This window comes from Cohnella silvisoli (assembly GCF_021190915.1).
GTDB lineage: Bacteria > Bacillota > Bacilli > Paenibacillales > Paenibacillaceae > Cohnella > Cohnella silvisoli.
The window spans coordinates 1-115,343 of the sequence record NZ_JAIOAP010000016.1 but is presented as its reverse complement, the minus strand read 5'-3'; the positions used below and the strand labels follow the sequence as shown (position 1 = coordinate 115,343).

General features: G+C 47.6%; 110 protein-coding genes, 4 pseudogenes and 1 riboswitch (1 of these 115 running past the window's edge). Of the genes and pseudogenes, 88 read left to right on the top strand and 26 right to left on the bottom strand.

Annotated elements, in window-relative coordinates; all coding sequences use genetic code 11:
• The 6 genes from K7P76_RS25425 to K7P76_RS25400 all read left to right on the top strand — a co-directional run.
• Positions 1-660, top strand: partial view of an extracellular solute-binding protein gene (locus tag K7P76_RS25425; RefSeq protein ID WP_232188695.1) — the end only. The gene continues 729 nt to the left of window position 1, outside the view; 660 of the gene's 1,389 nt are visible here — the last part of the coding sequence; its start codon lies off the left edge, out of view; the stop codon is at positions 658-660.
• Positions 661-736: 76 nt separating this feature from the next.
• A complete protein-coding gene (locus K7P76_RS25420; protein ID WP_232188694.1) occupies positions 737-1,651 on the top strand; it encodes a carbohydrate ABC transporter permease in 915 nt (304 codons plus the stop codon).
• Entirely contained in the window at positions 1,651-2,466 is an 816-nt protein-coding gene (locus tag K7P76_RS25415) for a carbohydrate ABC transporter permease (RefSeq protein WP_232188692.1), read from the top strand. Before K7P76_RS25420 ends, K7P76_RS25415 begins: the two co-directional genes overlap by 1 nt.
• A gap of 25 nt (positions 2,467-2,491) precedes the next feature.
• Complete coding sequence (locus tag K7P76_RS25410; protein WP_232188690.1) at positions 2,492-3,634, top strand: amidohydrolase/deacetylase family metallohydrolase; 1,143 nt, start codon at positions 2,492-2,494, stop codon at positions 3,632-3,634.
• A 16-nt stretch (positions 3,635-3,650) separates the two neighbouring features.
• A complete protein-coding gene (locus K7P76_RS25405) occupies positions 3,651-4,439 on the top strand; it encodes a PIG-L deacetylase family protein (protein WP_232188688.1) in 789 nt (262 codons plus the stop codon).
• A 21-nt stretch (positions 4,440-4,460) separates the two neighbouring features.
• A complete protein-coding gene (locus K7P76_RS25400) occupies positions 4,461-5,573 on the top strand; it encodes an aminotransferase class V-fold PLP-dependent enzyme (RefSeq protein ID WP_232188680.1) in 1,113 nt (370 codons plus the stop codon).
• On the opposite strand, the gene K7P76_RS25395 is transcribed toward K7P76_RS25400, so the two are convergent.
• The 7 genes from K7P76_RS25395 to K7P76_RS25365 form a co-directional block, all read right to left on the bottom strand.
• The gene (locus K7P76_RS25395) at positions 5,553-6,413 is read right to left on the bottom strand and encodes a helix-turn-helix transcriptional regulator (RefSeq protein WP_309244792.1); all 861 of its coding nucleotides are present in this window, start codon (positions 6,411-6,413) and stop codon (positions 5,553-5,555) included. The two genes, K7P76_RS25400 and K7P76_RS25395, sit on opposite strands and share 21 nt — an antisense overlap.
• Positions 6,414-6,692: 279 nt before the next feature.
• Positions 6,693-8,066: a nucleotidyltransferase family protein gene (locus tag K7P76_RS25390; RefSeq protein WP_232188677.1), complete on the bottom strand. Its 1,374-nt coding sequence runs from the start codon at positions 8,064-8,066 to the stop codon at positions 6,693-6,695.
• A gap of 27 nt (positions 8,067-8,093) precedes the next feature.
• A complete protein-coding gene (locus K7P76_RS25385; protein WP_232188675.1) occupies positions 8,094-8,924 on the bottom strand; it encodes a carbohydrate ABC transporter permease in 831 nt (276 codons plus the stop codon).
• A gap of 29 nt (positions 8,925-8,953) precedes the next feature.
• Positions 8,954-9,838 (bottom strand): carbohydrate ABC transporter permease, encoded by an 885-nt coding sequence (locus tag K7P76_RS25380; protein ID WP_232188673.1) that lies wholly within the window; start codon positions 9,836-9,838, stop codon positions 8,954-8,956.
• 46 nt (positions 9,839-9,884) lie between these two features.
• Complete coding sequence (locus K7P76_RS25375; RefSeq protein WP_232188671.1) at positions 9,885-11,144, bottom strand: ABC transporter substrate-binding protein; 1,260 nt, start codon at positions 11,142-11,144, stop codon at positions 9,885-9,887.
• Positions 11,145-11,171: 27 nt separating this feature from the next.
• Positions 11,172-12,377, bottom strand: a complete 1,206-nt coding sequence (locus K7P76_RS25370) for a hypothetical protein (RefSeq protein ID WP_232188669.1) — start codon at positions 12,375-12,377, stop codon at positions 11,172-11,174.
• 38 nt (positions 12,378-12,415) lie between these two features.
• Positions 12,416-13,555, bottom strand: coding sequence for an ROK family protein (locus tag K7P76_RS25365; protein WP_232188667.1), 1,140 nt, complete (start codon positions 13,553-13,555; stop codon positions 12,416-12,418).
• 485 nt (positions 13,556-14,040) lie between these two features.
• Here K7P76_RS25365 and K7P76_RS25360 point away from each other — a divergent pair, with 485 nt between their 5' ends.
• The 12 genes from K7P76_RS25360 to nagA all read left to right on the top strand — a co-directional run bounded on the left by K7P76_RS25360 (position 14,041) and on the right by nagA (position 28,834).
• Positions 14,041-15,717 (top strand): extracellular solute-binding protein, encoded by a 1,677-nt coding sequence (locus K7P76_RS25360; protein ID WP_232188665.1) that lies wholly within the window; start codon positions 14,041-14,043, stop codon positions 15,715-15,717.
• Positions 15,718-15,737: 20 nt separating this feature from the next.
• Positions 15,738-16,679 (top strand): ABC transporter permease, encoded by a 942-nt coding sequence (locus K7P76_RS25355; protein ID WP_232188900.1) that lies wholly within the window; start codon positions 15,738-15,740, stop codon positions 16,677-16,679.
• Between the two features lie 15 nt (positions 16,680-16,694).
• Positions 16,695-17,570, top strand: a complete 876-nt coding sequence (locus tag K7P76_RS25350; RefSeq protein WP_232188663.1) for a carbohydrate ABC transporter permease — start codon at positions 16,695-16,697, stop codon at positions 17,568-17,570.
• Positions 17,571-17,604: 34 nt separating this feature from the next.
• Positions 17,605-19,377 carry an NHL repeat-containing protein gene (locus tag K7P76_RS25345; protein ID WP_232188662.1) on the top strand — a complete coding sequence of 591 codons (1,773 nt, stop codon included), beginning with the start codon at positions 17,605-17,607 and terminating at the stop codon, positions 19,375-19,377.
• Between the two features lie 6 nt (positions 19,378-19,383).
• Positions 19,384-21,093, top strand: coding sequence for a polysaccharide deacetylase family protein (locus tag K7P76_RS25340; protein WP_232188660.1), 1,710 nt, complete (start codon positions 19,384-19,386; stop codon positions 21,091-21,093).
• A 4-nt stretch (positions 21,094-21,097) separates the two neighbouring features.
• Positions 21,098-22,336 (top strand): DegT/DnrJ/EryC1/StrS family aminotransferase, encoded by a 1,239-nt coding sequence (locus tag K7P76_RS25335; RefSeq protein ID WP_232188658.1) that lies wholly within the window; start codon positions 21,098-21,100, stop codon positions 22,334-22,336.
• A gap of 216 nt (positions 22,337-22,552) precedes the next feature.
• Positions 22,553-23,764, top strand: coding sequence for a DegT/DnrJ/EryC1/StrS family aminotransferase (locus tag K7P76_RS25330; RefSeq protein ID WP_232188656.1), 1,212 nt, complete (start codon positions 22,553-22,555; stop codon positions 23,762-23,764).
• On the top strand, positions 23,754-24,746 hold the full coding sequence (locus tag K7P76_RS25325; RefSeq protein ID WP_232188648.1) for a Gfo/Idh/MocA family protein: 993 nt from the start codon (positions 23,754-23,756) through the stop codon (positions 24,744-24,746). Before K7P76_RS25330 ends, K7P76_RS25325 begins: the two co-directional genes overlap by 11 nt.
• A gap of 34 nt (positions 24,747-24,780) precedes the next feature.
• On the top strand, positions 24,781-25,776 hold the full coding sequence (locus K7P76_RS25320; protein WP_232188646.1) for a Gfo/Idh/MocA family protein: 996 nt from the start codon (positions 24,781-24,783) through the stop codon (positions 25,774-25,776).
• Complete coding sequence (locus K7P76_RS25315) at positions 25,773-27,065, top strand: neutral/alkaline non-lysosomal ceramidase N-terminal domain-containing protein (protein WP_232188644.1); 1,293 nt, start codon at positions 25,773-25,775, stop codon at positions 27,063-27,065. Before K7P76_RS25320 ends, K7P76_RS25315 begins: the two co-directional genes overlap by 4 nt.
• A gap of 16 nt (positions 27,066-27,081) precedes the next feature.
• Entirely contained in the window at positions 27,082-27,630 is a 549-nt protein-coding gene (locus tag K7P76_RS25310) for an SGNH/GDSL hydrolase family protein (protein ID WP_232188641.1), read from the top strand.
• Position 27,631: 1 nt separating this feature from the next.
• A complete protein-coding gene (gene nagA, locus K7P76_RS25305; protein WP_232188639.1) occupies positions 27,632-28,834 on the top strand; it encodes an N-acetylglucosamine-6-phosphate deacetylase in 1,203 nt (400 codons plus the stop codon).
• 459 nt (positions 28,835-29,293) lie between these two features.
• On the opposite strand, the gene K7P76_RS25300 is transcribed toward nagA, so the two are convergent.
• Complete coding sequence (locus K7P76_RS25300) at positions 29,294-29,539, bottom strand: hypothetical protein (RefSeq protein ID WP_232188637.1); 246 nt, start codon at positions 29,537-29,539, stop codon at positions 29,294-29,296.
• Positions 29,540-29,901: 362 nt separating this feature from the next.
• On the opposite strand from K7P76_RS25300, the gene K7P76_RS25295 reads away from it, so the two are divergent.
• Complete coding sequence (locus K7P76_RS25295) at positions 29,902-30,870, top strand: sigma-70 family RNA polymerase sigma factor (protein WP_232188635.1); 969 nt, start codon at positions 29,902-29,904, stop codon at positions 30,868-30,870.
• A 63-nt stretch (positions 30,871-30,933) separates the two neighbouring features.
• On the top strand, positions 30,934-31,329 hold the full coding sequence (locus K7P76_RS25290) for a VOC family protein (RefSeq protein WP_232188634.1): 396 nt from the start codon (positions 30,934-30,936) through the stop codon (positions 31,327-31,329).
• 209 nt (positions 31,330-31,538) lie between these two features.
• Here the strand turns inward: K7P76_RS25290 and K7P76_RS25285 are convergent, their stop codons facing one another.
• From K7P76_RS25285 to K7P76_RS25270, 4 genes are all read right to left on the bottom strand, one after another.
• On the bottom strand, positions 31,539-32,249 hold the full coding sequence (locus tag K7P76_RS25285; RefSeq protein ID WP_232188633.1) for an ABC transporter ATP-binding protein: 711 nt from the start codon (positions 32,247-32,249) through the stop codon (positions 31,539-31,541).
• The gene (locus K7P76_RS25280; RefSeq protein WP_232188631.1) at positions 32,246-33,373 is read right to left on the bottom strand and encodes an ABC transporter permease; all 1,128 of its coding nucleotides are present in this window, start codon (positions 33,371-33,373) and stop codon (positions 32,246-32,248) included. The genes K7P76_RS25285 and K7P76_RS25280 overlap by 4 nt, the downstream gene beginning before the upstream one ends.
• A 382-nt stretch (positions 33,374-33,755) precedes the next feature.
• Positions 33,756-34,061, bottom strand: a complete 306-nt coding sequence (locus K7P76_RS25275; RefSeq protein ID WP_232188624.1) for a dihydrofolate reductase family protein — start codon at positions 34,059-34,061, stop codon at positions 33,756-33,758.
• Positions 34,062-34,142: 81 nt separating this feature from the next.
• Entirely contained in the window at positions 34,143-34,538 is a 396-nt protein-coding gene (locus K7P76_RS25270) for a VOC family protein (protein ID WP_232188623.1), read from the bottom strand.
• Between the two features lie 302 nt (positions 34,539-34,840).
• Between K7P76_RS25270 and K7P76_RS25265 the strand changes: the two genes are divergently transcribed.
• From K7P76_RS25265 to serS, 8 genes are all read left to right on the top strand, one after another.
• On the top strand, positions 34,841-35,764 hold the full coding sequence (locus tag K7P76_RS25265) for a creatininase family protein (protein ID WP_232188621.1): 924 nt from the start codon (positions 34,841-34,843) through the stop codon (positions 35,762-35,764).
• Between the two features lie 160 nt (positions 35,765-35,924).
• Positions 35,925-36,728, top strand: a complete 804-nt coding sequence (locus tag K7P76_RS25260; RefSeq protein WP_232188619.1) for an ABC transporter permease subunit — start codon at positions 35,925-35,927, stop codon at positions 36,726-36,728.
• A gap of 12 nt (positions 36,729-36,740) precedes the next feature.
• Positions 36,741-37,613: a carbohydrate ABC transporter permease gene (locus K7P76_RS25255; protein ID WP_232188617.1), complete on the top strand. Its 873-nt coding sequence runs from the start codon at positions 36,741-36,743 to the stop codon at positions 37,611-37,613.
• A gap of 41 nt (positions 37,614-37,654) precedes the next feature.
• A complete protein-coding gene (locus K7P76_RS25250) occupies positions 37,655-39,178 on the top strand; it encodes an extracellular solute-binding protein (protein ID WP_232188615.1) in 1,524 nt (507 codons plus the stop codon).
• A gap of 115 nt (positions 39,179-39,293) precedes the next feature.
• Positions 39,294-41,561: an AraC family transcriptional regulator gene (locus K7P76_RS25245; protein ID WP_232188605.1), complete on the top strand. Its 2,268-nt coding sequence runs from the start codon at positions 39,294-39,296 to the stop codon at positions 41,559-41,561.
• A gap of 26 nt (positions 41,562-41,587) precedes the next feature.
• The gene (locus tag K7P76_RS25240; protein ID WP_232188603.1) at positions 41,588-42,031 is read left to right on the top strand and encodes a DMT family transporter; all 444 of its coding nucleotides are present in this window, start codon (positions 41,588-41,590) and stop codon (positions 42,029-42,031) included.
• 279 nt (positions 42,032-42,310) lie between these two features.
• A complete protein-coding gene (gene serC, locus K7P76_RS25235) occupies positions 42,311-43,396 on the top strand; it encodes a 3-phosphoserine/phosphohydroxythreonine transaminase (RefSeq protein WP_232188601.1) in 1,086 nt (361 codons plus the stop codon).
• A 14-nt stretch (positions 43,397-43,410) separates the two neighbouring features.
• Entirely contained in the window at positions 43,411-44,691 is a 1,281-nt protein-coding gene (gene serS / locus K7P76_RS25230; protein WP_232188599.1) for a serine--tRNA ligase, read from the top strand.
• A gap of 127 nt (positions 44,692-44,818) precedes the next feature.
• Here the strand turns inward: serS and K7P76_RS25225 are convergent, their stop codons facing one another.
• Positions 44,819-45,469 carry an SGNH/GDSL hydrolase family protein gene (locus K7P76_RS25225; RefSeq protein ID WP_232188597.1) on the bottom strand — a complete coding sequence of 217 codons (651 nt, stop codon included), beginning with the start codon at positions 45,467-45,469 and terminating at the stop codon, positions 44,819-44,821.
• A gap of 505 nt (positions 45,470-45,974) precedes the next feature.
• Here K7P76_RS25225 and K7P76_RS25220 point away from each other — a divergent pair.
• Positions 45,975-46,118, top strand: coding sequence for a hypothetical protein (locus K7P76_RS25220; RefSeq protein WP_232188595.1), 144 nt, complete (start codon positions 45,975-45,977; stop codon positions 46,116-46,118).
• A complete protein-coding gene (locus K7P76_RS25215) occupies positions 46,115-46,504 on the top strand; it encodes an FIMAH domain-containing protein (RefSeq protein WP_232188594.1) in 390 nt (129 codons plus the stop codon). The genes K7P76_RS25220 and K7P76_RS25215 overlap by 4 nt, the downstream gene beginning before the upstream one ends.
• A gap of 91 nt (positions 46,505-46,595) precedes the next feature.
• Here the strand turns inward: K7P76_RS25215 and K7P76_RS25210 are convergent, their stop codons facing one another.
• Complete coding sequence (locus K7P76_RS25210) at positions 46,596-47,783, bottom strand: GntR family transcriptional regulator (RefSeq protein WP_232188591.1); 1,188 nt, start codon at positions 47,781-47,783, stop codon at positions 46,596-46,598.
• Positions 47,784-47,949: 166 nt separating this feature from the next.
• Between K7P76_RS25210 and K7P76_RS25205 the strand changes: the two genes are divergently transcribed.
• The 6 genes from K7P76_RS25205 to K7P76_RS25180 all read left to right on the top strand — a co-directional run bounded on the left by K7P76_RS25205 (position 47,950) and on the right by K7P76_RS25180 (position 55,270).
• On the top strand, positions 47,950-50,595 hold the full coding sequence (locus tag K7P76_RS25205; protein ID WP_232188589.1) for an alpha-mannosidase: 2,646 nt from the start codon (positions 47,950-47,952) through the stop codon (positions 50,593-50,595).
• Between the two features lie 305 nt (positions 50,596-50,900).
• Entirely contained in the window at positions 50,901-51,638 is a 738-nt protein-coding gene (locus tag K7P76_RS25200) for a hypothetical protein (RefSeq protein ID WP_232188587.1), read from the top strand.
• A gap of 12 nt (positions 51,639-51,650) precedes the next feature.
• Positions 51,651-53,339 carry a vWA domain-containing protein gene (locus tag K7P76_RS25195; RefSeq protein WP_232188585.1) on the top strand — a complete coding sequence of 563 codons (1,689 nt, stop codon included), beginning with the start codon at positions 51,651-51,653 and terminating at the stop codon, positions 53,337-53,339.
• 21 nt (positions 53,340-53,360) lie between these two features.
• The gene (locus tag K7P76_RS25190) at positions 53,361-54,500 is read left to right on the top strand and encodes a toxic anion resistance protein (RefSeq protein ID WP_232188575.1); all 1,140 of its coding nucleotides are present in this window, start codon (positions 53,361-53,363) and stop codon (positions 54,498-54,500) included.
• A gap of 139 nt (positions 54,501-54,639) precedes the next feature.
• Positions 54,640-55,056, top strand: a complete 417-nt coding sequence (locus K7P76_RS25185) for a RelB antitoxin-like protein (RefSeq protein WP_232188564.1) — start codon at positions 54,640-54,642, stop codon at positions 55,054-55,056.
• Entirely contained in the window at positions 55,049-55,270 is a 222-nt protein-coding gene (locus K7P76_RS25180) for a type II toxin-antitoxin system HicA family toxin (protein WP_232188562.1), read from the top strand. Before K7P76_RS25185 ends, K7P76_RS25180 begins: the two co-directional genes overlap by 8 nt.
• A gap of 185 nt (positions 55,271-55,455) precedes the next feature.
• Here K7P76_RS25180 and K7P76_RS25175 read toward each other — a convergent pair whose 3' ends face one another.
• Positions 55,456-55,944, bottom strand: coding sequence for a MarR family winged helix-turn-helix transcriptional regulator (locus tag K7P76_RS25175; protein WP_232188560.1), 489 nt, complete (start codon positions 55,942-55,944; stop codon positions 55,456-55,458).
• 141 nt (positions 55,945-56,085) lie between these two features.
• Between K7P76_RS25175 and K7P76_RS25170 the strand changes: the two genes are divergently transcribed.
• From K7P76_RS25170 to K7P76_RS25145, 7 genes are all read left to right on the top strand, one after another.
• Complete coding sequence (locus tag K7P76_RS25170) at positions 56,086-56,988, top strand: alpha/beta hydrolase (RefSeq protein WP_232188558.1); 903 nt, start codon at positions 56,086-56,088, stop codon at positions 56,986-56,988.
• Positions 56,989-57,096: 108 nt separating this feature from the next.
• Positions 57,097-57,822, top strand: coding sequence for a Fic family protein (locus K7P76_RS25165; protein WP_232188555.1), 726 nt, complete (start codon positions 57,097-57,099; stop codon positions 57,820-57,822).
• A gap of 149 nt (positions 57,823-57,971) precedes the next feature.
• Complete coding sequence (locus tag K7P76_RS25160; protein WP_232188543.1) at positions 57,972-59,795, top strand: sensor histidine kinase; 1,824 nt, start codon at positions 57,972-57,974, stop codon at positions 59,793-59,795.
• Positions 59,776-60,927 carry a response regulator gene (locus K7P76_RS25155; RefSeq protein WP_232188541.1) on the top strand — a complete coding sequence of 384 codons (1,152 nt, stop codon included), beginning with the start codon at positions 59,776-59,778 and terminating at the stop codon, positions 60,925-60,927. Before K7P76_RS25160 ends, K7P76_RS25155 begins: the two co-directional genes overlap by 20 nt.
• Positions 60,928-60,939: 12 nt before the next feature.
• Complete coding sequence (locus tag K7P76_RS25150; protein ID WP_232188531.1) at positions 60,940-61,161, top strand: hypothetical protein; 222 nt, start codon at positions 60,940-60,942, stop codon at positions 61,159-61,161.
• Positions 61,134-61,439 carry a DUF2461 family protein gene (locus tag K7P76_RS33780; protein ID WP_373692498.1) on the top strand — a complete coding sequence of 102 codons (306 nt, stop codon included), beginning with the start codon at positions 61,134-61,136 and terminating at the stop codon, positions 61,437-61,439. The genes K7P76_RS25150 and K7P76_RS33780 overlap by 28 nt, the downstream gene beginning before the upstream one ends.
• Positions 61,440-61,466: 27 nt before the next feature.
• On the top strand, positions 61,467-61,904 hold the full coding sequence (locus K7P76_RS25145) for an SRPBCC family protein (RefSeq protein WP_232188528.1): 438 nt from the start codon (positions 61,467-61,469) through the stop codon (positions 61,902-61,904).
• 127 nt (positions 61,905-62,031) lie between these two features.
• Here the strand turns inward: K7P76_RS25145 and K7P76_RS25140 are convergent, their stop codons facing one another.
• Positions 62,032-64,401 (bottom strand): bifunctional metallophosphatase/5'-nucleotidase, encoded by a 2,370-nt coding sequence (locus K7P76_RS25140; RefSeq protein WP_232188526.1) that lies wholly within the window; start codon positions 64,399-64,401, stop codon positions 62,032-62,034.
• Positions 64,402-64,667: 266 nt separating this feature from the next.
• Between K7P76_RS25140 and K7P76_RS25135 the strand changes: the two genes are divergently transcribed.
• The 7 genes from K7P76_RS25135 (at position 64,668) to K7P76_RS25105 (ending at position 71,762) form a co-directional block, all read left to right on the top strand.
• Complete coding sequence (locus tag K7P76_RS25135; protein WP_232188525.1) at positions 64,668-65,381, top strand: GntR family transcriptional regulator; 714 nt, start codon at positions 64,668-64,670, stop codon at positions 65,379-65,381.
• Positions 65,382-65,589: 208 nt separating this feature from the next.
• Positions 65,590-66,711 (top strand): ABC transporter substrate-binding protein, encoded by a 1,122-nt coding sequence (locus tag K7P76_RS25130; protein ID WP_232188523.1) that lies wholly within the window; start codon positions 65,590-65,592, stop codon positions 66,709-66,711.
• An 82-nt stretch (positions 66,712-66,793) separates the two neighbouring features.
• Entirely contained in the window at positions 66,794-68,401 is a 1,608-nt protein-coding gene (locus K7P76_RS25125; protein WP_232188514.1) for an ABC transporter permease, read from the top strand.
• Positions 68,402-68,413: 12 nt separating this feature from the next.
• Positions 68,414-69,517, top strand: a complete 1,104-nt coding sequence (locus K7P76_RS25120; RefSeq protein ID WP_232188504.1) for an ABC transporter ATP-binding protein — start codon at positions 68,414-68,416, stop codon at positions 69,515-69,517.
• Complete coding sequence (locus tag K7P76_RS25115) at positions 69,514-70,467, top strand: ComEC/Rec2 family competence protein (RefSeq protein WP_232188502.1); 954 nt, start codon at positions 69,514-69,516, stop codon at positions 70,465-70,467. Before K7P76_RS25120 ends, K7P76_RS25115 begins: the two co-directional genes overlap by 4 nt.
• A gap of 29 nt (positions 70,468-70,496) precedes the next feature.
• Positions 70,497-70,937: a DMT family transporter gene (locus K7P76_RS25110; RefSeq protein ID WP_232188500.1), complete on the top strand. Its 441-nt coding sequence runs from the start codon at positions 70,497-70,499 to the stop codon at positions 70,935-70,937.
• A 9-nt stretch (positions 70,938-70,946) separates the two neighbouring features.
• A complete protein-coding gene (locus K7P76_RS25105) occupies positions 70,947-71,762 on the top strand; it encodes an inositol monophosphatase family protein (protein WP_232188498.1) in 816 nt (271 codons plus the stop codon).
• A 266-nt stretch (positions 71,763-72,028) separates the two neighbouring features.
• On the opposite strand, the gene K7P76_RS25100 is transcribed toward K7P76_RS25105, so the two are convergent.
• Together K7P76_RS25100 and K7P76_RS25095 are read right to left on the bottom strand one after the other, a co-directional pair.
• Positions 72,029-72,355 carry a YnfA family protein gene (locus K7P76_RS25100; RefSeq protein ID WP_232188496.1) on the bottom strand — a complete coding sequence of 109 codons (327 nt, stop codon included), beginning with the start codon at positions 72,353-72,355 and terminating at the stop codon, positions 72,029-72,031.
• A 16-nt stretch (positions 72,356-72,371) separates the two neighbouring features.
• Positions 72,372-72,767, bottom strand: a complete 396-nt coding sequence (locus K7P76_RS25095; protein WP_232188494.1) for a helix-turn-helix domain-containing protein — start codon at positions 72,765-72,767, stop codon at positions 72,372-72,374.
• A gap of 79 nt (positions 72,768-72,846) precedes the next feature.
• Between K7P76_RS25095 and K7P76_RS25090 the strand changes: the two genes are divergently transcribed.
• The 5 genes from K7P76_RS25090 to K7P76_RS25070 all read left to right on the top strand — a co-directional run bounded on the left by K7P76_RS25090 (position 72,847) and on the right by K7P76_RS25070 (position 75,886).
• Positions 72,847-73,098 (top strand): cytochrome c oxidase subunit II, encoded by a 252-nt coding sequence (locus tag K7P76_RS25090; RefSeq protein ID WP_232188492.1) that lies wholly within the window; start codon positions 72,847-72,849, stop codon positions 73,096-73,098.
• A 4-nt stretch (positions 73,099-73,102) separates the two neighbouring features.
• A complete protein-coding gene (locus tag K7P76_RS25085; protein WP_232188490.1) occupies positions 73,103-73,528 on the top strand; it encodes a hypothetical protein in 426 nt (141 codons plus the stop codon).
• A gap of 227 nt (positions 73,529-73,755) precedes the next feature.
• On the top strand, positions 73,756-74,154 hold the full coding sequence (locus tag K7P76_RS25080; RefSeq protein ID WP_232188488.1) for an RrF2 family transcriptional regulator: 399 nt from the start codon (positions 73,756-73,758) through the stop codon (positions 74,152-74,154).
• A gap of 88 nt (positions 74,155-74,242) precedes the next feature.
• Positions 74,243-75,151: an NAD(P)/FAD-dependent oxidoreductase gene (locus K7P76_RS25075; protein WP_232188485.1), complete on the top strand. Its 909-nt coding sequence runs from the start codon at positions 74,243-74,245 to the stop codon at positions 75,149-75,151.
• Positions 75,152-75,187: 36 nt separating this feature from the next.
• Positions 75,188-75,886 carry a class I SAM-dependent methyltransferase gene (locus K7P76_RS25070; protein ID WP_232188476.1) on the top strand — a complete coding sequence of 233 codons (699 nt, stop codon included), beginning with the start codon at positions 75,188-75,190 and terminating at the stop codon, positions 75,884-75,886.
• 14 nt (positions 75,887-75,900) lie between these two features.
• Here K7P76_RS25070 and K7P76_RS25065 read toward each other — a convergent pair whose 3' ends face one another.
• Both K7P76_RS25065 and K7P76_RS25060 read right to left on the bottom strand, forming a co-directional pair.
• On the bottom strand, positions 75,901-76,407 hold the full coding sequence (locus K7P76_RS25065; RefSeq protein WP_232188466.1) for a dihydrofolate reductase family protein: 507 nt from the start codon (positions 76,405-76,407) through the stop codon (positions 75,901-75,903).
• Between the two features lie 4 nt (positions 76,408-76,411).
• Complete coding sequence (locus K7P76_RS25060) at positions 76,412-77,287, bottom strand: alpha/beta fold hydrolase (RefSeq protein WP_232188464.1); 876 nt, start codon at positions 77,285-77,287, stop codon at positions 76,412-76,414.
• A gap of 134 nt (positions 77,288-77,421) precedes the next feature.
• Here K7P76_RS25060 and K7P76_RS25055 point away from each other — a divergent pair, with 134 nt between their 5' ends.
• From K7P76_RS25055 to K7P76_RS33775, 5 genes and pseudogenes are all read left to right on the top strand, one after another.
• Positions 77,422-77,784 (top strand): winged helix-turn-helix transcriptional regulator, encoded by a 363-nt coding sequence (locus K7P76_RS25055; protein ID WP_232188462.1) that lies wholly within the window; start codon positions 77,422-77,424, stop codon positions 77,782-77,784.
• Between the two features lie 184 nt (positions 77,785-77,968).
• A riboswitch (ZMP/ZTP riboswitch) is annotated at positions 77,969-78,047 on the top strand.
• Positions 78,048-78,105: 58 nt separating this feature from the next.
• Entirely contained in the window at positions 78,106-78,948 is an 843-nt protein-coding gene (locus K7P76_RS25050; RefSeq protein ID WP_232188460.1) for a bifunctional 5,10-methylenetetrahydrofolate dehydrogenase/5,10-methenyltetrahydrofolate cyclohydrolase, read from the top strand.
• A 184-nt stretch (positions 78,949-79,132) separates the two neighbouring features.
• On the top strand, positions 79,133-79,531 hold the full coding sequence (locus K7P76_RS25045; protein WP_232188459.1) for a DUF4830 domain-containing protein: 399 nt from the start codon (positions 79,133-79,135) through the stop codon (positions 79,529-79,531).
• Positions 79,532-79,622: 91 nt separating this feature from the next.
• On the top strand, positions 79,623-79,847 hold the full coding sequence (locus tag K7P76_RS25040; protein ID WP_232188458.1) for a hypothetical protein: 225 nt from the start codon (positions 79,623-79,625) through the stop codon (positions 79,845-79,847).
• A gap of 37 nt (positions 79,848-79,884) precedes the next feature.
• Positions 79,885-80,396, top strand: a pseudogene (locus tag K7P76_RS33775) (GrpB family protein).
• A gap of 82 nt (positions 80,397-80,478) precedes the next feature.
• On the opposite strand, the gene K7P76_RS25030 reads toward K7P76_RS33775, so the two are convergent.
• A complete protein-coding gene (locus K7P76_RS25030; protein WP_232188456.1) occupies positions 80,479-81,351 on the bottom strand; it encodes an immunoglobulin-like domain-containing protein in 873 nt (290 codons plus the stop codon).
• A gap of 149 nt (positions 81,352-81,500) precedes the next feature.
• On the opposite strand from K7P76_RS25030, the pseudogene K7P76_RS25025 reads away from it, so the two are divergent.
• The 4 genes and pseudogenes from K7P76_RS25025 to K7P76_RS25010 form a co-directional block, all read left to right on the top strand.
• Positions 81,501-82,448: pseudogene (locus tag K7P76_RS25025) on the top strand (macrolide family glycosyltransferase); the annotation flags it as partial.
• Between the two features lie 163 nt (positions 82,449-82,611).
• Entirely contained in the window at positions 82,612-83,256 is a 645-nt protein-coding gene (locus K7P76_RS25020) for an SRPBCC family protein (protein ID WP_232188448.1), read from the top strand.
• Positions 83,253-83,582, top strand: coding sequence for an ArsR/SmtB family transcription factor (locus K7P76_RS25015; protein WP_232188446.1), 330 nt, complete (start codon positions 83,253-83,255; stop codon positions 83,580-83,582). The genes K7P76_RS25020 and K7P76_RS25015 overlap by 4 nt, the downstream gene beginning before the upstream one ends.
• A gap of 50 nt (positions 83,583-83,632) precedes the next feature.
• On the top strand, positions 83,633-84,031 hold the full coding sequence (locus K7P76_RS25010; protein WP_232188892.1) for a VOC family protein: 399 nt from the start codon (positions 83,633-83,635) through the stop codon (positions 84,029-84,031).
• Between the two features lie 72 nt (positions 84,032-84,103).
• Here the strand turns inward: K7P76_RS25010 and K7P76_RS25005 are convergent, their stop codons facing one another.
• Both K7P76_RS25005 and K7P76_RS25000 read right to left on the bottom strand, forming a co-directional pair.
• On the bottom strand, positions 84,104-84,295 hold the full coding sequence (locus tag K7P76_RS25005) for a hypothetical protein (RefSeq protein WP_232188444.1): 192 nt from the start codon (positions 84,293-84,295) through the stop codon (positions 84,104-84,106).
• Between the two features lie 326 nt (positions 84,296-84,621).
• Positions 84,622-85,539 (bottom strand): AraC family transcriptional regulator, encoded by a 918-nt coding sequence (locus K7P76_RS25000; RefSeq protein ID WP_232188442.1) that lies wholly within the window; start codon positions 85,537-85,539, stop codon positions 84,622-84,624.
• Between the two features lie 130 nt (positions 85,540-85,669).
• Between K7P76_RS25000 and K7P76_RS24995 the strand changes: the two genes are divergently transcribed.
• From K7P76_RS24995 to K7P76_RS24965, 8 genes and pseudogenes are all read left to right on the top strand, one after another.
• Complete coding sequence (locus K7P76_RS24995; RefSeq protein ID WP_373692487.1) at positions 85,670-86,677, top strand: glycoside hydrolase family 130 protein; 1,008 nt, start codon at positions 85,670-85,672, stop codon at positions 86,675-86,677.
• A 48-nt stretch (positions 86,678-86,725) separates the two neighbouring features.
• Entirely contained in the window at positions 86,726-87,643 is a 918-nt protein-coding gene (locus tag K7P76_RS24990; RefSeq protein ID WP_232188440.1) for an ABC transporter permease, read from the top strand.
• Positions 87,644-87,688: 45 nt separating this feature from the next.
• Positions 87,689-88,561, top strand: a complete 873-nt coding sequence (locus K7P76_RS24985; protein ID WP_232188438.1) for a carbohydrate ABC transporter permease — start codon at positions 87,689-87,691, stop codon at positions 88,559-88,561.
• Positions 88,562-88,641: 80 nt separating this feature from the next.
• Entirely contained in the window at positions 88,642-90,261 is a 1,620-nt protein-coding gene (locus K7P76_RS24980; protein ID WP_232188436.1) for an extracellular solute-binding protein, read from the top strand.
• A 158-nt stretch (positions 90,262-90,419) separates the two neighbouring features.
• Complete coding sequence (locus K7P76_RS24975) at positions 90,420-90,614, top strand: hypothetical protein (protein WP_232188434.1); 195 nt, start codon at positions 90,420-90,422, stop codon at positions 90,612-90,614.
• 386 nt (positions 90,615-91,000) lie between these two features.
• Positions 91,001-91,477, top strand: a complete 477-nt coding sequence (locus tag K7P76_RS33770; RefSeq protein WP_373692486.1) for a DNA cytosine methyltransferase — start codon at positions 91,001-91,003, stop codon at positions 91,475-91,477.
• A complete protein-coding gene (locus K7P76_RS24970) occupies positions 91,468-91,914 on the top strand; it encodes a hypothetical protein (protein ID WP_232188433.1) in 447 nt (148 codons plus the stop codon). The genes K7P76_RS33770 and K7P76_RS24970 overlap by 10 nt, the downstream gene beginning before the upstream one ends.
• A 590-nt stretch (positions 91,915-92,504) precedes the next feature.
• A pseudogene (locus tag K7P76_RS24965) lies at positions 92,505-92,985 on the top strand (DUF2798 domain-containing protein).
• 258 nt (positions 92,986-93,243) lie between these two features.
• On the opposite strand, the gene K7P76_RS24960 reads toward K7P76_RS24965, so the two are convergent.
• On the bottom strand, positions 93,244-94,362 hold the full coding sequence (locus K7P76_RS24960) for an MFS transporter (protein ID WP_255678786.1): 1,119 nt from the start codon (positions 94,360-94,362) through the stop codon (positions 93,244-93,246).
• Positions 94,363-94,661: 299 nt separating this feature from the next.
• On the opposite strand from K7P76_RS24960, the gene K7P76_RS24955 reads away from it, so the two are divergent.
• From K7P76_RS24955 to K7P76_RS24920, 8 genes are all read left to right on the top strand, one after another.
• Positions 94,662-95,240 carry an LOG family protein gene (locus tag K7P76_RS24955; RefSeq protein ID WP_232188426.1) on the top strand — a complete coding sequence of 193 codons (579 nt, stop codon included), beginning with the start codon at positions 94,662-94,664 and terminating at the stop codon, positions 95,238-95,240.
• A gap of 162 nt (positions 95,241-95,402) precedes the next feature.
• A complete protein-coding gene (locus tag K7P76_RS24950) occupies positions 95,403-95,804 on the top strand; it encodes a DUF4275 family protein (protein ID WP_232188424.1) in 402 nt (133 codons plus the stop codon).
• A gap of 359 nt (positions 95,805-96,163) precedes the next feature.
• Entirely contained in the window at positions 96,164-96,511 is a 348-nt protein-coding gene (locus K7P76_RS24945) for a hypothetical protein (protein WP_232188422.1), read from the top strand.
• Between the two features lie 268 nt (positions 96,512-96,779).
• Positions 96,780-97,100, top strand: coding sequence for a hypothetical protein (locus tag K7P76_RS24940; RefSeq protein ID WP_232188421.1), 321 nt, complete (start codon positions 96,780-96,782; stop codon positions 97,098-97,100).
• A gap of 90 nt (positions 97,101-97,190) precedes the next feature.
• Positions 97,191-97,532: a hypothetical protein gene (locus K7P76_RS24935; protein WP_232188419.1), complete on the top strand. Its 342-nt coding sequence runs from the start codon at positions 97,191-97,193 to the stop codon at positions 97,530-97,532.
• Positions 97,533-98,827: 1,295 nt separating this feature from the next.
• On the top strand, positions 98,828-99,715 hold the full coding sequence (locus K7P76_RS24930; protein WP_232188417.1) for a hypothetical protein: 888 nt from the start codon (positions 98,828-98,830) through the stop codon (positions 99,713-99,715).
• Positions 99,716-99,862: 147 nt separating this feature from the next.
• Positions 99,863-100,390 (top strand): hypothetical protein, encoded by a 528-nt coding sequence (locus tag K7P76_RS24925; RefSeq protein WP_232188414.1) that lies wholly within the window; start codon positions 99,863-99,865, stop codon positions 100,388-100,390.
• A 188-nt stretch (positions 100,391-100,578) separates the two neighbouring features.
• Entirely contained in the window at positions 100,579-101,184 is a 606-nt protein-coding gene (locus K7P76_RS24920; RefSeq protein ID WP_232188413.1) for a hypothetical protein, read from the top strand.
• A 104-nt stretch (positions 101,185-101,288) separates the two neighbouring features.
• On the opposite strand, the gene K7P76_RS24915 is transcribed toward K7P76_RS24920, so the two are convergent.
• Complete coding sequence (locus K7P76_RS24915; RefSeq protein WP_232188411.1) at positions 101,289-102,056, bottom strand: YusW family protein; 768 nt, start codon at positions 102,054-102,056, stop codon at positions 101,289-101,291.
• 150 nt (positions 102,057-102,206) lie between these two features.
• Between K7P76_RS24915 and K7P76_RS24910 the strand changes: the two are divergent.
• The 8 genes and pseudogenes from K7P76_RS24910 to K7P76_RS24875 all read left to right on the top strand — a co-directional run.
• Positions 102,207-102,385, top strand: a pseudogene (locus K7P76_RS24910) (VOC family protein); the annotation flags it as partial.
• Between the two features lie 221 nt (positions 102,386-102,606).
• Positions 102,607-103,404, top strand: a complete 798-nt coding sequence (locus K7P76_RS24905) for a class I SAM-dependent methyltransferase (RefSeq protein WP_232188410.1) — start codon at positions 102,607-102,609, stop codon at positions 103,402-103,404.
• A 288-nt stretch (positions 103,405-103,692) separates the two neighbouring features.
• Positions 103,693-105,480 carry an extracellular solute-binding protein gene (locus tag K7P76_RS24900; protein WP_232188408.1) on the top strand — a complete coding sequence of 596 codons (1,788 nt, stop codon included), beginning with the start codon at positions 103,693-103,695 and terminating at the stop codon, positions 105,478-105,480.
• A 166-nt stretch (positions 105,481-105,646) separates the two neighbouring features.
• Positions 105,647-107,959 (top strand): AraC family transcriptional regulator, encoded by a 2,313-nt coding sequence (locus tag K7P76_RS24895; RefSeq protein WP_232188376.1) that lies wholly within the window; start codon positions 105,647-105,649, stop codon positions 107,957-107,959.
• Positions 107,960-108,095: 136 nt separating this feature from the next.
• Positions 108,096-109,055: an ABC transporter permease gene (locus K7P76_RS24890; RefSeq protein ID WP_232188374.1), complete on the top strand. Its 960-nt coding sequence runs from the start codon at positions 108,096-108,098 to the stop codon at positions 109,053-109,055.
• A gap of 27 nt (positions 109,056-109,082) precedes the next feature.
• Positions 109,083-109,955, top strand: coding sequence for a carbohydrate ABC transporter permease (locus K7P76_RS24885; protein ID WP_232188372.1), 873 nt, complete (start codon positions 109,083-109,085; stop codon positions 109,953-109,955).
• Between the two features lie 9 nt (positions 109,956-109,964).
• A complete protein-coding gene (locus K7P76_RS24880; RefSeq protein WP_232188363.1) occupies positions 109,965-112,394 on the top strand; it encodes a glucosidase family protein in 2,430 nt (809 codons plus the stop codon).
• Between the two features lie 74 nt (positions 112,395-112,468).
• Positions 112,469-113,989 (top strand): hypothetical protein, encoded by a 1,521-nt coding sequence (locus K7P76_RS24875; RefSeq protein WP_232188361.1) that lies wholly within the window; start codon positions 112,469-112,471, stop codon positions 113,987-113,989.
• A 241-nt stretch (positions 113,990-114,230) separates the two neighbouring features.
• Here K7P76_RS24875 and K7P76_RS24870 read toward each other — a convergent pair whose 3' ends face one another.
• Positions 114,231-114,635 (bottom strand): DoxX family protein, encoded by a 405-nt coding sequence (locus tag K7P76_RS24870; protein ID WP_232188360.1) that lies wholly within the window; start codon positions 114,633-114,635, stop codon positions 114,231-114,233.
• Between the last annotated feature and the right edge of the window lie 708 nt (positions 114,636-115,343).

The following is a 115,343-nucleotide window of genomic DNA, read 5'->3' as shown; positions in this document are numbered from 1 at the left end:
AATTTCGGGGCCGACCTGTACAATAAAGGCGATACGCAATTTATTCTTAATTCCCCCGAAGGGGTGAAAGCGTTAGATTTTATGTTGGAAATGGTGGATGCCGGATCCTTCCGATTAGTTTCGGGCGGCGCTAAACCTTCCGACTTCTGGGCCGGAGATTTGGCATTCAGTTTGGGTCTGGCATTAACGGAAGATAAAGTGAAGGAAACATTAAAGGAGAAAACACCGGAAGGCCAGCCCATACCTGAAGTTGTCGCGATTCAATTCCCCAGGGGCCCCGGTGTTGACATCGCGAAATCCTATTCGGGCATCGGCGGACTCACCGTATTCAAGCAAAAAAAAGCGGATGAAAATCATACAAAAATGGCGATGGAATTCGCGAAATTCCTGACCAACGGGGAAAATAATAAAATTGTAAAAGAGCTTGGCGTGTTCCCGACCAAAAAATCTTCCGGCGATGTGTTTGGCGGCGATGTGAATGCCAAAATAGCGCGAATCATGATGGAGGACGGCAAAGATTTAGGCAAAGGGGAGCAAACATATAAAATATTCGAAAAACTGATAAACGCTGAGCTGGATTCTGCCTTCAGCAAGAAGAAAACTTCCCAACAAACGCTGGACGATCTGGCCAAGAAAGCGAACGATATGTTAAAACAGTAAGATTATCATCAAGTCGGATGAGGAGTCTTAATATTTACATTATGGCTCCTCATCCTGAGAAGAAGAGGTCGCGATCATGAATCATACATCGAATCTCCAAACAAGAATCAAGAGACATTATCGAAATCGCAAAATGCAAAGTCATTTATGGGGTTATTTTTTTCTGTTGCCCCAGATGATTGTCATCTTATTATTTGCGCTGTATCCTATTCTCCAAGGATTGTCATTAAGCTTTTTCGAATATAGTGTGGCGGGTTCTACATGGGTAGGGGCGCAGAACTTTATTGCGATGTTGAAGGATGATGTATTCTGGATCGCTTTGCGGAATACAACCATATACACGATTTTAATCGTACCCGGCGGCCTTGTTGTTGCCTTGATTTTATCCTGGATCATATTTCCCCTGTCTCCCAAAACCCAAAGTTTTTTTAAAGCGGCTTATTATCTGCCGAGCGTTCTTGCCGGGGTCGTTCTGGCGTTGGTATGGAAATGGATATTGGATCCTGATATTGGCCTGCTCAATTATTTGCTTTCATTTATTCATCTAGGACCCTATCCTTGGCTTTCCCACCCGGACACAGCCCTTGTATCGTTGGCTATGATGTCCATACTGGGCGGACAAGGGGCATCGATCATTATTATCCTTGCCAACATGGGAGCCATACCCGAAAGCTTGTACGAGTCAGCTCGAATCGATGGAGGAAATCCGTGGCACCTGTTCCGATTCATTACCATTCCGATGCTAAAGCCGACGATCCTGTACTTGCTTGTCATTGGCGTGATCAGCTCTTACCAGGTTTTCGATACCATCTACATCATGACGGGCGGCGGACCATACTACTCGACGACGACGATTGCTTACTTGATTTATTCAAGCGCCTTTGATGAATTTGAGTTCGGCAGAGCATCTGCTACGGCTACCGTATTGTTCATCATTATTTTTATTCTTTCGATGATCCAATTTTATTTCTTTCGGGAGGATAAAAAATAATGAAATTTTCGTATAAAATGATCCTGTATGCGATTCTGACCGCCTGGGCGATTGCTGCTATGATGCCCATCTATTGGATGGTCGTCACGGCGTTTACGCCACAGTCGCTGCTGATGGAAATTCAGTTGTTCCCCAAGTCAATCGTATTCAATAACTTTGAGACGTTATTCGCGAAAGCGCCGATCGATCGATGGTTATTCAACAGCTTATTGGTCAGCGCGCTGATTACGCTTGGAGCCGTTGTCAGTGATTCCATGGCAGGCTATTCCTATGCGATGATTAAACCAAAAGGCCATATGGTAATATTCTTCCTAGTGTTGGCATGTTTGATGATACCGGATCAAATTCGAATCGTTCCGCTGTTTATTATGATTAAAAATTTAGGCTGGTATAATACTTACGCTGCATTGATTGTTCCGTTTATGAGTTCGGTTTTTGGCATGTTTTTGATGCGGCAGTACATGAGCTCCTTGCCACGTGAATTAATGGATGCGGCAAGAGTCGAAGGGTGCAATGAATTTGTGTTCTATACGCGAATCGTTGTCCCCCTTTGTAAACCGGTATTTGCTGTTGTTGCCATATTTTTCTTTGTAGGGACTTGGAACAGCTTCTTATATCCGTTAATCCTGACGAGTTCCAAAGAAATGAGAACATTGCCGGTAGGTCTCTCTACCTTAATGGAGAATTACTCTCTCGTTGATTACGGCTTAATGATGGCGGGATCCAGTATATCCGCTATTCCTGTCATCCTCTTTTTTTTCATGTTTCAAAAATATTTTACCAAAGGCGTTACATTGGGAGCAGTCAAGGAATAAAATCGGTCATCCGGAGGCGCTTTGAATGGAAAGCCTGTTATTGAAGAATGTTCAGCCTGTCGGATTCTCATCCGGATTGCAAAAGGGTATGGATATGCGCATCAATAAGGACGGAATCGTGGAAGAGGTCGGATTTGGCTTGCGTGCTGCAGAAGCCGATCGTCAATTGGATCTTGCCAAGTTTCATCTATCGCCTGGTTGGATTGATATGCACGCCCATGTCTATCATCAAGCTTCCAGTATCTCCGTCGATCCCGACAGGATCGGACCGTGTTCAGGAGTGACGGCAATCGTAGATACGGGAAGCGCCGGATTTGCCAATTTCGACGGATTCCGCGATTATGTCATATCGCCAAGAAACTATCCCATCCTGTCTTTCCTCAATATCGGCGCCACGGGACTGATATATGCCAATGAAGTCAGCGAATTGGATTCGCTGGAGAAGATCAATCTGGATCGCCTCGTCTCCTGTGTAGACGAGAATCGGCAGTTCATTAAAGGGTTGAAGATCCGGGCCAGCGGCGTCATACTGCGAGGGCTGGGTATAGAGATGGTCAAGCTTGCCAAACGAACGGCGGCAGAATTGGATTTGCCCCTTATGGTACATGTCGGGGAACCATTACCGATGCTGGAGGATATTCTGGCGTTAATGGAGCCGGGAGATATCATTACCCACTGTTACCATGGAAAGAGATGGGGGATTTTTAAAAGGGGAGAGCTCATTTCCGAATTTATCCGTGCCTTTGATCGAGGGGTGCGATTTGATGTGGGCCATGGATCGGCGAGCTTTAACTACGAAGTTGCCGAGAGAGCCATCGCATTGGGATATAAGCCTTTTTCAATCGGATCGGATTTGCATGTGGGAAACATCGACGGCCCGGTTTGGGATCTGCCGACAACCATGTCTAAATTGCTATCCCTTGGTTTAAGCGTTGAAGAAGTCATCTGCTGCGTTACGACCAATCCTGCGAGCGTTGTAGATTTAGAGCGATTTCAGAACGAGCTCGTTGGCACTCGGGCCAGATTTACCATTTTTTCTCTCGACCCTGCTGTTGCTCGGGTGATGGACTCGGGCGGCAATGAAAGAATGATAGATTGCATCTTCCGTCCCGCGTATACGATTATCGGGAATGAAGTTATTCATGCCAAGCTTCGAATTCCTTTATGAGAAAGGTTGTGACGTCATGATTGAGGATGTCGTTGTGGAACGATGGGACAGTGGCCGCCCTCATGAGGGTAAAGTGTTTGCAGCCGTATTTCCGCATTCGGATGACTTCACTTTTTTTGCAGGCGGAACACTGTTGAAGATGATCAAGGAAGGATATAAGGGTTACTTCATCAGGCTAACGAACGATGAGAAAGACTCTTACGATTTGTCAATCGGTGAAACTATATATCGTATTGAGCAAGAAACTCATCAAGTAGCCAACCTGTTTGGTATTGAAAAAGTCTATGACTTTAACTATAAGAATCATTACATGGATTATACGCAGCTTACAGAAATACGTCATCGCCTCATGACGTTGTTCCGTTTTTTAAAGGTGGATACGGTTATTTCTTTCGATCCATGGGGGCATTATGAGGAAAACCCTGAACACTACTTGACGGGTAAAGCAGTTGAAGCCGCTTGCTGGATGGCCGGGCGTCAGCTTGATCTGCCGGAGCTTAAGGATATGAATATTATGCCGCACTTTGTCACTGAGAAATATTATGTGGCACGCGGCCCGCAGCTGACGAACAGAATCATCGATATTTCATCTGTGCTCCATATGAAGCGTAAAGCGATTGCGTTGCATGCAACGCCGATTGATAGCATGTGGAAAATTTATTTGGAGAAGCATCCTGATGGTACAGGCCGCTTTAAGAGCATCGAACAATTTGCGGAGACCAGTTTTATTAGGGAAGCTTGCGAACCTTACCGGGGTATGCAATTTTATGAGAAATTCCATTACATCGGCCCATCGGAATACTAGATGTTGAAGGAGCCTGCGACGATGAAACTGTATGAAGCGCTCGGAATGAAAACGATCATTAATGGCTTGGGGACAGTAACTGCGATCGGCGGATCAAAGATGCATCCGGAGGTGCTGTCAGCGATGAATGAAGCTGCCGGTGCCTTTGTAGACATGGGTATTTTTCATGCAAGAGCCGGTGATCGGATTGCCGAGCTCCTCGGCGGTGAAGCCGCGTGTATTACATCCGGCGCCGCCGCAGGTTTGGCGATAGCTGCCGCCGCTTGCATGACCAGAGGTGATATTGGCAAAACCTTGCAATTGCCAGACACGACAGGTATGCCCAATGAGATTCTTCTGCTCAAATGTCATCGAATCCTTTATGATCAAGCGCTCTTATTATCCGGTGCCAAGCTGCGTGAAATCGGAGTTACTTCTTCTGCCAAGCTTGAACAAATTGAAGCTGCAATTTCAGAGAAAACGGCCATGTTCTTCTACGCAGCCGAAGCCGAAAGAATGCGCGGTTCAATAGCTCTTCCTGAAATTGTTCAGGTACTGACAAAATATAGTATCCCCATCGTGGTTGATGCAGCAGCTGAACTACCGCCCAAATCCAATGTGACCAAGTACTTGGAACAAGGCGCAGATCTGGTTATCTTCAGCGGAGGAAAAGAATTGCGCGGTCCTCAGTCTTCCGGGATTATTCTTGGCAGCAAGCAATTGATAGAATATTGCAAGGCCAACAATTACCCCAATTACAGCATTGGCCGCAGCATGAAGCTGGATAAGGAAACCATTGCAGGAATTACTAAAGCCGTAGAGCTATTTGTTGCAAAAGATTACATCAAGATCATGGAGCGTTGGGAACGAATGGTCTCGCAAATGATCACAGCCTTCTCCCACATATCCGGCACAACTGTTCGCAGGGGATTTCCTGTTGAGCCGGGTGTTCAGCCCGTTGAAATTCCAAGAGTTTACATGAAGAGTGTGAATGTTAGCGCCAAATATCTTCAAGACCAACTTAAAAGCTTAACCCCTTCCATATATGTGGACGTGCAAGGGGAAGAGATCGTCATTAATCCACAGTGCCTTGAGGATGATGAAGTGAGCATCGTGATCGAAGCCATCCGGAATTTATTTGTGGGGCGATTGTAAACAAGCATTTCTGAAATCGCTTGGGGTCAAATGAGTGGTTTGTTTAAATAAACGAGAAAAGGTTCTAAAGGAATCGAAGCCCGATTCGACCGAGATTTCATAGATATGCATATCCGTACTTAACAATAAGGATTTGGCTCTCTTTATTCTTAACGCATGCACATAATCGACAAAATAAGTGTTCAAATGGCGTTTGAATAACCTGCTGATATAGGACGAGCTTACCCCGAATCGCTCAGACAAGTCTTTAATCGTAAGTCGCTGAAAGAAATACTTGTTAACAAAGTGGATAATATTCCATTCGATTTGGTTTGATGGTTCTGTATGCAAGGATTCTTCCGTCAGATCACGATTCGCAAAAGAACGGACATACACCAACAAGATTTCGAGCAAAGCGGCACGAATAGCACTGTTTTTTCCCAAATGGGAGGCCGTATATTCTCTTCTTATTTTTTGGCATAATCGATGCATTTCTTCATAGGCGTCTCCATCAAGCTTAGTGTAATAAGGCATTGTATCACCAGCTTGCAAAATGAATTTGGCCAGTTGATCGTCGAAGGGAGATTCCAGCAGCAAATAAAAATCAAACAAGCAGCAGTACAAATGAAGCGGATCATGAGGATCGATCTCAATGGCATGGATTTGATTGGAAGGTAAAATACGCGCCGTCCCGGGCGTCATTTCGTATGTCTTCCCATCGATATTTTCGATTGCTTTGCCTTGAAGCACAAATGAAAATTCGACAAAATCATGATGATGCAAGTCTATAGTCTCGGTTATGATTTGTTCAAGGATATAGAAAGGGACTTGATTTTTTTTAAAATCGATGTATGAGAACACATCGTCATGAACGGGGTAGGTAGGTATAATAATCACTCCATGGCTTTAATATGAGTTTCTAATGTGATATAATGTCTTTGAATGATCGAATGGAAGCGTTTAATTATAATGAACCGCGGAACCGCGTATATAGTTCAAACTCTGTATCAATAACGCAGATGCGACAGGTCCAAGACCCAGGGGGAGCCCCTGGGTCTTGCTTTGACGGAAGAAACCTTACATATGGAAATATCATACTTCTCTCGTTATGAGAGATACTCTCTTCGCATGCGCCCCGGGCTACCAGCCGTATTTGTCTGGCCCCCAAGGTTTGCGGGATACCTCTTGTTTGACATAAACATAGGTTCGATTCGGAATGTCTTCCTCGACGATCAATCCTGCGCCCGCAACGCTATAAACCCCCATTTTGCAGCCGGGCATAATTATGGCGTTAACTCCGGTTCTGCAATAGTCGCCCAAATACACGGAGTTGGCGTAATGGGAGGGAGTTTCTCTTCTCCCCTTTACTCTGTGCGCTGTCAGGCCGTCGTCGAATCGCAACGTGCCGCATACGGTAGCCGCGCCCAGGTCGGTATGGCTTCCGATAATTCCGCTGAATTCCATATAATGATACAAATAGACTCCGTTCATGATCAGGCCGTCCAATTCCGCGCAATGGTTCACTACACAATGGTCGCCTACGGTCGAGCCCCGCTCGATATAGCAATAATTTGCGATATGGCAATGATTTCCGATCACGTTGTCGCCCTTGAGAATGGCGCCGTTCTCGATGACGGTTCCGCTTCCGACAATCAAATTTCCTTCGACAATGACATTCCTTCCGATCTTGCTCCCTTTCCCCAGATGAACATATCCTTTCAACAGGGCCGTCTCGTCGATCTCGGCATTGTCCTCCATGACATTCCCGTTCAGGCGGCCGCAAAGCTTATGTGTCCATGCTTCATTCGCCATCAGGATGTGCCACGGTTTGTCGATATCGATGAAGGTTCCTTCCGTCTTGACCGCAGGCACCTCGATGCCGTCCGTCATCATGTCGTGAAGCGACATCTCCAGATGTGCTTCCAATGGAGGCATCATGCCCACTTGCACAGGGCCGAAAATGCCGGCATTGGTTTGCAAATAAGGCCAGATGGCATCACTGAAAGCGAAAGCTGCGAACCGGTCGGCAAACCCGCCTCTCGGATGACCGATGATCGCCTCCAAACGATCTGCCGCTCTGTTGCAGCAAATCCAATCCCGGGGCTCTTCCGTCCCCAACGGGGAGACAAGGACGGCCGCGGAAGCGACCGTCGCGGCAAATGCGTCCATCAGCGCTCGCAAGTCGCTATCTTCCAGCAACGTGTCGCCATACAGCACGAGAAAACGAGAATCGTTGACGGCGTCTTTGACAGCAAGCAGCGAGGCCGCCGTACCCGAAGTGCTTCCCACAGACAGGACGTTCACCTTCGGATTGCCGCGAAAATGATTTCGGATCTGCTCGCTCATAGCCCCGCCGGCGATGACGATCCGTTCGAAGCCGAGCCGCTCCAGCAGCTCGGTCTGATGGGCTATAATCGGCTTATTGGCCACCGGGATCATGGCTTTCGGGCGAATTTCGGCATACGGCCATATTTTTGTGCCATTGCCGGCAGCCAGAATGACAGCAGTTTGCATCTTCGTGTCCCACCCTTATAGAGAATGTTATTCCTTCACCGCGCCTACCGTAACCCCTTCGATAAACTTCTCCCTGGCAAACAGAAACAAGATGAACAATGGAATGAATGACAGGAAGGTTGCGGCCATCATTTCGCCGGAAGTTTGGGCATGACGCGTTTTCATCCCGGCAATGCCGAGCGTCAACGTTTTCATTTTTTCTTCCGATACGGTAATCAAGGGCCACAGCAGCTCGCCCCAATTGCCGAGGAAGTTGAAGATCGCTAATACCGCCAAGGCGGACGTCGTCATTGGAAAAATAATTTTCCAGAACGTTTTATATTCCCCGCATCCATCCAAACGGGCCGACTCCTCGATTTCCTTGGGGATGGTTCGGATGAACTGCGTGAGCAGGAACACGCCGAAGGCGCTCGGGATCGCCGGAACGATCAGGCCCGTATACGTATTGGTCCAACCCAGCCAGTCAACGATCAGGTAAGCAGGAAGCAAGGTGACGATCCCCGGTACCATCAAAGTAGAAAGGACGAGCACAAACAATACTTTTTGCCCGATGAAGGATCTTTTGGCAAAAGCATATCCCGCCAAAGCCGATGTCACGAGCACGAGAGCCGTGCTTGTTCCGGATACGATAACGCTGTTAAGCAACCAATTCAGAAAATGATATTGCTTGCTTTCAAACAACGTCATATAGTTGGACAAACTGCCATCGTTCGGCCATAATTTGGGAGGATAGCTTAACAAACTGGTGGTATTCCTGAAGGAAGAAACAGTGAGCAGCCAAAATGGAACGAGCACCAAGCCGGCTGCTGTACCGAGCACTCCGTACTTAAGACAGGAAACGATGCGCCTGGTCGTCATTTCGATATCCTCCGATCTTGTCACAATCGTCAGCTTTCATGCCTGGATCTCAGTACAGTCATCTGGAATATCGATATGGCCAGAACCGCAAGCATCAACAGGATAGCGATGGCAGCGCTGATTCCAATCTGATCGTCCAGGAATGCGGCCCGGTAAATCGCGAAATAGATGCTTTCGCTGGATCGCAGCGGCCCGCCTTTGGTAAGCACAAAAATGGAATCGAACATTTGCGATTGGGCGATGGTGGACAGAACGACGCACAGTAAAATGATGTGTTTGATCAACGGCAGCTTGATCAGGACGATCTCCTGCCATTTGGCAGCGCCATCGATCCGCGCGGCATCGATGTAGTCCGACGGCACGCCCCTGAGCGCGGCCATATAGATAAACACGTAGAACATCGATCCCTTCCACAACTCCAGAATCACAACGGCCAGCTTGGCCAAGACAGGGTCACTGAACCATAGAATGCCCGGCAGCCCAACCTCAGCCAACAAGTAATTGACCGGCCCGTTCGTGGACAGCACGTAAGAGATCATGATGCTCGCCGAAACCATGGATACGACAAGCGGCAGAAACAGGATCGATTCGAATACGGCATTTACTTTATTTTTGCGAAATAGCAAGAAAGCAAGCGTTAAGGCAATAAATTGACCGAACGGCAAAATCACGACAATATAAAACAAACTGTTGAGAATGGACTTCATATAGAGGCTCTTCGTGAAGACGGCGGCAAAATTGGCGAATCCGGCCCCATGAAGAGAAGATAAGTCCAGCAACGATCCTCGCTGAAAGCTGAGCCAGACGACGACGGCAATCGGCAGGAAAGAAAAGACGACCGCAACGATCAAATAAGGCAACAGAAAGGAAAACGAAATCAATTGGCTTTTGAAGCGCTCTTTTCGCGACTTCACTGGACTCACCTCCTGCATTTCAGACATAAACCCGGCGGCACTGACTTTATTTTTGAGTACTGTCGAACTCCTTCGCTGCGTCTTTGATCGCTTGCTCCGGAGTTTTCACATTCCTTAACACGGCTTCTCTCATCTGGGTAACGATATCGATCGCTTTTGCAAAACTTTCACTGGCCGGATATACGAACATCGTTTGAATCGATTTTTTCGCCATTTCCATCACAGGGTCGCCTTGAAACAGCGTTTCGTTCGCTTCCGGAAGAGCGGAGAAAAATCCGGTCGGCTCGAAGAACAGGTCCGCATTGTCCGGGTCAATAACAAATTTGATGAACTCGTAGGCTTCGGCGGGATGCTTCGACGCCTTGGCGATCGACAGCAAGCCGATACCCGAGTATAAAGCGCGCGCCGCGCCCGCATCCTCCGCCGGTCCCGCCGGCGCCGGAAACGCTCCGTATTGCAAGTTCGGCGCATTCGTTTTGATGCTGTTGACGAAAGCGATCGAGCCGGGCATCATCGCAATTTTGCCTTTAAAGAAGGCGTCCAGCTCTTGTTCGGGCGAACTGTAGAAGTCGATGGGCGGCGCAACCTTGTCCCTCTTGACCAGATCCTCCATAAATTGCAAGCCTCGAATTCCTTCGGGGTTGTTGAATCCCAAGCTCGTCCCTTCTTTGTTGAACAAGTTGGCCCCGGATTGGACCATGAAGCTGATCGTGTTCAAGATATCGAGGCCGCCGATTCCCCATTGATCGGGCCCTTTGGTCGCTTTTTTTGCCGCTGCCCTCAGTTCATCCCATGTTTGCGGAATAGCGATCCCTTCTTTTTCGAAAATATCCTTGTTGTAGAACATCAATGAAGTTTCGGCGATAAAAGGGACGCCGTATAATTTGCCGTTCACCGTGCCGTTGTCGATTGCGGTTTTGGAGAAGCGGTTTTTTTCGGAGTCCGACATGAAGGAATCCAATTCATGCAGTTTGCCCGCATGGGCGAATTTGATCAAATATTCGGACATATAGGACACGTCGGGAGGGTTGCTGCCCGCAAAGGCGGAGGTATACTTCTCTTGCCACCCATCCCAGGGAGTCGCCAAAAATTGCACATGTATGTTTGGATGCGCTTGCTCGAACTTCCGGATCAGTTCCGCCCAAATCTCTTCCTCGTTGTCCGCGTCCAGCGCTTTCCAGAAGGTCAACGTGACATCTCCATCCTTGCCGCTTCCGCTGCCCTTCTTTGCCGAATCGCTGCTGCAAGCCGATAAAACACCCATCGTCAGGATGACAACCAACAGGATAAATGCTGCTTTTTTCATCCATTTTTTCCTCCTTGTATTTGAACTTTACAGTGTGTCAGCTTTCAAAGAATGGAGGAACACTTCGGCCTCCCGAACGAAGACTTCGGCCGCCTCTTCGCTGTAGGGGGTTGCCGTCATCTCGTATCCGCCCACGCCGTCCCGGAATGCCTCTGTTGTTGGCAAATATCCGGAATATCCATTCGCGACACCTGCAAGCAAGTGATGGCGAAACGGCGATAATGACTTGATCCGATTTGCCATTCCGCTGAAAATTTCGCCGGATGCCGCCAGAAGCACGAGATCGCCGATGACGGTCGCCGCCAGCGTCATTTCCGCTTCCGGCAGCACGAATCCGCTGCGCGTCGGCAGACGAATCGTCTTCTTGACCGAAAAGTGGGGGCTCGTCTCCACTCGTTCCATCCGCTCCATGGCGCGGGCCGCATCTTCATACAACTGTTGTCCAAGCTCCGGAACGTGTTCGAATTGCTCCTCCAATGTGTCCTCGTCGAATCCTCGTCTGAGCGGACAGATCTCTCCGGAGAAGCCCTGGATAAACAGGCTGACGGCCTTGCCTCCGAATTGCCTCTCCATGGCCTCCATCGCATACCCCGTCAAATCTGCGCTGACTCTTCTGGCAACCATTGAAACCATCGTAGGGTGAACGGCTGCATTCACCACGATCGCAATGGGCTCCCCCTTCAAGGAGTGAATCGCCAGCACCTGCAAGTCGCTGTCTATAGGCAGATCGAAATTCGGTTTCAAATGAGGTCTGCGATTGGCCGATACGGTGCACGTCCCGGCGCTGTAATGAAGGGTGACCGGCTGCAGCTGCTTCCCGGTTTGTTCGATCAGCCGGCTTATTCTTTCACAGTATTTGTCCTTGATCTGCGCGGGAGCGCTGTGCGTGTGCGTCGCATGTACCGAGACGGCCTCTTCGCGAACACCCGCCGCATGCGCCCACCGTGCACGGGTGCCGGCAGGGAACGTAGGCACAAACTCCCGGCAAGGTCCCATGCCTTCTTCATGATGCGGCACGAGTGCCGCTTCCTCATTGGCCAGACAGCAATCTACGCTGACGATGAGCGAACGGGTCGTGCCGCTGTCCATGATCAGCACCCTGGCAAAGAGTTCGCCGATAGAATGGCGAGCCGGGTCGGCGACGTAAAGTTCGGGATCGTATCCTTGCAGCGGCGCGGATTCCTCCGGCGTAATCCCGACCTTTCCCGCTGCGGCTCTGAACAGATTATTCATGGAAGATCTCCTTTCTTGCGTCCCTTCGGACATTGCCGTTACTGTGCGTTTCCGAAAGAGAAATTGTTCAGCCATTGCTCGCGCACTATGCTTCCGGCCCCCACCAACGCGCTGTTCTCGTCGTAGTGCGAGAGAATAATTTGCAATTCGTCGAAAAACTCCGGGAACCTATCCGTCATTTTTTCCTTGATTTTGTCGATAAAGAGGGCGCCGAAAATGTTGTACGCACCGCCGATGATGATGACATGCGGATTCAATAGCCAGACGGCATTCGTAATGGCGATGCTGAGATGCGAGGTGACGGCATCGATTTCCTTAAGCAGCCATTCATCCTTCTCTGACCACCGGGCCAGTAAAAATTCAGGCGTCGCTTCCGCAGGAGCATAATGGCTTCGCGCGGCAGCTATCAATCGTTTCCAGGAAACCAACTGCTCCAGGTTGCGGCCGTCGATTACGATCATTTGCCCGATTTCTCCGGCGAACGCCTGCGCGCCGCTATAAATGTTGTGGTTGATCGAGATCGCGCCGCCGACGCCTTCTCCCAGGTACATGAAGAACACCGATTTCGACTCATACTGCTCGATATGCTGCACTTCTGCCCTGGCCGCGTAATTGACGTCTTGATCGATTTGAATCGGAAGCGGGAACTGCTCCGAGAAGAAGCGGTGGATGCTGAACTCGCCAATCTCCAGTATAAGCTTGTTCATGACGCGATCCTTCCGTTGATTATACGGACCCGGAACCGAAATGCCGATGCCGATCAATTGCTGCCCCTTGTATTCCGTCTCGATGACTTGCTGTATACGCTTGCAAAATTGATGTAAATTGCGCTCGTAGGACAGCTCATTGTCGTACTCGTAGACGACAACCTTCTCCGAGATCAAGGCCAAATTTTTGACAGCGAAGGAGAATTGCTTCGATGTCAGGTCGATGCAGATCATTTTTAGCGCATCGGGTTGAAATATCAACATATTCGGCTTGCGGCCTATGGTGCTTTTGTTGTCCTTCACCTCCATGATCATGCCGATTTTCATGAATTCCTCGACAATCGAAGAGATTGTGGCGACGCTCAGCTTCACTTTGCGCGAAATATCCATCCGGGTTGTGGAATCATGGGTTGAGATCTCTTTAAACACCCGTATTCGATTCTGAATTTTAACCTGATTGATATTCAACATGCTTCCAAACCCTTTCCCTGCTTCATAATGAGCGAATCAACCGTTTGTATTTTTACAAATAGCGCTCGTTTGCTTGCTCCCCTCCTTCCATGTTGCTGCTGACGTAAACTCCCCGCTGTTTATTTGGAACGATAGTACAAAACCAATTATATTTCAATGCTTTTTTTAACATATAAAATAATAGATAAAAATATTTGCATACGTAAGGATTTTGACTTGTTAGTGAAAAATATGGCCGAATTGCCGTCATTCATCATTGTATAATCGAGCCGTCTGGCAGAAGATAGCACAATAGATTGAAAGGGCTTACGCATCGTTTGCCGCTATTAAAATGAACAGGGAGGTCTAGTATTAAAAACAGAGTATTCATATGGATCGGCCAGAACGTGCTGCTGTCCGAAGAAGAAGCGATGCAGGACGTTGCCGCGGCGCTGGACAAAGTAATTCGCTCGTACGCACTATAAAAAAGGGAGGATTCAAATTCAATGAGCAAAAGATTCAAGCAATGGATCACCACCGCAACCGCAATATCCATGTTAGTTGCAGTACTTGTCGCTTGTTCTTCCGGCGGGGGCGCCAAACAGGGCGCCTCATCATCATCACCACCAACAACAAGTCCGGCCCCGTCGGAGAGTCAGGCAACAGCGACCCCGCCGGAAGAGAAGATCGAGCTGAGCATGTTCTACTCGGATTCGGGCTTGGCGGTTGATCCTCCGGACACGGATTTGAGCGACAACCCGTATATCAATATCGTCGAAGAGAAGGCGAATGTCGACCTTAAGGTTGAAGTGCCGCCCTATTCCGACTTTCCGACCAAGTTCAACCTTATGCTGGCATCGGGAAAACTGCCGGATATCGTGCATACTTATATGCCGGCCGAGGCTTACAAGGCTGCTCGTGAAGGCGCTTTTATCGACTTGAAACCTTACTATGACAAATCTCCAATTATCCAGAAATACATTACACCGCAAATGATGGAGTTAGCCAAAGACCCGATAAGCGGCAAATACTGGCGCATCCCGATGGCCCTCGACAAAGGCCCTCAAGGCGCAGGCATCTATACGCGCTACGATCTGGTCGAGAAGTATAATGACGGCAAATGGCCGGAATCCGTAGAAGAGTGGGTCGAACTTATGCGGAAGATTAAGAAGGCCGAGCCGAACTCGATTCCGATGTCCACGCGAGCTATTGGAGACTATGTATTCATTTATGGCGGGGCGGTTATCTTCCAGATGTACGGGGCGGCGCCTTATGGATATCGGATACAAGGCGGTAAAGTCATTCCGAATGTCGTGCTTCCCGAATATCGCGCCGCGGTTGAAACGATGCGTCAGATGTATAAGGAAGGCCTCCTGGATAAGGAATTCGCCACTACGGATTCCGAAAAGTGGTTTACTAAATGGAACAACAACAACGTGCTATTCCAATGGAACTACGCAGATCAACTGCTCGCAGGCGCTGCGTATTATCGAACGCAAGGAACGGATCAGCAAAAAACGCAAAAATTCGAATTCGCGCCTCCGCTCAAGGAGTCCCCTACTGACCCGAAGTATACAGTAGGTGCGCAAGCTATTCCGATCTCCGATCACGGGTTGTATATTTCGTCGTCCAGCAAGGATAAAGACCGCGCCTGGAAGGTCATTGAAGCTTTCGCTTCCGATGAACTGCGCGAAGCTATTTTCTGGGGTAAAGAAAATGAAACATACACCGTTAAAGATGATAAAAGGCTGCCGATTGCCGACAAAATGGGAGCCAAGGAGCGCACCTGGCTGAAATCGCTTGCGTTCATCTTCGGATTCACCGACGGCCAGGATGCGCAGGTCGCTGTCAATGAGCAACTGATCGGGGATTCGACTTATTTCAATGAAGTCCAGAACAGCATCAAGATGCTCGGAGAACAAGCGGCGAACGTGGGTCTTGGTGCCCCGATCGGATATGTGGAGCCGGAAGTAGTCGCGAAGAAAGGCCCGGAGATTATGCAGGCCATCAATAAATTCACCGTCAAAGCAATCATGGGACGAATTTCGATGGATCAGTTCGACAAGGAGGTCAAAGCCTGGGAACAGAAGTACCGCGCGTTTAAATATGATCCGCTGCAAAAATTCATCGATGAGAACAAAGATCAGCAGATAGCGCTGGGGTATAAAATGGCTGGATGGTAGGAGTGATTTTCTTGCTGAACGTGAATAAAATATCGAGGCCTGCCCTTAGCAGGCCCGTGCGGAGGAGTAAAGTCCGGTACCGGACTTTACTCTCGCTCTACGCCTTGTTTGCTCCGACGGCAATTCTGTTGATTGTGTTTAGCTACATGCCGATGTACGGCATTATTATTGCCTTTAAAGATTACTCCATTTTCAAGGGGATCATGGCTAGCGATTGGGTCGGGCTGGAGCACTTCAAGTATTTCCTGAAGGATGACAAGTTCTGGAGCATCTTCAGAAATACGCTGGTGATTAATTTCTACGATCTCCTGTTCGGTTTCACCGCACCGATCATATTCGCGCTACTTGCGAACGAGCTGTACCAGAAGATGTTTAAACGGGTCATGCAGACGATCTCGTACTTGCCTCATTTTCTGTCGTGGATCGTCGTTTCCGGCATCTTCTACTCGATCTTGTCCCCGCAAACCGGACTGTTCAACCATTTTCTGGGCTGGTTCGGCATCGAGCCGATTTATTTTATGACCGAACCGACCCTCTTCCGGGGACTGCTTGTTTTTGCGGAAATTTGGAAAAATGTCGGCTGGGGGGCGATCCTCTACTTTGCCGTCATTGCCGGCATTGATACGAGCCTGTACGAGGCGGCCTGGATCGACGGAGCCAGCAGGTGGCGGCAGATCATTCACATTACGATTCCGCATATGGTGCCGATGATTATGCTGTTGTTCTTGCTTCGGTTAGCTGGTATTTTTGATGTCGGTTTCGAACGTGTATTCCTGATGCAAAACCCGCTTGTGTACGACGTGTCCGACGTCATTAGCACCTATGTATACCGGATTGGGCTTGAGCAGTCCCAATTCAGCTTGACGACCGCGATCGGTTTAACGCAGAGCTTGCTTGGTTTCCTGCTGCTTGTCATTTCCAATCGTTTGTCCAAGAAGATCACCGGACTCGGCTTGTATTAAGGGGTGGACATAACTATGCATCGTTACGTAACGCCGTCCAGATTTTTGTTTCAACTGTTCAACTATACGTTTTTTGTTATATTCTGCATTTCGATACTCGTGCCGTTCATCAATGCCATCGCCATCTCGTTAAGCAGCTACAATGGCGTGCTGTCCGGCAAAGTCGGGCTATGGCCGATTGAATTCCAGCTGGATTCTTACGCCAAGATTACCGGAAATGTTACTTTCCTGCGATCGTTTGCCAATACGGTTTTTTTAACGGTCATTGATACGGTGCTTTCCGTCGCTATATCCCTGTGCGGAGCTTATGCGCTGTCCCACAAAAAGTTCGTCGGACGAAGCGCGGCCTTTACGTTCATCCTGATTCCGATGTTTTTCAGTGGAGGTCTGATTCCCACTTACCTGTTGGTCATGGGGTTAGGGCTTGGTAATACGTACAGTGCGCTTATTATTCCAAGTCTGGTCAGCGGATTCTATATCATCGTGTTCAAGAACGTTATCGATCAGCTGCCCAAGGAGCTGCTGGAATCCGCCGAGATGGACGGAGCCGGGGAGTGGCGCTTGCTGTTCCGCATCGTACTGCCTCTTGTTCTGCCGATGACGATGGCTTTTATTATTTTCAGCGCGGTCGGGTATTGGAATCAATGGTTTAACGTGCTGCTTTATATCAAGGATAAGTCGATGTGGACCTTGCAATTTCAGCTTCGCGAAATTTTGACAACGGCCCAGCTGCAGAATGATCAGCTTAACCCGATTGGTCAGCAAATCATCCATCCTGAAAATTTGAAAATGGCTGCGCTCATGGTCACGATCCTGCCGATTATTGTGGTTTACCCGTTCGTGCAAAAGTATTTCATTCATGGACAATTTGTCGGCGCTGTGAAAGGCTGAGGAAATCCAAAGCATAGGGGAAGGTGTGAACAGCATGACGGCAGAAGCACTGTATTCTATTGTGGCGGAGCCTTGCCGCAATTTCTGCATTTTGGGGACGACTGCGTTCATAGATCCCTTCGACAATCGGGAGAAGTTTGTTTTGTCCAACTTCTCGGCCGGTTCCGTCGGCAATCTTGTGTTTATCGATAAAACGACCGGCGAGGGCGAATCGATCCCGCTTCCTGGAGATTCCGGCGCGTGGGCGCTGCAGCGGGTTGGCGAGCACCTTCTCGTCGGAACCTGTCCGGATTACGGCTACTTGCACAGCCTGAATTTGAGGACCCGGCGCTGGGCCAAGCCGCTTCGAATCGAGTCGGAAACGTATATATGGAACTTTGCCCTTGGTATGGACGGTATGGTATACGCCGGGACTTATCCGGGTTGCCTTCTGCTGCGATACGATCCAGCCGCGCATACGTTGACCAGTCTCGGCCGGGTTTCCGACAATCCTGAAAATATGTACAGTCGCAACGTGTTCGCGATCCCGAATCGCATGCTGATCAATGTCTGCTGCAACGAGCGGTTCGTCTCGGTATGGTCGATGGCAGACGGCACGTTCACTCGATTGGGCGAGTACGGCGAAGCGGTAATCGAAGCGGATGCAACCCGGATTTGCACGGAATTAGAAGGAACGCGGCGCTTCTATAGCAGCAGCACGCTCGAGATGATCGATATCGAAGAGGGAACGGCTTTAGTGACGCAGGTCGAAATGACTGTATTGGATGGAAAACGGATCGCGGCATTGCGCTTGCCGGGCGGGGGAATGGCCGGAGTCAAGGGGCAAGATTATTTCATTCAATATGCCGAAGGCGAGGAGCCGATATGCCGTCCGATCCCGACGCCGGCACCGCCTACGCGAATTCATACGCTTACTTCCGATCCCAACGGAGTTGTGTGGGGGTCGAGCGGCTTCGGGCAGACGATTTTCCGGTACGATCCGCGGGACGGCTCTTATTGGAATTCGGCGGCGGTTTGCGAGAGCGGCGGCGAGGTGTACGGGATGGCGTTCGTGGGCCAGGAGTTGTTTATGGCTTCTTATGCCGGCGGCGACCATGTGGTTTACCGCCCTGACGAACCGTGGAATCAATTCGACAACCTTAATCCGAAGACGCTGCAGCCAGTCGGCCCGAGCCTGATCCGCCCGCTGGGCAAATCCGTCATCGGCCCGGACGGCGCCGTCTGGACGGGGTGGTCTGCCGCATACGCCGTCTACGGCGGCGGGATTTCCCGAGTCGATCCGGCCACGAAGGAAGTGTCCTCCTGGCTGAACCCCGTGCCCGGACAGCAGGTTTGCGGTTTGGCAGCCGATGGGCGTTATCTGTACTTGACGACCAACGGGGCCGGCAACGGTCTGGCCTACAAGGAGGACGAAGGCTGCTGCTTCGCGGTGTGGGACCCGGATTCCGCTGCGGTCGTACACCTTCATCGCTTCGAGCCCGGTCCCATAACCGGCTTTGTCCTGTACGCCCACGGTCTGGTATGGATGCGTATAGGCAAGGACATTGCGGTATTCGATCCGGTCCGGATGGCCTTCGCCGCATCTGTTCCGCTGAATGATGCTTGCGGGTGCCTTGTCAAGTACAACGATGCCAGCGTGCTCGCTTTTGGCGAATCCTCTTTATTTCGGATTTATGCCGACTCCATGCAATTCGCAAGACTCGGCGATATCCCGTCACAAGTAACGACGACCACGGTTACCCCGGAGGGCTCGATTTATTTTAATCAAAACGGTACGCAGCTTTTCAGGCTTCACGCAGGGGGATGATCTTGAATGAGAATGGCTCGCGTAGGCGTGCTCGTAGATGAACGTATGACGGCTAAGCGCCGCCGTTACGGATTGAATACATTCGAAGGTTATATTACGGAAATTTTGGCGCATGTCGGCATTCCTCATCAATTATTGCATTCACTCCGCGAGTGGAACGGCAACGATTGGGATGTGCTGATCGTCGCTCTGGAAGACGACGATCCTGCCGATCTGGAACGCTTCTATCATTGGGCAGAGTCGGGCGGCATCGTCATCTCTTATGGCGGTCTGGATAAGCTTGCCGACAAGCTCGCTTGCGTTCGACTCAGATCGCTGAATGAAGCTTATGCGCATTTGCCCCCGGCTTCATCCGGCAGCTATCCGCCGTTGCGGGCTTTCCGGGTGACTCCCTGGACAACGCCGGACGCATCGAACATACGAATCGAAGCTTACGGCCAAGTTTCAGAGAGAAGCCCGGACGCCGCTCGCGACTTTGATCTGTTGCAGCGATTCGCCATCGGTCAAGGCACGATCGAAAGATTCAGCGTTAACATTCCTGCCGCGATCGTCGCGCTCCAACAAGGCCTGGAGCCTGTCCTGAAGGACGGCCTGCCCGCTGCGGACGGCAGCGCGTCACTGAATGAAGGCATTCTGAAAGCCGATGACGGTATGGCGCTCGATTGGGAGTGGGATCGGCTGCATACGGAAACCGGTCAGGCTTACTTTGCTTATCCGTACGCCGATTATTGGCGGGAGGTGTGCATTGGCCATTTGCTGGAGGCGGTCGTGAACAGAGGCATGACGCTGCCGTTCATCGGCTATTGGCCGGACGGGGTGAATAGCGTCGCCACGATCTCGCACGATAGCGACGGCAACCTGGACGAGCATGCATGGAGCACGCTGGATCTGCTTCAACAAAATCAAGTACAGACGACATGGTGCATGCTCGAGCCGGGTTACAGCGCATCTGTCTATCGCCGTATCGAACAGGACGGTCATGAGTTGGCTTTCCACTATAACTCGCTTCATCTGGACAATCAAATTTGGGATCAAACGGAGTTCAATCGCCAGTTGCGCTGGCTGCAAGACGCGGCGACAGTGAATCAAATTCGTACGAACAAGAACCACTATACCCGGTTCGAAGGCTGGGGCGAATTGTTTCGATGGTACGAGGAGGCCGGCATCGTCGTCGATCAGACAAGAGGTCCGAGCAAGGGAGGCAACGTCGGTTTTCTGTTCGGCACGTGCCACCCGTTCTTCCCGATCGCTTGGTCGGACGAAGACAATCGACTGTATGAAGTGCTGGAAATCGGGTTCCTCACCCAGGACATGGGGATCGGTCCGCCGTGGGCGGACGATAGCATCATCGCACCTTTTCTTGCACATACGATGCGAGTCGAAGGGGTCGCCCACTTCTTGTTCCATCAAGTCCATATCCATACGAAGCCGGCCGTCGTCGAAGCGTTCAATCGAGTCGTTCGCGAAGCGCGTCAGGCCGGATTCGTCTTCTGGACATCGGCGCAAATTTACGAATGGGAAATGCGGCGCCGGCAAATCCGGATTACAGGAGTCGACGAAGCGGGCCGGACGCTGGTTGAAGACGGCACAGCGTCCAGCGATGCCGTTGTCTGGGTGCCGATTCACGCCAATGAAGTGAAGCAGGGAGACGAAGAAGTGCGATTCGGCGTGCGCTGCTTGAAGCAAGTCGTGACGGCAGCGTCAAGGGGGGAATAGCCAAGTGGACAATCGATTGGCGCTTCACGGCGGCCCCAAAACAAAGACGACCCCGTTCGGAACTGGAAAACGATTCGGATTGGAGGAAGCCCGGGAACTGCTGGAAGCTTTGGAGCAGAACACGCTGTTCTATCATTTTGGCGCGAAGGTCAAAAAGTTTCTAGCGGACTTTAACGAGCTTTACGGCGCTGCGCGAAGCGTGGCGGTCTCCTCCGGAACGGCGGCCATTCATGTCGCATTGGGAGCGGCCGGGATAACGGTTGGCGACGAAGTCATTACGAGCCCGATTACCGATCAGGGCACGCTGATCGGCATTCTCTATCAGAACGCGATACCGGTATTTGCCGATCTGGATCCGCACACATACGGGATGGATCCCGCCTCGATCGAAGCTCGCATTACGGCTCGCACCAAGGCGATCGTTGTCGTGCATCTGGCGGGCAACGCCAATGACATGGATCCGATTATGGCGATTGCGCGCAAGCACGGTCTGAAAGTCATCGAAGATTGCGCGCAAAGCTATTTGACGAAATACAAGGGGTGCTACGTAGGCACAATCGGCGATTTCGGCTGTTTCAGCACGAATGATTTCAAGCATATTTCGACGGGAGACGGCGGCATTGTGACCGTCAATTCGGAGGACGAGGCGACCTACTATGCCGCGCATGCGTTCGCGGACAAGAACTTCAGGCGGTTTGGCGACACTGTTCTCAAAGATTTGCAGCACCTCGCGCCGAATTACAGGATGACAGAGCTGCAAGGCGCCGTCGGCATCGCCCAGTTGAAGAAGCTGCCCTGGATATGCGCGCAGCGCATGCGGTATGGTGATCGGATTACCGCCGGCCTTGAGGGACTTCCCGGCATCTCCGTTCATCGCGTCCTGGAATATGCCGAATGCACATACTGGTTCTATATGCTGCGGCTCAAGATGGAAGAGCTCGCCTGCACAAGAGAGCAATTCTCTCAAGCGCTGCAGGAAGAAGGCATTCCTCACAGCTTGGGCTACATTCCGGCAGTCATGTATTTGCAGCCGTTGTTCCAGCATAGGCAGGCTTATCCGGGCAGCCAATTTCCTTTTGACATTACCGGCATCACTTACGCCAAGGGATTATGTCCGGTCGCCGAAGAAATACTGGAAACCGCGCTTCGCTTGCCCGTCAACGAATTTTATGCGGACGCGGATATCGAAGAGATGATTGCGGCTGTCCGTAAAGTAGCGATGCACTATGCCGGAAGCCTTTAGAATCGAGACGATGGACTGAACACGCGCCAATCGGAGAGCACGGTTCGGTTGGTTGCTCGTCATGACTTGTTTGAGAAAAAAATGGCCGATTTTGCAAGCTTCGATATAGTATAATGGCCCCGATGAAGAGATCCAGGAGGGCAAACGCGCAAGAATTGGTATCGACGTCGGTCAAAGACTAGAACTTCACTCGGACAAAAGAAAGGAAATGAGAAAATGAGCTTGGCGATCAATGGCGGTACGCCCGTGCGGACGAAACCTTTCGCGCAGTGGCCGGTTTTCGGCGAATTGGAGCAGCAAACGTTGCTTAACGTGCTGAATTCCGGCAAATGGGGAGGCGTTGGGGGAACATTTAACGGAGAGGAACCGTACATCCCTCGGTTTGAGAGGGAGTTCGCGAAATATCAAAACGCCAATTACGGCGTCAGTTGCGTGAACGGCACGGTGGCGATTACGGTCGCGCTTCAGGCGGCAGGCGTAAAGCCGGGCGACGAGGTGATCGTTCCTCCTTATACATTCATTGCCACCGCTACCGCCGCGCTTGCTTTCGGAGCGATTCCCGTATTCGCGGATATCGAGGAAGATACCTTGCTGATCGATCCGGACAAGGTAGAGCAAGCCATTACGCCGAAGACCAAAGCGATCATAGCGGTGCATGTGGCCGGGGCGCCGGCTAACATGACGCGTCTGCTGGAAATTGCGCGCAAGCATAATCTCGCGTTGATCGAGGACGCCGCACAGGCTGTAGGCGCGCAGTGGGAAGGCAAAGGCGTTGGCGCAATCGGCGATTTGGGGACGTTCAGCTTTCAATCCAGCAAAAATTTGAACGCCGGTGAAGGCGGAATTGTATTAATGAATGAGAAATCGTTGTGGAGCGCCGCGTGGTCGATCTGCAACGTCGGACGTATCCCGGACGGAGGCTGGTATCAACACGAAGTGTTAGGCCAAAATTATCGGATAACCGACATTCAGGCCGCGCTATTGCTCGCGCAGATGACACGGCTTGAAGAACAAATGCAATGCCGCGAAGCTAACGTCGCCCTGCTTAACCGGTTGCTGGGCGAAATTGAGGGAATTTCTTTGCTCAAGCAAGATCCTCGCATCACGCGGCACGCTAACCATGTGTATTTATTCAAGCTATCATCTGATTTCGCGAGGAAAGCCAACAAGGAGGAGTTTATCCGCAAGGTGAACGCGGAAGGCATTCCGGTGTTTTACGGTTATGTGCCTTTGAACCGCACGAATGCCGTGCTCAGCGCAACGAAAGACTGGCTTGGAGAGGAGCGCGTTTACGATTGCCCCGTCTGCGAAAGATTGTGCGCGTCTGAAGCGCTGATGCTTAGCCAGAACGTGCTGCTTTCCGAGGAGCAAGCTATGTACGATATCGCCGAAGCGTTGGAAAAGGTTATCCGTTCGTATGACGAATGAACGAAGCTTAAGGGTTGCTGTCGCAGGCTGCGGGACGATGGGGAAATTGTATGCATCGGTTTTGACCCGAATGGATGATGTCGAGCTCGCCGGTTTTTATGCGCGTCGATCGGAAAGTGCGATCGACGCGGCCGCCAGCTTCGGAACCCGATTATTCGCGTCGTATGAAGAGTTGCTGGCGGAAGCGGATATCGATGTCGTGTGCATTACGCTTCCCACTTATTTGCATCGACAATACGCGGTTCAAGCGGCTGAAAGAGGAAAACACGTTATTTGCGAAAAACCGATGGCGCTGACCCTGGAAGATACGGAAGCGATGATGCGGGCAAGCGAGCGATATGGAACGCGGTTGCTGGTTGGGCACGTGCTCCGCTTTTCCCCTGAGTATCGGAATCTGCGCGGGCATGTCCGCAGCGGTAAAATCGGGAATGTCGGAGTCGGCCATGCGAGGAGAGCCAGCTTGCATCCACCTTCAGATAGTTGGTTTAAGAACGAAGAATTGAGCGGCGGCGTCCTGTTCGACCTGATGATTCACGACATTGATTTTATGCGGTGGACACTGGGAGAAGTAAGGAGCGTTTACGCGTCATTAACGACCGCCCCCGGCATTGAATACGCGAATGCGACTTTGCGGTTCGCAAGCGGCGCCATCGTGAATCTGGAAGCGCATTGGGGATACCCGGGACCGTTTCTTGCCGAAGTGGAGCTGGCCGGACAATCGGGCGTCATGCGCTGCAGCAACCTTAACGGACAGCCCTTGATTGTTCGGCAAACGGAATCTCAGAGAACAGCAGGAGAAGGCGTGCATATTCCGAGCTTTCTTCTGCGCAAGGATCCGTATGAAGCAGAAATCGAGCATTTTATTGCTTGTATCCGAACAGGCATTGAACCGGTCGTATCGGCCGAGGATGCGAGCCGCGCCGTCGAAATCGCTCTTGCGGCCGGTCGTTCGGCACGAACCGGACTTCCGCAGAAGCTATAGCTGTGCAGAGATCGTACCAGAGGAGGTTCGTTCATTGGATATCGTAAATATCGGGATTGTTGGTTTTGCCCATCCGCATGTTCATGGTTATTTGAGCGTGCTGCTTGATCGGGGCGATGTCCGCGTCCTGGGGGGATGGGACGAAGATTCGCACCGCGCGGCGACCGTACTCGGGCCGCTGGGATTGACCGTCTATGATACGCTTGACGCCCTGCTGTCATCTGCAATCGATGCGGTCGTTGTCTGTTCGGAGAATGTTCGACACGCGGAATTGACGATCGCCGCGGCACGATCGGGGAAACACGTCTTATGCGAGAAGCCGCTGGGCACATCGATGAAGGACATGAACGACATGGTTCGCGCCTGCAGGGAGGCGGAAGTCCGGTTAATGACGGCGTTTCCTTGCCGCTATTTCCCGGCGGTTCGCGAAGCGAAATTGTCTGTGGAGCGCGGCGAAATCGGAACTGTCCTGGCGATTAAAGGGACCAACCGCGGGACGATGCCCGGGGGTTGGTTCGTTGATCCTTCCCTGTCGGGGGGAGGCGCCGTTCTTGATCATACCGTGCATGTGATGGATTTGATGCGCTGGATTCTTGAAGACGAACCTGACGTTGTCTATGCGGAGATGGGACGGTTGTTTCACGACGATCTGGCTGTTGAAGACACGGGGCTCGTACACGTAACGTTCCGAGGCGGGCAGAAGACTGTGCTGGACACCAGTTGGTCGAGGGGCAAATCATTTCCCACGTTTGGCGACGTAACGATGGAAATTATCGGCACGAATGGCATGATCAGTGTCGATGTCTATGCGCAAAAAAATGAATTGTATTGCGATGAGCGCGTGCGGGCCGAATGGAGCTATTGGGGGGACAACCCGGACGAAGATTTGATCGGGGATTTTGTTCAAGCGATCAGATCGGGCACGCCGGCGCCGATCACCGGCGAAGACGGCTTGGCTGCCGCGGCTGTAGCGCTCGCAGCTTACGAATCGGCCAGCCTTGAAGTCCCCGTAGTCTTGGAGGTAGGATGATGCTGCATATTGGAACAGCTAAAGTGAATATAACGCCTAGCCGACCGGTTCCCCTTGGAGGGTTTGCTTCCAGATTGGGCTTGGGCGGTTTCCAAGGGATTTCGCATCCCTTGTACGCGAGAATAGTATGTTTTGGGCACAGTGATGCGGGTGGAAAGTCGACATCGGCTATTCTGGTCAGTGCCGATCTGCTCTGGTGGGGAAGCCAGTTGGTCGAAGGGTTGAAGCAACGCATACGTGCGCTTTGGCACGCCGATACCGTTATTCTTCATGGCACGCATTCGCATTCGGGTCCGCAAATTTGGGACGGTTTCTCTGAATACGGCGGCAGCATCGACCTCGCCTACATTGCGGAACTCGAGACGACGGTGCTGCAGGGTGTTGAAGCGGCGATGTCCGACATGGAGCCGGTCACCGTGGACATCGGGCGCGGCGTTTGCGACATTGCGACCAATCGGAGGAGCGCGGCTGACGACGGGATACGAATCGCCTCCAATTCGAACGGCCCGGTAGACCGTGAGCTGACTGTGCTTCGCTATAATTCGGCACCGGGCGGCCGGACCAAGGCGGTGCTCGTCCATTATGCGTGCCATCCGGTCGTGACGTCGGACAACTTGATTTCCTCAGAGTTCACCGGAGTTGCGATGGAGGAACTGGAGCAATCGATAGGGGACGGCGCGATCTGCGCCTACTTGCAGGGTTCCTGTGGGGATATAAACCCTCACGACGGAGATATGGGCGGGGATGCGCAGGTCGTCATGCTTGGATGCCGGTTGGCAAACGACGTGAACAAGGTGTTGGCGGGGGCCATGCGCCGCGTCGACTCCGTTGGTCTCCGGTCTATGCGGATGAGCGTCGCGCTTCCGTTGCAAGCTCTGCCGGAACGCGATTATTTGGAATCCCAGTCAGGCGAACCGGGCGTTATGGGTGAGTGGAGCCGCAAGCTGCTTTCCAGGCAGGAAGGACTCCCTACGAGCATGTCGTTGGAGATGACGGGGTTAGTCTTGGCTGAAGGCTTCGCTGTGCTGGCTATGAACGCGGAAGTGGTCGTCGCATACGGCTTGTATCTCAAATCAGCATCCAATAAAGCAGTCGTTCCGCTAACGTACAGCGACGGAATGATTGGGTATATCCCGACGGCCAGGCAATTGGAGGAGGGCGGATACGAGCCGATCGACTCCACCTATTATTTCGGCTTGCCGGCTCCATTCGCTCCTGAGGCCGAAGGAATATTGCGGGAGGCGCTGGACGTTGTCGTGCGCGAGTTCTGCGACGCCAAGCAATCGTGACAGGGGAGTGAGCGGAATGAAAAAAATTTTGCTGCTGGGGGACTCGATTCGTATCGCCTACATGCCCCTGGTTCAGACAAAATTGTCGGGAATCGCCGAAGTTGTCGGCCCGGAGGATAACGGGAGGTTCGCGAAATATACGTTATGGTATGTGGACTTCTGGATCGATACCCTTGGCAAGCCTGATGTTATTCATTGGAATAACGGCATCTGGGATGTCTATCATCACTCCGCGGAACACGGCGTCTTCACTCCTCTTGAGGAATACGTCGGGACGATTCGGCAAATTCTCGATCGACTGAAACGATCGGGCACATCCATCATTTGGGCGACGACGACACCCGTTAGCCCGAACAACGTCAACTGCAGCAATCTGGAGATCGACAAGTACAATGAAACGATCCTGGGTCTGATGCGGTCGGAGAACGTCGCGATCAACGACCTGAACGCGACCGTCAAGCATGACATGGACGACTATATCGGCGAAGACCATCTGCATTTAACGCCGAAAGGAAGCGAGGCTTGCGCCGATGCCGTCGTGAAGGCGGTGTTGTCTTATTTATAAAATGAACGGAATCGACAGAAACGCGGACGATTCGATAACCGTTATCCATAACGGCAAAATCGTGACGGAACGCGATGGAATAATCGAGTCCGGCACGATCGCCTGGCGGGGCGAACATATCGCATACGTTGGCGAGGATACGAATTTTCCCGAATGGCAATTTCGAGACGGTAATTCGCGTGTCTCCATCGACGCGCATGCCGGATGGGTTGTGCCCGGATTTATCGATGTGCATGTGCACGGCGGAGATGGCCGCGATTTCATGGAGGCGAACGACGAATCGTACGACGCGATTACCCGATTTCACCGCAGACACGGTACAACAGGTTTGTTGGCCACTACGGTAACGGCTTCACCGCAAGCTATAGAACGAGTTGTCCGTTTCGCAAAATACTATCAAAACAAAGATACGCATAATGGCCAACTGCTCGGCGTGCATCTCGAAGGCCCGTTCATTAGTCCGGCGCAGCCCGGTGCTCAGGACCCTCGATATATCGCATTGCCTCGGCGCGAGTGGCTCGAAGGTTGGACGATGGAGCACCCGGATACGATCCGGATGCTCACGCTCGCTCCGGAACTTGACGGCGCGAAATCGTTAATCGGCTGGCTTAACGAACACGGCATCGTTCCCTCTTGCGGACACACGAATGCTTCATACGGCCAAATCATCGAAGCGGCCGAGCAAGGCTTGCGCCATGCGGCGCATACCTTCAATGCGATGAAAGGGATTCATCACCGTGAGCCGGGCACCGTCGGCGCCATTCTCGACGATGCGCGCATCAGTGCGGAAATTATTGCAGACGGGCATCACGTGCATCCTGCTTGTATCCGATTACTGGCTAAGCTAAAAGGGCCTGATCGGCTGATATTGGTGACCGATGCAATTGCGGCAACCGGGATGGCTGACGGGGAATACCATTTGGCGGGGCATGATGTTGTCGTGAAGGACGCGGTTTCCCGCTTGAAACACGGAGGCAATTTGGCAGGCAGCACGCTCACAATGATCGATGCATGTCGATACATGATGGAGACCGTCGGGCTGGACATCGGTCAAGTGAGCCGCTATGCGAGCGGTAATCCCGCTCGTCTTCTGGGTCTCGAACAACGGATGGGCAGTCTCGAGGAAGGCAAATTAGCCAACGTGCTGCTCTTATCGCCGCAGTTAAAGCTTCAAGCGGTTTGGGTTCGCGGCAAGAAAGTTTAATCATGAATGGGATACCCCTGAGCCGACTAGAGAATTGCGACACTAGAAACCGACACGAAGTAGTCGTGTTTCGTATGGGGAGCAAAGAAGAATGCCTCCATGGATTGGCTTACAACAAGAATAACTCCGACAGTAAGAAGACGGAGTTTTGCTTTGTATATGCAACGATTAACTATAATGAATTTCTAGTTTTCTAGTATCAATTATGATGCCTGCAAGCTGCATTAAATCGAAACCTAGGATTCCATCGATCGGAAATCCATAATTCATTTCTCCAACTTCAATTCCAAAATGATCGAGTCGAATATCTTCGATCTGAATGGAGTTAACGGTTTTAAAAGAAGACGACTTCTGAACCGCCGATACCTCTAATAGCACAAGTATAATCATTTGCTTCAGGATAAATCCCAATATTGCGTAACAATTCAGCCTTAAAAATTGTGCCAGTGGACCCTGTATCTATGAGGACCACCTACGTTCCCGAATTTCGACGCGAGGTCTAGAAGTATGGAAAAAGTAAAATTCGTTAGAAGGACGACTTCTTTGTAATTCATTACATTGTTTCATGGCCTCAAAGGAGTCATCGAACTGTTGTACAATTGCCATATCATCTACAAAACGCAGCCCTTCTTCAGAGTGGGCTTGAATTGCTTCAATGACGACCCATTCGTTAGGATACAGATTTTGAACCTCGCTCCACTTCATGAAAATCCTCCGTTCGTTGCTTTTGAATTCAGTATATACCAGCACAGCTTCACCATCAATCGTGGCAGGGAGTCTCTAGGGTGACATCAAATCTGTCACTACACCCACGGCGAAGCCTAGCACATGTGGCGTTGTCTTCGGACAGGGGTTCGACTCCCCTCGCCTCCACCAACCTTACTAAAAACGAACACAATATACTTAGTTGGTGGATTTTCAGTAACAGTTTGGTTTAATTAGTAAAAAGTCAGTTAGGGCACATTGAGAAGCCTTAGCTGTCTTTTTATTCATAATGATGAAGGATACTTCAGAACAATGTCGAATCTCTTCTCTTAATCTATCAGGTTACTCAGTAGGGGGTCCAAATGAACGAAACTGCACTGCAGCATCCACTAGAACTTCAGTTATTTGACAGCTTGAAACCGGAGTTAACATCGTTCTGTTATAGAATGCTAGGATCGATCGATGACGCAGACGATGCCGTTCAGGAAACCTTTATTCGCGTTTGGCATAGTTGGAACTCATTCAGACAAGAATCCTCATACAAAACATGGGTTTGTCGGATTGCTTCAAATATATGCCTAGACAAGCTAAGACAAGCTAAACGGCGAACTCGTCCCGTTGACTTTTCCGCCTCCGCGACATCCATTATCGCACCCAGTGAAACATTCCCTGACTCATCTTGGATCTGGCCTGCCCCGGCATTTTCGGAAAATCCAGAAGATATACTCATTCGTAAAGATACCCTTCAACTCTGTTTTATTACACTCTTGCAAATTTTGCCTCCACGCCAACGTGCAGTTTTCCTTTTGAAAGACGTATTTGAGTGGTCCTCCAAACAGATTGCAGAATCGTTAGGGATGACGCCAGCAGCAGTTAACAGCGCCTTGCAAAGAGCCAGAGAAACGATGGATCGGGCGAAACTCCGTTCTGAAGAATACAGCTTAATGGATGTCCAGCCTGATCAAGAACTGCTTTCACGGTATGTGGAAGCTTTTGAACGATTTGATATCCATGCACTGGTAGCCTTGTTTCATGAAGAAGGCCATATGTCTATGCCACCTTTCTCTATGTGGGTACACGGCAAGGACGATTTGTTCAAGTTTTTTTCGCTTGCACGCTCGCATTGTGTCGGGTCCCGGTTTTTGCCGACTAAGGTGAATGGCGGTTACCCGGCTTTTGCGCAATATATGCCGAGTAATGACAAAACCTGCTTGATACCCTGGGGGATTCACGTCATTGTGATGAAGGACAAGAAGATATTTCACATCCAAAATTTCGTCAACACCAAATTATTTTCGCGATTTGGGCTTCCTGAACAATTAGACCGATGAATATCTCAATTGGATTACGTCTAAATATATGAGAATCCAAAAACAATAATCGAGGTGATTGAAATGGCATTGACCGCCACACAAACTTATGTGAACTTGCATGTACAAAATGTAAAACAATCAATGGCGTTTTTCACGGGGCTCGGCTTTGAGTTTAATATGCAGTTCACAGACGAGGAAAAAGCGGCTTGCATTGTGATTGGCGATAATATGTTTGTGATGTTGACTAACGAAGAATACTTCAAGTCACTTACGCAAAAAGAAATCGTCGACACGGACAAGTATGCGCAACTGACCCTTGCGTTGTTCGTTGAAAGCCGTGACAAAGTGGATGAGATCGTCAACACAGCGGCATCGTTGGGTGGAAAGATCATTACAGACCCGGAAGATTACGGTTTCATGTACCAATGGGGCTTCCAGGACCTGGATGGCCACATGTGGGCGATCGGAGCTGCATGAACATGAATGCGTTTGATGATCAGGATCAACCGTAAGATCATACGGCATCGTATCTGAAAGCCATCCAAAGACAAAAGGCACTTCCTATTAGTGGAGTGCCTTTTTATGCTCAATTGATGGATTAACTTATTTGAGCTACTGAAAACATTTGGGCTAGTATATCATGGGACGCGAAAATAGAGTTCTAGACTGCCTCTATCCATTGCTCATCAAACCACATGAAATGTGGATTGGGGCGCTTCTTTTTTTTCGACTAGTTTTCCATTCTCAAGAAAAAGCACTCGATCACAAAGCGGCAGTATTCGGTCATCATGCGTAACCATAACCGCGCTCTTACGCTGATCCTTTACTTGTTTCGCGATCATACTCACTATATCGAGTCCTCGTGAGGCATCTAAGCTTGCTGTTGGTTCATCTGCGAATAGGACAGCCGGGTCATTCATTAAGGCTCGTGCGATAGCTACCCGTTGACGCTCCCCCCCTGAGAGTTTCTCGGGATATGCGGTTCGTCGATGCGACAATCCCATCTTGTCGAGTAAATCTTTTGCTCGTTTGGTTGCTTTTGCCTTTTCCATCCCCGCGAGCTTAGATACCAAAACCAGTTGTTCTTCAACTTTCAAGTAAGGAATTAAGTTGGCGCTTTGGAAAATAAATCCGATTTTTTTAAGTCGCAGATCAGAAAGTTCTTGCTTGTTTTTACCGGTAATGGATTCTCCATCGAGTAGAACATGCCCACTTGTTGGTTCAAGAAGTGCTCCCGCTATGGACAAAAATGTACTTTTGCCCGAGCCTGAAGGGCCCATTACCGCGACTAGTTCACCTTCGGCAACCTCAAGGTCTAGCTTATCCAAAATCGTTATTTCGATACCGCCATCCTCAAAAGTCCGTGTAATCTCCTGCAATATAAGTCTTTTTTTCATGCTGCTGTCCTCCCAATCGCATCCAATGCGTCAATTTTGGCGACTTTCCACACCGAAAATAGCGAACCGGCCAAAGACATTGTTACAAAGGACGCGCAAGTAAGTGCCAAAGTGGAAAAGCCTAATTGAAATGGCATGGAACTTGGCAATACGGCCTCAAACAATTGGACCAACAGGACGCTAAGGACCAAGCTGCCGACCGATAAGACCAACACCTGCAGCGTCACACTTCTGGCTAGATAGGCAGTACGTGTACCGATGGCTTTCAATATGCCAAATTGACTGGTTTTCTGAATGGTGATGACATAGAAGAATACAGCCAGCACAAATGCAGAGATAACGAATAAGAATACGATCATCATCAAAAGCGAGCCTTGCTCTTCTTTGTAACCGGGAATCGCAGATACTGCCTCAGACTTCTTTATCACTTCCGTATTGGGCAGCGCGGACTGAAGCTCCTTCACTTTTTCTTTCGAGGCTTTAATGGCGATTGCATTGTAAACTTTACTGTCCGCTGCCGATCCAGTTCCTTGACGTGTAAGTGTCTGTGCTTGAAGATTAAGCCAATCCTGCTTATTTAGAAAGACAGCCGGAGTATGACTAAATGACTCGTTTTTTACAAAACCGCTTACGGTCCATTTTGTTCCCGAAGCTTGATCTACAATGATTGAGCCAATTTTGACTCCAGAATCAGACAGCTTTTGATCAACAAGAACATGTCCTTTTGTCTGATCCGAGATGGGCGAACCTTCTGTTACTGTTGGCGCCAGCCAACCATCGAGATTAACCGCGAGCAGAGTAACATCAATCTTCTCCGTATCTCCTAATGGAACAACCGTTGTCATTTTCACGCCAAGTGACTCTGCATTCTCTTTCCCTACTATTAAGCCAGCCTTTTCAACCTGATTCTGATCGAGCTGAGATCGGGTGAAACGGTGATTAGAGTCCTGTTCCAAGACAAAATGTGTTGCAGCCATATTCTTAACAGAAGCGGCGTTGTCATACGCAAGCCCCTGTGCAAGCCCGGTAACAAACAGAACAAGAAATGCAACAAGCACCATAATTGTAGCTATTAACGTATACCGAGCCTTTGCAAACCTCATTTCTCGAATTGCTAGATACATTGTGCTTCCCTCCTTCGGAATGGCTAAAGTATAGGAAGCGAATATGAACGGAGAATGAATAACAGGTTACAGTTGAGGTGGTGTCACGGTAAAGAGTGTTCCGTCAGACGAACGGATCACCTATGTCGAAGTGGATTAAATTAACCTGTCTCACCCTATGCATCTTTGGTGGATTCGCTGTTATTGTATGGTTCAAATAGAAAAAGCGGATGGTTAGATTCGATTCTAACTGTCCGCTTTTTCTGATTTTAAGTTACTTTTATCTTGCTTCAAATGTCAAAGAAAATAAAGTCTTAGACTGCCGGACATTTTATTTTCCAAGTCTAACACTTTATTTTTTTCTGACAGCATGCACGAGATGAATTTCACGCTAGCGTCGCGGTCAGACGATCACGCGGTAGTGAAGATGAACAACGCCGCTTCGGAAGCGACGCTCACCGAGCAGCTCGAGCCGCATGCGGAGGTTGTCCGGCAATGCTTGCTTGCCTCCACCCAAGACGATCGGATTAAGAAGCAGATGACACTCGTCGATCAGACCCGCGCTCATCGCCTGCCCGGCAATCTCGGCGCCGCCAATCGTAATGTCGGCTCCTGAAGACTCCTTCAACCTCCGGATCGCATCTGGATCGAATTCGCGCTCGATCCTAGTCCTGGCGCTTGACTCCGCTTGAAGCGTCCGGGAATACACGATCTTCTCAGCCGCCGGAACAAAAGTAAAGCCCGACCTCCATGAGGTCGGGCTTTCGTCTTTGCGTGCGGAACGTATGATTTATTTTGCGTTCTCATCCGGATGATGAATGCCGAACGTATTGCCTTCGGTGTCAATGTAATACCCTTGCCACGCCATTCCAGGCAGTGCATACTTCGGCAATGCAACCCTGCCTCCAAGATTCAGAATCTTGGCTTCGGTAGAATCGTAGTCTCCCACGCCTATTGTGCATGCATAGCCGTTCATGGCCTTGCCCGGCTCCGGGGAGGCGCCTTGTCGCTGCATCAGAGCCCCGTTGATTCCGAGTTCATCGGCATTGCCCGTCACAGCGCCCAAATAGGGCATTCCCGCATAAGCGCTCCAATCCTCGAATGTCCATCCGAATATTTCTCCATAAAACTTTTTGGCACGCTCCATGTCGTCTACATGAATCTCGAAATGAACGACTCTGCCCATGATTTCCTCCTATTTTGTGGCGTACAAATATATTCTTCAACTATGTTTGCCTTTCCTGCTTGCGGCTAAACCCCGTTGAAGCTTAGGTTGCCTCGCCGCCGGACGGGGTGATAAAATAAGAACCTTTGTTTTTCGTCATTTCAGAACCAAAAGTCAAAATGAGAACTAGATTGGGATGCTTGCCAGCCTTAGGATAGGAGTCAATCCCGGGAAAATCGTTATCGAGAGGTAGGCTATCGAAGGGTTCCGTGCCGGCACCTGCATTCCGATTGACAAATTAACGTAGAAAAGGATGAAGAGACATGGCAGAAAAAATGCGCTCACGGTTTCTCAATAAGATGACGAATGACGAGGTTGAAAAATACCTGGACAGGAATGATATCATATTTATTCCAATCGGTACAATTGAAACGCACGGCAGATTTCCGTTGGACGTTGAACTTACCGCTCCTAAGGCATTCAGTTTGCTGATGGCTGAAAAAGTGGATGGACTTGTACTCGGCGATCTTCCATATTTCTTCTGTGGAGCCACTACTACCGCCAGAGGTACGATACAGATGAGCGTCGAGAAAGGCGTACAGTACCTGAAGGAGATCAGCCATTCGCTTCTGAATCAAGGTTTTCGCCGCCAGATTTACGTATCTTTACACGGCCCTGCTTTTCTTACCGCAGGAACGGTCGTCATCGACTTTTTCGATGAAACGAAAGTTCCGATCACTTACATCGACCTGATCAACGCAATAAATATTGCTAAAGAGAGGAATCAGAACCTCGACCTTATGAAAAATGCGAACGAGATTTTCTTCGGCGGATATGAAATATTGGGGACAAAGGACGAACTGGTTATCGATCCGGATGCGGACATGAAGTCTCCTTTTGAACGCATTGAGCCGCGTACGGAAAAAGAAAGGATGATCGGACGGGGGGAAAGCCCCAACGTCCAGTTTTTCAACTACCTGCGCCGCTTTGCGCATCCATCCGGTTCAGTGGGTTTTTATTACTCGGAACCGAGCGATCACGGCGGCGAATATGGGGCCGCTCGTACGATTGAGGAGCGAGACGCACTCTGCGTCAAAGGGGCAGAAGTGATCCGTTCCATTGTCGATGCGCTTGATATGGATGAATACGTCGACGAGATGCGTCAACTTGACGTTTGGACCAGTAGCCTCATCAAAGAGAAATATAGTTCGATTTTACCGAAAAATAAGTTTTCGCCCTGGATTTGAATTAATTTGATCGGATTTTGATACAAATGGCGTCAAAAGGGAGGGGTCTGCGATCTGGATTTACAAGGAGCTTCGAACGAATCGGTATTTGTACCTGCTTGCTCTTCCCGGGTTTCTTTTTCTGCTCGTTTTTGCTTACCTTCCAATGTTCGGTCATATTGTGGCATTCAAACAGTTTCGTCCGAGCCAAGGAATTTGGGGCAGCAAGTGGGCTGGACTGGACAATTTCAAATTTTTCTTCAGTTCCGACGATTGGATTCATGTCACTGTGAACACTTTGTTTCTCAACAGTATGTTTATCTTTTTCACGCTGGGGATTGCACTCATCCTCGCGATTTTCTTGAATGAAATACGATATGCCTTGTATAAGAGATTAGCCCAATCCGTCATTTTCCTTCCCTACTTCGTCTCGTGGCTTGTGGTGAGTTTCATGACTTATGCGGTTTTCAATACGTCCGACGGCATCTTGAATAAACTGCTAAACGCCATGGGAGAGGGAAGTTATAACTGGTACGGAAACGCGAACCTATGGCCTTATATCCTGACCGCTCTGTTTGTTTGGAAAATGTCCGGATATGTCACGATCATTTTCTTCTCGGCTATTACCGCTATTTCGTCGGAATACTATGAGAGCGCTACTCTCGATGGTGCGGGCAGGTTTCAGCAAATTCTTCATATTACATTGCCGCTGCTTCGACCAACGTTAGTTGTCCTGCTTTTATTGCAAATTGGGAGAATTTTTTATGGCGATTTCGGAATGATTTATGGCATTATCGGGGATAACCCGATTCTGATTCCGAAGACCGACGTCATTGATACGTATTCTTTCCGCGCGCTAAGGAGTTTAGGCAACTTCAGTATGGCGGGTTCGGTGGTTCTTTACCAAGCAGTCATGGGGCTGATCACGATCCTATTCTTCAATTGGATAGCAAGGAAAATTGACAGGGAATCATCCTTGTTTTAAAGGAGCATGCGCATGGCATTTTCCAATCGGCTGTTTTCTGTTGCGGTATACTCGTTCATCGCGTTCTTCGTCGTGATTTGCGCCGTGCCGTTCTGGATGGTTGTCGTCGATTCATTCGCTTCAGAGAGCAGTCTTCAAACCGCGGGTTATCAGCTTTTTCCGAGCGAATTCAGTACCTACGCTTACCAATATTTGTTTCAAGGCAGCCAATTGTGGAGGAGTTACAGCGTGACGTTAGTTGTCACCGTCGTGGGGACGGCATTGTCACTTCTGATAACATCCACCATGGCGTATGTGATGGCGCATAAAAAAGCGAAATTCGGCGGATTGTTGTCGTTCATGACCTACTTTACGATGATCTTTGGATCCGGTATGGTTGGATTCTACATTCTCGTCGCGATTTGGCTGGGATTGAAAGATTCTATTTGGTCCATGATCTTGCCCTATCTGCTGAATCCCTTTTATGCTTTCATTTTGGTCGCGTTTTACCGGACAATCCCTTACGAGGTGAACGAAGCGGCGACGATCGACGGCGCGAACGAGTTCACGACTTTCTTCCGCATCATTTGGCCTATGACCGTGCCGGCTTTGGCCACGATCACCTTGTTTTACGCGCTGCAATATTGGAATGATTGGTATTTGGCCATCATGTTCGTCGACAACTACCACCTTCATCCGCTTCAAATCATGATTCGTCAATTGATTGCGAATATGAACATGCAATCGTATCTTCAGGGTGGCAACGTTTCGTTCGACAAGCCCTTGCCTGTCAAAGGTGTGCAATTGGCTACGGTCTGCGTTACGATTGGCCCGATTATTCTCCTGTATCCATTCGTACAGAAATACTTCGTCAAAGGTCTCACCATAGGAGCAGTAAAAGGGTAACTGGGTTATCAAATAAAATGAGAAAGGGCAGTGACGCATAAATGAAAAAAAGATTCGCAGCCATCCTTTGCGTGTTTCTTATGACAACGGTGTTGGCCGCATGCGCCGGCGGAAAGTCCGAAATCTCCCAATCCTCCGCTTCGTCCACCCAAGCAGCCAGTGAAAAACTCGATCCGGTCACACTTAAAATATTGATGTGGGGCAATCGACCAGCGGATTTCGATAAAGTGGTGGCGGAAGCCGAACGCAGAATGGCCGGCACGCTCAACGTCAAACTGGATGTCGTATTCGTACCGGTTTCCGATATCATGCAGAAAATACAGATGACGCTCGCTTCTGGCGAGGAGGCAGACCTTATCTGGGATTCGCCTTTGGCAAGCATGTATTCGAACATCGCCTCCGGTTATTATGAACCGCTTGACGATTTGCTGAAGAAATACGGTCAGAACATTCTGGCCACTCGTCCTCCTGAGATGTTCGAAGGCAACAAGGTGAACGGCAAAACATACGGAATCCCGCTGGGTGATTCGCAATATTTTGGCTATACCTATTTGATTCGTCAGGACATCCGCAATAAACTCGGTATAGCACCGATCAAAACGTACGACGAACTTGTAAAATTCGCATACGCCGTAAAAGCTAAAGAACCGGGACTCGCTCCGATTTTACCTAGCATAGGGTTCCTCTCGGAGGCTTCTTTCCGCTCCAGATTCGATCAGGAGACCCAAATCAGAAGAACGCAGGCTATGGCCGACATTACTCTCTACTACAAGAATAACGACGGCAAGGTGTACAACTTATTGGATGAAATGGAGCCGAAGGTATGGGATTGGATTAAGAATGCCAGAAAGATGTATCAAGATGGCATTATTCATCCTGACGTGCTGGCCATTAAGGACTACGAAGGAGAATTCAGCGGCGGCAAGGCGGCGATCATTCCGGTTAACGATTTCGGCGTGAAGAACAATATTGAGCAGGCCGTCATGAAAAATGTACCTGGTGGCAAAGTGGAAGCTGTCACGTTCTTCGATAAAACGCCAAAGAAGAACATTACAAACTTCTCGCAATGGAATTTCATGTCTGTGCCGATAACGAGCAAGCATAAGGAAAGAGCGATCCAATTCCTCAATTGGACGCAGCAAAAGGAGAACTACGATCTTCTTGCCTACGGGATTCAAGGAAAGAATTGGGAAGCAGTCGGCGATGACAAATACAAACCCCTCGATTCAAACTATTCATGGTTCCCTTATTTATGGATATGGAACCCGACATTTGAACGGTTAAACGCTTCCCAATCGGAAGAAGTGATCGAGCTCAACAAGTTTACCAGGGATGCGAACAATTTTGAGAAAGACGTGCTGACCGGCTTCCAATTCGATCCACAACCGGTGTTGAACGAGATGACCAAATTTAAAACGATCGAAGACAAATACTATCCGACTATTTTCAACGGCGTGCTGGACCCGGATACCGCTTGGGCGGATTTCAAAAAAGAAGGCGGACCATCGCTTAAGAAAATCCAGCAGGAGATGCAAAAACAAATCGATGCGTTTCTTCACGAATAAGTCGCCAAGATCCGAATGACGGAGGTCGACCAGTAACCGGAGGAGCTGCTTGCGCTGCGTCTTCCGGTCCTTCTTGGTTCCGAAGTATAGTGGCAGCAAAGAGAGGAGTATCATCATGAATCGATTGAAGCTTAAACAAACGTACATCCGGGTTTTTCTGTTTCTATCGATTCTGTTCACTCTCGCATTCGTGCCCTATACCCTCTTTCTTTCCGCCAAATTCACCACTTACGCGCAAGAAGAAATCAATACCAACGCAGGGGCCAGGTTTGATCAAACGCTGAAAGGCACGGAGTTCGCTCTGAACAGGCTTAAATCATACGCTTTGAGCATTTACGAAACACCAGCTGTTCGCGAATGGCTAATATCGGATACCAAGAATCCGCTTTCGGCCATGATCGCCTCCAATGGGATGGCTACATTGCTGGCCAATGAACCGTTCATTTATAAAACATACTTGATCAATACCAATACCCAGGAGGTCATTGACTCCAGCGTAGGAATACGGGCAGCCGACCAATTCGAAGATCAGCGCATGCTCACCAACGTTCGGGATGACAGGCCCAGGGTACTTCGGTTTTTTAATCATGAAATTGGCGGCCAGAAATTTATGTGTTTGGTTGTACCTTCCACGCCGATTCATAATGCCTACAACGGTTATTTGGTGATGCTGCTGGATAACCGACTGTTTCAGAATACGATTCTACAATCCAGCATTCAAACTGGCATTGAAGTGGCTATTACAGACGATCAGGGCAACGTGGTGACAGCTTCGCCTGGAGCCGAAGCGCTGGTTCAAGCGGCATTCCAAAATCGTGTTGCCGGTGAAATGTTCAAGATTGTCGACGGTGGCGAGGAATGGTCGGTAATCGAGCGGAATATGGAATCACAGCCGTGGACCATGTTTTACTTGACCCGCCTTGGGATCGCAAAAGAGAAGATCATAACGTTCCAGCGTCAAATTCTCGTAACTTCCTTTACTGTACTTCTGATGCTATTCATCCTCTTGTATTGGATCTCTCGCCGCTCTTACCGCCCACTGAGCCAATTGGCCGCGCGGATCAGACATGAGTTTGCTAAAGCCCGCATGAAGCAGGCACCCGATTTTTCCGCAAATTCCGGAGAGTATAGTGTTATTCAAAAAGGAATGGATGCATTGTTTGATACGGTGGACAACATGGTATTCTCCATGCGTAATCATCAGGAGGTGATCGATGGAGAATATATGCGGCAATGGATCCTTATCGGTGCCATGAGCGAACCGATCAGGGTTTATGTAGAATCCCATTTTCGACTGCTGTCCTACGAACAAATGCGGATGATCGTATTACGGATTGACCAGTATGCGGCGTTTACCGAAAAATACAGCAATTTCGGTTCTCGGAAATTGCTGAAATACGGGATAAGCAATATCGCCAAGGAAATTGTTACGGAGCAGGGATGGACAGCAGAAAGCGTCGATTTTGGTGGCGACCATGTCGTTTTCCTAGTCGGTCATAAAGGGAGAGAAAACGATTCATGGCTCAATGTCTTGGGCCAAATTGCCGAGCAAATTGAAACATGGCTGAACATTCATATAGTCATTGGCATGAGCGAGTCCTTTGAGCAAGAGGGAGATCTTCGCACAATTTATGATCACACATACGAATTGACCCATTTGAAATTCATAACGGGAGAAGGAAATGTATTTCAGGAGAAAGATTACAAACGGTATGCGGACATCGTCAAGCATTCGGGAGACGAAAAACTCGTCGAAAGCCTCATTCAAAATGTACGTCTGGGGCAACAGGATAAAGCAATTGCTATCTTGGATGTTCTGATAAGCCAAATGAAAAGTATGTCCAGAGCGGAATGTATCTTTGAACTAACCATTCTTTTTCATAACCTGATGAAAGCCTTGAAGCCTTTCGTTTTCTTTGATCATTCCGTAGGGATACAAAAGTTTCTGGAGCGTTTCCGCACGCTTGATGAGGTGCGGGATTGGTTAAGCGAGAAACTTGGAGATATTATTCTAAATATGTGGCAACGCCGTAATGCCGGACGCAAAGAGACTCTAGCAGTGGAAGTACGAGACTACATCAACAACCGGATTCACGATCCGATGCTCTCCGCAGAAGAAATCGGCAGCTATCTTAACTTGTCCACCAGCTATGTCCGCCAAGTGTTCAAGGATGTCACTGGAGTGACGCTGCTGGATTATATAATAGAAACCCGAATCGAAAACGTTAAAAGATTGTTGGAGTCCACCAATTGGTCCATCGCTGACATTGCCGAAAGCTCCGGCTTCCAGACGAAAAGTCATTTTTACACTACGTTCAAGAAAATGACGGGAAGAACGCCAAATGAGCATCGACAGTTTCATATGTCCGGAATAGAAAGATGAAGTGAATGATCGGGAGGACAACCTGTTTGAAAGATCGTACCGTCATTTTACGCTTGCTCGGCGTTTGCCTGGTTTGGGGCGCCAATTACGTCGCGAGCGCTTATTTGCTGCGGGAGTTCTCTCCCATTTTCCTGTCCTATTCGCGGTTGTGCGTCACATCGCTTTTCCTGATTGCGGTCGCAACCTTTGGTCGGAAATTGAAACGTCCCACTCGGTCGGAGTGGGTCCTTCTGATTTGGGCGGGGCTGTTTGGAACGTTGTGCAACCAGTTCTTCTATTTCGAAGGGCTGCAACATTCCACGGTCGGAAACGCTTCGCTCATCATCGCTCTGTCGCCTGTGGCGACCATGCTGCTGGCGCGCTTGTTTCTGGGAGAGGCTATTACCGTTCCCAAGCTTTCGGGCGCGGAGGATAGAGCGGGTTCGTTCCGCGCGCAAAAACTCTCGGATTTAGGCTATGAACGTTCTTGACAAAACACAAGAGCAAGCTATAGAATGATCAACAACTACACATTCGGATCATGCCTGTGAAGAGAATCCAACTCGGAGGCGTTTTCGTCAAGAGCAGCCCGTTCGGGTTGTGTCCTAAGCTTACCGGCCCCGCCCGTTATCGCGGAACCAAGAGGATTGAATCGCGTTATGTCGCGGTTCGATCAAGTTGGGTGGCACCGCGAGCTGACGCTCCTCGTCCCAATTCGGACGAAGGGCGTTTTTTTGTTACCCAAAAACTGGAAGAGAGGTTGAGGAACTATGAATCGTGTCTACAACTTTAACCCGGGGCCGGCGGCATTGCCGCTTGAGGTGCTGGAGCAGGCGCAACGGGCATTCGTCGAGTATGGGCAAACAGGAATGTCGCTCATGGAAATGTCGCACCGAAGCCGAATCGTGGAGCAATTGATGGGGGAGACGGAGCAGCTTCTAATTGAGGTGATCGGGTTACCGTCAGGTTACCAGGTTCTGTTCATGGGGGGAGGAGCAAGCACCCAGTTCGCTCTGGTGCCGCTCAATTTGCTCAAAGAGGAGAAAGTCGGGCGTTATGTGTTGTCCGGGAGCTTTGCGGAAAAGGCTTATCAAGAAGCGCAAACGGTAGGTCAAACGGAGATTCTCGCCAGCAGTAAGGCGGATAACTGGACAAAGCTTCCGGATGTGAACCCGCTGGCCGCCGGTATGAATACAGCTTACATTCACATAACGACCAACAACACGATCGAAGGATCGCAGTTTCAGGAGATCCCCGATACAGGCTCTATTCCGCTGATTGGCGATATGACGAGCGATATTTTAAGCCGGAGAATGGACTGGACGAAGTTCGCCATGTTCTACGCAGCCGCGCAAAAAAATCTGGGTCCCGCCGGCGTGACGGCCGTCGTTATTCGAAGCGAGCTGCTGAAGGAAGGCAACGAGCGTATTCCGACCATTTTCAAGTATGGCACCTATGCGCAGCATAAGTCGCTTTACAACACGCCACCCGTACACGCCATCTATATGACGAAACTCATGCTGGAATGGGTTGTGCGTCAAGGTGGTATCGCGGAACTGGAAAAGCGGAATACGAAGAAAGCCGGGTTCCTCTACGAAGCCATCGATGCCAGCGGCGGATTTTACAAAGGCATCGTGGAAAAGCCATTCCGCTCCATGATGAATGTGACATGGCGAATGAAGGATGAACTATTGGAAAAGGCGTTTGTTGTGGAATCCGAACGGAATGGATTCGAAGGTCTGGCCGGTCACCGCAGTGTCGGAGGACTGCGCGCTTCCGCTTACAACGCAGTCCCCACCGAGTCATGTCAGGCACTCGCCGGGTTCATGAACGATTTTCGCAAAAGACACGGGTAAGGGAGAGAATAGATATGCTATATACTGCGTTTGTACGTGAACATCGGGAGCTTCTGCAGCATACGGTTGAGAAGAAGGGGATAACACTCTCCATTGCGGACTTGCTTGAACAAGACGAGTTGCGGAGAAGGTTGTTAAAGGACGTCGAGGGTTTGCGCCATGAGCGGAACCGATTATCCGAGCAGATTGGAGAGCTTATCAAGCAAAGGAAACATGACGAGGCGGAGCAAGTCAAACGGCAGGTCAGGGAAGCCAATGAAGTGTTGGGCGGGTTGGAGATCGGTCTGGCAGAGGCGGAGAAGGCTTTCCGGGAGCTGATGCTGCTCGTGCCGAATCCGGTATCGCCCGATACGCCGGACGGGAAATCGGATGCGGACAATGTGGAGATCAGGAGGGTGGGCGAGCCTCCGACATTTGATTTTATGCCATTGAATCATGTGGAGATCGGCGAACGTTTGGGCATTCTCGATCTGCAGCGTGGCGTGAAAATTGCGGGTACCCGCAATTACGTGCTCAAAGGAACAGGTTATCATCTTCATCGGGCCGTTCAGCAGCTAGCTATGGATGTGCTGGAGCGCCGTGGTTTTACTCCGCTTGAGGTTCCCATGATGGTACGGGGCGAAGCGCTTTTGAATACCGGTTTTTTTCCCACGGGTGAGGACCAGGTCTTCGCCGTCGCGGAGGAGGACAAATATTTGATCGGCACTTCCGAAGTGAGCCTGGTGTCGTATTTCGGCAATGAAATCATTGAACTGAACGAGCCGATCCGTCTAGCGGCGGTCACGTCCTGTTTTCGGAGGGAAATCGGATCGGCCGGTCGTGATGTCCATGGGCTCTATCGGGTCCATCAGTTTGCGAAAGTGGAGCAAGTTGTATTATGCGAAAATGATCCTTCTCTGTCAGAGCAGCTCTTGCAGGAAATGACCCGGAATGCCGAAGACATTTTGCAATTGCTGGAGCTGCCGTACCGGGTCGTTGCCGTATGTATCGGCGACATGTCGCAAAAAACACACAAGCAATATGACATTGAGACTTGGATGCCAAGCAGGCAATCGTACGGGGAGACGCACTCGTCCTCGAACCTGCTTGATTTTCAGGCGCGCCGGGCAAATATTCATTATCGGGATGAAGACGGAAGGATGCAATATTGCCACACTCTTAACAATACGGCTATCGCAACCCCGAGGATCCTGATTCCGCTTCTAGAGAACCATCAGCGGGAAGACGGGACTGTCTATGTACCGAAGGCGCTGCGTCCTTATTTGAACCGAGCGGAGGAGATTCGGCCGCTATAGTGGAATATTCGGGGTAACATTAGTCACAATAACACGTTACGGAATCTGAAGCCGCTTGCGACCAAAGGCTCCGTAACGTTTTTTGTGCATGTAGACGGGATTTTTTTGATTTTGCACCGCAACGTGACTACTTACGTGGAACAAGGTACGGGGCTAATCCAGTAGCGATAACTCGATGCCCCCGATCATTTGGATGGATGGGCGGAGAACCGCTTAACGCATCTTCAATCTTTCCTTTTCGATATCCATAGATAAGATCCGCTTGATTTCCTTCAAACCACCTATGGACAGAAGCAATTTTGGCATTGCAGCTTTGGGCGACTTCGCGCGTTGTGTCATTTAAGCGATTTATTGACTCAGCGGACAGAGGGCTGTTCGGGAATGGATTGTATTGCGTGCAGCAAATGATTCGGGCATGACTTTCTCTTTTTATTCGAGTGAGCAGAGCAAGTAAATTCCGCTTATAATTATTTAAACTCTGTGTTGCAGTTAAGGGTTGCTGGTTTCTAAGCGAAATCAGTGCCGCATTCATTAAATCGATTCCGCCGATCCAAACGGAAACAGCATCAGAATGACTAATCATTGAGGAACCTTGCCCTATCGCAGCATCTAATAGATCACAGCTGCTCCAACCAGGACGAGCCAATACATATCCAATAACTCTACGGGTAGGAGAGTGGGAGTTCAAATGGGCTACAACTAATTGGGGATAAGCCATTGCGAAAGAGGAGGCACTTTCCCCGAATGTAATGGAATCTCCAAGAGCTGTATAGCGCAAAAGATATCGACCACCCTTTTCATAATCATACATGCTTTAGAGGTATATTATTGTGATTATGCGCGGATTGTGTGGACATTTATTATGATTGTTTCAACGACCGCATGAGGTCGGGTTTTTCTTCTTTTGATTTTCTTCATTCACCCAGCTTTTTAGACCTCTGCAGCATTTCCCTTAAAACGTGGGCAACTCGACTTTTCCGGTATTTTCGTTTTCTTTTTAATCAACTCTAACGATTCTTTATATGCTTTAATATTATTCTGCTTTAAGAACTGCTTGGCGGCAATCCGTAGGGTTCTCCTTAACAACAACGCTGTCGAACGAGTGAACTTAGATCGGAAACCCCTGCGCAATACACGCAGCGTTTTTTTGTAAGCCACGAGATCCTCTGAAGGAGGCAGGATAGCAAGTAAGCGGACTGACAAAAGTCACTGCTACTTTTAACGGTAAGCCTTATACGGCAGGAACAGTTATCGATCTGTCCGGCAAGCCGGGCAAACACAAGTTGATCATAACTGTAACAACGGGCAAGTCGCAGAAAACTTCTTATGTGATCGAAGCAGCGGCGAGCGCTGTTAGTATGCGAACTTTAGTTGACCGCTTCAATGCAGACCAACAATTCACGAATGCCGAAGCGGCTCGTCCTTGAACAATTATTTGGAAATGATGAGACGCTTTGAAGGAACGGATGAAGCTCAAGCGGACAAATATCTTAAAGGCTTTAATGCGAAGCTAGACCAACTGAAGAAGGATCAACTCATTTCGGATGGGGTGTACAGCACGCTGAAGGAAGGCGTCTATTACCTGATCGGGAACTTAGCGCAAAATAAAGCCGTTGAAGCCTCTTCGGTAGAAGCCTCTAGTCCTAAATATGTGCCTGCCAAAGCGGTTGATGGATTCCAGCAGCAAGATGGGCGAGCGAGTATACGAACAATAGTTCGTTCCAGATCGATCTCGGTGAAGCGACGGAGATGGACACGGAAACAATCGATTGGGAAGCCTATTTACAACAGACGGTATGAGCGAGCCGGTTAAGGTTACTTTTTGAATACAAGAAAGCAGCTGTTGCAGAGCTTCCTCTGTGACGGCTGCTTCTTTTCGTTTGGAAACCGCTTTTGAATAGGTTCTAGTTGATTTGGGTATGAATATTGTGCAACTGTGGATTCGGAGCAACGGAATTTCTAATAATAAGCTTGTTGGATGTAATGATTCTGCGGCGTTCTTGCTTTGGATTTTCAATAATGGAAACGAGCAGACGTGCGGCTTCTTCGCCCATGACCTGTTCTTCCTGGCTTACGCACGTTGGCGGTACGCTGGACAGGGAGGCAAGCTCATAATTATCGAAAAACACGACCGATAATTGCTCCGGCACGCGAATATTCAACTCTTTGGCCGCTTCGATAACCGTCAAGCCAACCGCTGCGTTAATGGCGAAGACGGCAGTCATATCGGGGTTTTGCTTCAGAAAGGTTTTGATTTCTTCTTTCGCGGACGGATCCGCTTTGCCTTCCTTCAAAATAACATTAACTTGTTCCGCATCAAAGTGTACCAAACGAAGCCGATGGTCTACCGGAAGATGCTTTTCCGCCAAAGCTTTCTCGTAACCGACGAGTCGGTCTTCGATGCTTGTCGTTCCCTGGTAAATTGTAGAGATAAATCCGATATGGCTGTGTCCATTGTCGATTAAATGCGCAGTGGCTTCACGGGCGCCTTCTACATTGTCTGAGCATACGCAGTTCGTTTCAATGCCTCGCAGGTAGCGGTCCACCACGACCAAAGGGAAATTGCTTAATGTAAGCCGTAATATTTCCTCGTTATAGGTTTCGCCGTCCACCGGGAAAATGATGATCCCCTTAACCCCTAGCTGAATAACCTCGCGTAAAATATCCTTTTCCGTTTGCTGAGAGTCGTCGGTTTTGCAGTAGATCAACCGGAAGTTCGATTTCGTCAATTCGTTCTCGATACCATTAAGCAATTGGGCGGTAAACGTATTTCCCAATCGCGGCATCAAGTAGGCGACCAACTGCTTGGTTTTGCCGCCGGATACGGCCGGTTCTGGACGATAAATGACGGCCTCTCCCGATGAGTCGTGCGAGACGAAGGAGCCTCTTCCTTGAATGCGGTATATCAATTGATTCTCGATCAACTGGTTGAGGGCGTTTTTCACCGTAATCCGGCTAACGTTGAATTGTTCCGCCAATTCGTTCTCGGAAGGCAGCCGGTCACCCGGCTTCCAAATGTTTTGATTGATTTTATCCAAGACATACTCTCTGATTTGCGTGTATAAAGGAATACGGGGGGTTGCTTTACTCACATGAATTCACTCCCACTTCAACATAAAACAAATGTACAACTTATCGACCGTGCTGTACAGCCGCTTTCCCGATTTACACATACAAATAAACATGTTAATATTGGTCGAAACAAATATACAACTATAAAAGTTGTATATACATATTTTTAAGGCGGGAGTGTTTGGTTTGACTGAGAAAAAAACCGTTCATATTATCTCTCATTCTCATTGGGATCGCGAGTGGTATTTGCCGTTCGAGAAATTTCGTATCCGGCTTGTGGAGCTCATGGATAAAGTCATCGGTCTCCTGGAATCGAATGAATCTGATTTTCATTATTTCCATTTGGATGGGCATGTGCTATTGGTCGAGGATTACTTGGAAATTCGTCCTGAAATGGCAGAGCGAATAAAGCTTCTCATTCGTGCGAAAAAGCTGTTTATCGGTCCCTGGTATGTGCTTCAGGATGCATTTCTGACAAGCGGGGAGGCGCAGCTAAGGAATTTGCAGCTAGGGATTGAGCGGGCGGAGCAGCTTGGGGGGAGCACCGGCGTCGGTTATTTTCCGGATACGTTCGGCAATATCTCTCAGTCTGCGCAAATTCTGAAAGGTTTTGAAATCGATACGGCGGTTTTCGGTCGAGGGATCAACGCGATCGCGGAAAACAATACGGTGCAGAATGACGGGAATGAAGGTTACCGTTCGGAGCTTTGGTGGGAGGGGCCGGATGGTTCGAAAATACTCTCCGTATTTCTGGCGAATTGGTATCACAACGGAATGGAATTGCCCGTAGATTCGGAAGCCGCCAAGGTCAGAGCCGCCGTAACGCTGGGAAATGTCGAAAGATTTGCCGGAACGGATCAGCTGCTGCTCCTCAATGGCTGCGATCATCAGCCGGTGCAAACGGACGTGGGACCGGCGATCCAGGCTTTGAACGATAACGTGCCCGGTTACCGGTTCATTCATAGCAATTTTCCGGACTATTTGAATGCGATTGCCCCTTATGCGGCCGGCTTTCAAACCGTATACGGCGAGCTGACAAGCCAGGAAACGGATGGCTGGGCGACTTTGGTGAATACAGCTTCATCCAGGCTTTATCTTAAGCAGTGGAATGCCAAGGTTCAGAATGAGCTGGAGCGTTGGGCAGAGCCGTTCTCCGCGATCGCATGGAAGCTGGGCGAAGCTTATCCGGAAGCGTTCATGGATCATGCTTGGAAGCTGTTGCTGCAAAACCATCCCCATGACAGTATTTGCGGTTGCAGTCTGGACGAAGTACATGAGGAAATGGTCGTTCGATTTAAAAAAGCTCATCAAATTGCCGCAGCATTAAGCGAAAAGTCGCTGGCTTCTATAGCCGGCCATATAGACACCGCTTCTTTGTCGACCGAACGGGAGAATGCCATCGCGATCGTGGTGTTCAATCCTTTGGGATGGATGCGGGACGATTGGGTAGAAGCTCAGCTGGATGTGCCTGACGAAATGGATTTCAATCACTGGGTTCTGTTGGACCCGGAAGGCAACCAGATGCCTTATCATGTCGAGGATTTGGGTTGGACGCATGGCTTTACGTTGCCGGATGACCGGTTTAGAATTCCATGGGTCAAACGCCGCTACCTGCTGAAAATTCAGGCACAGCGGATTCCGGCTGTCGGGTATGCGACTTTTATGTTGACGAAGGTTGATGAGGCTCAAGCCGAACGGCTGGACTCTTCATTTGAGCCCGATTCGATAGGGGAACCCGCTGCGGCAGACAAAGAAGAGATGAGTCTGGAAAATGAATATATTAGCGTTGCCGCAGCCAGTGATGGTTCTTTGAGTTTATTGGAAAAACATACAGGCAAGCGATATGAGGAACTGCTTGTGTTTGAAGACGCAGGCGATATTGGCAATGAATACATGTACAAAGAACCGGAAGACAAACAGCGTATCACGACCAAGGGAACTAAGGCGCGAATCAGCAGGATCTCACCTACGGAAATGCTTATTATTCACGAAATGGACATTCCGCTTCAGCGGAACGGACAGTCGCGGTCCCAAGAGAGAATCGGCCTGAAGCTGGAGGTGCTCCTCACTTTGAGACCTGGCGCCCGCAGGGTAGAAGTTGTGGTGAAGGGGAACAATGCGGCGAAAGACCATCGTCTGCGCGCGCTTTTCCCGACCGATTTAACAACGGACATATGCTGCGCGGATGCGCCGTTCGACGTGGTGAGAAGGAAAATTCAACCGTGGTCCGGATGGGAGAATCCTAACCGCGCGGATCGAATGCAAACGTTCGTGGATGTCAGCGATGAGCGGCAAGGACTTATGGTTGCCGCCCGGGGACTGCCGGAGTATGAGGTGCTAAGGGACGGGCGCAATACGGTTGCGCTGACTTTGCTTCGGTGCGTAGGGGAACTGGGGGATTGGAACGTTTTCGCAACGCCGGAAGCGCAATGCCTGGGAACCTTCTCCGCCGAATTTGCGATCGTTCCGCACGAAGGGGATTATGTTCAGGGCATACGGGAGGCGCATGCTTTTCAAACGCCATTGCGTGCGGTGACCACCTCCGTTCATAAGGGCAGCTTTCCTTGTAAGCAATCCTGGGTTAGCGTCGACCATCCCGCGTTATGGGTCACTTCTTTGAAAAAAACGAGAGCGGGTGACGACCTGTCCCTTCGTTTTGTCAACTTGACCTCCGAGTCCGTTGCCGTTTCGATTACGGGGGAAAGCATGGACGGGAGACTCAGCGTCGGGGAAGCATTATTGAATGAAAAATGCATCGGACAGCATGCTGTGGAAAATAACGCTTTGCCCTTAACGGTTCCGGCAAAAAAAATTATATCGCTTTTAATCTAAAAAAGGGGTTATATCCTGAACATCAAAGCCAGTCGCAAGAGGCTGGCTTTTTGGTGTTTTTCTTTTATCCAAGTGGAGGAAATAAGTCGCATATAGTCGAAATGTAATGTATGGAAATATAGAATATATGTATTGTTTACTTTCATGTCTTCGCATAGTTATGATTATAGTCACATAATCGATACCGAGCAGCAGCAGACGGGTCGCGAATTAGAATTTCCTACCTGGAATCTGCCATTAGGAAAGCTATGGAACATTGAAGCACAATCTGCGTATTCCTAATGAGGGTAGAGGAGGTATAAGTGTTGACTGGTTCAAAATACATAAAACTACTCGGACTTATTGTTGGTGTAGTGGTTTTGGATACCCTAGTGCTCTCGCCCGGGTTTCTAGGTGTAGAGATAGGCGGAAGTGCTCTTTCAACAGCGTTTGGAGTAACATCGTTGTTGGCCAGTGCGCTTGCGTTGCTTTACGGGAGTTATGCTTTACTGCTTAAGGCACCCGTTGTTGTACCTGTAAAACAAATCAAATCACACGAAGACTACGTGGAGGCTTTGACTCATTATAGACGCGTAAAAGCGCTGGAGGACGATATTACTCTGGCTTTGGAGCAATTGAGTCGGATGAGAAAGAAAATGGACACCTTGTTAACTGTCTTAAATCAGAAGTTCGATACGACTGAGTTAAGCTACAAGAAGTTCGCTTCCGTAACTCAGGAGGTAGAAAAACTATTTTACCTTAACGTCAGGAGCGTCCTAAATAGGCTTAATGTCTTTGACGAATCGGAGTTCAAAAGTATCATGAGCCAAAAACAAACGCGGTTTTCTCGGGAACTTCTTCAACAAAAGACGGAAATGTATAACGAACATCTGTCTTTCGTGAAAAATTCTATAGGGACTAACGAGGAAATTTTGTTGAAATTGGATAAGCTGCTGCTGGAAATATCGCGCCTGGATAGTTTTGAGCTGGGAGATATCGAAAATATGCCTTGTATGCAGGAAATAGACTCGTTAATTAAACAGACAAAATATTACAAACAGTGAGAGGTGCTAGGAATGGCAAAGAAGAGTAAATTTTTCCTGATATCAGGTTTTATCTTGGTAGTCGTGTTCGCCCTTGTGTATTATGGAGTAAATCTGACCTCGAATTTAGGGAAATCAAAAGCGCAGGTGACATCGGAAAACGTAGGCAAGCAATTAAGCGAGCTATATTCGGATATTTCCGTCACTACCGCGACGCCGGTAAAGGGTCAGATCGACCTTGATCCTGTCGATGTCGCTGCCTCGCTGCCGGATATCTCTAAGTACCCGATAACCGTAGACAATACGACTGATAACTTCGTTGAAATCTTCTCTTCTACGGAGAAGTCGGGGACCGGTGTTGACGGTTGGTTGGCTGAAGTAGCGACCGAATTTAACAAGGCTAATATTGACGTCGACGGGAAGCCTGCTTCCGTTAAGATTCGGAATATCGCTTCCGGTACGGCCGCCGATTATATAAAATCCGGTAAATATGTACCAGACGCGTACACGCCTTCAAACGAGTTATGGGGCGAAATGATAAAGGCGAGCGGCGTAAAAACTCAGCTTGTTTCCAAGCGTCTCGTCGGGAATGTTCCCGGAATTGTTATAGCCAAGGCGAAATACGATACTTTAGTAGATAAGTACGGGTCGGTAAATGTCAAAACCGTTACCGAAGCGATAGCGAATAACGAGTTTTCTATGGGATATACGGATCCCTTTGCCAGCTCTACAGGCCTAAACTTTCTCGTAACGGCACTCAATACCTTCGACAGCACTAATATTTTGGGAGATAAAGCGGTTCAGGGGTTTGAGAAATTCCAAGCCAATGTCCCCTTTATTGCGTCTACGACTATACAAATGCGCGATGCGGCTAAGTCGGGCAGACTTGACGGATTTGTATTGGAGTACCAAACCTATGTCAATGCAGCGGATTTGAAGAGCGGCTATGTTTTCACACCTTTTGGCGTAAGGCATGACAGTCCGTTGTATGCTTTAGGCGATCTTCCTCAGGCTAAGTTAGACATCATTAAGAAGTTTGCGGAATTCGTTGCGCAGGATAAGTATCAGAAATCAGCTCAAGAAAAGGGCTTCAATAATCTCGAGGACTACAAGTCGGAGCTTGCCGTAGTTGACGGTAACCTTCTGTCTTCCGCGCAGAAAGTGTGGAAAGAAAAGAAAAACGGAAGTAAACCTATCGCGGCCGTATTCGTAACCGATGTATCCGGCAGCATGGATGGCGAGCCTTTGAATCGGTTGAAGGAGTCCTTGTTGAAGGGGCAAAAGTATCTAGGGAAAGACAATAGTATCGGCCTTGTCTCCTATTCAAGCGATGTAACGATTAATTTGCCTATTGGGAAGTACGACACTAATCAGCAGTCCATGTTCGTTGGTGCGGTGAACAATCTCCAAGCTAGCGGCGGTACGGCCACCTTTGATGGAATTGTCGTAGCGTTGAAAATGCTTCAAGATGAGATAGCCGTTAATCCTAATGTTAAGCCTATAATCTTCGTCCTAAGCGATGGTGAGACAAATGAGGGTTATTCGCTAAAGGATATCAAGGGATTAGTCGAGACGTACAAAATTCCGATTTACACTGTCGGTTATAATGCCAATATTAAAGCACTTCAAAGTATTTCGAGTATCAACGAGGCGGCTAGCATTAATGCCGATACAGATGATGTTGTCTACAAGTTAGGAAACTTGTTTAACGTTCAAATGTAACTTAACCAGAGGAGGATTACGATGTCATTTTCGATGGAAGTAGCAAGTCCGGAAGAGATTAAGGTTGCGATTGAACAAGAGGTTAAACCTGTACCCGAGGAAGTCGCAAAGCTCAAAGAGGCAGCGGATGCCAATGTTGCCACGATCATGGCTTTGGATATTGAATCGCTTGAGAAGCGAAAAGAAATCCTGCAATCGATCGACACGTTCGGTCTAAATACAATGAAATCATCATCGGATAAAAATACGTTGCTTCAGGTTTCGGTAGGCAATCTCTCGAAAACGGGAGACGAAGGCGGGCAAGTAGCCAAAGGTCTTGCGGATCTGCATACTCAGCTGAAGGATTTGGACCCGAGCGTAGTAGACTTTGCCAAGAGGGGTTTCCTCGGCAAACTGTTTAATCCGTTGCGTGCTTACTTCCTCAGGTATCAGAAAGCCGATGCTGTAATCGCGGATATTGTTGTCTCTTTAGACAAGGGTAAATCGACCCTCAAGAACGACAACACCACCCTGGAGATTGAGCAACAGACGCTCCGGGATTTGACCAAAAAGCTTCAAAAGGAAATTCAGCTCGGGGTATTGATGGATGAGTCGATCGAGTCGCAAATCGAAGCGGCCAAACAGCGAAATGAAGACCCTGACAAGATCCGTTTTATCACCGAAGAAGTGCTGTTCCCTTTGCGTCAGCGGGTTATGGATTTGCAGCAGATGTTGGTAGTGAACCAACAGGGAATTATGGCAATCGAAGTGGTAATCAGGAATAACAAAGAACTGATTCGCGGGGTAGACAGAGCTAAGAACGTTACGATTTCGGCGCTGAAGATTTCCGTAACCGTAGCTAGCGCTCTCTATAATCAGAGGATTGTTTTGAAGAAGATCGAGCTCTTAAACCAAACCACGAACGAGCTGATCGCCGGCACGTCCAGAATGTTGAAGGAGCAAGGGGCCGAGATTCATAAGCAATCCCTTGAAACGAGCGTCTCGGTGGATACGTTGAAACAAGCCTTTACTGACGTGTTGTCGGCTCTGGATTCTATCAGCACCTACAAGCAGGAAGCTCTGCCGAAAATGCGTGAAACGATCAATCAATTCCGGGAATTGGCCGATAACGGGGAGAAGCAGATTCTGCGTCTGGAGAAAGGTCATAAGTTGGGGCTGTAATCATAGGAATGATCCTCGAAAGCGCCTAACGGGTGCTTTCTTTTTTTTTGAGGAGGAGTATTTTTTTAAAAATGCACATATACTACATAGTGTACATTCTGTACATAATTAAGTACAATGGAGGCGAGGAGGGATGATTATGCAAACGGTTCTTAATGCTACAGACGTTAGAGCAAATTTTGGCGAGTTTATCGATACCATTGTGAGAGAAAAGCCTCAAGCTGTCAAACGAAACAGAGACGTGATAATGGCAATCTCCAAACAGCAAATGAAGGAACTACTGTCAGTGTATGAATTGACATTCGAGTATGAGCAAGATGAGGACGGGAGATACGCAGGATCTCTCGAACAAATAGAGGATATCGTTGCTGATGCAGAGACGCTTGAAGAACTTAGAAACGAACTCGCAAGGCACTTGGTCGAATATTCGATCGACTATGAAGCCAATTACTCCCGCTACTACAATACCCCGAATCGGCATAAACATGCTCCTTACGTTTTACGTGTGCTTCTGGAAGATGACATTGAATTAGTAGCTCAAATGTTTCATGCCTAGCTGGAGTGATTTAGAAAGTTTTCTAAGACGCGATGGCTGGGTTCTGATCAGACAAAATGGCAGGGATAAGATCTTTGAGAAGACTCTACCTGACGGAGAGATTCTAAGAACGGCAGTTTCAAAGGGGACAGGGGAAATCGGAAAAGGTTTGTTCAATCGGATATTGAAACAGCAACTTCGAGTAGATAAAGAGTACTTCAACTCGAAGAAGTAGCAAGAAGAGTAGGCGAGGAAATCGCTGAGATGACATCAAATTTCGACTCACCTCGCTCCCTACCTCTTGCGGCAGGCTTTTTTTGCGTGGAGCGAGGGGCTTCTACCCATTTGCACCATGCGCATCACATCCTCGGGTCCATGATAATCTGAGGAACCAGCTTGGTGCACGACACAATCCTTATCTTACCCATGACCCGTAGTGTTATAACCCTTAGTTAATTTTGCGCTTTCCAGCATTGTCAACTCGATGGTCGCTTGGTTGTACTTCACCAAAAACTCAAGCTCCTGTGTAGAATAGGTTTCTAGCAACCTTTCAAAAGCTTCCCCCATTGAACGATAAATATTGTCAGAAGGGGCGAGGTTTTTCTGATTGACTGTAACGATTACTTTACGACGATCCTTGGCATCAGGTTCGCGCTTAACGAATTTCCGCTGCTCAAGCCGATCGATAACATTCGAGACTGCGCCAGTTGTGAGATTTAGTCGTTGTGCGAGTTGTCCGGCAGTCATGGGTCCTTCCTGCTGCAGTGTCGACACCGTCTTCATGTCGGTGATGCCTAATCCTAACTTAGCTGCGGCTGCCTGATGAAATAAAGCTGTTTCGGTGCTAGCCATCTGGCCTAAAAATTGCATTTGATTGATAAGAGCCTTTCGGTTCTCGGGTTCGTTCATATGTGTTATCTCCTTTACTTCTTGACACCTATTATCTTAACAATTAAGATACTTATTGAGGGAAAGTGCGTTAATGATTAAGATAATATTGAAGGTATTATAGTGGATATCAATTAATTGTGCAAGAAAGGATAACAGAACATGAAAACGAAAACCAGTGTCAAACATCAATCGGCAGCAGCCGCGCGGGTACATTATACAACGAGCTTCGTAACCTCTAAAGACGGCACCACCATAGGCTACCGCCAACTTGGCCGCGGCCCGGGTGTAGTGCTGGTACATGGCACCATGGAGTCAGCCCAAAGTCACATGCAACTCGCTGAGGCATTGGCTGATACTTACACCGTTTATTTGCATGACCGCCGTGGCCGCGGCCTAAGCGGTCCTTACAACGATGACTACAGCATACAGAAAGACGTTGAAGATTTGGACGCCCTTCTTACCCAAACGGGCGCCCACTATGTCTTTGGAGTCAGCGTTGGCGCCATTATATGTCTCCAAGCATCACTCACCCTGCCCGCGATTCATAAAGCCGCCATCTTTGAACCGCCGCTGATCATAAACAACTCGGTGTCGACCGACTTCTTGACGCGCTATGATAACGAGATGGCCCAAGGCAAGGTTACCTCAGCGCTTGTTACAGGAATGTTAGGCTCACAGATGGGGCCGCCGATTTTCAACTCTATACCCCGTTGGTTGCTCAAGCTATTGACGAATATGATGTTGGCAAGCGAGGATAAGAAGGCCAAGGGTGACTACGTAACGATGAGGATGCTGGCTCCAACGATGCACTATGACCTTCAACTGGCCATCGAGACGGAAGGGTCACTGGAAAGCTTCGGTGCTGCACGTGCCGAGTTACTCTTGCTTGGCAGCAGCAAGAGTCCGACCTACTTCAAAGTTGCTCTTGATTCCCTGGAGAAGATTTTTCCGTTTGCCAAACGTATTGAGTTCCTAGGGCTCAATCATGGCGCCTCAGGTAATACCAACAGAGGCGGCAATCCAGAACGGGTGGCACAAGAACTTCGACGATTTTTTACCTAACTCAAAGGGATGTATATTTTCAATGCAAAACATTTCGAGAAGTGGGTAAAAGGGCTGTTATAATAATGACCATATTTTTATGATTCGAAGTGAGGTTGGGGTGAGTTGATGTTTGAACAAATTGATAAGAAGAAAAGTTTGCTCGATCAAAAAAAGCCACTTCCTGTCCATACGCTTAGAAGCATACGAGAGCACTTGATCATCAATTGGACATATCACTCCAACGCTATTGAGGGAAATACATTGACTTTATCAGAAACAAAAGTTGCTCTTGAAGGCATTACAGTGGGCGGCAAAACGATAAAAGAGCATTTGGAAGCTATTAACCATAAAGATGCAATATTATACGTCGAAGAAATCGTCAAGAATCAAGAGAGCTTATCGGAATGGCAAATCAAAAGCATCCATCGACTTATTTTAAAAGGTATTGAAGATGAATATGCTGGAGTATATCGTAAAGAAAACGTGATCATTAGCGGTGCACAACATATCCCGCCGGATGCCGTACAGGTTCAATTGAAAATGGAACGATTCATTAACTGGTATGAACATGAAGGTCAGCAATTGCACCCCGTTGAAAGGGCTGCGATCATTCATATCGATTTTGTTGGGATCCATCCTTTCATTGATGGGAATGGAAGAACGTCGCGATTGTTGCTGAATTTTGAGCTAATGAAAAATGGCTATCCTCCTATTGTCATTCAAAAAGAGAATAGAAGTGAGTATTATGCGGCATTGAGCCACGCTCATACAAACAGGGATAATACGATATTCGTCTCATTGGTTGCCGAAATGATGGATCAAACTTTCGATTATTATTTAAAGCTAGTATAGGTAAAATACGAAGACCGTAAGCGATTGGGCTTGCGGTTATTTCATTTTTTACTAACGCTATAATATAGAAAAGGTGATCATTTCGCCTAAAGATGAGGTATTATGTAGGTGATTGTCATTTTTAAGTGAAACCTGAGGGGGCTGCAGTCGTGGACACAAGACAATGGATGTCGATATTGCTTTGTTTCGCGACGGCGCTGATGCTGTTCGTGACATTCCTGTCCTACCGGAAACGTCACTTGCAGGTTGCGCGGACGATGATTTTCGTAATGCTGGCAGCGTCATGTTACTCTTTGGGCTACGCATTCGAAATTTTGAGTACAGGCTTACACGGCGTAAAACTTTCGCTCCAATTCGAATATTTGGGTATCCCCTTTGTCTCCGCGTTTTGGCTTCTGCTCGTCATTCAATTTACAGGAGCAGCGGCTCGATATCGAAGACTTCTGGTGATCATGATTTTCGTTGTTCCCATAGCGACCTTTTTCATTCATTTAACCAATGATTGGCATCATCTCATTTACGAAGAGTACGTTCCGAACTTGAATGCGGCGGTTCCTTTGTTTAACACCGTCAAGGGACCTTGGTATTCGATACATGCGGTCTACAATTATACGATTCTACTGTTCGGCATATTGCTGTTTATCCCGATGTATCTGCGGTCTTTGCCTATCGTGCGGAAGCAAATCATTGTCCTCATTCTGGGCGCGGCTGCCCCCATGCTCTTTAATATGGCCTACATGTTCAGCAAAGTCATCGATTTCACGCCATTCGGGTTCGCCGTATCCGGCGTTGTTTACGCATGGGGCATTTTCCGTTTCCATTTGCTGCGCTTAACGCCGCTTGCGTTCGCCAAAGTGTTCGATACGATTCGGGACGGCGTTGTTCTGCTAGACTATGAGAATCAGATCATAAACCACAATCGCGCGGCGGAAGAGGTGTTTCCCGAGCTCGGTGCAACGAAGAGTTTTCCCGCTCACGGCAAGGACGTTTTGTCGGCTTGCCCGGATTTGCTGGAGCGGATTTCCGCCGTGGACAGTCGGGATGAACGGTTTTCGTTCCAGCGTTACCAGGCGAACCGGCATAAGCATTATATTTGCAGCTTGTCTTTTATATACGATACCGGAATGGCTCCGATCGGAAAAATGCTGATGTTTAACGATATTACGGAATGGATGGAAAATGAGGCGCGTTTGCGTGAAAAATCTCAAAAGTTGTCCCAACTGAACGCATTTAAGGACAAGCTGTTCACCGTCGTGGCCCATGATATCCGTGATCCGATCGCGCTTCTGGTCAGTCTGACCGAGTTGTTGGGCGAGGAACCGACGGATGCGGATATCGCGAATGCTGAAGTTTTCCAGGAAATTAAAAGGCAAGTAAGCAGCACATTCCATCTTGTCGATAATTTGCTGGACTGGTATCGCAGTCAGAATGGGGAAGTCGCTTTTCGTCCGTTGGCGTGGAATTTACAGCAGGTTGTCCGGCAGGCTATGTCGCTTTCCGGTGCTAGAGCCGGTATGAAACAAATTCAAATGAGGGAGTTTGTTGATGAGACGCTCACGGTGAGCGCCGACAAAGAAATGCTCGACCTCATTCTCCGGAATTTATTATCGAATGCGATCAAATTTTCCGGAATGGGCGGAACAATTGAAATCGGCGCCTCCTTGGAAGGCGATCTGGTTAGAGTTTCCGTGAGAGACAACGGGGCGGGAATCGACGAGGAGACGTCAAAGCTGCTGCGGCAAGAAGAGTTGTTTTTCAAGGAGCGGGGCTTCGCGAACGAGGGTGGCAAGACGAGATTCGGTTTGGTTCTGACCCGCGAGTTTCTTCGCATCCACGGCGGCAGCCTCCAGTTTGACAGCGTTCATGGAGAAGGAACGACTTTTATATTCACTTTGCCTAGCTCTGCCAGCAGCGGGGGAGCGATTAACGACGATGGAATGGGGGCGGAAGCTCATGAAAGCCATATTGGTTGACGATGATCCCGTGATGCATCTGATTATGCGGAAAATGCTGGTCAAGTATCCAGACGTGCAGGTAGCGGGCGCATTCACGGATACGCAGACCGCAGCCGCGTTCCTGAGCGACAACGCCGACATCGGGCTGGCTTTCGTGGATATCTCCATGCCGGGCGAGAGCGGGATGGCATTTGCCGCCAAGATGGAAGAGGCGGGCGGCAGGGTGCAAATCGTGTTTGTCACCTCGCATAAGGAATATGCCTTAAAGGCATATGACCTATCTGTACTGGATTATTTGGTTAAGCCGGTGTCCCAGGAGCGGCTGGAACGAACGGTTAATCGCGCGCTGGCAGGTAGAGAATCCTTTCGTACGCAGCCTTTGGAGAATTCGGATGCCAGGGGGAGAGATGAAATTATCATCACGACGCTAGGCGACTTCTCCGTACAGAACGAGGCTGGCCGCGTGAAATGGATTTCGAGCAAAAGCGCCGAGTTGTTCGCCTACTTACTGCTGAATCGGAGCAAACGGATTGCCCGTTCCCGGCTGGTTGCGGATATTTTCGGAGGCATGTCCAGTGACAGCGCGGAAAAATATTTGAATACGACCGTCTATCAGCTGCGCAAGTCATTGGAGCCGCTCGGTTTGCGGGAGGCCGTACGCTCGGAAAATGACGGTTACGCATTGGAATTAAGCAACGCCGTTATCGATTACGAGGAGTTTGAACAACGTGCGGGAAAGCCGGGGAGCATTGAAGCCGCCGATGTGGAAAACGAACTGCAAGTTGAAAGGCTATATACGGGAGACCTATTCGGTAATAAAGCTTATGTATGGGCGATTTACGAGACGGAGCGCCTTGCCGAGCTGTATGTGTCCTTCGTTAAACGGCTGGCCGAGGCGCTCCTCTCCATTCGGAATACAGCTGCCGCAGCAAAGCTGCTGCTTAAGCTGTATGCCCGTAATCCACTGGACGAATCGGTCGTAAGCCTGCTTATGAAGATACATGGGCAGGACGGGAATAAAAAAGGGTTGACGGCTCAGTATACCGAGTATGTTAAGCTTCTCAACAGGGAGCTCGGCATTCGTCCATCCAAGGAGCTGCTTCTGCTGTATGACTCGCTGGTGAATGACCTTTTCGACAATAAAAAATAGGGGGATAAATGAATGAGCGATACCCTTGACTTTACAGGCTTCCCCAAAGAAGGGTTGCAGTTCTTGAAAGATCTGGCGGATAACAATAATCGTATAAGACAAGCATCGGCGGGAAGTTTTGGGATGGCGATAGTAAAAAAACGGACGGCCCCTCCTTCTACAAGGGGACAGGATAGGCTTGATGACCGGAATGTTCCAATTCTCCGATCCTTCAAGCTTACCGAAACGCTCTAATAGATGATAGGCTGGGATCTGAACTCGATGAAATTCTGGCTTTGCTCCTTAAAACCGGCGAGTATAAAATCAATGAAGAGCATTATAAACGGGTACCCAAGGGCTACGATGATAACCATAAACGCGCTGGGTTGCTTCGTCACAATGCTTTCTATATTCACACACGGAATATTGGACAGGAGATACTTTCCAGCCCGGCGCTTGTTAACGTTTGTTTCGAACATTTTCAAGAGATGCTGCCAGTAAAACAATGGCTCGCCAAAGTCATTCAGCAGTAAAAATTCAATGTAGACGGAGGACTTTATATGGCGTTTGCAAAGTCAAGCATTTCAATCCGGAAACCCGTTGACGAAGTGTTCGATTTCATCTTGGACGGGGAAAATAACAACTTATGGAGGCCGGCCGTAACTGACGTTAAAAATACATCCGGTAAAGTTCTCGGCGTAGGAACAACCTTTATTCAAGGCATGAAAGGCCCATTTGGAAAGCGGATTAGCGGAGATTACGAAATCATCGGATGCGAAAAAAATAAATTAATTTCGTTTAAGGTCATATCAGGACCAGCAAGACCAACAGGAAAGTATGAATTCGAATATGATGGAACGGAAACGCGAGTGACATTTGCCTTATCGTTGGAATCGAAAGGATTCGCCAGGCTTATGGATTCAATGATCACTAAACAAATGCAGTTGGAAGTAGCCAATCTCTCGAATATGAAAACCTATTTGGAATCTCTGTCGTGAACAAAAACTTTTCTTCCCCCTATAAGTCCTCGCAAGAAGGCGCGCCAGATACCGTGCCGCTAGACGGCGGACGTAAAAAAAAGCAAAGCAGCCCGGGGACCCGGAGCTGCTTTGCTGGAATGAATGATTACGCTGCGATATTCGTCTTCAAGACGAATTCGGTTGCTTTAAGCAGTATTTCTGCGAATGCTTTATCGATCTTTTTACCGGATTGCGCCTTAACTTCGTTCTCCAAAGCTTGAAGCGATCCGGATTTTACTTTCACAAGCAGGCTGTCTACGATTCCTTTGTGCGTGATTTTTCCGCTATCCGACCCTACTTGGATAAGATCATCCAGGTGAGCTGCATCCATGATAACCTCGATGTTAAAGGAGATTTCGCTCTTGTTACCCGCGCGGTCTTCTGCGGTAATCGTTGCCTTGTGAATTCCGAAGCCAAGAGCGAAGGGTGCGATTTTCAGCGGATTCGCCGCTGGATGGCCATCCAAAACCACTCTCAGGTCACGAACACCGCTCAGGTTATCAGTGGCGACGAAAGGAAGCGACACTTCGTCGTGCGGATAAACCGTCACTTTGCCCGGATTTTGGATCGCCGGACCGGTCTTGTCGATCCAAATCAGCAGCGAACGAGCCGCTTCGACGTTGCCGGCTTTGTCGATGGAACGGAACTCTACCGCATTGCGGCCTTCCGTACTTACCGTAAACGTTCCTCCAACTGCCGGCTTCCAATCTCCGCTTCCGACCCGATACTGCGATTCTTTGACCCCGATTCCTGTGCCGTCTACCGCAGTCAGCGTCAATTTCACATCATGAACGTTGTATGCGTCTTCCCCGCTTAATCCGTCGACCACAGCCTCGGTCACCGGAGCGACGAGATCCGTACTGATTCTGCCCTCCGCTTCATAACGAATAGGCGCGGTAAGGCTTTTGACAAAATTGACGGTTCCCGTGATGTCTTCCGGACCTTGCACCACGTTTTTGCCGTATAACCCGATCAGCTTGTATTTGGCACTGGTCTGGTTGTACATGAAGTTATTGACCGTAAGCGAATAGGTTACGGCTGGGTCGACCGGTTGGCCGTTCTCCAGCGTCAGACTTACGATCTTGTTCGTTGCCGTGTCCCAAGTATAGCGAGCCCCGCCTATAAAGGAGTCTGGACCGTATTGCGGGCTGATCATGGCATTTAGAATTTCCTTGAACTGTGCGCCCGTCACGTCGACCTTCACTAAGGTGTTAGCGAACGGTTGGATGTTGAACAACTCTCCCCAAGTGACCGGACCGGCATCCAGATTGTCCCTCACGCCGCCGCCGTTCATCAATGCGAAATCGCTGCTCATTTCAAACTTCATGCCGTCTGCGATCAAGTTGCCAAGCGCGTTGTCACCCAACACGTCTTTCGTCGGATAGCCTTTGGTTATCGCAATTTCGTTCGTCCCCACCACGGCATTCACTTTGGGAGCGACCAGATCCTCGTACTTCTTCAGAATGGCCGCGATTTCCGGATCCGGCGTGATGCCGGACTGCACGACGTCGACGATTTCGGCGGATTTCTTCACGATGTCATGGGTGGCCGGGTCGATTTCCAAGTCGATATCCACGATGGCATCCCCGTATTCCCAAGCCTGAACGATCAGTTTGTTATCGACGATAGCGTTGAGCTTGACGTGGTTATGCGCGGCGTAAATGACGTCGACGGCATCGTTCACGTTGTTGGCCAGATCGGCGATTTCGCCTTTCGCGGAGGTGCCGTTCTGATCGCCGGGAACGTGAGCCAGAACGACAATCGCTTCCACGCCTTGGGCTTGCAGCTCGGGGACGTATTTGTTGATCGCAGCTGCTTCATCGGTAAAACGGACGTTCGCGATTCCGGTCGGCATGACGATGCTCGGAACGGCCGTCGTTACGACGCCGATGAAGCCGATTTTGACTCCGCCGACTTCCTTGATGGCATAAGGGGCAAGCACCGGTTTTCCCGTGTCTTTGTATTCTACGTTCGCCGCGACGACAGGAAAGTTCATTCCTTTGTAGTTCGGGGTACCGTTCGGATGGTCGCCGCCGTTGATCAAACGCAGCATTTCGTCCACGCCTTCGTCGAACTCATGGTTGCCGAGGGTTCCGATATCGAAACCGAGAGCGTTCATGATTTCCACGGTCGGCTCATCCTGGAGCAGCGCGGATACCGGGGAACTGCCCCCTACCATATCTCCTGAATGCATGAGCAGCGTGTTCGGATTGGTTGCCTCGCGTTGGCGCAGATAGGCGGCCCAATATTCAGCGCGGCCAAACTTTACGCCAGGGCGGGTGGTCACTGTACTCGTTACGTCGATCTTCCCGTGCAGGTCGTTCATACCCAGCAGTTGCACTTGTACATTATTATTCTGACTGACTGTATTAACCGTACTTTCTGCGTGAACCTTAGTAACGGCAGGAAATACGGATGTGATCATAAGGGCGGACAACACAAGCGATAGAGTGTACTTTCTCAACATTCTTTTCATAACCTTCCTCCTATAACATCTATTTAGCTCCATAATAATAATAGAGGACCATTGTCAAATGGCCCTCTATTGATTGTTAAATAGGAATAAATTATTGAAAGGTTGACTTTTCGGTTTTTTTACTCTGTTTTGACACTTTTACAATAAACACGATTTAACATAAATTTGCGATAACAAATGATCGATATGATTACATTGTCTAGACACCCAAATAACAATGCCGTATTATTTTGCGGGCTTATGCCTAGAAAGCCGGATGTAAAATAATGAAGCACAACTATTTGATCATTAAGGAAGAGCTTGAACGTCAAATTCGAACAGGTGAGTTGGCGATTGGCTCGATGCTTCCATCCGAGCCCGACATGGCTCGCAAATTCAATGTGAGCCGAGAGACGTTTCGGGCAGCCGTCAAGCAAATGGAACGGGAAGGCAAACTGAGAGTCCGCAGCGGAATAGGGCGTTTCGTCGTTCGTCCCTTGGCTTCGATCCCAAGCAGCATCGATCATCTCAGCTCTACCTCGGAGATGATAACGTCAGCCTCCCTAAGCGAAGGGGAACACCATGAGTCCATACGCGAAGAACCGTGTCAGGAGGAATGGGCCGACTTCTTGCATATAAGCCCGGGAGATCCAATAACGATCATCGAGCGTATTCGAATGGCCGACGGTGAACCCGTCTCCTATAATATTAATATCATGCCTAATGCATTGATCGGGGACGCATTTCAGAAGACGACATTGCAAGGCTCTCTCATGAAGTTTCTCGAAGACGTATGCGATATTCGTATCGTAGCTGCCAATACCGAGTTAATTGTCCCGCCGTCTTCCGATACGAATTGCCACAAATTACAGGTAAAACCCGAAGCCACGGTCATTTTATTGAAACAAACTCATTACAATGAAGACAGGGTGCCTATCCTATTCTCCTATGATTACTTTCGTAACGACGTATTTAAATTTTGGGTACGTCGAGAAAGGTAAATCTCATATTCAGAAGTTTGACCGCTCTTCTTACTCCGTAAGAAGAGCGGTTTTCTATTTAACTCATGTTTAATACCCGCGTGATACAACGATGACAGTTCACAACGATAATGAAGCCAGAGGATGTCTAGACAACTCCTCGAAAGCCTGTAGTTATGCGGGTTGCAAGATGGAACAAATAAAAAAATCATGGATCGGGAGGATTACAATGTTCAAGAAAACGAGCACCAGACTCGCAAGTGTAATGATGATGGTAATGTTAGCGTTAGTTACGGTGTTATCGGGTTGCGGTGCTAACAACGACACCCAAGCATCTGCGGCAAGCGAATCTCCATCGAATTCGGTGGTTGAATCGGCAAGCGCTGAGCCTGACCAATCGGCTTCCCCTGAATCGAACAAGCTAGTCGTGTACGCCGCATTAAACGAGGATGATATTATTCAGCTTCAGAAGAAATTCAAAGAAGATACCGGTATCGAACTCGAATATTTGCGCATTGGAAATGCAGGCGAGACTAGTACGCGTATATTAGCCGAGAAAGCGAATCCCCAGGCTGATATTTTCGTAGGCGGGTCCGTTGAATTTTACGAGCCTCTCGCGAAAGAAGGTATTCTTGAAAATTACGTTTCCCCGAATGCCAAGGATCTCGATGCGCAGTTTAACGATCCGAATGGTTTCTGGCAGGGCTGGTACATGGGCGTGCTCGGAATCATTCTAAATACGGAAAGATTCGAGAAGGAGCTTGCGCCCAAGGGCGTAAAAGAACCGACGACTTGGGACGATCTGCTCGATTCTAACTATAAGGGATTATATATTACTTCCAATCCCGCTACGGCAGGCGGCGGTTATATCTTTGTTGCCGACCAATTGTTCCGCTTAGGAGAAGAAAAAGGTTGGGAGTACTTAAAGAATTTGAATACGAATGTGCACCATTACACGAAAGCGGCAGGGGACGGAATTAACCTTACCGCTACGGGCGAATTTGTTATCGGGATGTCATGGGCGCATGATATCGTGAAATCCGCTAAACAAGGTTATCCGATTAAAGTCATCATTCCGAAGCAAACCGCTTTCGAAATCGGCGGAGTCGGTATCGTCAAAGGCGGCGGAAACACGGAAAATGCGAAGAAGTTCGTTGACTGGTTATTGACTAAACCAATCGGGGAAATGAATACGCAGATGTCCAATCGCTATTCCGTTAGAAAAGACGTAGCCCCGCCGGAAGGCATGGTCAAGATCGAAGATGTGGATCTTGTCGCTTACGACAGAAGCAAAGCTGCCGAGATGAAACCTGCGGTTGTAGAGAAATTCACTCAACTTACGGCTAAATAAACAAACTAAATTCAAACACCTCCTCCTATAATTGTTCTGCGGGAGGAGGTGCACGGTTTACCTCCGAAAGGTGTGGAACGTTGTGCGATTTAGAAACGAACCGTTGCTCGCTATCGGTATCGCTGCCCTTATCATCTTTACCGGTTTTTTTGTCCTTTGGCCGATCCTTAAAGTCGTTAGCTATTCGCAAATGGGAGACTACCTCAAGCTTTTTACGAATTACCGTTGGTCTCACGCCGTGCTGAACAGCTTGTTTATTACCGCTATTTCGACGATTTCCTGTACGATTATCGCTTTCGTATTTTCCTATACGATTACAAGGTTAAATGTCCCTCTCAAAGGGCTATTTAAATTCATAACGATACTGCCTATCGTCTCGCCGCCGTTTATCGTTGCGCTGTCCTATATTCTTCTTTTCGGCAGACAAGGCATGGTTTCCAAGCATGTTTTGCATATGAATTTCGACATTTACGGTTGGCACGGATTGTGGCTGGTTCAGACGATCACCTTCTTTCCCTACGCCTTTGCCGTTATTCACGGAGTGATGAGATCCATCTCTACGAATTTGGAATATGCCGCCTACAATTTGGGGGCAACGCATTGGCATGTGTTTAAGAAGGTTTTCTTTCCGTTATGCCGTCCGGGTGTCGCTGGAGGTGCTCTTATTGCGGCTATGAACGTGCTGGCCGATTTCGGGAATCCGATTATTATAGCCGGGAACTTCAACGTATTGCCGACTGAAGCTTATTTACAGATGTCGGGCCTATTCGATTTAAGATCGGCTGCCGTTCTTTCCACCGCACTGCTTGTCCCGGCGCTTGGCTTATTTCTATGGAATAGATTTTGGGTTGGCAAGCTTTCTTATGTTACGGTTACCGGCAAAGAAACGTCCTTGGAGTTTTATCCGCTTCCTTTTGCCGTCAAGTGGGGGTTATTTTCTTTCTGCCTATTCGTTACCCTCTTCATTCTCGCTGTCTATGGGGTTCTGTTCTATGGCGCTTTCACGAAGACTTGGGGTTATGATTGGTCACTTACCTTGAAAAATATGGAATATGTCATGGATAAGGGACGAGAAATCTACAACAGCTTGAAATTTGCCATCCTCTCTTCTGTGGCTGCGGGGCTGCTTGCGCTGCCGCTAGCTTATATCGTTCAGAAGAAACGCGTGGGCATTAATCCCTTTCTGGATTTCATGGCGATCCTGCCGGGAGCGGTTCCCGGGGTATTCCTCGGTCTGGGCTTTGCTCTAGCGTTTAACGAGGAGCCTTTCCTTCTTACAGGAACTTCTCTGATCATGGTGCTAGCGTTAATGTTCTGGAATTTACCTACGTGTTACAGCGCATGTTTAGCAGGTCTTCAGCAAATCGGCGGAGCGCTGGAAGAAGCCTCGTTGAATTTGGGGGCAGGCAGCTTTACGACCTTCAGGAAAATCGTCCTCCCTTTATTGAGAGGTCCGTTCATGACGGGAATCGTCATCTCGTTCTTGAGGTCCATAACCTGTTTAAGCGTCATTATCTTTATCTATTCCGCGAAGACTTCGGTCGGCACTGTATCCATTCTCGGCCTTGTGCAGAATGGGGCTTGGGGGAGTGCGTCAGCCTTTACCGTCGTGCTGATTTCCATCGCCTTTGCCGTTTTGATCGCGATGAAACTAGTGTTGAGAAAAGAAGGTAAATCAATCGGGCTTTAGTTGGAGGAAATCATGAGCGCATCAGAGATTGCAATCAAAATTGAGAACGTGACGAAAACCTTCGGACAATTCGAAGCGATCAGTCAAGTGTCGCTCGATGTTCCCGCAGGCAGCTTCACGACGCTGCTCGGACCAAGCGGCTGCGGGAAGACGACTCTGATGAGGTTGATCGCGGGATTCTATGAGCCGGATAACGGACAAATCTATATACGCGGGCAGAAAGTAAACGGATTGCCGGTATTTAAGAGAAACACTCCGCTTGTCTTCCAAGAATATGCCCTTTTTCCGCACATGACGGTATACGACAACATCTCGTACGGATTAAAGCTGCAGAAGGCCTCCAGGCAGGAAACGAAAGAGAAAGTGGATGCCATGCTGAGCATGTTCGGTCTTCAGGGTTTGCAGGGGAGACAACCCAAGGAACTGAGCGGCGGCCAGCAGCAACGCGTGGCATTCGCCAGAGCGCTAATTACCGGACAGCAGATCCTGCTTATGGATGAACCCCTTAGCAATCTTGATGCCAAGATGAGGGTCGAAGTAAGGAACGAGCTTAGAGAACTGCAGCAGCGATTAGGAATTACCGCTATTTTCGTAACGCACGATCAGGATGAAGCTTTGGCGATTTCCGACACGATTGCGGTGTTCGATCATGGACGCATCGCTCAAGTGGGCACCCCCTGGGACATTTATTTTAAGCCGCTGAGTAAATTCGTAGCCGACTTCGTAGGGACGGCTAACTTCGTGGAGGGCGAGGTTGCCGCCATTGAAGGAAGCGACATCGTGATACGGAGCGGCTTTTCCTTGTTCAAGGTTCATCAAAGCAATCATTCTTTGAGAATAGGGGACAAAGCAACCCTTGTCATACGGCCGGAATGCCTAACGATTATTGACGAGGCGGATATCGGAATTGTGAGAGGTAACGTATGGAGCGGTACGATTGAGAAAAGCAGCTTTCTTGGACGTACGATTCGATATTGGGTCAATGGCGCTCCCTTGCAATGGATCGTCGATGACACAAGCCCTAGCGTACGGGGTTATCTTCAAGGAACCCTTCGCTTTACGTTGGATAAGCACAAAATCCATATCCTGCCGGGGGATGCGAGGGGGGCCGTATGACCAAGGTCAACTTGCAATTTCTCGATGTCGGCTGGGGAGACGCTCATCTGATTCGACTGCCTTCCGGATGCCTGACCTTAATCGACGGAGGCGATGGCACGGTATCCCCTGATCAAGATCATCCGGTATCATGGATGGACAGACAAGGGATCGAACATCTCGACTGGTTGATTCTGACTCACATTCACGAGGACCATCTTAACGGGCTTCTGGATATTGCCAGAGCTAAATCGGTTAGTAAAGCCGTTCTTCCTTACGAGCCGTTCAAGTTGATGCCCGAGAAGGTTATTGAACAACACGGCAACGATTTAACAAAACGGGTATATGGCATGTTGACCGCCTATTTGGAGCTCATTCATCTCTTAGGACAACAAGGGACCGAGATCCTATGGCGGAACGAATGCGGAACGAGCGAACAAGCAGTTCTCTGGTCCGAAGAGGGGGTATCGCTAACGCATCTCTATCCCTGGGCAGGGGACCCTCTTCCTGCCTATGAAACATTATTGAAGAGCTGCGAGGGCGACGACTTAAGGGCGCTTGAAAGTTTTTTTGACTTATCCAATGACGACAGTTCGGTTTATCGCCTTAGTTTCACGCAGGATCCGGACAAGAGCATTTTATTTGGCGGGGATCAGTTAGAGGCTGGATGGGAACGTCTTGCGCAACGGATGGACATTCAAAGCTGGGTTTGGAAAGTTTCCCATCACGGATTGCCGGACGGCTTTAATCCTCGACTTATTTCCTTGATCAAGCCTGCCCACTGCATCATTCCCATTAGCGCGGACCGCTCCGAGAATTTACGGCCGGCATGGGAGTCTCTTCGTTCCTGCACCGATGCAGCATTCTATGTTACGGGCCATACGGGTGGGACGAATCCGCAGCGGATAGAGAGCGAATCGGCGATTATTGAAATCGGATATGGAGCCAAACCTTCTGATCCACACAAGTAGGGGATGGCTTGTCCAAAGGAGCTTTATAGGTGAAAGCAAATGGATTTCATCTGTTGCTCGCTCTCGCGGCAGGAATGCTGGGAGTCGTCCAAGGGATGATTAATGCCCATATCGGTAAGGCTCTTGGCCAATACGGGATGATTGTCGGCGTTTCAGCCGTACAGATTTTCATCGCATCCCTTGTAGTTTGGCGCTTTAAGTCGGTTCCTTTACAGCCAAGTATCCTTCTATGGATCGTCATCGCAGGCATACTAGGCGTAGGCATCATGTTCGGGGTTTCTTATGCGACGGGAACTGTCGGGGCATTGCCTGTCTTTATATTCATGATTGCAGGACAAATCATTGCTTCGGCAATTATCGATCATTTCGGGTTAATGGGCTTGCCTCGAAATTCTTTTAACCTATCTAAACTAGGCAGTATCCTGATCATTATGACAGGCGTTTGGTGCTTAATGAAATCAACGAGCTAAGGAGAAAATATGAATGAAAACCAGAAGGTAGAGGATACATTGCTGCAAGACGCGACCCGTTATGCGCGGGAGGTGGGTGAGCAGATCGTGAGCTTCATGAAGAAGCCATTGCGTATTCAAGAAAAAAAGAACGTTTCAGATCTTGTGACCGAGGTCGACCTACTTAGCGAGAGAATCTTACAGGAGAGAATAACCAGCGACTACCCCGAGCACTGGATGATGTCCGAGGAAACAGATGGGAGCTTGAGGAATGCTCATGAAGCTTTCCTGCTGCCGCAGACGGGATACGGATGGATTATCGATCCTATCGACGGGACAACGAATTTTATTCACGGCTTTCCTCATTTTGCGATATCGATAGGCATTGTCAAAGACGAGCAACTCGTATGCGGGGTCGTCTATAATCCCATAACCAATGAGCTCTATTGTGCCCGAAGGGGTCATGGCGCCTACTTGAACGGCCGCCTTATTCAAGTGGACTCGGAATCGCAGTTGGAGCACGCTTTGCTGGCAACCGGCTTCCAAGCTGACGATTGGAGACCGAATTCTCCGGTTATCGAGCAAATCGGCAGGTTTACGGGGAAATCCAGAAGCGTGCGCATTGTAGGCGCGGCCAGTCTTGATTTGTGTTTAGTGGCCTCCGGCAAGCTGACCGGCTTCTGGCATGAGGGTCTCTATCCTTGGGACGTCGCAGCTGGCGTGCTTATTATCCAGGAGGCCGGAGGCAGGGTAACCAACAGGGAGGGCTCGCCGTTTCGATTAAGCGACAACTCGTTGGTTGCCTCTAATGGGTCTATACACCAAACACTGCTATCCTTTCTTTAGGATCAATCGTCCAGAATAAGACGGGGCTTTTTGCACGACAAGGGGACAAATGGGTGAAAAAAGTCACGGGATTGATATCATTTTCACAAAATAGAGCATGCGCATGTAGTTGTGCCATGGGAGATGCGAAAGTCTAGAACTTAGGCAAGATACTGTAAAACACAGGCAATAAGGCTGTTATGTGTTTGATTGAACAGGGTTTTATATTGAAGTAACGGGCAGATTAGCGTGGTGGAAGATTGAGTTTTAGTATCTATAAGAACCTACTAACTTCTTGGAGCCCATAGCATTATAGACACTCCTACAATGCAAATAGCAGCACCTAACCAATCATACATATCCGGTGTTTTCTTATCGACGAGCCATCCCCAAAGAACTGCGAGAATAACAAACACGCCGCCATAAGCAGCATAGACACGCCCAAAGGATGGAAAACTTTGTAGCGTTGGAATGATTCCGTACAGGATGAGGATGAAACTTCCGACAATCCCATACCAAAGAGGCTTGGATTCTCGCAACCAAAGCCAAACCAAGTATCCCCCACCAATTTCAGCGATCCCTGCGATTACAAAAATCAGGATAGTTAACAACAATTACGAGTACTCCTTTCTAAGAACATGTTCCGGTGCTTTTAATTTTCATAAAGCATTCAGACCAAGTAAGGCATTTGCAGTTTAATCCATCATCTAAAATTTGAATCATCGAATTAATTTGTTTCTTTTTCTCTTCAAGCTGCGCACGTTTTTCACGCGCCATTTCTTCCCATTGCTCGGATGGGGGGAGTGTTTCGAAACCTTGAAGCAGTACACCGATTTCTGGAATCGTAAAGCCGGTTTGCTGCGCAATTTTTATAAATGTAATTCGTTCAATTAGATTTTCGGAATAGCGGCGCTGACCATTTTTTCGTTCCGGTGGTGGCAGTAATCCAATTGATTCGTAATAGCGAAGCGTAGACGCGTTTATATCGGCTTTTGCCGCCAGCGTTCCAATGCTGAGATTCGGCATAGGGTTTCACCTTTCTTGACTTAAAGCTAACTTTAAGTTTTATAATGAAAATTATAATACCAATGGGGTGGTGTAGCAAATGAAAAAAAATGAATGGTTAGCGGGTCTTGGTGTTCTTGGAGCATGCGTGCTTTGTTGTGCATTGCCTTTACTTGGTGGTGCAGCAGTTCTTGGCATATCATCTTTCTTTTTAAATCTGGTGGTTATTGTTATATTTGCTCTTGTCCTTACTACTATTGCATTCGTTGTTTATCGGCACCGCAAAGCGAATGGAACATCATGCATGAAGCCGGGCTGCAACTGCACGTCATGTGCAAGTGGGAGAGTCTGAACTTATGAATGAAATACCGATTGCATGCTGCCATACGGTTTTCACGAAAGATGAACGTTCGGTTTATAAGGATATATGGAGTGAATTAGAAAAAAGAAGGCTCGCAGTTACGGAGGTTCAAGCTGGGTTTGAGTATCAATTCCCCGGTGACTTGGAAACGCTGCGCCTTGTAAATGAATGGGTTAGCATGGAGAGAAAGTGCTGTCCGTTTTTAACCTTTACGGTGATAGCAAGTAGTGAAGATGAGCCGGTTTTTCTTCAATTAACTGGAAACGAAGAAGCAAAAGCATTCTTACGTTCTGAAATTAACGATAAGATTGCTTTGATTACAACAATCGGCAGCCCAATTCCACAATTCTTCGAAAACGGGAGTGATCACGGCATTATCGTTTTACTTCGGCACAGAAACCAAAATTGCAGCATCACATAAAACGAACGACAACCAGGAAAAAATCGTATATGCAGTTTTAATTAATGGATATTTCTCAATCCAAGATTGGCAAGTTCGATAGATAGCCTCAAGGAAATCCCGAATTCCGGTTCGAATGGAAAGCTGCTTGGATTCTAGAGCAATGAGCGATTGAACGGATTAAATGCTTGCCTTCTAGAAATATTAGAGTTATTATGGATACATAAAGTCGTTAATGGAGGTGCTGAATGAAATATTCCCAGGCAACCGACTATGCGCTTCATGCGATGCTCCATCTGGTAACGGCGGTGCCCAATAAGCCTGTTGGCGTTCAATTGCTTGCCGAGAAGCTGGGCGTTTCGCAGACCTATCTGTCTAAGATGATGACCAAGCTTGTTAAGGCCGGATTGATTCAGTCCGCTCCCGGCGCGAACGGGGGGTACCGCCTTAGGCGGAAGCAGGAAGAAATCTCCTTTCTGGATATCATCCATGCGATCGAAGGGACCGCTTCCTTGTTCGAATGCAGCGTGAATCACGGAAGCGAATGTCTGATCCAGCAGGTTGTGGTCGATGCCGAGCGACAGATGGAGCAGTATCTGGAGAACAAGAAAATAGCGGATTTGGCGAAATTAATGAAGACGGAGTAAGGATCCGTTCTTTTTTTGAAGTCATTAAAGATATAATAAGTCCGTTATATCTCTAATATAAATATGGAAAGCGAAAGGGAGAATCAGAATGACTCACGATTGTGTAATTATCGGCGGAGGACCGGCAGGTCTGAATGCTGCTCTTGTGCTAGGCAGGGCAAGAAAAAATGTGGTGGTTATTGATGAAGGGCGTCCGCGTAATGAGGTTACTCGCGAGATCCACGGCTTTCTTACTAGAGATCATACAAGTCCAAGCGAATTTAGGCGAATTGCGAAGGAACAGATTAGATCATATCCATCCGTTAGCTTTGTGGAGGATGCTGCCGTATCGCTCACGGGAACCGATGGTTATTTTCAAATTACGACTGCAAGGGGACAGATCTATCGAAGCAAAAAGGTGCTCTTTACAGTAGGAATGAAGGATCTTCCGTTGGATATTAAGGGGTTGACAGATGTATATGGCAAAAGCGCCTTTATCTGCCCGTATTGTGATGGATGGGAACTAAGAGAGCAGCCGCTTGTCTTAATTGTCAAGGGAGCGGATGCACTGCACTTGGCCAAAATAATATCGGGATGGACGAATCATTTTACAATCTGTACGAATGGTCCTGATGAATTGACGGACGCGCAACGTGAGGAACTAAATCATCATAACGTTCCTGTGTTTGACTCGCCGATCCAGTCTATCGAATCTAACGACGGTATGGTGCAGCAAGTTGTTCTGAAGGACGGTACCAGAATCGCTTGCACGGGGATATTTTTTAGACCGAAGCTTAATACCGGATCAGACCTGCCGCAAGCTATAGGTTGCCAGATCACGGAAGCAGGAACCGTCATCGTCGATAATCTCGGCAAAACGAACGTTCCAGGCGTGTTTAGTGCAGGTGATGCAGCATCGCAACTTCATCAAGCCATTATAGCCGCTTCTTTGGGCTCACTGGCCGGTGTGGGCATTAACAACGAACTGAATGAAGAGGCTTGGAATAAACGTCTATAGAATGGGTCAAACGATGGGGGGAAAGGGGGCATAACAATGACTGAAGATCTTACATTTAATACACAAATGGCGGCGGCATACGAGAAAAACACTCGAATATCGATTCCCACATATGACTCGTTATTCGCAATGGTTCAGTCTTATTTTCGAGTACAATTGGGCGAAAAAGCGGCTTCTTTGCTCGTGATCGGCGCGGGCGGCGGCAATGAACTTTCCGCGTGGGGACCATCTAACCCGGGGTGGACATTTACTGGAGTCGATCCTTCGGAAGAGATGCTTAAGATCGCTAAACATAAAGTAGTTGAACTAGGATTGGAAAGCCGAGTCAGTCTCATCCAAGGGACGACTGATGACCTTCCTCAGCCAGGTTCGAAGTTTGACGCGGCAAGCTGTATTTTGGTTCTTCACTTCATTAACGATGTTCAAGAAAAGTTGAAGTTGCTTGGTTCTATCAAGGATAAACTAAAGTCGGGAGCCCCTTTCGTTCTCGTAAGCGCGTACGGAAACAGCGACGATTCCGAACTTCAAGCCAGGTTAAATGTATGGAAAAGCTTCTGGATAGATGCCGGCCGCGAATCATCCAAAGTTGACGAGATGGTAAGCGGCGGCTTTACGAAGCTTTCTTTACTTCCCGAAAAACAAATCGAAGGGCTGTTGGCAGAATCCGGGTTTACAAAAATAACCCGGTTTTACTCTACAGGCCCTTTTGCAGGATGGATTTGCCATGCGGAATGATTTGCTCAAAAAAATCAACTTATCGCGTAGTGCAGCTGAACGACGCCACTGCCAAGGGACTTGGAATCCAATAACTCTACATCTTTGTATTGGTAGTGTTCTGTATCTAGCAACAGGTTGAGTCCTTTACCCTCGAGCACAGGTGCAATATTGAATATCAACTCGTCAATAATTCCTTGACCAATAAATGCATTGTGCAGATCAGCGCCGCCCGCAATGAGGGCTGTTTGATGTCCTTTTCCTTGCAGGTAATTCAGAGCTTCTTGTGGTGATTCCACAATCTTTATGCCGGGGATTTCTTTGACGCTCTTAGAAACCACGACGATGTCAATATCGGCAAAAGGACCTGCACCGCCGCTTCCCCGCATGCCCTCGAACGTTCGACGACCGACGATGAAATTACCGGCTGTCTTTGCATGCGCCGCAAAATCATCTAATGCTTCCTTTTTTGGCGGATTTTCGGGACTAGATTGTGCATAGTTACCATTAGCGGTTAATGTTGCCCAAAGAATTGATTTCATATATTTATTCCTCCCTTTCAATGACTTTGCGGATAGAGGCTGCAACTCGATCAGGCCGATCCTCTTGCACGTAGTGTGAAGCATCATCCAGAACTTCGGTTTCGTTCTTTTTGAGGTATCTCTGCCATTTTGCCATCTCTGTAAGCGGAAAACCGGCGCTATCTTTCGTGCCCCACAGAATTTGCACGGGTAAATCAGATAGCACGGGCAGTTTCGATTCAATTTCCGTAAGCCACTTTCGTGCCTTCCGAATCTGCCTTGGGAAAATCCACGTCGGTTTCCTTGATTTTGGAGTTGGGAAAGGGTCGGTATAGGCTTTTCTCAAACTTTCCGTGACTTTCTCAGTTTGGAAAATCCCGTGTGGGACAATGTTTTTGGCGAAGAAGTTCCGCCGTGTCTGAAGCCAGTATCCAAGGGGCCATCCCCCCATGGCCAAAGAAAAAATCTTCATTGCTGGAAGAGTCGCTGGCCAGGCCCAGGTATTCATCACGACGATGCCGCGCAGATTTTCCCGGTGCCGAACCGCGTAATTTAATCCGATCGGTCCTCCCCAATCCTGGACGACTAGAACAAAATTCTTGAGATCCATGCGACGGATAAATTCCATGACTGCATCAGATTGCTCTTGTGGTGTAAATCCATACTGGGATGGCGCCTTTGACATGCCCATTCCAGGGTAATCCAAAGCGATAAGACGATGTTCGTTGCGCAGTTCCTTAATGACATTTCGATAGAGATACGACCATGTGGGATTCCCGTGGAGGAGCAGAACCGTTGGCCCTTGTCCTTCGTCAATGTAATGAATGTACCCGTCACGATAGGGCAGCCAGTGGTCTTTGAATGGATACTCCATCGAATCTACTTCAAATTGTCTTTTCATTTCTGTCTCCCGCTCCTTTCTTTGCATCGATTGTTTTCCTTCCTTGTTCACAATAGTAGCGATCTATGATACATTTGAAAAGTAGTAACATTAAAGTGCAATAGTTTCAAAAAATGAACTATGGAGGGATATCGATGATCAGTCCAGGATGTCCTGGTGCTATTGAACCGATCTTGACGATTTTAGACGGCAAGTGGAACCTGCTGCTATTGCGTGAATTGTTTAACGGTACCAAGCGTTTCGGGGAATTACGGCGTTCGCTGCATCCGATTAGCCCGAAAACTTTGACCGATCGGTTGCGCATGTTGGAGGAACAAGAAATCGTGACACGTACTCTATACCCTGGGGTGCCTTTGCATGTCGAATACGAGCTTACCGAACGCGGGCAGCGCCTGCAGCCTATTTTTGCCGCCATGTGGATGTGGGTTCAGGAGTATGGCGCATGTCCCCAGAAAGAGACGGACGATGGGGGTCAAGACGCTGAAGCGGTGATGTGATTGTCTTGCAATTCACTTGAGGCGGCTCCTTTTTCATTTGTTGGAGTAGCGGGCAGCTTAGAAAGTAACAACGTATAACACTGCGTGGTTCTGTAGAAAAATATAGTCGATATAAGTTACGAACATATCAGAGATTTATATTAATTGAAATATTTGTATTTCGTTGTTATGATTAGGTCATAAATTGACTGTGTGTGACTGGTGAAGCATGGGTAACCATGAGGGAGCACATGGATAACTAGCCGTACGCCTGGGCAGAGGTAAGGGGAGATCGATCCCCTTACCTCTTTATGTTTCGACCCAACTAGGAGGGATGATAAGATGACAGCAGAAAAACTAATCTTGGATGGTAACCGAGTTGCATCTGACATTAAGGAAACATTGTTGGGCAGAATCAATCTCCTATCTGAAAAACGTATTGTTCCATGTTTGGCGACTATCTTAGTCGGTGACGATCCGTCATCAGCCACCTATGTACGGATGAAAGGAAACGCATGTAAGCGACTCGGTATTCAATCTATTCGCATTGATCTCCCTAAGAATACCTCGACGAGTGAATTAATTGCAGCTATCAACAAACTCAATGCTGACCCTAATGTACATGGAATATTGTTACAGCACCCTGTTCCTAATCAAATAGATGAAAGAGCAGCGTTTGAAGCAATTAGTATTGAAAAGGATGTAGATGGGGTAACAACCCTGGGATTTGCTCAAAACGCCTTTGGTTTCGCCGATTTTCCTTCCTGTACACCAGCAGCAATTATTGCTATTTTAGACTATTACAATATCCCTATCGAAGGGAAACACGCTGTTGTGATTGGGAGAAGTCCAATCCTCGGAAAGCCTGTGTCCCTAATGCTTTTAAACAAAAATGCAACTGTAACGACATGCCATTCCAAAACAACTAATTTAGAAGATGTGGTTCGTTTAGGTGATATTGTAGTGGCGGCTGTGGGTAAGCCCAAATTTGTTCAGGGTGATTGGATAAAACCAGGTGCTATAGTGTTAGATGCTGGTTACAATGAGGGTAACATTGGGGATGTTGACTATGATAATTGTCTAAAAAACGCCTCCGCGATTACTCCTGTTCCAGCAGGGGTCGGTCCAGTAACAATAGCTATATTGCTCAAACACACTGTTGAAGCTGCTGAAAAATTAACTTAAAGGTATCGGTATTAACTAGTACCTAGTTTTTCAACTAGCAGAAAATGAGAGCTGAATAATGAGCAACGAGCAGGTCGTCATGGCAGCCTGCTCGTTTTATTAAACTAACGGACAGATTTGTTGAAACACTGCAACCTTCATGTGGGTCTCTAAGTCTCAAAAATCAAGGGAGTGGATTTCGATTATGAAAATTAATGTTTTGTTTGCATTTTTTTGTCTTGTGTTTCTGATTGGTTGCGGTAAAGAAACAACTGAGCAGAATAATGTTAATCCTATTGAATACCTTAAGTCGTTTGGTTGGCATGTTGAGGAAAAAATTAGCAAAACAATGCTAGAAACAAAAAACTCGGATTCAAGTATCGCAGGTATTGTTGATTTGAAGCCGTATGTGAATAAAGAAATTTATATTACAACCTACTTGCTGAAAGAAAAACACAAAACAGGAAAGAAAATATACGCTTACATTTATCAAATTAATGAAGATATTATTGGTGGATACGGACATATAGAGACTTGGGAGCCTGGAGTTTTCTCTTTGAAGGATAAAGAAAGGTTAATCAACGGAGGAACAATAAATAAATAGCGTGTTCTCCTTCATTACGCTAACGGAGAACGATAGCTCAATAGACATCAGGAGAAGGCTATCGAATCTTGCTATACGAGGAGAAAACACAATGGATTTGGAGAAAATCAGAAAGACTTTGGCATGCTCGGATTGCCCCGGAAGCGAGATCAAGATTGCGCATAGCTTTAACGAGGTTGGCATCTATTCGCGGACACCGATGAAAAGACCGGAGCGTACGGACTATCGGCATCTTAGGGACCGGATTCTTTTCGTTTGCGGCAAATGCGGTTGGATTTTGCGGGAATATGCTGATGACCCGGGTAAGTTAAAGTAGAACTTGAGCTGGTACCTGTAAAGGGGTGAAGTAAGGGATGGGAATTGATGAGATTATTAGTGTAGTTCCTTATGATGAACGGTGGACTGCTTTATTTCAAAATGAAAAAGTAAATCTTATGAAAGCTTTTGGAGAAGATGCTATCGACATACAGCATTTCGGCAGTACGTCGGTACCAGGAATGTTTGCAAAACCGATAATTGATGTCTTGATAGGCGTTAAAACGCTTGAGTTGAACTTCTCCGTAACTAACAAACTAATAAACTTGGTTATGAAGGGTTCGGAGAAACGGGTGTAAAGGGAAGATTATATTTTCGAAAACGCCAAGAACATGCCTATAATCTTGCTGTCGTCATTTGGAACGGCGAGCAATGGGTAAATAACCTTCTCATAAGAAATTACTTAAGAGATAACCCAGATATAGCTAAGCAATACTGTGAAAGAAAACTCAACGCCATCCACAAAGGATATACTACACTGCTCTCTTATTCGGACGAAAAAGCCGATTACGTATATAATTTACTCGAACAAGCTAAGAAAAGCATTTGATAGGGACAGAAAGAACCGCTAATAAGGAAATCAAAGAGAGGAAGGAACGTAGTGTAGGATGCTACTACTCATCCACAACCTCCTAGATCTTAAATTCTGCAGCCAATTTTACTGATACGTCGGTCATGTATCCTTCGATCTGCTTTACGACCCGATAATCTCCAGGCTCAAGCTTCCCGGGAAACCTAACCTCCTCCTGGTGTGATTCACCGGGCTTCAAACGGAACCCAATTGCCGGAACGGCACTATCGTCGGGTAACAGCTTCCATCCGTCAGAAACTTTTTGATAAATCCCATAGCCATAGCCAAAATACAGCTCGGTTGGACCGGCATTATAAAGAGATAGCTCCGTTTGGCCAGATCCGTCAATCGGTTGTTTTACGGTTAGTCGAGCGTTGAGTTCATTCGGTGGTACAAAAATGGGAGCTAACATTGTGTCCTCTACAACACCCTCAGGAGAGACGATTTCTATGCTGAGGAGATAGTTTGTGTTCGGCTGTTCTGGGATGTTGTATGAAAAATCAAGACGTCCATCAACCGTATTTTTGATGTCAGCCATATACTCTGTAATCTGTTGAAGTCGTTTTCCGTCTTTGTCCCGGCTTGTAATTTGAAAACGCACAGACCGCCCTTCAGGAACCTTACCTAAAGCCGCTCCTACATCACTTCCTGCCTCCGTTTCTTCGGAAGTGTAGGAAGTAATGAGACTGAATCCGTTCTCCCCTTCAAACCATTTTCCTGTCATGGGATGGTAATCCTTAGCGGCAGATAATGCTCGTTCCCGAGGGAGCTTGGCAGAAACGGTTACCTTATCCGGATTGCCTACAGTATCAGTTAAATGAACGACAGTCGTATCAATGAATACAGAAGGAGTGCTTTCCAAATGCGTGCTTGATTTACTTTCGCATCCTAACAAAACAAATCCGAATGCAATAATCACTAGAAGCTTTCGCAAAAAAATCCCCCCTTACTCTATAGACGACTCATTTAGGGAATAGTTACGATGGTATGGACAGTGCCCCTTACTCTTATACAATTTAGAAAACAGAATACCTAAGGAGTGGTAGAAATGGCGCGTGTTTTATTTATTAATGGTGGATCAGACCAAGCGTTCTTGAACAGATCAAAGGAGAGCATTTTGATTACATCATCCATGATTCCATGTTTGGTTGTGGACGTTTACTTGCTCAAATTCTTAAGCTTCCTGCAATCAACTCTTGTACTTCTTTTGCGCAGACAAAAGGTTCATTCGATAAAATGTTGGAACAATTTTCTATAAAAGTCCCTACAGAAATTGTTAAACCTATAAATGATAAATTTCAAAGCCTGACGGTAATGGTGAAGGAAAAATATGATGTGGAGATCCATTCTCCTTACGAAGTGTTTTGTAATCCTGCACCACTTACAATCGTTTATACAACAAGGGAGTTTCAACCTTATGGAGAAGCATTCGACCAAACTTATAAATTTGTAGGTCCATCCATCTCTTCACGATTAGCTCAAGAAAACTTCGACTTTACTGCAATCAAGGGGGAAAACCCAATTTACATTTCACTAGGTACAGTCTTTAACCAAGCAATTGATTTCTATAAACTTTGTTTTGAGGCATTTGGGAACACTGATCATACTATTGTCATGTCTATTGGGAATAAAGCCCAAATTTCTGATTTAGGGGAAATTCCTAAAAACTTCATCGTAAAAAATTATGTTCCACAAACTGATGTACTGCAACACACTAAATTATTTATTACACATGGTGGAATGAACAGTACCAATGAAGGTCTCTATTTCGGGGTTCCGCTAATTGTAATCCCACAAAGCGCAGATCAGCCGATAATTGCCGGGCAAGTCGCCAATATCGGAGCAGGCATTAAATTACAAATGCAAAGCTTGACTGCAAATCAACTACGTGAAGCCGTAGATCATGTGTTAAGCCTCTCATCTTTCAAAAAAGCTGTTGCAAATATTAGTGAATCCTTTCGAAAATCAGGTGGGTATCAGCATCAAGCTGTTGATGAGATTTTCGAATTTAAAAGTCAATATCGTATTTAAATAGGGCTTGCTGAATCCCCTGAATCAACATATTTCCTCTTTCTCCCAATAAAAATATGCTGTTCTCTTGACATGTCCCATAATACAAGCTACTCTTTATATAAGCGCAAGCTTGTATAAGCGTAAGATTGAATAACAACAAATTTGCAGATGGAGGTGAGTGATGATGTTCAATTTAGAATCTTGTTTGGGAGCTGTAACCCGCACGGTGTCGGAGCTCGAGCGAGAGGGAAAGCCCGCTCGCAACGTTACGCTGGAGCGCTCTTACGACACGACGCCGGAAGATCTTTGGGATGCGATGACCAAGCCGGAGCGGTTGCTCCGCTGGCTTGCGCCGGTCAGCGGTGAATTGAAGCTCGGGGGCCGGTATCAAATCGAGAATAACGCCGGCGGCGAAATTACCGAATGTGTGCCGCCGCATTATTTCTCCGTGACCTGGGAATTCGGAGGCGGGTTAAGCTGGGTCGAGCTGCGCTTAGCCGCTGAAGGGGAAGACCGGTCCCGCCTGACGTTGTCTCACATTTGCCCGATTGATGACCACTGGAAAAAGTATGGGCCGGGTGCGGTCGGTGTCGGCTGGGATCTAGGCTTGGTTGGGCTGGCGTTCCACCTTTCGGCGAGCGATTCGGACCGTATAGATGAAAACGCCTTTAGTGCCTCCAGCGAAGGAAAATCTTTCATGGCCGACTGCAGCGAGGACTGGCGGCGCGCGGCTGTTGCAGCCGGAGAGAATCCGTTCCAGGCCGAGGCTGCAGCGAAGCTGACCACGGCCTTCTACACGGGCAGCGGGTCGCAGGGGGCCGAATGAACGCCTTCGACGTTCTCGGCGACCCGGTACGGCGCCGCATCTTGGTGCTGCTCGCCGAGGGCGAGCGACGCTCCGGCGATATTGTCGAGGTCATCCAAAATGAGTTCGGCATTACCCAAGCCGCCGTTTCGCAGCATCTTCGGGTTCTGCGGGACAATGGTTTCGCCAACGTAAAGGTGGATGAACAGCGCCGGATCTATTCGCTGGACGCCCAGCCGCTGCAGGAGGTCGACGATTGGCTCGATCGTTTTCGCGCCTTCTGGGAACCGAAGCTCAGCGCGCTCGAAACCGAGATCGCGAGGGGCAAAAAGATGCGGCAAAGTTGAAGGTTGAATGAAGTTGTCCAATTTATCTAAAGATAAGGAGCCGATTGATGATGGAAAAAGTTACTCCATTCTTAATGTTTCAAGATGGACAGGCAGAGAAAGCGATGAAATATTACACATCACTTATCGAGGACTCACAAATTACAAACATCGTTCGTTACGGAGCGAATGAAGCCGGGGCAGAAGGAACAGTTATGCTTGCGACCTTTACTTTAAAAGGGCAAGAATTTATGTGCATTGACAGCCATGTGAAGCATCAGTTCTCCTTTACCCCCTCGTTCTCGATCTTTGTCACATGTAATTCCGAAAATGAGCTTGACGATCTATATCAAAAGCTCATGACGGACGGACAAGCACTTATGCCGTTAGGTAACTATGGTTTCAGCAAGAAGTTTGGATGGCTAAACGATAAGTTCGGCGTCTCCTGGCAGCTTAATCTTCCAAATTAAAAAGCTGTTTCCAACAAGTACAAGCGGGGCTGTCTTATAAAGTCTGAAAGGACCTTACGGATAGCCCCCTGATTACCTGATCATGGGCTTGTCCCGTACTTCTACGATAATCGCTTCATTGGATGTACGGTAAACAAAACGTACATTATTAGCAGCAAATAATTCCTCCCACGCTTCCTGCGGATCAGGGATAAGCTTGATTACGGCTACTTCTTCCACGTGAAGTTTATTGTCTTCGTAATGAGACTTCAATTCTTCGACCAATACAAATTGATCAGGAAAAGTCCCCTAACTTCCGCCCATAACATCGTGATCTTCTCCTTGTCATCTTGCCCCGTGAAAGAGTCGATATTCTGATTAGTGATGGCATGACGGTCATTAAGAAAGAGCGATCATTTGGTCTCTTTGTTGTCGAGCAACCGCAGCTGCAGGGCGGCGAGTTACAAAAGCTTCGTCTCCTATCCGTTCCGTCAAGAGGGGCTTCGCTACAGCTGTCGCCGAGTCTACAGGGTTATTTTCCGCTGCAAATTTACGACCAGTAAGATCAAACCCATGATCAAACTGGTTTTTTTTCATTCTGTACAATGGGATCAAAATGTTGTTAGTTGATTGTGATGATGTAGTTTATTGCGTTTATGAAGGCTATTGGTATAGCGATAGTCGCTTGGCGTGACGCCCTTGTATTCCCGAAATAAGCGGGCGAATACATTGTAGGAGCTGAATCCGACCTCTAATGCAATGTCTAGGATACTCATGTCCGTAGCGGAGAGCAAACCGCAAGCGTGGCGGAGCCTGATTTTGTGGAGCAGATGGAGAAAGTTAATACCTGCATGCTTTTTGATCTCGACGCTAAGCCTGGAGGGGTGGATGTGAAAGTGTTGGGATAAACCGGATAAGGACAAGTCATCCCGATAGTGGTAGTGAATGTACTCGATAACGGGCCAGATTGAGCCGTTGCCGCTTATATAAGCTCTATCGTGAAGCTCCGTTCCTTGCTTAGATAGCCTGGTCCGTTGGAATCTCATCAATATTTCATGTAGCTTCAAGGTGAGCAGCTCGTTTCGGAACGGATGGCTTTGATTGTACTCCTGCACCATATCGTGCAATAGATTCTCGATTGGAATCAGGAATTGGTTCTCGATATGCAAGTAGGGCTGTTGGTTTTCCGTCAGCAGCGATTGGAGATAAGGCGAGCCGTTATTTGTTGAAGAGACGAGCAATTCCATGGCGAACATGCAATTGAAAAGACGGAGCGGAGTCGGAGAGGTGGTTACGATTTCATGGACTTGATAGGGGAGGAGGAGGGTAAAGGTTCCCCGGGTCATGGGGTGCTTCACGCCGTTAATCGTCTCATGCCCTTCCCCTTCGATTACAAGCGAGCATTCGAGGAAATCGTGGCGATGCGCCGGAAAAGTATGGCGAACCTCATTAATCGAAATATAGAATGGGAAATCCTGGGCGATCATCTCATAATCGGATAGATCTTTATTCATCGGATAAATTGTCATAGGTATCCCCCAATTTCGATGAAATATTAGGATGTATCAATAAATTTTTGCACTATTCACGAACAGAGTATACCATAAAATGATTTTGAGAGAGTTAAACCATTTGTTAAGCATCGAGGAGGACTTTATCGTGTTATTGCCAGCAATCGGTTTGATCGGGGAACTTACATCCAGTCCGATCATTGTGAGACACCCAAAAAACCCCATTCTAACGAGTGAGCAAGTTCCTTATAACCCTGCATTGGTTTTCAATGCCGGGGTTACCAAATTTCAAGGCCAATACGTCATGGTATTCCGCAACGATTATGGCAACGCGAAATTGCAAGCGCTTTATTCAGGGAATACAACCAATCTCGGATTGGCTTATAGCAAGGATGGCGTACATTGGGAGGTTCGGCCCGAACCTTGCTTTAATCTAGGGAACGAAGAGATCATTCGCACGTACGATCCGCGCTTAACCGTGATTGATGGCCGCTGTTATATGTGTTTCGCGGTAGATACGTTGCATGGCATACGTGGAGGATTCGCGGTTACGGACGATTTCGAGAACTTCGAAGTCATCAGCATGAGCGCGCCGGACAACCGGAACATGGTGCTGTTTCCCGAGAAAATCGGAGGTCGATACGTAAGGCTTGAAAGGCCGTTTACGGTCTATAGCCGCGGAGGTAGCGAGCGCTTCGATATATGGATTTCCGATTCATCCGATATGAAATATTGGGGTAATTCCGAGTTGTTGCTAGCAGTGGAGCAAGTGCCATTCGCCAATGCCAAGCTGGGTCCGGCGGCGCCTCCGATCAAGACGTCGAAGGGCTGGCTGACGACATTCCATGCCGTTGATATTGACCCCTCCCGCGGCAAGAACGGCTGGGAACCGACTTGGAAGAAGAGGTACACTGCCGGCATCATGCTGCTGGATTTGGATAACCCCCAAAGAATCGTAGGGTTATATAAAGAGCCGCTGATCACGCCCGACGTTTCTTACGAGAAAGATGGCGGATTCAGAAATCACGTCATTTTCCCGGGGGGCATGATCCTTGAGGATACGGGCGAAGTTAAAATCTATTACGGCGCGGGAGATACATACGAATGCTTGGCAAGCGCGCATGTAGACGATCTGATCAGCCTTTGCTTAAAGTAGCCCAATGCAAGCAAACGTAACTTTGATTTATTGGGGGTGTGGACATCCATGGCGACAACGACTAGAAAGGCTTTTCGGTACCTCAACAAAAAGAAGTATCTCTATTTAATGCTCATTCCCGGCATTGTGTATTTCCTGATTTTCAACTATGTCCCCATGTACGGAGTTATTATCGCGTTTAAGGATTTCAATTTCGCCAAAGGTATCTTCAAGAGCTCATGGATCGGGTTCCAGAACTTCAAGTACATGTTCGGGCTAAGCGATTTCTATACGGTGTTCTGGAATTCTCTTAGTCTCAGTTTTCTGAAGCTGCTCTTCGGATTTCCGTTTCCGATCCTGCTGGCTTTGCTTCTGAACGAAATGCGCAATAGAACCTATCAGAAGGTCACGCAGACGCTTATCTATCTCCCGCACTTCATATCGTGGGTCGTCATAGGAGGCATTCTAGTCAATTTCCTCTCCCCATCGTGGGGTGTGCTGAATATCTTCCTCAAGCAGATAGGAATTGAACCGATATTCTTCCTAGCCGACCACGCGTACTTTCAGCCCTTGGTCGTGTTGAGCAGCATATGGAAGGATGCGGGCTGGGAGAGCATCATCTATCTTGCCGCTATAGCCTCCGTGAATACGGAATTATACGAGGCTGCAAGCATTGATGGAGCGGGTAGGCTGAGAAGACTATGGTATATTACCCTTCCGGGTATCAAATCAACGATCATCATCCTGCTCATTCTCAAATTAGGTCAAATTATGAACAACGGCTTCGAACAAATCTTCGTGCTGCAGAACCCTATGAATCTCGAGGTGTCCGAAGTGTTCGAAACCTATGCGTACAGAGTCGGCATTCTCGGCGGACGGTTCTCCTTCGGCACGACGGTCGGGCTGTTCACTTCGGTCATCGGATTGATCTTCCTGCTCGCGAGCAACAGAATCGCCAAGTGGTTCAAAGAAGACGGGATTTGGTAATGAGCGCTCAAGATTCGTACAGTATGTCGATAGGAGGTAGTCGCCGTGAAGATCCGATCGAAGGGCGATAAAATATTCGATTTTGTTACGTATTCCGTCATTAGTTTGTTTGCACTGGCTTGTCTATTCCCGTTTTTCTATGTCGCCGCCTTCTCGGTAACCCCGTACTCGGAATATTTGGAGCATCCTCTGAAGCTGATTCCCTATCATATCGAATTCGGCGCTTATAGGCAGATTTTCAATATGTCCGTATTGTGGACGGGGTATAAAAACACGATCATTATTACGGTCGTCGGGGTCGCGTTTAACATCTTTCTATTGCTCATTACCGCGTATCCGCTTTCAAAACCGGATCTTAAAGGTCGAAACGTCATTCTGGTGCTCATCACCTTCACGATGTTCTTCAATGGCGGATTGATTCCGAACTTCTATCTCATTAGATCGCTGGATTTGTACAATACCCTTTGGAGTTTGATTTTACCGGGCGTACTGGGCGCGTATAACCTCATTCTGATGAAGAGCTTCATCGGTAATATCCCGCCGAGTCTTGAAGAATCGGCTTCTATAGACGGCGCTAACGAAATCACGATACTGGCCCGGATTATCGTACCATTATCAAAGCCGGCAATTGCCACATTCGTGATCTTCCACGCGGTCACCCAATGGAATACCTTCTTCAATGCCATTATCTATACGTCCAAGAGAGACCTGTGGCCGTTGATGCTTATCGTTAGGGATATGGTTGTGGATAGCGGGGGCGTGGCTAGGGATATGATGGATGCCACCAACTCCGGCGTTACCGAATTCACGATTAAGATGGCCATCATTATCTTCGCGACGCTGCCAATCCTAGTGGTCTATCCGTTTATGCAGAAGTACTTCATGAAGGGAATGCTGATCGGATCGATCAAAGGGTAAGTTCCGATTCGCCTATGAACCTGATTAAAGCTGCGGTATTCCGCGGTTTTAATATACAAAACTTAAAGGGGATATTGTACATGGGAAAAAAAGGTAAAAATCTCTTGAGCTCTCTCGCTTGTATCATGTTGCTTTCTTCCGTACTTGCTGCTTGTGGTTCGAATAACGAGGAAAGTACGGCTAGCAGTAGCAGCAATAGCGCGTCGCCAAGCTCTTCGGCTCCTGCCTCGGCTTCTCAATCCGAAGGCAAGGCAGAATCTGTCACGATCAAAATGTTCAATAGGGTGAACGCGGACGTTGTCATCGACAATAACCCGGTCATTGCGGAAGCCGAGAAGCTGGCCAACGTGAAGCTTGAAATCGAAGCGCCTCCTATTAACAACTACGTGGATAAGCTGCAGGTCGTCATGGCATCGGGAGATTTGCCGGATCTGATATATAACTGGGGCACGGCGGGCAACGGTGCGGACGCCAATATGGAGAAATGGGCTCAGAACGGCCTTCTTGCCTCGCTTGACGACAAGATCGGAAACTACCCGAATCTCATGAAGAATATCACGAAAGAAATGTGGGATGCCGTCAAATCCGTCAACGACGGAAAGACCTATATTATCCCAAGACCGAATGTCGTCAACCATTGGGGATACGTGATCAACCAACAATGGTTGGATAAGCTGGGAATGAAAACGCCGACGACTTTGGATGAATTCACGAAGGTCGTTACGGCCTTTACCAAAGAGGATCCCGATGGGAACGGCCAAGACGATACGTACGGCGTATCTTTCTCCGGACCGGACCTCGGTCGCAACACGATCTGGAACGCTTCCAACTTCCTCACCGCTGCGTTTTCTCTTCCGGTCACGGACGGGGTAAAGGATACGGACGGAAATTATAAGATCAGAGAAAAGATGTCCGGTTATATTCCATATTTGACTTACCTTAAGAAGCTGAACGATGAGAAATTAATCGATCCCGAGTTCCTGATTAACAAAATCTACGTAGACAACGAAAAGTTGAACCAATTCAAAGTCGGCATCACTTATGGTCATCAGTATGCGGTTCTGGGAAATATCAGCAAACTTCCAGATTCCGAGAAAATATTCAGCTACCAAGGCGTATTGAAAAACGATAAAGGCGTTGCGTCGGATTGGGTGACTCCCGCTATGTGGGGCGGCTGGATGATTCCCAAGGATTCCAAAAACATTGACCAGATATTATCGTTTCTCGACTGGGGAAATACGACGGAAGCTAACACCTTATTCCAACTGGGCATTAAAGGGTTGACCTATGAAAGCTATGATGCAGCTACCAAGGCGGTAACTAGAAACTCAGATCAAACGGCGAAGCTGACTACTCTGACAAGTGCATACATGACTCCAGCCAATGCAATCAACGGAGATGGCGCCTCAATCCAGAATGCCGATACTCCGGAGAAGCTAAACGTTTACAAAACACAATTGGAAGCCGCTTTGAAACAGATGACCATCGTTAACGTGCCTGCTGTCAGATCGCCTAAGATCTTGAGCCTGAACGCTTCTATTCCCGATCTGGTCAAGAAGAAGGACGATTACGAGATCAAGTTTATTACAGGAGCCATCAGCGAAAAGCAATTCAAGGACTTCCTTGAGAAGGAATGGTACCCTGCAACCGCGGATGCGGAGAAGGAATATGTAGACTTCATGAACTCAGTAGGCAAGTAATCATCTAACGGTTTCACAAGCCTCCTCTATGTTTCACGAGTATTCCTATTGTCGAATGCGGAAAGGTCCCGACGGCATCGGCAGCCAGCTCGATAATCACCAAGAGTGGAAATACCTGGACTCTGGAGAATGACGTTTTAAGGGCGGTAATTTCTTTCGTGAACGGCAGCATCGAAATGACGAGCTTTTATAACAAGGAGGCCGGTAAGGAGTACTTGACAGGCAGCGTGAGCAACTATTTGTTTTATTACGATTATGATGGCAACGAACTATACGCCGATGACGGCGGATGGACGCTCGGTACGGATACGATTAGCAACATTTCGTTATTCGGCACCGCTTGGGCATGGTAACGATCGGCACATCCGGGAATAAACAGTTCAGGTTCCAGCTTACAGGCAAAGATCCTGCCAGCAATTCCTATACGCTCGCTCACGATTCGCTTATGCTCACGAGGATCGATTAAACGAGGCGACGAATGGGAGGAATCTTGCACAAGCGCTCGAAAGAAGGGCAAGTTGTTCGATTTCATCGAACAACTTGCCCTAATACTTAAAAATGATTAGGTTTATTTGCAGTTCGTTAACTTTAAGTGCAGTCATGACGGAGACTCCAACATCGATTACCACGTGACATTCCGAATAAATCTCATGTATTATGCTAAAAACATGACAAATCTCAACAGTGGGTATTATTTGTCTCAGTTGTAAGGATAATATCAAGTATTTTTGGGCTTTATTTGTCTCAGGTACAACCGTTACCCACAGCTGCTGTTGGCGGTGCAGACATTTGGCCAGAAGCGATCGATGCCTATGCAAACAACTTTACTACCGGCACTAGCTTCCTAGGGGATCTCACACGAATGCATACAGATTATATACCGAGGGTCGATTCCTATTGGTTAAGCCCGGCATGCGATACGTATTCTGCCCTCGGCACGATGACCAATGGCATCACAGAGGGGCACGGTCCCCATTACGCCAGAATTGTTCTTACAAGTGGCGCAAGTATGGTTATGATCGAACAGGTACCCGCCTATCTCAAAAGCACATCGTATCAACATCTTAGACGGTTATTATCACCGTTTTTCCCCCACATTCACGAAACAAAAATTGATGCTTATGATGTCGGATCCGTTGCAAGTCGAACGCGTGGTTACGCGGTTCTCTTTCGTGAACGAACGGCGAATTGTCGGAACGGTCATGGATGCTTCTAAACAAAAAGGGAAACAACAATTTCAAAAGTGATCTCAATCATACACTTGTTGACCTTGATAATATACGTGTTTCTGCATTCGTAGCGTCATACCGCAAATATCAGGTTACATCTAGTTATTTCAGACATCCGACTAAAAAGGATTGGTGGAGGCCGTTTCGTTCCGACGAAATCGCTGCCTTTCTGAACATACCGAGCGAGTTTTACACATTCCCCGACTTTATGGGGGAGGGCGTAAAAACGAAACTGCTCGGGCAAGGAATCGACGGCAATGCGGTAAAAGCAATTCAAATTGAAGCCGCCGTGGCGTTAATGGCCAACCGATACCGGAAAATTGCAAAGACAACTTATAGCCACACCGAAATAAATTGCCAGATTATTAATGAGGAAGGGCTGGGCGCATTTTTGTTTGGTGATGTTTCTCAATCGGCAGGATAGTGGGCACGGACGCCGGACGGACTAGCCTTCGTGACCATCATCACGTCGCATACGATAGACGCGAAAACGTCAGCCCAGCTAGCCAAAATCGGAAGACCCTTTCCCGGATAGAAGAGGTCTGGTAATGTTCCGGATCTCAATAAGAAGTCGCGCAACGAAAAGGTTAGATGATATTAGCTTCGGCTACTTAGGAGGTAATGGGGACGAAGGCGTCACCTTTACGCAATTTGATAAATCAGCGGAATAGAGACGTTTAATGAAGATTTTGTTGAAGTCTCGGAAAAAGCAAAAGAGCCGGGAAACCGGCCCTTTTGTTTGTCCTCATGACCTATGCAGTTCAAGTCAATAGCTGGTGATTAGTTATCACTCCAAATGGTTAAAAATGTCATCTGATTTGTCCGGTCCGTCAGCATCCCACGCCATGTTGCCGAAAGACGGTTTTCCCGCAGATTCGTAGCGCAATAGAACCGTGCCGCGATTATATAAAGTAGAAAAAGACACTCAACTTCAAATATTCATAGACTGTTCACTTATGAGGTGGTTTCCACTATCGTTATAATAACAATGGTAAACAGAAGGGATGATGAAAATTGCCGACAACTAAAAAAGAAGATTTTTTTTGGGGTTGATGATGTGCTTTGGGATGGTCGTATTTATAACATTTTATAATTTATTAAAACACGGCCTGATTGGCACGATATCCTTAAAAGAAATATTTACTCAACTTATTCTAGTCTTTATTATTGCGTCTCTATTGGAATTATTTATTGTCGGTCCAGTGGCAAAAAAAATTGCTTATCACTTCCCTATGACAAATCGAAGAAGGTATTTGTGATTCTATTCCTTGCATTTTTTATGGAGAGTGGAATGGTTCTCTTTATGTCTCTTTATGGATTAGGGAATGCTTACTTTTCCGACAGTCTGATTGGAGAATCATTCCTTGAAAGTTACTTTTCTTTAGTGTTTAATAATTTTATTTTTGTTCTGCCTCTTCAACTCATTATTGTGGGTCCGATTGTACGGTATTTATTTGTTAAATTCGTTAAAGATAAAAGAATTACGGGATCTTGAGGTAAAAAATATTGAACAAACGGGACATTATTGCGGAGGAGCTTGCTACGAGGCAGCTCCTTTTTAGTTTGTTGAAGTAACGGGCAGTTTAACGCAATACGACTGAGATGTTAATTGATGCCTCAGTTATAGGAAACCCTAAAAAGACAAGCAGGCGAGTTAATCTCGCCTGCTTGTCTTCAATTAACTTGGCAGAAAGGAGCTGAGAATAATGGGCCGGATAGCTCGGTGAATAAAATCACTTAAAAGTACTGTACTTCAATTCTTCTTTGAGGGGAACCCATCTACTTTCGCCCGCCACGCTACAAGCAGTGCAAGGAGCAGCAGAATAAACAAGACCCAAGGGAAGGAACGAACGCCAAGGATTTCGAGTAAAATAGCTCCAAGTAAGCCGCCTCCAAAGATGGCCAGATTCCATGCCGTTACAAGCATCGATTGGGCCACATCCGCACTCTCGCCAGCAGATTCAGCCATTGCCGTCAGCAGCAGTGTCGCCGCTCCACCAATTGTAAGCCCCCACACGGCAACTGCCAAATAGATCACAATCGGTTGACTGCTGCCTATGCCAAGCAGAAGGGATGCCAGTGAGAAAGCTGCGAGGCTAATCAATATCAATAAACGAGGCATACGATCAATCAACATCCCTGTAATCCAGATCCCAATAACCGATGCCATACCGAAAATAAGCAGCGTAAAGTCAACGCGCTTGGCAAGCCCAGCCTGAGCAAGGTAAGTCGCAATATAGGTATAAAGAATGTTATGAGCTAGCATCCAAGCAAAAACGACAAGCAATACAGGCCGCACCCCCGGCATGACGAAGATTTTGTGGAGGGGGGGTCTCTTGTTAGCTGACTCTCCGGGATAGTCCGGCATCTTCCATAGTACCCAGACAACAAGCACCACAGTTAGCAGCGACATAATTCCGAAAACAGTGCGCCAGCCCACAAGTACGCCAAGGAATGTTCCGGCCGGGACACCAAGGGCCATAGCGAGAGGAGTGCCGATCATTGCCACCGCCATGGCTTTGCCCTTGAGTGCATCCGTTACCAAGCGCCGGGCATAACCTGCTGTTATTCCCCACAAGACACCGGCGGATACGCCTGCCATGAAACGGGCAAACAGCGTCAGTGTATAATTAGAAGATAGGGCAGTAATGCTGTTGAACACAAGAAAACCAATAAGGCACAGTAGTAACAGCGGTCGCCTCCGCCATCTGCGTGTCGCGGTAGTCAAAGGAATTGCGGCCAAAAGGGAGCCAAGGGCATACAACGTGACGAGTTGTCCAGCGAGAGCCTCCGAGATTCCAAGCCCTTGGCCTATCTGGGGCAACAAACCGGCGGGAAGCGTCTCGGTGAGAATACAGATAAATCCAGTCATGCCCAGAGCAAGTAATCCGGCCCACGGTAGACGATCAGCAGACGGAGTGCTGGCAGCACTTCGCGTGGCTGAAGTTAGGTAACTCAATATCCAAACACCTCCTAGTTATCATTTTGTAGATCCATGAATCCACTGCCAAACGAGCATTCGCTCAGTTTTCTCCATAAAAATTTTAATCCATTTTTGGACTTCATAAAATTCTATTTGGTTGCACTCCTAAATCTTTAGTATGATTCACACTCCGATATATAGTATATTGTATATCGGATAATAACTATATATAGTTTGGGGATGAGAATGTGAAATCAATATGTGTTTTTGCCGGATCAAATTTAGGGGAGCATCACGATTATAAAGTTAAAGCAGCTGAACTTGGTAATTACATGGCTAAAAAAAATTATCGATTAATTTACGGAGGATCTAAAATAGGTTTAATGGGTGAAATCGCTAATGCTGTCATGAATGGCGGAGGTGAAGTGATCGGAGTTATGCCTAAAGGATTGTTTAAAGGAGAAATGGTACATAGAGAGGTAACCCAGTTAATAGAAGTAGAAGATATGCATGGGCGCAAAGCTAAAATGGGAGAACTAGCTGATGGGTTTATTGCTTTACCCGGCGGTTTTGGGACTTATGAGGAACTTTTCGAAGTCTTGTGCTGGTCACAAATTGGCATACACAAAAAACCAGTAGGCATTCTCAATATCAGAAATTATTTTAATCCGTTAATTAATCTGATTGAACACAGCATTAATGAAGGCTTCTCCAATGCTTCACATCTCAGTCTGTTAAACGTTTCCAATGAACCCTTGGAGCTTTTACATCAATTGGAAAGCTATGTTCCTCAAACGCTAGAACAAAAGTGGAAGCAGCTTAGCTAGATTGAGCAACTAAGGATAATTAAGCTAACGGGTAGGATAGTTTAATAACTTAGCGAATTCTCCAAGCATGGTATTTTTGAGAAGTTCATAACTAATACGTTATGTGAAATTCTCGAAATGCATAAAAACAAATGAAATGAGGAATAAAGATCACTTCTCTTCTTGAATCCCTTAAAAAATATAGGTGTAGAAATCATTGAATTAAATAAATGGGATCAATATTTACGAGGAATGTGGGATTATCATTTTGCAACTGGCTTAAGTGCCAGTGAAAAAATGATAATCTATATGGATCAATTTCTGTGGCATTTGTTTAGTTATAAAAAGATTGAATGCTTAAAGAAGATAGAAGCGAAGACAGCTTCTAATAACTTGAATAAGCAAACATGTTATATATTTTATCAAAATCAAAGTCGGACATTCATCCTTGAGAATCCAATGCATGTTAAAGCAGAGCATTTTGAACAAGAGAACGATATTTACATTGTAGATAAGGAATTTAATTGGACCTATGTCCAGACACATGAAGAACAGTGTGGACCTTATTTTTATATTAAACAATGATTACATGAACGGAATGAATTCAAGGAATTCGAAGAAGCCGAGAACATAACACCATGTTCACGCATAGGGCCATTCGGCCCTCGGTCCGGCAGGAGTTAGATGAGGTTTCGGAGAAGTAATTGGCAGTAGCAGGAAGCGGAATTAGCCGGAAACATCCAACTCCTTAACCGCATCGCGGCCGCCCTTCGGGCTTAAGGGAGTTGGACGTCGTGAACACATTAACGTTCGATGAAAGTCAGTAAAGAGCTTAAATAAAACATTAGGAACGCACGTGGCTAAGGATTAAGAATCTATTACAAAGATTGTAGCATGGGAACATTTAGTAGGGATCTTAGAAGAAGCCCGAGGAGATGCTTTTTATGATAGAAATTAATTATGATGCAGAGAAAGAGCACATTTTTGATTTGAGGTATATATTGAAAAAATATATTCCTGAATCATTTTTTAGAGAGTATCCCAATAATACAGAATTACATTTTATTAAAAGATTATTTACTAACGATTTATATATTCGATTTATTGGCGAATATCCAATGATTTGGAGTACTCATTATAAATACAAATATAAGAATAGGGGTTTCACACTTGTCTTAGATGAGGATTACGATTTGATTAGTTATGCAGTAGATAATCCAGGAGATAGGAACGAAGTTGCAGAGTATATTTTTAGTATTATGGTAAAAAACGATTTATTACATAATTTATGATTTTAATATCCATTTTTTTCGTAAAGTAACGCAGAGAAGAGCTGACCACCTTCTAACACCATATTCACGCATCGGGCTATTCGGCCTTCGGTCTGATCCAAACACCATTACGCTCCCTCGGGACACGATAGCTCAATAAACTATACTTCGAGGCTGCCGCATGGTGAACGGCAGCCTCGTTGAACTAACGGGCAGCATTCAATACGATACAATGATGTCGTTATAATATAGGTGAAGGGTTAGGACATTTAAGACAGATAAAGAAAACTTGTTTGCTATAATATATGACGATACATCTAGAGATGACGAAATCGATGATACGGTTATGAATGTATCCCAATTTGATGACGATGGTGTGATACATATTCTTATGAATGTCGCTAATGATGTTTCGTTCGATGATATGATAAGAGCAAGTGCAGGCGAATCTCTTGCAGAAATCTGGTTGCGGAAATCTCGGATTGATTTCAATCAGTTAGGAAGTCTTGTAGGAATTGCATTGAACGAAGCCCTGACTTTAATCAAATCCAGAAGAATTGAATGGTATAAAACATTTTTAGAGTTGTTCTCATTGAAAGTAAGTAAATAAATCCTTTACTCATCTAGCGGGTAGTTATCGCTAAGGGACCAAAGCATAAAGGAAATGACTAATTTAGTCACGAATGAGTGAGGTGAAACTATGTATGACTATATAAGCATCCATTCCGATACATACACTCAAAAAATTAAAGTAGAGGTTTTGGAGCAATATTTAACCTCTAATTTAGGATTCGCAAAAGTTAGTTACTTGACATTTCTCAAAGATGTTAATGGGGAGCTTGTTAAAGTTACAGGTATTCCTGCTAACCCAAATGGGAGCTATGATTTTATCACACTGGAGGGTATTGAAGAAGTAAATTTAGTTGAAATCGATGTGCCCAGATACACTGATGACATCCTTGAACAAGCATTATCTGACATCGCAAGGGCGATTGCTAAAGAGTTTTCATGGATAATTGACGATGACCATGGATTGAACTAAAGAGACACGATAGTTTGTCGTTAAAGGGGGTAGTTCTCATGAGGAAGCAAAATACCTCGAAATGGATTGAAACTGGTAAGTCACTTGCTTTAAATCCAGACGAGAAAGTACCTTGTCCAGATTGTGAAAAGTATTATCTTATAGTCAAGGATGTGTACTCCGAAATCGATGTTTACAAATTTGAAAGAATTATTTCATGCGAAACGTGCTTCGCTAGGAACATTATTTTGATGAAAATCAAAAGTTAGCCGTTGAACTACCGGGGAACGGAACGTTTGTTCAACTAACTATTAGATGGGGTTGAATTATGACAATTAGTAAAAAAGGATCAAGGAAGATCAGTGTCGGACAAGATACATTTAATTGGGTAATCACTCCTTTAGTGAAGGGTATTCTTGTTTAAAGATGAATATAAGGGACAATTAATTAGGGTTAATATAGAATCAGATATTAATGAATTTTGGGTTGAATCTCCGAACGTTGAGTCACTGAATAATAAGATTGTGAAACCTGCAGAAGTTGCCACTATCATTACAAAGGCAATCAAGCAGGGTTGGAGCCCAAGGGGGAGAGGTACATCATTAAGCTTCAAACTCTCTGGTGAGAATCTGATTCCATGTTGAACTAACGGGTGACGATAGTTAAATAAACAATGGAGAAGGCTACCGAGAGTAATGTTCGGTAGTCTTCTGTGCTAACGGGCAAATGCGTAATAAATGGAAACACAAGTTATCCCATATTCTGAAGCAAAGATCCATCGACAATTTTCGTTATTCGTTATGAGGAAAGGTTTTTTCCTTGCGCTCCAACGACAATCTACCCCATTATAAGGTCGTAGCCTTGTATACATCGTTATGGAATATATTTAATAAAAATGTAATTTTCAACAAATTTCGACATTAAAAGGTCCACAAGAACTATTGTTCAAGTCTATATTTATTGTTAAATTATAGGTGTCAATAGGCAATTGAAAATTTTGAATTTCTATTGATATTTTATGGATTATATGAATTGAGAGGTGGGTGGCCATGAACTAATATTTTTAAAAGTAAGTTTGCTCATAATGTAAGAGATTATGGTGAACCTTAGAAATTAACTAGGTGTTTGTTGGAATTAATTGTTGGAAAATATTTTGTCGTCTTTACTTTAAATTCAGATAAATTTTATTTAATTATTTCCGTCTAAAAAATTTGTTGAATAAAACAAATGCAGCAAAGACAATTAAACCCAAAATAGGGATAACTAAGCATTTATGACAAAATTATATCTACTAGGAACAAACAGGAGGTTAGGCTATGCTTAAAAAATCTGTAATCATTGGGCTTACATTAATACTTACTATTTTTGTTGCTTCCGTTGCTAGTGCCGAACGTTCTGCAAAATCGAACGACGATCCGATTAAAGAGATGGAAACAAAGAAAGCTTCTATTCTCGAAAAACACTACAAGAAAGCTCATTCTGATAGCGAATTGGAAATTGTAAGAGAAAAAGTGACTAGGGACTCCTTAGAAGGTAAACAGATTCGAGAACAAATCTACGAAAAAGAACAGATAAACGCTGAATCTGAGATCAAACAACTATTGAACGATTATGGATGGGTTGAAGTTCCTAATCCAGATCCAGGCAAGGCTGCTAAAGAAGTTGCGATTTTGAGTATCTCTTCGAATGCAATAATTTCCAATACTTTATATATTAACACTCAGAACGGTTCTTTCAGGGCTGAGTCTATTATTGATTGGGCTACTAATACGTGGGATCAATATGGAGATGCTGAAGATAAGGCTTCAATCGGTGCTAACAAAGCTATCAATATCACTCAAACTTATGGAAATGTTTATGATTGGCTTGGATCGAATCAAGGCAGTTCATCAAATGGTACGTGGACTTCCGGGAGTTTGATAACCGATGGCCAAACCTTGGGGACTGGAAAGATTTGGAATATAATTGATAATGCAAGCTTGTCAGATCGGATTAATCTTGTTATCTATTTTACGGCACCAGCAAGTACGACTCTCTACACTTCTTATGCACATAATTATAAGGATAGACAGGCTGATCCAAGTGCCGGTATTTCTTTTACCGGCCTTAATGTTACAGGACAACTGACCATAAGTTATTCGTATGTTAATAGATCTTGGGGACCCACATACGGACCACCGATGTCTACATCAAATCCTAGCTAACTAGCAATTTATAATATAGAAAATCGCAATTCGTTTGCTAACGGCACACGAATTGCGATTTTCTATGTGTAGCATCAGTTCTTAATGTATAATAATGACCAACCCATTGTATGTTTAAACAAAAGCCTCAAAGGGGAGGAGAAAAAAATGAGAAATCAAAAGCTTTTAATACTTGCGTTAGTTATAATTCTTATTGGCTGCGAGCACTTTTCAATGAATTTAGAAGAGTCCATTAGTAACGTATGGACCCAAAAAATCAAGATTTTATTTTCTGATAGTGGAGATAAATTTGTTATATTTACAGATAATAAACGCAATCTTGTTGGGAACACGTATCAAACTAACGAGAACAATCAGTACAAATACTCAAGTGATAAGGAAGTTGCTTTTCAATATAATAATAATAATATACAAGAACTTGGTTTTGTATGGAGTGATTACAAGTTAAACGAACAACAAAATAGTATTTGGGGAGTCGTCTTTAAACCAGCAAACGTAAGTAAAATCGTATTTGAGTATCTTTTAGAGGAAAATGGAGTTAAACAAACTTTTGAAGTCATAGTAAAAAATAATACTTTCTATAAAAGAATTAATGATGATATTGGCAATGCTAAATCATTAAATATTATGATGTACTCTTCCAACAATAATCTTATTCAGATAATTTCTTATTGACTTGGGTATTACGAAATTGACCGGCGAACTTCACAAAAGAAGAGAATTTTATAACAATCGGTTTTACTCAAGTAACGGGCAGGATAGTTTAATTATTTCATCGAATACCTTTAATAGTGAATAACGATCCGCAGATGAATTGGCTTGTTACAGATTGTTATTTTCCTATTTTGTTGGAGGTATTGAAAATGAATGCCAAGAAAACACTCTATATTTCAACACCAATTGTTGTTCTAATTGTTTTAATTTTTTGGCTTACAGGTTTTATTGGTTTATGGAACGAAGGGATTGCCTATGTTGCAAATAACACTAAAAAATTTACCACACAAGAAGGGCATATTTTACAAGGGAAGTATTCCATATCAATTGACCTGTCGGATTTAGAAAGTAATATTGGAAAAGTGTTATACAATGATGGTACTTATAAAATATATGTATCTTGGATCGATAATACAGGTAGCATAAATTCGGGAGGGTATAGAATTGGGTTTAGATCAAGGGGACAATATTCACTAGCAGGCGCTTCGTTAATTTCAGGTGGTCAGCATGCTACAATAAACGGGAATACATTTACAACTAATATGATTGCTAAAATGACAGCAGAATATAAAAATGAAATTTACACAAGCTCGGTATCCGGCGTGAGCGGGCTAAACTACAAAGATGGAGATGATTTTAGTTTCTATATTTTTCCGAATGATTCTTATGAAAAAAAGGAAATTTCATTAAATGAAACAGGAATAGTAAATTTAACCGTTACTGACCTTTACAAAAATATTTGGAGTACAATATAAGTTCTTAATTAACGGAGAACGATAGCATAACGAGGGACAGGCAGCCGATAACATCGGCTGCCTGTTCAATAAACAAGGGTTTTGTCCGCCATTTTGAGGGCGTATTACTCCTCCTCGTCTCCGTCATCGTGGTCGTGATCGTTGTTGTGGTCATGATCGTGGTCATGCTCGTCATCATGTTCGTCATTATAGTCGCCATCATGGTGGTCGCTATCATCACGATCCTCACGCTCAATTTTATCTTTATGTTTCTTACGAACTTTTTGAACTTTTTGATCCTTGTCTTTATCATCTTGTTCATATTTTAATTCTGAAGACTGATCATTCCATTTTAATTCGACTTTGATTTTTGCTTGAACTGGGTCGATGGCCAATTTCTTGAGTAAGGCATCCACAAATTCTTGTTTGCTTATTGTTTCGTTTAACCCGATGGATCCCAGAAGTTGTTGGATATATTGATTGGCTTTGCTACCTTCCAAATGGCTGTCATGATCGCCGGTCTTTTCTATTTTCACTTCGGATTCGATTTTAGCATTTTCCCGTTTAAGCTCTATTTTAACTTTCAGACCATTTTGATTTATTTTAATTTCTAATTTCCTCAGCTGATCGAGCTTGAACGATTCTTCGTTGGCATTAAGCGAGTTCGTGGTTGATATTGTGTTCAAATCGCTTTGGCTTTGAGAAGGCGAAGGAATTAGCGTGATGGAAACCTCATTCGATTTAACAATTTGTTGTTTAGCGGTTTCACTCACAACAGTTGGATCCTTCATTGTTGACGGGGTTTCTAATTTATCCGCAAAAGCGACAAATCCATATGTAAGCGTGATCGAACATAGTGCCCCTATTAACATGTAAGCGATTTTCTTCTTCATAATTGTCCTCCTGAATAACATAATATGATGGTTGGCAGTCTCTATATTATATTATTCGTAGGGATCTTCAATTTTGGGTCCGTATATCGAGGAGAATCGCTAAAGTAATATTCGTTAATATCACAGTATCATATGAAGGAGTTGTAACATATGAAATTAAACCATCTGAATCTCACGGTCAACGATGTTAAAGCGACTCAAGAATTCTTGGAGAAATATTCGAACTAAAAACCGGGAATACGCGTGGTAATTCATTCGCTGTACTATTTGACGACCATGGGTTGGTGCTTACCTTGATGAGCGGTGCTCAAGTCAGTTATCCTAAGACCTCGAGGTTCTGTCTTGATTGAGATACACTCAGAAGGATGTCGTTGTGGTCTGTTGCTAAACGACGGGAAACGATAGCTCAATAAACTACACCACGAGGCTGCCGCGAGATGTTCGGTAGCCTCGTTATATTATATTGTTATCGTCATGGGAACTTTTGGTGCCATGGGGCATGGATCGGTTTTCCGGGAACTGGCCCAACCCGCTTGAGAGGGGAATTAATATGAAGGATTCAATAACAAATTTTTATGATGAACTATCGGTTAATTATCATCTCATTTTCGATGATTGGTACCAATCTGTAGTGCAACAAGGTCAAATCCTCGATCAGCTTATTCGTTCCCCTCGTGTTCAATTCAAACTCAAATCAAAAACACTTTTGGACGCCTCGTGCGGGATCGGAACACAAGCCATTGGGTTGGCTCGACTTGGTTATGAAGTAACTGCAACCGATATTAGCCCGCAATCCGTTGCCCGTGGTGCAGAAGAAGCCGGGAAGGCAGGAGTAAGCATCCATTTTGGTGTAGCAGATCTCCGTAATTTGCAGGACGACGTTGAAGGAGAGTTTTCAATTGTAATGTCAGCCGATAATGCCATTCCCCATCTGCTAACTGATGAGGATCTAGCAGCGGCTTGTCGTAATATGCATGCGAAGTTGTCGGAAGGCGGTCTACTGTTAATTACTATTAGGGACTATGACCAGCGAGTACAACTAAAGGAGCATGCTACCGTGCCACGCGTGTTCGATGATGGCAAACGTATCGTTTTTCAGGTGTGGGATTGGTCGAATGATAACAGAACTTACACGGTAAATCATTTCATCTTGATTGAACGTGAGGGAAAGTGGAATACAAGTGTTCAGCGAACAACTTACAGAGCCCTGCTAAGAGACGAATTCAGCCAGATATTAAGAGCCTCAGGTTTTGACAACATTGATTGGCATATGCCAGCAGATTCGGGATATTATCAACCGATTGTTACCGCCAAAAAAGGAACCAGCGGGAAACTGTTGAACTCTTGATCAAGGAGATAAAACCATTGATAATACCCAAAAGTAGGGACATATCTGAAAGATTGAAGCTTGAGAAATCAAGCTTTTTTCTTTTATTGATCAAGTGATCTGTTTTTACACGGGCTTTTTTCATCATCGGCCGTGCCAGAAGCACACACAACGATTGTTACGAATACTCCAAAGGTCCTCTTTTCTTGGCAATCGGAGCAAACGCCATTTTTAGGAGTATGAAAGCGTGTGCAGGGCGTGTAACACTAAGGTCAGTTATAATTTAAGTTGCATAGGGAGGATCAGAGAATGTCAAGAAAATCAAGAACCACGAAAACAGTCGCAGTATGGTTATTTGTCTTTGCGATGATTGCAATGGCCTTGGCCGGTTGCACGTCGAAAAAAGAGGATAACAACGTAATGCCAAGTCAGTCGCAAGCAACGCCTGCGGAAAGCGCGACTTCAAACGAGCCTGCATCTCCGGAGCCGGTAACTTTGAAAATATTTGCGGAATGGCTGCTGAATCCGATGCCGAACCCGGTGCCGAGCGATCCGGTTGCCCAGGAAATTACGAAGCAAACCGGCGTGACAATGGACTTCGAGCCGTTCCTCGGAGGAGGAGACGCCAAAGCGAAGCTGAGCGCCCTGATTGCGAGCGGCGACCTGCCGGATATCGTCATCACGTCGGACTATACGATCGTGCAAAATTTGATCAATAACAAACAAGTGATTGCGCTCGAAGATCTCATCGCCTCCAATGGCTCTAATATTAAGCAGTTCATCGGCGATGCCGTGAAAAAGCAACGGGTGATTTACGAGCAGCCTGACAACAAAACGTACTTTCTCAAGCCGCAGGTTTACGGCGGCGATTGGTCGCCGCTTCAGGCGAACAATATGTGGAACATCCGCTGGGATCTGTACAAAAAGCTCGGTAAGCCGAAGCTGGATTCGCTCGACGCCTTCTTGCAAGTATTGAAAGATATGCAGCAGCTCGAGCCCGTTAATAAAGAAGGGAAGAAGACCTACGGCTTCGGCATGGGCTTCGGCGATTCCTGGACGATCAACATGATCGACAAGGCGATCGCCAACGGCCGAGGCATGTTTGTCGGCGTTCCTCAATACTACGCCCGCGACGTGGCAACCGATAAGTTGGTTCCTGCCATGCACGATCCGGACAGCATCTGGTGGAAAGCGATGGACTTCTATGCCAAGGCTTACCGGGAAGGCGTTCTCGACCCCGAGTCTATCACCCAGAAATGGGGGAACATGAGCGATAAGGCAAGTCAAGGGCGGTATTTCGCCGGTCAAGCCATCTGGGCGCTCGGCAATGTGAACCAATATTTTACCGCGAAAGACGGCGAGCCCGATCCGGAGAAAGGTATGGTGCCGATTCCGGTGTGGACGAAGGATAAGGACGCTTATTTCTATGCCGTCAACGATATCGGCAACCAGTATTTCGTCATGATTTCCGCCAATTCCGAACATCCCGACCGTGCCATGGATTTGCTCAACTATTTGGCGACGCCGGAAGCGTATGAGACGATTAACAATGGCGTGTTGGGACAAACATGGGAGCTTGTTGACGGCAAGCAGCCGAAAGAACTGAAAGAATTCACCGATTTCAAAAAAACGCACACCCCTGCGGAAATTCAAGAGAAATACGGGGTCAGCGTTTATTACCATATGCCGCTTTGGGCGGGGTTGGACGATCCGAGCGGCTTCAAAGCGCTCGTCACGAATGACGAACAATATTTGAAGGAAAACACCAAGGGTGCCTTGCTCGATTATATGAACATCAATAACTTGAAATATCCGATGGAAGTGCTGGACCAAATACCGAACAACACCCATAGCGGTTCGCTGCAATCGGCCATCGCGCTGCCGCAAGGCACAGATTTGGCGTCCAAGGCGGCGCAGATGTCTTCCTACCAGCAAAGCATGGCTCCGGGCATCATCGCGAGCAAAACAGAGGAAGACTATAACGCGAATAAAGCGAAGTTTATCGATGAAATCAAAAAAATGGGGATCGAGGAAGTATTCCAATTTTTCAACGACAAGTACGAAGAGCTGAAGATCAAAGTCCAGGCTTCGCAATAACCGAAAACGCGCGGGATCGGCCGACGGCAGACGATAAATCCATCGTCTGCCGCTGCTTGCTTTTGGAATTTTGGAGCATTCGCCATAACTTGGAGTAGGGAGCATCCTCCTGTTTGTGAGACAATGGGAAGGTGAAACAATTCCTTAAGCTCGGGAGGAACAACTCGTGAATTTGTTTAATCGATACCGCTCGAGAAAATATTTGGTCCAAATTCTGTTGTCCAGCTTGCTGATTATGCTCCTGTTCGTTACGGTCAGCTCCGGGGCTTTGATGTTCAACGCCCAGAAAAATGCCATGAAGATGCTGGACGACAGCAACCGGAAAGTGTTGTCCCAGGTTGCCTATAATATCGACTTCACGAACAACATGTTTATCCAGTTCCTCATCTCCCTCTACTTCGACAACGATGTCAACGTTCTGATGAAGAGGGACGATCTGGATTTTTTCGATATTACGCCAAGGTTGTACGAGCTGGACAAAACAACCGAATCGACCAACTACTTAAATTCCATCCTTGTCTATAACGGCAAAACGGACACCTTGTATAACAGCGGCGATTTCCGGCTTCGGGATGGGGGGAGCGGAATGAGCCGGGCTTTTCGCCAATTGCTCGACGGACAGCGGGATACGAGGAAATTGATGCTCATTCCGGTCGAATACGATCACGGAAACAAGACGGAACGCGTACTTTCGATGCTGATGTACGACAGTCCGAGTTCCCATCAAGCACGCGAGAATGCGATTGTGATCAATATCAAGCCGGATTGGATCATGAACAACCTGATCGAACTGAACAAGCCGAACGGCCATTTCAACAGTACGATCGTTATCGTCGACGGACAAGGGACGGTGTATCAATCGGCATCGCGGCTTGCCTCGGCGGATGTGGACGCAGCATCGATGCTCGCCCCCCATCTTGGCAAGCTGAAGTCCTCCATGACGTCCAAGACGATTGACGGTCCGAACGGCAAATGGGTGGCGACTCCGCTGCAAATCAAGGCGCTGGACTGGCAGGTCGTTACCCTGCAATCCTATGATGAGGTCATGTCCGGCGTCCGGAAGCTGCGGCAATCGTCCGTTGCCGTCGTACTGCTGTTTCTCGTGCTAGCGGTCGTCGTCACGTTCATCTCTTCGCATCGCCTGTACAAACCGGTGGAAGAATTGATGCGCCAATTCCGCAAACCGGCGGCGGCCGATGCCCGCCCGGCCGCGCGGGGCCGTCTGGAATTTTCCGTCATCAACGATTCCTACAAGAACGTCATGCATCAGCTCAACACGATGCAGCAAGTATACGGCGAGAAGCGCGACGTCGTCAAAAGCTATTATCTGCAGCGGTTATTGACGATGAAGGACGCTATATCCGAATCCGAATTCTGCGAATCCCGGCGGCAGTATAACTTGAGACTGGAACCCGAAGGACCGTATGTCGTCGTGCTTCTGTCCATTAACCTTGATCGGGAAGACAACAAGCTGATGCATTTCGCCGTCGCCAATATCGCCAAAGAAATTGTCGGTAACCGACTCGAGTTGGAAATGATCGAGCTGAACGATGGAACCGTGTCGGCGATCGTCAGCTTGTCCCCGGACCATCAGGGCCGCATCGGAGAATTGAATGCGCTGCTGCAAGAAACGCAGGAAGTCATTCTCCACTATTACCGGATTTCGGTCACGGCAGCGGTCAGCCGGGAGATTGCCGATTATCGCGATTTTGCCGAGCATCATGCCGAGCTTCGGAAGCTGCTGGCATATCGTCTCGTCTTTGGCGAAGGGGGCATCATAACGGCGGAAGCGGTGAAGGAAAGCCGAAAATCGTTCGATCCCGGGTTGCTGGAGGAGACGGAGAAAAGGCTGATCGAAAGCATGAAAGCCGGTCACACCGCCGACAGCGAAAAGTGGTTAAACCACTATTTTCATTACTTGAAGAATTTGGAGATCGAACATATCGACTACGGGGTTACCCGGTTGATCTTGACCATGTCGAAAACGTTGCAACCCATTTCCGCACATCCCGGAACGTTCGGCGCTACCCCGTTCATGCGGCGCGTCATGCAGCAAACGACGCTTGACGACATGAAGGAGATGATGCTGGAATTTATCTGGACGACGATGCAGGGGCAGCATACCGAGGAGACGCGGAAACACATCTTGCTTACGGATACGATCAAAGATATTGTACGCCAGAAGTATGCGGATCCGAATTTAAGCCTGCAATGCGTATCCGACATGCTGAAGATGTCTCCCACTTACGTAGGACGGATATTTAAAGGTACCGCCTCGCAGTCGTTCGCCGATTATTTGAACGAAGTGCGGCTGGAGCTGGCGCTGCAGTTGCTGAACCATGACAACCATACGATCAAGGAGATTATGGAGCGGGTCGGTTACACGAGCCAAAGCAACTTTTTCCGCCTGTTCAAGATGAAATACGGGGCTCCGCCCAAAGAATACCGGTTCCGCACGATGATCGGCAAATCCGATTGAACCGGCCTTTCACCCCTCGCGACGCGGGGGGATTTTTTATTGCCGGATTCGGAATTATCGCACGAATTAGGAGTTTACTTCTGCATTTCCGGCATGACAAACTAGGATTCATCACAACAAGAAAGAAGGAAATGCAATGAATGGGATGCAAGGAGAGCAATCGATTCGGATGCGCGCACCCGTACGACAAACACAGATGCTGAGAAAGTGGAGACGCGTATTTCCGCTTCTGACGATGTCGGTCCCCTTCTTCCTGCTGATGGTTCTGTTCGCCTATGTTCCGCTTTGGGGCTGGTACATCGCGTTCACCAACTATTATCCGGGGGAAAGCATCCTGAACGCCGATATTGTCGGCTTTCGTAACTTCGAGCAATTGTTCTCCGGGAACCAGTTTCTTACGGCCATGCGCAATACGCTGGTCATCAGCGCGATAGGCTTGCTGCTCAGTCCGCTGCCGATGGCGTTCGCCATCCTGCTCAATGAAGTCAAGCAGAAGTGGTTCGCTAAAATCGTGCAAATCGTCTCCTCCTTTCCCAATTTCATCTCTTGGGTCATCGTCTATTCGATTTTTTTCGCGTTCTTCTCAATTGACGACGGAATGATCAACCGGCTGTTGTTCAAGCTCGGCCTGATTGAACAGCCCACGGATATACTGACGAATGCGGACATCGCCTGGTGGCTTCAGGCGGCGATCACTAACTGGAAAGGCTTGGGTTGGTCCGCCATTATTTATATCGCCGCCATCTCATCGCTGGATCAAGAGGTGTTTCAGGCGGCAGAAGTGGACGGCGCCGGAAGGTTCAGGCAAATCCGCCATATCATGATTCCCGGTCTGATGCCGACCTACGCCGTCTTGTTCCTGCTCGGAATCGGGTATATGTTATCTTCGGGCTTCGATCAGTATTACGTGTTCACCAATTCGGTCGTCCACAGCAAGTTGGATGTGCTTGATACGTACGTGTACAATCTGGGGCTCGTCCAACTGAATTTTCCGTTCTCGACAGCCGCCGGCATATTCAAATCGGTTGTAAGCGTCGTTCTCGTATTTACGGCGAACTGGGTTTACAAAATGGCAACGGGAAAAAGCATTATTTGACGGATCATCCGAAAAGGAGAGCTTGCTGTGAAGTTATCGACGACTGATCGGATTTTCGACGCATTCAACTACCTGTTCTTGACGATTTTCGGTTTTTTGACGTTGTATCCGTTCTATTACCTGATCATCTATTCCGTGTCCGATCCCCAGGAAGTCATCAAGGGCATCTACTTCTGGCCCCGGGGCTTCACCCTTGACAATTACCGGACTGTCTTTGAGTTGGACCGCCTGGTGGATGCCACGATCATCTCCCTTCTGCGAACCGTCATCGGCACGGCTCTCACCGTCATCTGCTGTACGCTGTTCGCCTACAGCCTGACCAAATCGTTGTTGCCGCTGAGGAAATTCATGTATCGCGGCCTCGTCGTTTCCATGTATGTCAGCGGGGGATTTATCCCCAGTTACCTGCTCATTTCTGATTTGCGCCTGCTGAACTCGTTCTGGGTGTATATTTTGCCGATGATCGTCGTTCCGTTTTATCTGATTCTCATCAAAACCTACATCGAGCAACTTCCAGCCGAATTGGAAGAGAGCGCTATGGTGGAAGGGGCCGGCTATTACCGCGTGTTCTTCTCGATCATCCTGCCGCTGTCTATGCCGATCCTGGCGACCATTGCCATCTTCCAGGCCGTCGGTCATTGGAATTCGTGGGCGGACAACTTGTTTTACGCAACGGATCCGAAGCTGATGACGCTGCAATTGATGCTGCTGAACCTCGTCAAGACGCAGACCATCTCTACCAATGTGCTGGACGCGCAAACGATGAGCTCGATGAAAGTGACGCCGGAATCGATCCGAACGACGGTGACGGTCGTCGTCATCCTGCCGGTCATGCTCATTTATCCGTTTCTCCAGAAGTATTTTATCAAGGGCATCATTCTCGGTGCCGTTAAGGGGTAGTTGAACAAGATGAACATGTTGAATAATGTCGGTTTATGCCTGAGCTTCAACCGAGCCGTCTGGAAGGACAAATTGCCTTGTGAATCGGATGCGCCGGAGCGTCGCATTATTCATGCCCGTTGTGCGCAATTTACTTCCCCTGTCGTATTGTGGCGAATAGGCATTCAGGAGAACGGCGGCTATTTCAAATGCGGCAGCGTTAACGAACGCGATTGGGTGGCCGACTTTCGCCTGCTCGTCCGGAACGGCGCCGGAGTGTGGCGGGAAGTGCTGTACGAAATGAATCAAAGCCGTCCGCCGGCTGACGCCGGCGCAATATGGTTCGAGGCGATACCTGCTGTCGAGGTTACGGAGTTGATATTGGAGGTGCGGCGCAGCGGCGTCGACGGTTGGTGGCCCAGCTGGAATTTGGCTGCGGATGCTTTCGTAGTCGAAGGGGAACCCGTTTCCGGGCAAGTTTCTGATGCGGATTCGATGATCGAACGCAGCCTCGCGCTCACATCCTGCGACTTGTCCGCGTTGCCTCCAGGCGTAGAGGCGCGGCGTTGCGCCACGGAAGTTCGTTATCGCACCCGGTTTCTCGAGATGGGTTTCCGCCTCCAGCGCAGCGGATTCAGCTATCTGGCGCTCGATGAGGACGGAAACGGGAACACCCGGCAAAGCCTGCTAAAAAATCCGGAGGTTGGCTTGTTGTTCAGTCCGCAAAGACAATACCTGGCCCAAGGATTGAGTTTCCACCCGGTCGGCGCTGCGGAACTGTCCGGGTTTCAGGCTCACCATGTCGAAGGAGAAGTCACCGTCAAAGGGAATACGATTGTGTATGATTTGACGATGGAACAGTGGGGGCAATCTTGGCGGCTCACTTGGGAAGTTCACGAGGACAGGCTTCGATTCATGGCGGAACGTTCCGGTCTTTTCGAGCTGCGTGTCTGGAAAAGCAGTGTCTGGACGATCGCGCTCGACAGCCGCGTCATCCCGACCACCGTACTCGGCGCGTTAAACCGTCAAGGCGAAACGGGGCTTGTGACGCTGCCGCTACTGCTCCATGCTCCCAAGCATGGCACCATACAGGTTCATGCACACGACGATGGTCCGACCGGCGAGATTTATTGGCGCTCCGATGCGATCCGGCCGATCTATACGAATCTTTGTGAATTGAAGGTTGGAGAAATTCCGCAGCCGGAGGGCGACTACCTGCTGCCCGCCGGCCGGTACAGATCATCGATGGAATGGCGTATCGGCACTCCGAGGCTGGCGAACGCGGCTGATGGCACGCCGCCTGAAGTTGAGAGGGCGATCAACCGCTGCTTGACGACAGCGCTCACTTACCGCGCGGATACGTCGACATTCTCCAACAACGGCACCTCGATCCATGCGCCGATCTGTATGGACCTGTGGTCATCGCTGTGCGTCAGGCTCGACCCGATCTTGCCGAATCTGACCGCGCTCGATCTGCTGCGGGATACGCTGGAAAGATGGTTGACGTTGGCTCCCGGTTACGCAAGCGGGCGCTCATCCAAGCATGATGGGTATTACGAAGACGAGTACCTAATGACCGGGGTGAGTTCGCTGCTTGGACTGGCTGATTTCCTCATGCACTCCGAAGATACGGAATGGATGGATCGTTACCGCGGCACCATCGAACTGCAATTGCAGCTGATGGAAGCGCGGGACCTCGACGGCGACGGCTTGATCGAAAGCGACAAGCGGCAGGGCGTCAGCGGCGAACATCAGTGGAGCACAAACTGGTGGGACGTCATCTCTTTCGGCTGGAAGGATGCATTCGTCAATGCTTTGCTGTACGGTGCGCTGCTGAAGCTGGCGGAGTCTCCGTCATCGGCCAGGCTGTTCTCTTCCCAGCGGCTGAACCGGATCCGTGCCTGGGCCGCAAAGCTGAAGACGAGTTATCGCACTTGCTTCTACAATCCGCAGACCGGCTGGTTCGCTGGCTGGCGCTGCAGGGAAGACCGGCTACATGACTACGCGTTTCTGTTTGTGAATGGAGCGGCAGTTACAGCCGGTTTGCTGGATGACGATCTGTCGTCGGCCAGAACCATGATTGCCGGGCTGTACGAGGAGATGCAGCGTGTCGGATGGACCAATTACCGCTATGGTGTGCCGGGCAACCTGTGGAAAATACCGAATGAAGATATGCCTGTCCTGATGCACAATCTGCCATTCGGTATTTACCAGAACGGCGGCACCACTCTATCTCAGGCAAGACACTTTATTGCGGCACTATACCGTGTCGGGATGCAGGCGGAAGCGGACGACATGTTGACCGACATGTGCGCCAGCCTGGCTGACGGTTCAGCGTTCGGCGGCTGCGGCTCCGGTGTCGATTGGCGGATGTCGGACGGTATGCACTGCGGTTACGAAGGACTGCTGTGCGACCAACTGGGTGTGCTGATCCCGGCAATCGAACGGTACGGTTCATGACGCAGATCCGAGAATCCTTCCCGCAGTAGAAAGAAATCCATCTTGTACCCGCCTTATTTGATCGGAGGAATCCTATGAGAGCCAAATTGCAATTTCAAGGCAGCGAAGCAGCCGAACATTTTTCGCGGCAATTAGAGGAGTCGTTCTTGGGTATAGTTCGGAAAAATTTGATTGCCGATCCGGCCCAAGGGCCGGTCGGATTCGTGGCCGCTTCGGTAGATGGGCGCTATTGGTCGGATACGATGTGGTCTAGGGACCAAGGAACGTTCATGCGCGAATTGATTCATTACGGCGAATTCGAGCTTGCCAAAGCCGCGTGGCAAGCTTCGGTCGATCATGTCGCATTGAATAGGGAGGGCTATTATTCCTTTCCGATGTATGTGTACCCCAATCAGCCGCGAAGCGGAGAAGAAATGGACGGAACCACAGTCTGGCTCGTGTCGTCTTTCTTGTTATGGGAACGGCTTCCGGCAGAAGATGCCGTACGGTACAGGATTGAGAAATATTTGCTTGCCGATACGTCCCCGCTGCGGTACATCCTGTTCATTCTGGAAAAGCAGCCGTTCGTTTCGGGGTGCGGCGAATTCGGCGGAGGAATTCGGATGCCGACTCAGCCCTTCTACAATGTAGTGCAGAACGGCATGGTCGCGATGATGCTGGAATTCGCGGGCACCCGATTGAAGAGCGGAACCCGGCAAGCGGAAGCGCTGGAGCTCGGTAATCGCTGTTTGCGTACGGCTGCAGGCTTGAAGGAAAGCATGCTTAATCGCATGGTGTTCGAAGACGGCTCCTGGATTTGGTGTCTTGACCCGGATACAGGGCGACAGGCAGCGGACGAAATCCTCAACGACGAGGGCAATAAAGGCTTTGCGGGCATTAACGGCATTTTAACCCATTCTTCGGATGTGTACGGTTTTATGCCGCTGACGCGCGGCGATGGCTGGTTCGTCCCGGCATCCGTACAAACCTTTTACAAACTGCTGACGACTTCGCATAGAATGGAACGATTCGCAAAATACGGGATGTTCAGTCAATTTGATTTGGAATGGGAAGGCAATCTCACTTCGGCGTCATATGGGCAAGGCTACGCCATCCAGTGCATGCTTCTTCTCGATCGACCGGAATTATATACGAAAGCCGTGCAATATTTGATCGACGCCACATTGGAGCCGGTTTATCCGGTCACCCGGGATAGCCGGTTCTGGTTCTATGAGCGATACTTATGTCCGGATTCGGAAATACCGGACGGCTGGGAGGAAGGGTGCGGCGCTCTGAATCTCGTGAATGTGACCGAGCCTTTAAAGTGCGCGCGGCTGATGCTGGGTGTCGACGATACCGGGATGGAGACCGTAAGCATCGTTCCGCGGCTGCCTGTCGGATGGACTTTCGCCGAAGCGACAGGTTTGCCAGTCCGTACACCGTCCGGTTATACGCGGATCGATATCCGAATCTCATCCGATTCGGAGGGAAGCGTTACAAGCGTCACTGGGGAAGCGGCGGACGCGCTTCCGGAACTGCGTATTCGATTGGGAACCGCCGTGAACCCCAGTTGGCATGTCGTCGAACCTGGAATGAACAGGTTTGCCGCGAACTAGCGGGACTTTGGATAGGCGTATTGGCTGCTGCACCAATGTAATTATTGCTAACGGGAACGAGAGTTGAGGAGCTTGCTACGAGGCAGCTCCTTTTTGTTTGTTGAAGTAACGGGTAGGATAGATTAATGTATAACGTCTGAACAAAGGAGTATCGAGGTTAAATATGACACTGCAATACTAAATAGGTGAAAAAACCGGCCCCATATAAAGAGTCCGGTCTTTGTAGTTGATCTTTAAATGCTTAAATTGCGTGTTCTGCTTGCTTAATCGTTTGATTCAACAAGCCAGATTTCTGTCTTTTATGATAATAAACATAGGAACCTACGATGATAATATAGCCGATAAGGAAACTCAAACCGGCCGAAATGCCGTCCTCAGCGATGTTTGAATACATAGCTCCCGTCAAATCGAAGACCAATCCGGCATACGCCCATTCCTTAATTCGAGGAAAGCCTGGGATAAGGATCGCTATGATCCCTAATATCTTGGCAATACCGAGAAAAGGAAGAAGATATTCTGGGTAACCCAAATGCTTGAAAAGTTCAACCGCATCAGTTGCTTTTACAGTATCGGTAATCGCGCCAACACCCATAAATACCACCACTAGCACGGTAAAAATCCAGTAAGGAATCGTAATTTTTTTCATTGAATTTCAGCCTCCTTAGGTGTACATTAATCGTTTTGTAACACGTCGATTTGGTTTCTCGATCGCGCCATACTCCTTCCAGTACTACTTGAACCACACATTCTTGCAGGATTACAGTTTGATGACACTGTTCACATCCTTTCTTTGTAACGATCGGCTACTTCCCCCTACAGAAAGGGCGCCTTGACGCAGCAGATCAACAATACGGAGCCGGTTTGGCTCGGCCAGAGCACTCCAAGTCGAATTCATGTGTTGAATATACCTGATAAGGAATATGCACGTCAAGGAATATTTTAAATATATATTTTGTTTTCTTCATTGCTCTCCTCAAGAAGCAGGTCTTAATATGGCCTTTTATTGAAGCACTAAGTTAAACCAAGAGGCTTATAAAAAGTCATCATTTATGCTAAGGAGGGGATTCGACAAAAATCACGAAATTAAATGATTGGAAGATAATTGCGGGGGATGATTTTTTGAAGTTCATTCGTGTAATTGTTTTACTGGCATTGGGGTTTTTAGTGGGCTGTGGGGGCGGTGGCAAATACAAGGCGGATACTTTTTCTAAAAGTGATATGTGCATTGATGAACCTCCCCTACTTACGCTTCGCTAAGAAGTAGGGGTTTCTTACCAGCCATACCGGTACTTTCTGCAAGCAAATAGGTTGGCTACTTGCTTTCGCTGCTGGCAGCGGAAATCTAACGGTAGGG

Bases quoted from the DNA above. Each gene is read 5' to 3' on its own strand.
- K7P76_RS25325 (WP_232188648.1), top strand. From the start codon at position 23,754: ATGACGAATGAACGAAGCTTAAGGGTTGCTGTCGCAGGCTGCGGGACG.
- K7P76_RS24945 (WP_232188422.1), top strand. From the start codon at position 96,164: ATGATAGAAATTAATTATGATGCAGAGAAAGAGCACATTTTTGATTTG.
- K7P76_RS24925 (WP_232188414.1), top strand. From the start codon at position 99,863: ATGAGAAATCAAAAGCTTTTAATACTTGCGTTAGTTATAATTCTTATT.
- K7P76_RS25290 (WP_232188634.1), top strand. From the start codon at position 30,934: ATGGCATTGACCGCCACACAAACTTATGTGAACTTGCATGTACAAAAT.
- K7P76_RS25245 (WP_232188605.1), top strand. From the start codon at position 39,294: ATGAATCGATTGAAGCTTAAACAAACGTACATCCGGGTTTTTCTGTTT.
- K7P76_RS25400 (WP_232188680.1), top strand. From the start codon at position 4,461: ATGAAACTGTATGAAGCGCTCGGAATGAAAACGATCATTAATGGCTTG.
- K7P76_RS25155 (WP_232188541.1), top strand. From the start codon at position 59,776: ATGAAAGCCATATTGGTTGACGATGATCCCGTGATGCATCTGATTATG.
- K7P76_RS25150 (WP_232188531.1), top strand. From the start codon at position 60,940: ATGAGCGATACCCTTGACTTTACAGGCTTCCCCAAAGAAGGGTTGCAG.
- K7P76_RS25115 (WP_232188502.1), top strand. From the start codon at position 69,514: ATGACCAAGGTCAACTTGCAATTTCTCGATGTCGGCTGGGGAGACGCT.
- K7P76_RS25020 (WP_232188448.1), top strand. From the start codon at position 82,612: ATGATGTTCAATTTAGAATCTTGTTTGGGAGCTGTAACCCGCACGGTG.
- K7P76_RS25170 (WP_232188558.1), top strand. From the start codon at position 56,086: ATGAAAACGAAAACCAGTGTCAAACATCAATCGGCAGCAGCCGCGCGG.
- K7P76_RS24920 (WP_232188413.1), top strand. From the start codon at position 100,579: ATGAATGCCAAGAAAACACTCTATATTTCAACACCAATTGTTGTTCTA.
- serS (WP_232188599.1), top strand. From the start codon at position 43,411: ATGCTATATACTGCGTTTGTACGTGAACATCGGGAGCTTCTGCAGCAT.
- K7P76_RS25415 (WP_232188692.1), top strand. From the start codon at position 1,651: ATGAAATTTTCGTATAAAATGATCCTGTATGCGATTCTGACCGCCTGG.
- K7P76_RS25045 (WP_232188459.1), top strand. From the start codon at position 79,133: ATGAAAATTAATGTTTTGTTTGCATTTTTTTGTCTTGTGTTTCTGATT.
- K7P76_RS25295 (WP_232188635.1), top strand. From the start codon at position 29,902: ATGAACGAAACTGCACTGCAGCATCCACTAGAACTTCAGTTATTTGAC.
- K7P76_RS25365 (WP_232188667.1), bottom strand. From the start codon at position 13,555: ATGTTGAATATCAATCAGGTTAAAATTCAGAATCGAATACGGGTGTTT.
- K7P76_RS25175 (WP_232188560.1), bottom strand. From the start codon at position 55,944: ATGAACGAACCCGAGAACCGAAAGGCTCTTATCAATCAAATGCAATTT.
- K7P76_RS25280 (WP_232188631.1), bottom strand. From the start codon at position 33,373: ATGTATCTAGCAATTCGAGAAATGAGGTTTGCAAAGGCTCGGTATACG.
- K7P76_RS25010 (WP_232188892.1), top strand. From the start codon at position 83,633: ATGGAAAAAGTTACTCCATTCTTAATGTTTCAAGATGGACAGGCAGAG.
- K7P76_RS25420 (WP_232188694.1), top strand. From the start codon at position 737: ATGAATCATACATCGAATCTCCAAACAAGAATCAAGAGACATTATCGA.
- K7P76_RS24990 (WP_232188440.1), top strand. From the start codon at position 86,726: ATGGCGACAACGACTAGAAAGGCTTTTCGGTACCTCAACAAAAAGAAG.
- K7P76_RS25360 (WP_232188665.1), top strand. From the start codon at position 14,041: ATGAGCAAAAGATTCAAGCAATGGATCACCACCGCAACCGCAATATCC.
- K7P76_RS24880 (WP_232188363.1), top strand. From the start codon at position 109,965: ATGAACATGTTGAATAATGTCGGTTTATGCCTGAGCTTCAACCGAGCC.
- K7P76_RS25090 (WP_232188492.1), top strand. From the start codon at position 72,847: ATGAAAAAAAATGAATGGTTAGCGGGTCTTGGTGTTCTTGGAGCATGC.
- K7P76_RS25270 (WP_232188623.1), bottom strand. From the start codon at position 34,538: ATGGGCAGAGTCGTTCATTTCGAGATTCATGTAGACGACATGGAGCGT.
- K7P76_RS25310 (WP_232188641.1), top strand. From the start codon at position 27,082: ATGAAAAAAATTTTGCTGCTGGGGGACTCGATTCGTATCGCCTACATG.
- K7P76_RS25385 (WP_232188675.1), bottom strand. From the start codon at position 8,924: ATGACGACCAGGCGCATCGTTTCCTGTCTTAAGTACGGAGTGCTCGGT.
- K7P76_RS25015 (WP_232188446.1), top strand. From the start codon at position 83,253: ATGAACGCCTTCGACGTTCTCGGCGACCCGGTACGGCGCCGCATCTTG.
- K7P76_RS25095 (WP_232188494.1), bottom strand. From the start codon at position 72,767: ATGCCGAATCTCAGCATTGGAACGCTGGCGGCAAAAGCCGATATAAAC.
- K7P76_RS25250 (WP_232188615.1), top strand. From the start codon at position 37,655: ATGAAAAAAAGATTCGCAGCCATCCTTTGCGTGTTTCTTATGACAACG.
- K7P76_RS25375 (WP_232188671.1), bottom strand. From the start codon at position 11,144: ATGAAAAAAGCAGCATTTATCCTGTTGGTTGTCATCCTGACGATGGGT.
- K7P76_RS25340 (WP_232188660.1), top strand. From the start codon at position 19,384: ATGAGAATGGCTCGCGTAGGCGTGCTCGTAGATGAACGTATGACGGCT.
- K7P76_RS25075 (WP_232188485.1), top strand. From the start codon at position 74,243: ATGACTCACGATTGTGTAATTATCGGCGGAGGACCGGCAGGTCTGAAT.
- K7P76_RS25285 (WP_232188633.1), bottom strand. From the start codon at position 32,249: ATGAAAAAAAGACTTATATTGCAGGAGATTACACGGACTTTTGAGGAT.
- K7P76_RS25390 (WP_232188677.1), bottom strand. From the start codon at position 8,066: ATGCAAACTGCTGTCATTCTGGCTGCCGGCAATGGCACAAAAATATGG.
- K7P76_RS25065 (WP_232188466.1), bottom strand. From the start codon at position 76,407: ATGAAATCAATTCTTTGGGCAACATTAACCGCTAATGGTAACTATGCA.
- K7P76_RS25255 (WP_232188617.1), top strand. From the start codon at position 36,741: ATGGCATTTTCCAATCGGCTGTTTTCTGTTGCGGTATACTCGTTCATC.
- K7P76_RS25300 (WP_232188637.1), bottom strand. From the start codon at position 29,539: ATGAAGTGGAGCGAGGTTCAAAATCTGTATCCTAACGAATGGGTCGTC.
- K7P76_RS25135 (WP_232188525.1), top strand. From the start codon at position 64,668: ATGAAGCACAACTATTTGATCATTAAGGAAGAGCTTGAACGTCAAATT.
- K7P76_RS24915 (WP_232188411.1), bottom strand. From the start codon at position 102,056: ATGAAGAAGAAAATCGCTTACATGTTAATAGGGGCACTATGTTCGATC.
- K7P76_RS25315 (WP_232188644.1), top strand. From the start codon at position 25,773: ATGATGCTGCATATTGGAACAGCTAAAGTGAATATAACGCCTAGCCGA.
- K7P76_RS25180 (WP_232188562.1), top strand. From the start codon at position 55,049: ATGCCTAGCTGGAGTGATTTAGAAAGTTTTCTAAGACGCGATGGCTGG.
- K7P76_RS25345 (WP_232188662.1), top strand. From the start codon at position 17,605: ATGACGGCAGAAGCACTGTATTCTATTGTGGCGGAGCCTTGCCGCAAT.
- serC (WP_232188601.1), top strand. From the start codon at position 42,311: ATGAATCGTGTCTACAACTTTAACCCGGGGCCGGCGGCATTGCCGCTT.
- K7P76_RS24930 (WP_232188417.1), top strand. From the start codon at position 98,828: ATGCTTAAAAAATCTGTAATCATTGGGCTTACATTAATACTTACTATT.
- K7P76_RS25410 (WP_232188690.1), top strand. From the start codon at position 2,492: ATGGAAAGCCTGTTATTGAAGAATGTTCAGCCTGTCGGATTCTCATCC.
- K7P76_RS25145 (WP_232188528.1), top strand. From the start codon at position 61,467: ATGGCGTTTGCAAAGTCAAGCATTTCAATCCGGAAACCCGTTGACGAA.
- K7P76_RS24900 (WP_232188408.1), top strand. From the start codon at position 103,693: ATGTCAAGAAAATCAAGAACCACGAAAACAGTCGCAGTATGGTTATTT.
- K7P76_RS25040 (WP_232188458.1), top strand. From the start codon at position 79,623: ATGGATTTGGAGAAAATCAGAAAGACTTTGGCATGCTCGGATTGCCCC.
- K7P76_RS24905 (WP_232188410.1), top strand. From the start codon at position 102,607: ATGAAGGATTCAATAACAAATTTTTATGATGAACTATCGGTTAATTAT.
- K7P76_RS24890 (WP_232188374.1), top strand. From the start codon at position 108,096: ATGAATGGGATGCAAGGAGAGCAATCGATTCGGATGCGCGCACCCGTA.
- K7P76_RS25350 (WP_232188663.1), top strand. From the start codon at position 16,695: ATGCATCGTTACGTAACGCCGTCCAGATTTTTGTTTCAACTGTTCAAC.
- K7P76_RS25190 (WP_232188575.1), top strand. From the start codon at position 53,361: ATGTCATTTTCGATGGAAGTAGCAAGTCCGGAAGAGATTAAGGTTGCG.
- K7P76_RS25105 (WP_232188498.1), top strand. From the start codon at position 70,947: ATGAATGAAAACCAGAAGGTAGAGGATACATTGCTGCAAGACGCGACC.
- K7P76_RS25370 (WP_232188669.1), bottom strand. From the start codon at position 12,377: ATGAATAATCTGTTCAGAGCCGCAGCGGGAAAGGTCGGGATTACGCCG.
- K7P76_RS24970 (WP_232188433.1), top strand. From the start codon at position 91,468: ATGCTTCTAAACAAAAAGGGAAACAACAATTTCAAAAGTGATCTCAAT.
- K7P76_RS25130 (WP_232188523.1), top strand. From the start codon at position 65,590: ATGTTCAAGAAAACGAGCACCAGACTCGCAAGTGTAATGATGATGGTA.
- K7P76_RS25330 (WP_232188656.1), top strand. From the start codon at position 22,553: ATGAGCTTGGCGATCAATGGCGGTACGCCCGTGCGGACGAAACCTTTC.
- K7P76_RS24875 (WP_232188361.1), top strand. From the start codon at position 112,469: ATGAGAGCCAAATTGCAATTTCAAGGCAGCGAAGCAGCCGAACATTTT.
- K7P76_RS24980 (WP_232188436.1), top strand. From the start codon at position 88,642: ATGGGAAAAAAAGGTAAAAATCTCTTGAGCTCTCTCGCTTGTATCATG.
- K7P76_RS25085 (WP_232188490.1), top strand. From the start codon at position 73,103: ATGAATGAAATACCGATTGCATGCTGCCATACGGTTTTCACGAAAGAT.
- K7P76_RS25120 (WP_232188504.1), top strand. From the start codon at position 68,414: ATGAGCGCATCAGAGATTGCAATCAAAATTGAGAACGTGACGAAAACC.
- K7P76_RS25055 (WP_232188462.1), top strand. From the start codon at position 77,422: ATGATCAGTCCAGGATGTCCTGGTGCTATTGAACCGATCTTGACGATT.
- nagA (WP_232188639.1), top strand. From the start codon at position 27,632: ATGAACGGAATCGACAGAAACGCGGACGATTCGATAACCGTTATCCAT.
- K7P76_RS25080 (WP_232188488.1), top strand. From the start codon at position 73,756: ATGAAATATTCCCAGGCAACCGACTATGCGCTTCATGCGATGCTCCAT.
- K7P76_RS25405 (WP_232188688.1), top strand. From the start codon at position 3,651: ATGATTGAGGATGTCGTTGTGGAACGATGGGACAGTGGCCGCCCTCAT.
- K7P76_RS25165 (WP_232188555.1), top strand. From the start codon at position 57,097: ATGTTTGAACAAATTGATAAGAAGAAAAGTTTGCTCGATCAAAAAAAG.
- K7P76_RS25185 (WP_232188564.1), top strand. From the start codon at position 54,640: ATGCAAACGGTTCTTAATGCTACAGACGTTAGAGCAAATTTTGGCGAG.
- K7P76_RS24870 (WP_232188360.1), bottom strand. From the start codon at position 114,635: ATGAAAAAAATTACGATTCCTTACTGGATTTTTACCGTGCTAGTGGTG.
- K7P76_RS25195 (WP_232188585.1), top strand. From the start codon at position 51,651: ATGGCAAAGAAGAGTAAATTTTTCCTGATATCAGGTTTTATCTTGGTA.
- K7P76_RS25000 (WP_232188442.1), bottom strand. From the start codon at position 85,539: ATGACAATTTATCCGATGAATAAAGATCTATCCGATTATGAGATGATC.
- K7P76_RS25050 (WP_232188460.1), top strand. From the start codon at position 78,106: ATGACAGCAGAAAAACTAATCTTGGATGGTAACCGAGTTGCATCTGAC.
- K7P76_RS24935 (WP_232188419.1), top strand. From the start codon at position 97,191: ATGTATGACTATATAAGCATCCATTCCGATACATACACTCAAAAAATT.
- K7P76_RS25070 (WP_232188476.1), top strand. From the start codon at position 75,188: ATGACTGAAGATCTTACATTTAATACACAAATGGCGGCGGCATACGAG.
- K7P76_RS25265 (WP_232188621.1), top strand. From the start codon at position 34,841: ATGGCAGAAAAAATGCGCTCACGGTTTCTCAATAAGATGACGAATGAC.
- K7P76_RS25140 (WP_232188526.1), bottom strand. From the start codon at position 64,401: ATGAAAAGAATGTTGAGAAAGTACACTCTATCGCTTGTGTTGTCCGCC.
- K7P76_RS25060 (WP_232188464.1), bottom strand. From the start codon at position 77,287: ATGAAAAGACAATTTGAAGTAGATTCGATGGAGTATCCATTCAAAGAC.
- K7P76_RS24960 (WP_255678786.1), bottom strand. From the start codon at position 94,362: ATGACTGGATTTATCTGTATTCTCACCGAGACGCTTCCCGCCGGTTTG.